Below are 115,343 nucleotides of genomic sequence, written 5' to 3'. Positions count from 1 at the left end.
GCTCCGCCCGTGGCGTCATGATAAGATCATAGGCCCCCGGATCGCGTGGAACGACATGGTCAATCTGGTAAACGTAACGCGGACCGGAGCGGCGAAACAGCACGAAGCGATGAAAGAGCGCGGCGATACCGATAAAAGCCAAAAAGCTCATCCAGAGGCGAAAAGGCTCAAACCCGGAAATTGATCCTTCCATGAACAGGGAAATTCCGATCGAGGGAATGAAGAGCACCCCTGTCAGCGCATGAATGGCACGCCATTTCTCATATGCGATCCGCGTGACGTATGCCAGCATGCCGAGAATAATGAAACTATAGGTCGTGACAATAAACGTATCGAAAATCCAGTTATCGCGAAACGGCACAACCAGATCGAGCAGTGGGCGATCTTCGGCAATGTAAAGACAGACCAGCAATAGTACATGGATAACCACAAGGCCGATCGATAACGGGCCGATCACGCGGTGCATGCGCACGGCGCGATCCAGCCCGCCAAACATTGGCTCGACCAATGGGCTGCGTGACGCGGCAAGCAACGTCAGGGCCATCAGAGTCAGTGCCCAGTTGATCGAAAGTTGCACCGGCACACGCCACGGCCACAGCGGCCCGTTGTCACCCACTTCGATTTTCGCGCCAAGCCAGAGAAGCGTGGTTATCGCGAGCGCCACGGAGACGAGTAGCATTCCCGGGTGCAGTGTCAGCACAGATTCGATGAAATCCCGGCGTGGTTCGGGAGGGCTGGCAAGCGCGGTGTTGCTGTTCGATTGACCTGTCGTGTCCGTGGTCACGCTGGACGGCTCCGCTTCTTTTCGGCCCTCTGACAAAACCTCACAAGGGTCGGGGCCGGAGATTTTGTCAGGGGGTTTTTGTCAGGGGTTTTTGCGTGGGTCTAGCTCTTGTGGGACACGGGACGGCGAATGGCCCGCGTCAATACCACCGTGATTACGATGACGCCGATATAAGCGACGAGTTGCAGGCCAGACGGCTGCGCGGTGTACCCAACCAGCGAATGCAGAACACGGCCGACAATGGAATCTTCGGTCAGGATATTGGATGTATCCCACAGCGGATCGGCCCAGACCTCGAAGTAACCGGCGGACTGCAGCAGTCCGATAGACTGCGCCGCCAGACCGGCTGCAAGCAGCGTGATCAACACGGATATCGCGGAAAAGACGTGCTTGAGGGGGATGGCGACGATGCCCAGATAAAGCAGGGCCGATACGGCAGCACCCGCCAGAATACCCAAAAACCCGCCAATGGCGATGGAAGCCGCTGTCGTTCCTCCCGCAGCGACGACGCCATAAAGGAACAGCACAACCTCGAAGCCTTCGCGCAGCACGGCGGCGGCAACCACGATGGCCAGCGCCGTCAAAGGTTTGCGCCCTTCCACGACATCTTTGCCGACGGTCTTGATTTCTTCGGTCAGTTGCCGACCGTGCGTGGACATCCACAAGCCGGTCCATACGAGCATGACAACGGCAACCGCCAGCACGATCGCGTTGAGGATTTCCTGCCCCGTGCCGTCGAACAGATTGGAAATCTGATCGGCAAAGACAGCTATGATGGCCGCGCCGAGAACGCCCGCCAGCACACCGCCGGCAACGTAAAGACCTCGATGGCGGATGCCCCGGCTTGCCGCCAGAACCACGCCGACGATAAGACCGGCCTCCAGAACCTCGCGGAAAACTATGATTAATGCTGCAAGCATGGCGTCGTTAACTCCGCTGGAGCATCATCCCGAAAAACAGATGCTGTTTTTCACCGGCAAGGATGCGCGAAATCAGGAATCCAGAGAGTCGGTTCCGGTGCCGTCGAAACCCGCTCGCTCGGACTTGAAATGTTTATTCTACGATGACCACGCCTTGCGCAGTCGCCGCGTGGAACTCACCCATGAACGGGTATCGTCCGGGCTTGAGACCACGCAGGCGCACTATTCCCTGACTTCCGCCGCCGATCACCTTTTCGATGCGCAAGGCAGTAGAGTCGAACTCATCAGCTGTCGCATCCTGGTTTTTGACCAGAAGCTGAATGGGCGTATCAGGCGGAATACGAATTTCCGACGGCTGGAATACATGATCCTTCAGGATCACCTCGATCTGTCCATCAGCATTGACAGGCGTATAGCCAGTGCTTGCCGCGGCGGCCGGCGGCGGGTTGCTTCCAGCATCCTGCGCGGCGGCGACATGGATGCATGCCATGAAGGACATGGCCGCCACGAGGCCGGCGAGCGTCCTGGGCACAGAAGCCGATAATGTACGAAATACAGAAGAAGCGGTGCGCATGATCAGACGGACCCGTTTTTAAGAGTATCAGACGTCTGCTGAAATCAGCACGTGAAAGATAGATCTTATAGTTTAAAGCAGCCTGCGATTAGCGGAATAAGCACATCACTCAAGAAACGAGAACAAGCAATCTGCTTGGCCATATCCGGATAACAGGCTGCCCACATCACTCCTTCCCGCGCGGCAGGGTTGAAACCGATCGCGCGGGAAAGTCGAGGGCCGCCCGAGATCAATCGTTGGGCTTACTCGGATACTGGAACGTCCAGGAAACCGTAACCGGCTCCCACCATGCCGGGACACCCGTATCCTTGTCGACATGACGGATCAGATCTGGCGGGCTGATGACATAGGTCGCAGTGTATTCGCCCGGCCCATCCATGTTGAAGTTGTTTGCATAATGGGGGCCGTCATTCGCCTGCATCGGTGCCAACACCTTACGCTCGGAGAAATTGGTGCCCTTCTTGGCGATGGTCAGTTCAACATTGAGATAAGGAATCCACGCGTCTTCCGGAAAACCGTGAGGCTCGTCAGCCGCAGCATGAATATCGATCTCGAAATGAATTGCCTTAGGGTCCATCGACATTCCCGGAGGATGACGATCCATTTCGATGCCTTCGAGATAAGCCGGGGAAAGCTGGAGGAAGTTCTTTACAACTGGCTCACCGACATAAAACTCGGCCGCCTGGGCCATCGGCCCCAGCAACGCGGCACCAACAAATACAGCGGAAGCCACCATGAAACCTGATTTCATCGTTATATTCCCATCTTGTCATTAATATCCAGCGGCCGAACAGGCAAAATGATTTATGCAAAATCTCAATAAAAAGGCAACAAAAATAATATATAATTACTATAATGTAAAAAAGTTAGATAATAATAATTCAATATTATTTGTTATAAATATGAAACAATAAAAATTTATAATTTATTTTCGCTTTTATTATTGTATATTTTTTTACTATGAACATGTTATATATTGATTGCTTTATTGACATGATATCTTATCAAGGGGCTCCGGAAACTTTCAAACCGGAAGAAGCGCCGGCTCGCCAAAACAATTGACGGAAAGTGCTTATAAAGGCCCGGCCTCCGTGCGCCGACCGGAAAAGATCACCGCTTCTCTATTTCTCACTTTCAAAATTACCGGCATAATAATGACTGTCATATTTTGATGGCATCATCATTTTCAACGCTAAGGCTGGCTATTTGATGGATGCTGCGTTGGAATAAGGATACCTTCATGCTCAAGTGCCTTCTTCCCATTTTGTGCTTTGCTGGGCTGGGCGTTCATTCTCTTGCTGCAGCTGATATCAAGAATTATGATGTCTTTCTGATACCAAGCACTGACCTTGATAAAACCATTGATGACGTCAGCGGTAAACTCAAGGAATTCGGTATCGAAAGCTTGGCCGCACAGGGTTTCAAGCCGCATATCACACTTTATCTGACTGAATACCCGCAAAGCGCTTTGGATGAACTGAAGAGTGCAGTTGAAGCAATCGCAACCGGGTGGCAGCCCTTCTCTGTAGAAATTACCGAACTTTCGCAAACCAGAGACGACTGGTTGATGTTAACGGTTGCTCCGGATGATGAATTGCAGAAATTGTCCAACGATATCGTGAATACCGTATCAAATTTTCGCAATCCGACCCCTGCCCTGCCATCGTGGGTCAACAGTTATCCGGAAAAGCTTGCGACATTTGAAAAGTATGGCAGCCCAAATGTCTTCGACAACTTTACTCCGCATGTGACGCTTCTGCCCAAAACGGATCATGCCAAGCTCGGCCTGTTCATGGAAAAATACGGTGAAACGATTTCAAACAAAGAGATCAAGGCGCTCGGAATAGGAATTGCAGAGGCGGACAGCAACGGCCAGACAAAGAACATTCTCGCGACATATCACTTTGGCAGCCAGAACTGAGTGCCAAGTATAATGCCGCCGACAAAAATCTGCATGTATGCAACACGTTAATATCAAATAGACAAAATTGCTTAATCGAATATAATTCATTATTAAATCACGGATACCGATAAAAACTTACATAATGTTAAAAAATGCATCCAGAAAACATTAGAGACATAAAATTGTAAATATATATTATTATAATTACTATGCCCTGCCCTATTAATTTACCATGGATGGCAATCATGAACATTCGTCGTGGCCTCAGGAAACATCTGCTTGCTGGCGCTCTTGTTCCATCATTTTTATTTGTCTCTCACGCTATTGCGTTTGAGGCGCCTTCTATTCAAATATTACTCCCGGAGCAGGTGGCGGCTATTGCCGACACGTTTACTTCCGCTAATACAAACAAAGAGTATCGGGAACTGCTCGACAGCCGCGCGGAGGCCATGATCAATACGCTGAAAGGCGGTAAAGACATTGCACTGACGCAGAAGAGCATTGACGATGCTGTACAGAATCCGCCGCTCGAAAACGCAGAATGGTTGAAAGCGTCCGGCTACGATTTCAAGGTCAAAGAAAATCAGCAGGCTGGTATCAAGATACTTGCGCCGTTCTGGCCTCTGCCGCGCTGGCAGCTTCAGCGTAGCGAAAACACCGTGACTATCGTGAACCTGTCGGCGTCTCCCACGCAGCAGGAACACGCGATTATCGACGCGGATGCCATCCCCTATCTCTATTTCCTCCCCGAGGCCCTTGGCCCCAAGTTGGGCGCGGCCTTTCTGCGTGCCTATGAAAAGGGTGATATCGGCAAGGCAGCAGCGCTGATCAAGTCGACCGAGATCAAAACCGGCGCGGCAAAGGCGCATTTCAACTATCCGCGCCCGTTCCTGATCGATAACAACAACATCCGCCTTGTGGCTGATAACTACGTTGCCAAGGACGGGGCTCCTTATTCCGCTTCGGAAGGTTCTTATCCCAGCGGTCACACCAACACCGGCAACACGGACAGCCTGCTGCTGGCGCAAATGCTGCCGGAGCGGTTTCTTCCGCTCGTCGCGCGCGGTGCGGGTTACGGTTACTCGCGCCTTGTGCTTGGTGTGCACTACCCGCTGGACGTGATTGGAAGCCGCATGGTCTCGCAACGCAACGTCGCCCACTTCCTCAACGACCCCGACTACAAGAAGCTCTTCGATGAAGCGCGCGACGAACTGCGTGCGGCCCTGGAAAAGGAATGCGGTACGACCATTGCCGAATGCGCCAAGCCGCAGGGCAATGACGCGGACCCATGGACCGCACCTGAAGCACGCCAGTTCTTCAACTTCACCCTGACCTACGGCCTGCCGCCATCCGGCCTGACGACCGCTGAAATGCAGGTGCCGGAAGGCGCGGAAGCGCTGTTGGACGCTCTTGTGCCAAACGTTTCCCCAGAAAAGCGCAGGGAAGCGCTGAAGAACACGGCGCTTTCCTCTGGCTACCCGCTGGACTCCCAAGACCCGGAAACGGGTTTTTGGCAGCGTATCAACCTGTATGAAGCAGCCCTCGCCGCACAGCAGTAAGTGACCCGACTTCACTGGCCCCTGTCGCTATCGTGGCAGGGGCTTTTAATTCGCCCAATGCCCCGTTGTAAAGTTTTATGAAGGTTGATTTCGCGGGCGATTTTTGATTGGCCAGAAGCGCTTCCGAACCATAATATGCTGGCAAACTGGCCGGAAAGCCTCTTTTCCACGTTTATTTTATGAAGTCAGTTGACCGCGATCGGGTTATCTGCAAATAAGGCATCCCATGGAGACGTGGCCGAGTGGCTGAAGGCGGCGGTTTGCTAAACCGTTATAGGATTTAACGTCCTATCGAGGGTTCGAATCCCTCCGTCTCCGCCATACTCTATTGATTTTATTGATGTTTTTGGTTTCTGAAAATCCTCACTCACGATCTACTACAGGAAATCAGGCGGTAGGATCGGGGCTTCATGCCACATTTGGGGGCTCGCGCGGCCGCTGCTTTCGTTATGGCGGCATCGCACTCCATCAATAGGGTAAAGGCCATTCGTCTATTCCGGCCGGAGAGTGTTTATGCGCGCATCCCCTTTCTTTAAAGCCCTATCAATTGCTATCATTGCCCTCGCGTCCGGTCTCCCGGCACAGGCGCAGACGGTGCAGAATGCCGACATATTGGGCGTCAGGCTCGGCGACAGCCTTGAGACGGCGCAGAAGAAGCTCAAGGACAGCGGCAATGATTATAAGTTCGATGTGACGAAGGGCTCCGTCAGCTCGGGGCCGTTCAGATCGGACGAGATGACCTTCGGTGCTGCGGCGGTGAGCAAGGACGGAAAAGATAAAGTATTGATCATCACTTCGGTGGTCGCGCCCTACCCGATCCTGGCCATTTCAAGAGACCAGAGATTCAAGGACAAGGAAGAGCCTCTCCTGGCCGATATCGAAGCGGGCCTGATAGCCAAAGCGGGGCAGCCTCAATTCAAGGACACCGTGGGCGTCTACCAGTTGCTTCTGGACTGGGGTTTTGATCGCCGCAAAAAAGAAGGATATTATTGTAATTCTCAGTCGCAAGAGATCGTGAGTACGCCGCAGAATGGGAGTCTCATGGCAAATCGCGTGCGGGACGAGTGCGGCACGACCTTCAGTGCGATCGTTGCCAACAGTATGGCGAACCAAAATCTTGCGGTTGCCTTGGGGATTACTCTCGTGGATCACGTTGCGGTAGGGCAGAATGCGCTCAGGGTGCAGGACATTATCAAGAAAGGCGCTGCGGAGGCCCAGCAGCAAGAAATGAAGGCCGCGCCTAAGCCCAAATTGTAAAATCCGCCCGCACGAAAAAGACCCGCCAGCTTTGCGGGCTGGCGGGCAAGGAAGCGACGGCCACAGGGCATACGGTCGCGCTATCGGCGGGGGCGAGGCAGTGCCAACCACAACGTCCCGGCCGATCTCAATCACTCCCGCCAGCCAAGACGATGCGCCGGGACTGTCCGACCGTGGTTGTGTGTGGGCATGGTGCCGGGAAGGCCGTTCGCTTCGTCAATGCGGCGGGGAACTTCGTCGGCCTCCTCGCGGAACAAGCATTCGCTTCCATCCTTGAACGTGACGACCCCGACAACAATGCGTCATCAAGCTTCGTCATCATCTTTACGAAGTCGTCCAGACATCGTTCCATCCGCCGAAATCGCAACTGTAATGCTAAGCTGACAGTTCTCTCCGGATGATTTCTGCGCCTGCGCTTAAAGCATTTAGCTTGCCTCTTGCCACTCGACGAGACAAGGGCGCCATGCCACAGTTGGTGCACGGATAGAGCTTGTCGGCATCCACAAACTGGAGCGCTTTTCGTAGCGTATTGGCGACTTCCTCCGGTGTTTCAATGGTGCTGGTTGCCACATCAATGGCCCCTACCATTACTTTCTTGCCTCGAATAAGTTCAATTAGATCCATAGGAACGTGAGAATTCTGACATTCCAGTGAGATTAGATCGATATTAGACTTTTGCAGTTTGGGGAAAGTTTCTTCATAGTGCCGCCACTCCGACCCCAAAGTCTTTTTCCAATCTGTATTGGCTTTGATGCCGTAGCCATAACAAATATGTACAGCCGTTTCACATTTGAGCCCTTCAATTGCCTTCTCTAAGGTAGCGACCCCCCAATCATTGACCTCATCAAAGAAAACATTGAACGCAGGCTCATCAAACTGGATGATATCGACGCCAGCAGCCTCTAGTTCTTTGGCCTCTTGATTGAGGATTTTGGCAAATTCCCACGCCAGTTTTTCACGGCTCTTATAGTGGCTATCATAGAGCGTATCTATCATAGTCATGGGGCCAGGGAGGGCCCACTTGATCGGCTTCTTGGTCTGCTGACGTAAAAACTTTGCATCTTCAACGAAAACTGGCTTCTGGCGAGATACATCGCCAACAACCGTCGGCACGCTCGCATCGTAGCGATTACGAATTCTGACAGTCTCGCGGTTTTCGAAATCAACGCCGCTGAGGTGCTCGATGAATGTAGTGACGAAATGTTGACGCGTTTGCTCACCGTCACTGACAATATCAATGCCTGCCTGTTGCTGATCGTCCAGGGACAAACGCAGAGCATCGTGTTTGCCCTCAACCAATTGCTCATCCTGCAATTTCCAGGGCGACCAAAGTGTCTCAGGTTGGGCGAGCCAGGACGGCTTTGGCAAGCTGCCGGCGGTTGATGTGGGCAACAATGTTTTCATAACAGGCAACCTTGCGTTTCGGTTATCAAATGACGTAATGAGCAGACCATTGATCGAGAATGGTCTTGTATGGTTTGATAAAGTATTCCTCAGCAAACCTTCCCTGCTCAACAGCCAATCGGCTACGCTCTTCGCGATCATAGACAATTTGGGTGAGCGAGTAGTCTGCGTGCTTCAAACTTGGCTGGTAAATGGCCCCTGCCGCAGAATTGGCATTATAGATCTCGGGCCGATAAATCTTTTGAAAAGCCTCCATCGTGCTGATGGTGCTGATAAGCTCAAGATTTGTATAATCGTTAAGCAGGTCGCCAGTGAAATAAAACGCCAGAGGTGCGACGCTATTCGGAGGCATGAAATAGCGAACCTGCAATCCCATTTTTGCAAAATATTGATCTGTCGACGACAACTCGTTCTGTTTGTATTCGACACCCAATACAGGATGCTGATTTTCGGTGCGATGGTATGTCTTGCTGGTTGATGCACTGAGACAGATGACAGGCATCTTATTGAAATTATCTTTGTAAACGCTTGAACTCAGGAAGCGTTGGAATAACTTCCCATGCAGATCCCCAAAACCATCTGGAGCACTTGATCCTGATTGGTTCTGATTGTGCTCTCGCAGCAATACGCTAAAATCATAATCTCGCACGTAGGAGGAGAAGTTATTCCCTACAACGCCCTCAATGCGTTTGTTCGTTTTTTTATCAACGATGCCTGTTTTCAATATCTCGATGAGCGGGAAGGCATCATGACTGCCTCCGGCATTGATACTCATCTCGACGGAAATGATTTCAATTTCGACGGAATATCGGTCTGCTTTTGGGTTATCCCAATGCGCCAGATTATTGAAACGGTTGTCGATCATCCTGAGGGCCTTGCGCAAGTTCTCTTGCCGGTTGTCTCCTCGCGCCAAATTGGCAAAATTGGTGGTGATACGCGTATTTTCCGAGGGGTGATAATCCTCGTCAAAGCGGATGCTCTTAATATTAAAAGTAAATTCGTCACTCATTGCGATCTTGCATCCTAAATTCCGAGACAAACCTGTATTTATTGTTAAAGCTAGCGGAGTTTCCAGATTTCTGAGGCTGTCTCTGTGAGCAGTCTTGATACTGTCTACAGTCAAAGGTGGTGCGCATTATATGCCCAAGCCATCGCATGACTAAAAATGGTTTTATTTCATTGAAGCATGAATCATATTCATGATTAGGCATTTGGGTAACGTTTTCAAATTTCAGAATATCGTTGTCCTGCAAGCCGTTCTGAGGTGAAGCGATGGAGCTATCGAGTTGCCCGACCAGCTTGTGACCCCTGCGGAGCCAGCCGAATATCTGTTCCGTGATAGATGCCTTGACCACCGAAGCGACATGCGACATTCATTCATCATCGTGGTTCTTTGGGCGAAAGTCTGGAGCTAAGAGGGAATTCGGTCAGATGCCGGAGCTGCCCCCGCAACTGTAAGCGGCGAGCGAAAGTCCATCCATGTCACTGAGGCATGCATCGGGAAGACGGACGGGAGCGACGACCCGTAAGCCAGGAAACCTGCCGCGATAGATAACGTCCACGGGCGGGGTGTCCCGGAGTGCCGCTTTTTCGATCGGCATTTTGGTGCCCTCGTCTCTGCGTCGTGCCACTGCCCTGCCGCAACCTGATGGCGGTGCCAATGACAGAAACAATGACGGTCGAGAAGGAGCGCCATCCGGTTTCCGTCCGCGATAGCGCCCCGGCCGGCCCCTCTCTCTTTGAGCCAGGGCGGGCATAACCATGTTGGATAGACAACATCTGTCGATCCTGCGCGAAGTCGATCGCCTGGGCAGTCTGACGGCGGCGGCGGAACGGCTGAACGTAACCCAGTCCGCGCTCAGCCACACGATCCGCAAGCTCGAAGAACGCTATGGCGTAGCCATGTGGGAGAAGGACGGCCGCAATCTTCGCCTCACCGAAGCCGGACGTTACATCGTGACGCTCGCGCACAGAATCCTGCCGCAACTCGAAAGGGCTGAGGATGTCTTGTCGGATTATCGCTATGGCCAGCGAGGCTCTCTGAAAATCGGAATGGAATGCCATCCCTGCCACCAGTGGCTGATGGGCGTTACAAAGCCCTACCTGATGGACTGGCCGGATGTGGATCTGGAATTGACGACGTCATTCGTCTCCGGCGGTGTGGCGGCGTTGACGGGATACGAAATCGATATTCTGATCACACCAGATCCGATCGAGGCACCGGGCATTCATTATTTACCGGTGTTCGATTACGAGCTCGTGCTTGCCGTTCCGGCCGATCACCCGCTTTCACTCCAACACCACGTCGAGCCTGCCGACCTGCTGGAAGAAACCCTTTTTACGTATGCGGTACCGCCGCAACGGCTGGATGTATTCACGCAATTTCTGGCGCCTGCCAATTGCCATCCGCGCCACCACCGAAATGTCGAGACAACGGAGATGATGCTTCAACTGGTTGCGGCAGGCCGCGGCGTCAGCGCCATTCCGAACTGGCTTGTTCGCCAGGAAGCGGCGAAGCTCGGCGTTCGTCCCGTCAGGATCGGCAAGACAGGCATCCAGAAGAGCATCCATCTGGGCTTGAGAAGCGGCGATGAAGCTGTCGATTTCATCGCCGGGTTTCTTGAAACGTCGCGCCGGACATCAGCCTGATGCAGTCGTGTCCTTGTCGGTACTGCTGTCATAAGGCTTGCCGATCTCCATTGGTTTTTTGGGCTGGGCAGTACGCCCGTTAGCACTGCGGCTTGCAGCTTTTATCAAGGTAAATTGGGCCTGCGCTTCCCCGTTGACACGCACGTCGCCTTCATAGTGACGACCGAGCCAGCGAGCATGAACCGCCAGCGCCTTGATAAAAATTGCATTGCCAACCTGACTGCCGCCTCGTGACATGCGAAATGCCGCATGCGAACAGCCTTCCGTCACCGTTGACAATCTATTTTTATAGTATATTGATAAAAAATATTGTTAAAAGTGTCATCCGACCTGACCAAATTGGCTGTGGGGTGGACGCATCCATCTGGATATAAAAGGGAATTTTAACTGCACGCGCGGCCTTTCCGGGGTCCGTTCACAAACAGCAACCATGCTCTATCCGGGCAAAAAAGTGCGTAGCTGAGGCTTTTTGTATCATGACCCACGTCATAGATCCCGCCGAGTTGAAGCGTTGGCTCTCGGACGGCGCAGAGATTGCTTTTCTCGATGTCCGCGAGCATGGCCAGTTTGGCGAGGGCCATCCCTTTCTGGCGATTCCAGCGCCTTACAGCCGTCTGGAAATCGATGTTCCCCGTCTCGTTCCCCGCCGCACCACTCGCATTGCGCTCATCGATGGCGGCGATGGTGTTGCCGCACGGGCCGCTGAAGCGTTACGCGACATCGGCTACACTGACGTTTCTGTCAGTCGCGATGGTGTTCAAGGCTGGCAAGCTGCGGGTTTCACGCTGTTCAAGGGCGTCAATCTCCCGTCCAAGACTTTTGGCGAACTTGTCGAGCACGCACTTGAAACGCCGCATCTTTCGGCCTCTGAGTTGTCGCACCGATTGGATGCTGGCGAGACCATCGTCATTTTGGATGGACGCCCGTTACAGGAATTCCACAAGATGAGCATCCCGGGCGCGATATGCTGCCCGAACGGGGAATTGGCCCGACGCTTCTGGGATCTGGATATCTCTCCCGAAACGCCGGTCATTATCAATTGTGCGGGGCGCACGCGCAGCATCATCGGCGCACAAACGCTGATCGATATCGGGGTGCCCAACCCCGTCTACGCGCTCGAAAACGGCACGCAAGGGTGGTATCTGCAGGATCTGCCGCTCAACCACGGGCAGTCGCAGACATATCGGCAAATCGATACGCCACCCGCCGAAGCGGTGCTTACTCGCGCAGAGGCCCTGGCAAACAAGAGCGGCGTTGAGCGCGTCGATTCCCGAACGCTGGATGGCTGGGCTCACGACGCAGACCGCACGGTATTTATCCTCGACGTGCGCTCACCGCAGGAGACCGCCGCAGACCCTGTGCCGGGTGCGATCCCGGCCCCCGGCGGACAGCTCATTCAGGCGACAGACCAGTACGTCGGCACGCGCGGTGCGCGTCTGGTGATCGTCGATACCGATGGCGTGCGCGCCCCTGTGGTGGCGAGTTGGCTGCGGCGTCTGGGGCATGAAGCGTATGTGGCTGCACGCACCGACTTGCCCGCCGCCTCTCACGCCGACGAAACATTGCCGTTGCTGCCGGAAGTGCAGCCTGCCGACCTTTTCGCTAACGGTGAGCCGCCCCGCCTGATCGATCTGCGATCCAGCGCCAGCTTCCGGCAAGGCCATATCGAGGGTGCCGAGTGGTCGATCCGCCCTCGCCTACGTCCGGAGCCAAACCAGACTGTCGTGTTCATCGCCGATGATCCTGCGGTCGCGGCGATTGCTGCGCGCGATATTTCCGCCGAACGCGGTGCCGCATTCAGGTTGGCCGGTGGACCGCAAGACTGGGAACAGGCCGGGCTGCGGGTTGTCGCAACACCCGATACGCCAGCGGACGACGACCGGATTGATTTCCTGTTCTTCGTTCACGACCGTCATGACGGCAACAAGGCCGCAGCCCGCCAATATCTCGAATGGGAAACCGGGCTGGTGGCGCAGCTCGATGCCGACGAGCGCAAGCTTTTTCGCCTGCCCGGCATCGCCTAAATCACGCGCCGCTCTCCGGGGATTCCCCACCGCATTAAAACCCGCGGAACGCACCTGCATTCCATAGCTGTGAAGCTGCAAACAGAGAGTTTTAAATGTCCGCTACCCGCCGTCAAATCCTGAAATTTGCCAGCATCGGCATGGCCGCCAGCATGTTGTTGCCCATGGCACTGACGACAGCAGCACGCGCAGCACCCCGCAGCGAAACCCTGATCATCGCGCAGGGTAACGACATTCTGTCCCTCGACCCGGCGAACCATGAGAACAACAGCACGGAATCCGGCCTCATCAATATCTACGACTATCTGGTGCGCAAGGAGTTTCCGAACGGCGAGATGACTTTCGTTCCCGGTCTCGCAAAGTCGTGGAAGAGCGATGATCTCATCACGTGGGAATTCGAGCTGCGGGACGACGTCAAGTGGCATGACGGGACGCCCTTCACAGCCGATGACGTCAAGTTCACCATCGAACGGGTGAAGGCTGACCAGAAGCTTCTCAGTTCAGCGGTGAAGTTCCGCACGGTCGAGCAGGTCAATGTTCTTGGCCCGCATCGCGTTCAGGTGGTCACGAGCCGCCGCGATCCGCTTCTGCTGCACAACTTCGTCGGCAATGGCGGGCTCATCCTGCCCAAGCATGCGCTGGAAACGCCGGAGGGCGCGGAAAAATTCTTTGCCAAGCCCATCGGCACCGGCCCCTATCGCTTCACCGAATGGCGTAAGGGCGACCGGCTCGTGCTGGAGCGCAATCCGGAGTGGTGGGAAGGTACGCCGCATTGGGAGAGCGTGATCGTCCGCGCCATTCCCGAAACCACGACGCGTGTTGCGGAAGCACTCACCGGCGGTGTCGATATCGCCGTGAACATCCCTCCGGAAGACATCACCCGCGTTGAGCAGAACCCGGACACCGGCATCATCTCCTTCAACATCGCCCGCAATTTTGCGCTGCATGTGCGGAATGAGGACGGCAAGGTCACCAGCGATCCGCGCGTGCGCGAAGCCATCGATCTTGCGATCAACCGCAAGGAAATCGCAGAAATCGTCGCGGAAGGTTACGCCACACCGACGCGCGGCCTGTTCCCGGCCGAAATTCCCGGCAACAACCCGGACCTGACAGCCGAAAACGCCTTCGACCCCGAGCGCGCCCGCAAGCTCATCGAGGAAGCCGGAGTCGTGGGCGCGCCCATCAAGCTCAGCACCCCCAGCGGGCGCTGGACGAAGGACCGCGAGGTCTCGGAAGCAATCGTCGGCTACCTTCAGGATGCAGGTCTCGATGCGCAGATCGAGGTGCAGGAGTGGAGCGTCTACAACTCCCGCCGCGACGCGGATACGCTTGGAGAACTCTATCTGTGGGGCATGGGCTCGTACACCGACGCATCCGTAATCCTCAACCTCGCGCTGCTGCGTCGGTTCAATCCACACTGGACCAACGAAGAGTTCGTCAGCCTGTCGAAGGAAATCGATCAGGCGCCGACCGAGGAAGCCCGGCAGGCGATCCTGCGCCGTGCGCAGGAGATCATCACCGGCGATCGCGCCCGGATCGGCATCCTGTATCCCAAGGCGATCCACAGCGTGAACAACCGGGTGAACTTTGCCGGACGCTTCGATGAAATGATCCCGGCAGAGCAAGTGCGGCGGAAATGATCCTGACAGCCTTCGGGCGGCTGCTGTTGCAGGCCGTGCCTGTTCTCTTCACCGTGTCGCTCATCGTGTTCATCCTGGTGTTTCTGGCCGGTGATCCCACGGTGATGATGATTCCGGACGACGCGACGGAAGCGGACCGGCTCGCGCTGGTCGCGGCCTGGGGGCTGGATCAACCTCCTCACGTGCAATACCTGCGTTATATGTCGAACATCCTGAGCGGAGATTTCGGCACGTCTTACAGCTACGGCACCTCTGCGCTTCCCATCGTGCTGGATCGCCTGCCCGCGACCTTGCTGCTGACGGCGGCGGCAATGGTTGTGGCCATCGCCATCGCCGTTCCGGCGGGGATCCTTGCGGCGCTGAACCGCAACAGCGCCATTGACCTTGCGGTGTCGGGAGCATCCGTTCTCGGCAAGGCGATGCCGAATTTCTGGGTCGGGATCATGCTGATCCTGATTTTCGGCGTGCAGCTGCGTTTGCTACCCGTATCGGGCAGCGGCACGTTCGCGCATCTCATCCTGCCCGCCGTCACGCTGGGCACGGCCTTTGCCGCCGATCTCGCCAAGCTCGTGCGCGCCAGCATGCTGGAAACGCTGGGGCAGGACTACATCCGCACCGCCTACGCCAAGGGGATACCGGACTGGATCGTGATCGGCAAACATGCGCTGCGCAATGCCGCCATCCCCACAGTGACCATGACATCGCTGAATGTCATCGCGCTTCTGGGCGGCGCTCTTGTTACCGAAACCGTCTTCGCATGGCCAGGGCTGGGGCAGCTCATCGTCAACGCCATCTATACCAAGGACATGGCCGTTATTCAGATCGCGGTGTTCGTCATCACGGTCATGACCCTTCTGGTCAACTTCGGCACGGACATTGTCTATCGCCTGATCGACCCCCGGATCCGGCTATGACGCAATCGCTCATGACGGATACCCGACTTCCCAAGGATACCGAGCCCTACGTGGATGATGCACACCGGCAACCCGCGCGGCCGCTGCGCGACTTTCTGGCGTCTCTGCTGTCCAGCAAGTCCGGGCTGGTGGGCGCCGTGCTGCTTGCCGCAATCGTGCTGATCACGCTCTCCGCCGATATCCTGCCGATTGCCGATCCGCAAAAACGCAGCCTTTCCACGCGCTACCTGCCGCCGGTCTGGCTGGAGCGCGGCGTGATCGCGCATCCGCTGGGAACCGATGGCCAAGGGCGCGACATTCTCGCCCGCATCATCCACGGCGCGCGCAGCTCGGTGATCGTCGGCGTCTCGGCCGTGTTGCTGTCCGGAATTCTCGGGCTGGTGCTGGGCCTGCTCGCCGGACTGCGCGGCGGGGTTATCGATCTCGTGCTGATGCGTCTGGTCGATGCCATTCTGGCCATTCCGGCCATGCTGTTCATGCTCGTGGTGGCGCTGGTCGTCGGCTCCGGCATTGCGCCGCTGATCGTCGTCATCGCCCTCACCAACTGGGTGGTCTATACGCGCATCGTGCGCGCTGAAGTGCTGCGGGTGAAGGATCTGGAATTCGTTGCGGCCGCACGGGTCAGCCGTGTCCGCGTGACGACGCTGATCCTGCGCCATCTGCTGCCGAACATCCTGCCCGCCGTCGTGGTGGTGGCCACGCTCAATGTCGGCACCGTGATCCTGACGGAATCCTCCCTCAGCTTCCTCGGCTTCGGCATTCAGCCACCGCAGATCTCATGGGGGCAGATGCTGGCCGACGGGCGGCAACAGCTCGCCACAAGCTGGTGGATCAGCACCTTTCCCGGCATCGCGCTGACGATGACCGTCTTCAGTATCATCCTGCTGGGGGATTGGCTGCGCGACTATCTGGATCCGAGGCTGCCGTGAGCACGCAAGCAATTCCGAACAGCCCTGCTGGCAAAGAGCCTGTGCTGCGCTATCGCAACGCCTCCGTTGTTCTGCCGCGCCCTCGCGGCGGCGACTTGCCGCTGATCCGCGGCGTGGATCTTGATGTCTACCGCAACGAGATCGTGGCGCTGGTCGGCGAAAGCGGATCGGGCAAGACCATGACCGCACTCAGCACCCTGCGATTGCTGCCACAGAACGCGCGGTTCAGCGCCGATGAGGCCGTTCTGAACGGCCACGATCTGCGCTCGCTGAATGCGCGGGGATGGCGCGCCCTGCGCGGCTCGCATGTCGGCATCGTCTTTCAGGAGCCGCTATCCTCGCTCAATCCGGTGCTGACGATCGGCGACCAGATCGGCGAGGTTCTGTACCACAAGCGCGGGCTGTCACGGCGTCAGCGCCGCGCGGAGGCTACCGATCTTCTGGCGCGAATGGGGCTGGCGAGGCCGGCACAGCTTCTGGACGAATATCCCTTTCAGCTTTCGGGCGGTATGCGCCAGCGCGTGATGCTGGCGATTGCCATGGCCGGCGAGCCCGCGCTGCTGATCGCCGATGAGCCGACGACAGCGCTCGATAACTCCGTGCAGGCACAGGTTCTCGAATTGATCGTAAGCACCGCCGCCGACACCGGCGTAGGCGTTCTCATGATCACTCATGACCTGTCGGTGGTGGCGCAAGTGGCGGATCGCGTGGCCGTGATGCGTCATGGCGAGATGGTGGAAACGGGCGACGTGCGGGAGGTGTTTCGCGCGCCGAAAGCCGCCTACACCCGCCATCTGATCGATCTGGCCCCGCGCATTCCGGCGGTGGTGCGCGACCCTGCCACGGCACAGACACCCCCGGCGGCCGACGCAGCAGCCGGCACGCCGCTGCTGGAACTGCGCAACGTCACCAAGCACTACGTTCAGCCGGGGAACTTTTGGGGCAGCCGGACGACGCTGGCGCTCGACAATGTGTCGTTGTCGCTCGCGGAGGGGAAGACCCTCGGCCTTGTAGGCGAATCCGGCAGCGGCAAATCCTCGCTGGCGCGGATTATCATCGGCCTGTCGAAGCCGGACAGCGGCGCTGTTCTGTTCGATGGCCGCGATCTCTTCGGTCCCGAGCAGGCGCGCCGTTCCGATGTGCAGATCGTGTTTCAGGATCCGCTTTCGTCGCTCAACCCGCGCATGCGGATCGTCGATATCGTCACCGAACCGCTGGGCGAAAAGCAGCGCCTCACCCGCGACCAACGCCGGCACGAGGCAGAAACACTGTTAGAGACGGTCGGCCTGCCGCGCCACATGATCAGCCGTTTCCCCCACGAGCTTTCCGGTGGACAGAGGCAGCGCGTCGGCATTGCCCGGGCGCTTAGCGTAAGGCCCCGGCTGCTGATCTGCGACGAGCCGGTATCCGCTCTCGATGTCTCGGTTCAGGCTGAAATCATCGCGCTGCTGCAACGGCTGCGTGAGGAGTTCCGGCTGACGACGATCTTCATCGCGCATGGGCTCGACAGCGTTTACGCCGTGTCGGACGACATTGTGGTGCTGGAAAAAGGCCGCGTCGTGGAACACGGCCATCGCGACACCGTTTTCGGTTCCCCGCAACACCCGTACACGCGCAAGCTCATCGACGCCATCCTCGATTCAGACCCGGACAACAGCCGCTTCAAACGGGACAAGGCCGATTATCCGCAAGCCGCACGCGTTTCGACGCAACTGGAACAAACATCGCCAATCATTTGATTGACAGCCCCTTTTAACCCAAGCCGGTATCCGTCCCGACCCGGCAATGCGCCAGCGCGATGGACAAAAAATGCCCCAGCACCGCCAACTTCATCTGAACCTGAATATTTACGGCACCGGCGCTCACGCAGCCGCATGGCTCTGGCCCGGCAACGATCCGCAAGCGGTGATCACGACGGACTATTTCGTCAAACTCGCGCAACTGGCGGAACGCGGAACCTTCGACGCAGTGTTTTTCGCCGACAGGCCGGCCTTTCCGGAGAACGGCGCTTTCCGCCCGTTCCCGTCCATCGAGCCGACGGTCCTGCTGGCTGCGATTGCGGCCCATACGCGCCATATAGGGCTGCTGGCAACGGCCTCATCGTCCTACAACGAACCCTACAACATCGCCCGCCGCTACGCCTCCCTCGATTTGATCAGCGGCGGACGCGCCGGCGTGAACATCGTAACCTCTGCCGATAGCGAAGCAGCCCGCAACTTCGGCCTGGGCGCTCCGCCGGCTCATGCGGATCGCTACCGCCGCGCCGACGAGTTCGCCGAGGTTCTCAAAGCACTGTGGGATAGCTGGAGCCCCGGCGGCATCGTGGCGGACCGCTCCACGGGCCGCTACTACGACACCGACCGCATTCGGCCGATCGATCATCACGGGGAATTCTTTTCCGTGCGTGGTCCGCTCAACGTGCCGCCCGGGCCGCAGGGACGGCCCATGATCGTACAAGCGGGCGGTTCACCAGCGGGTCGCGATCTTGCGGCCAAACACGCCGACGCCGTGTTCGCGCTCGCCACCTCCATTGAGGAAGCCCGTGAGTACGCGCTGGATCTGCGCGAGCGGGCTGTCAAACATGGCCGCGCAGCAGAGGACATCCTGATTTTTCCAGGGTTGGCCACGATCATCGGCGACACAGAAGCAGCGGCCCGCCGCCGGCAGGAAGAACTGGCCGATCTCGTGCCCATCGCACAGGGAGTGAACTACCTGTCGGACCTGTTACAGGTGGATGTCGGCCGCTTCGATCTGGACAAGCCATTGCCGGAAACGGTTTCCGCACCGGAAAACGGTATGACGACATTTGCATTGAACGTTATCCGCAAGGCGCGCGAAAACGGGCTGACCATCCGGCAGTTGATACGCGCGCAGAACGGCGGCGGCAGCAACCATAAAACTATCGTCGGCACGCCCGAGCAAATCGCCGCCCACATCACCGAGTGGTTCGGAACCGGCGCTGTCGACGGCTTCAACCTCATGCCGGATGTTCTGCCATCCGGCCTTGAGACGTTCGTGGAGCAGGTTGTGCCGCTGCTGCGCCGCACCGGCATTTTCCGCGAGCACTATGAAGGCGGGACGCTGCGCGAAAATCTTGGCTTGTCGAAGCCGAATAGTCCGCAGAGCGATTTGAAGGCCAGTTGAACGCCGCCTCGCATAACGGCCCTCCCCTTTAACAACGAATACAAATAATGGAAGCCACCTCATGACTCACGATGCCCCCCAAACCGGATTGCTGACGACCGGACGCGACGAAGCCGCCAGCGCCGATCTCGACGCTCTTTTCGCGCAGATCGCCGAAGGGGCATCCGAGCGGGAACGGGAGCGCATCCTGCCGTTCGAACAACTCGCCAGCCTGCGCGCGGCACGCTTTGGGGCCTATCGCCTACCCGTTGAATCCGGCGGCACAGGCTCCAGTCTTGAGCAGCTTTTCGAGAAAATACTGGCGTTGGCGGAGGCAGATTCCAACGTTGCGCACATCCTGCGCAACCATTTCGTCTTCGTGGAGCGTTTTGCACGTCACCCCGACACGCCGCAGGCGCGCGTATGGCAGCAACGGGTCGCCGAGGGGGCGATTTTCGGCCTGGCGAACACCGAACTGGCAAAGGCCCGTTCAGGCGCGCCAAGTGTGACGCGCCTCACGCGCGAGGGCGATCATTACAGGCTGAACGGCGTAAAATTTTATAGCACCGGCAGCCTGTTCTCGGATTTCGTCATCGTGCGCGCACGCGATGATGCCGACCGCGCCGTTACCGCCATCATTCCGGCTGACCGCGACGGCGTCACGCTTGAGGATGACTGGGACGCCGCAGGGCAGCGCCTCACGGGAAGCGGCTCGTCGCGTTTTGAGAACGTGCGCGTGGAGGCGGAGGAAGTCATCGTCGATGATGAGGGCAAAGGCTATGGCCGAGCTTACAAAAGCACGTTGCCGCAGCTTTTTCTCACCGCGGTCAATACCGGCATCCTGCGCGCAATCCTGCGAGATGCGCGAGCGCTGATCCATCAACGTTCGGGCAAGGCATTCTTTTTCGCCGCAGCGGACACGCCCGCCCAAGATCCTTTGCTTCTGAAAAGTGTGGGCGAACTTTCCGCTCAGGTCTTCGCTGCGGAAACCACAGTCCTCTCCGCCGCCCGCGCACAGGATGTCGCCCTGGCGGCGGATATCGCGGACAGTGACCTGAAAGCGAAGGCCCACGCGGCTGCCGTTCAGGCCGCAAAGGCCAAGGTAATCGTCGACGATTACGTTCTCAGGGCAGGCAACGTCCTATTCGATCTCGGCGGCGCATCCTCAACGCAGCGAAGCCATAACCTCGACCGCCATTGGCGCAATGCGCGCACAGTGGCCTCTCACAATCCTGCCCAATACAAAGCCCTGGCTCTCGGTAATCTGGAATTGAATGACATTCCACTACCAGACAAGGACTTTTTCTAGGCTGATTATTTATTCAGAACAGTGACGAGTGGCGACACGATCATGAGAAGGTCAAAGCCCGCACGAAAGCCCGGCGCACGATAGACGTCGGGCCAATTCTGCATCGTTTTTATACTCAGAACGAGCCGAACTTGTAGTTCAGTCCCGCGCGGACAACGCCAAATTCAGTGTCCTTGCGGTTGAGTTGCACAGGCGCAAAGTAGTTTGCCTCTTCCTTGCCAAGGTTCACATAGAGACCTTCAATGCGCGCGCTGATATTGTCGGTAAAGGCATATTCGATACCGGCACCCGCAACCCAACCCATGCGGATGTCATTCTTGGCCTTGAAAATCGCATCGTTGTATACGAATGAGCGATCATTGCCGCCACCGCCGTAAGCCAGACCACCCGTGGCGTATATGAGGGCCTGATCGATGGCAAAGCCGAGCCGACCGCGAACCGTGCCATACCATTCGACACTGCTTTGCGAACCGCCCAGCGACCCGGATGACGGTTCCCACGCCAGCGTGTTATCCTTGCCCTTCAGATCCGCATAGTTGATGTCAGCCTCGACGCCGACGACAAACTGCCCGAACTGAAGATTGTAACCCGCCTGGGCGCCGCCAGTGAAGCCTCCATCGTCGTTGTTGCCTCCGCTATAATAAGTAGAGCCGAAGTACTTGTCATCATCATTGCTGTTCCATGCATAACCTGCATTGGCGCCGACGTAGAATCCGGTCCAGGTAAAGATCGGGGTCGCTATCGGCGCCATTGGCTCGTAATTCTGAATGGGCATGTCGGCGGCGAAGGCTGTACCGGAAGCCATCAGGCCAAGCGCGGCAACACTTGCGAGAAAATACTTGATCATCGTTTGCTCCTCAGAGATTTTTATCATCCAAAACTTGGCTATTCGGATGAAATTTGAACGTCAGCAAAGCATCAGTGCTTCTATCTTGATATCTGAAGCGATGCGGCGAATTGAGTTGAACGGAAAGCGGCTCACCACAAGGTGTCGACAGTGGCGAGAAGGGCCTGCTTTCCAGTGTTGATGACAGCGCTGGAAGCATTCGCCGCCTGCCCCAGAAACGTGCGGCCTCCGTGCAGCACTGCATTGGCGAACCGTGCGTGCACCGGTTCTTCCCGCGGCAGCGCGGCGGCCTGAACGGCGGCCGGTGCACGCACAACCGCGGGAGAATGCGCCGCTGTAGTATCGCGCGAAGACGAACGTGACTGGCAGTTGTTCAGGCAGCCTGCCGGCCTTTTGGATCCTTCCGGCGCCGTTGCAGAAGTCCCAAAGTTGGCGCGCGCCAGATGGATGGGCGTCAGTACGCTCAGCGGCTGCACAGGTGCTGTGGAACGCGTGGATGCGCCGAGGTTCGCCGGACGTCGCGGCGGAACGGGTTGATTGACCGCAAGCGTCATGCGCTCAACCGCCTTATCCTGCACGTCTCCACCATTGATGGCAGCAGTCTTCTCAGCGTCGCCCCGCACGTTAACCGTGCTTTTGACGACATCATGAGTCAACGGTGCACTAGAAGCGGCGGGCGGCGACGCAATAATCGCCAGGCTTTCATGCGGCTCTGTTTTCTGCTGTTCTTCATAGGCAATGATACTGGTCTGCTTTGCCGCTGCAGTATCCAAACCGTCGACAACTTTGGATCCGGCATAGCCTGCTGTATAAGCCAGCCAAACCATTCCGCCGATGACGATCATATGCATACCAAGATGCAGAACAGCCTCTGAATTCCAATATCGCCACATCGTTTTGCGTGCATTCACTGCGCTTTTTCTCATGCGCGATCCGGCCGGCCAGCTACGGAGGGCGCTAGACACCGGCCGGCCGGCGCTCCGTCGATCCGATAGCGGACCGAGCGATTCACGGGACTTTGCGTCTGCGTCGATATCGTATGGAGCCTCTGCCGTGCACTGGCCCGCAATGTGAGCACAGTCACGAAGAGATAGGAGCGGAATTTCATTGTGGGATCGAATAATAGTATTCGGTCCCGTCAATGCTTTGAAGCCCGTTGCATCCGGCGCAGCAATCTGAATGGCTCCAGCGGGCTGATGCGTGTGCGGGCCAGCTAGACGCAAATGTTTCGGCATGACAATCCTCCCGGCAATCCTCAGGATGGAGATACGCCGCACAACGGAGAGAGAACGGGAGTGACGAGACATCGATAAGAACTCCGCGATACTTGAACTGGTCGAGACGGCGAGCACCGTCTGCTATGATGCGACAACTATTATCCGGTTCGTTATTGCTTTGGATGTTGTGATGTTACGATATGTTCGCCGCACAAAATCCGGAGCAATGCAGGTCACGGGAAAACCACCTCCGATAGGACAGCCAGCGATGGACATTCCATTGATGTCATCCAGAACGTGCAATGCACACGGGCCGGTAGATTTTTCGGATCTACAGGCCAAGTGATCGGTGCAATTGAATTGAGACTGCCAGGACAAAAGCCAAAGCAGCGGCTAATTTTTATTTGAATTCAGCCAGAAGCTCATCGGCACCTTTGCGGATACCTACCTTCGATGCCTCAAGACTAGAGAATGTTGCGCCGACGTTCATCGCGTTCGGATATTGCTTGGCTACATAAGCATAAAGCAATCGATTGGTTTTGGCGTCGTAGATCTCGACAGCATAGCTGATCGATCCGGACATGGAACCCTCCTGCCCCCGAACAGCCTGAATGGTGTTATAGACACCACCAGCCATATCAAGACGCGATACCGGTCCGAGCAAAGGAGTTGTTATCTTGGCTCCGGTCATCGTCAAATGAAGCCTCAATGTGTCTGGTCCCGGTGCATTGACGATTGCAAACCGCTGACTCAGTTTCTGAGTAAATTCCTTTTCCATATATCGGGATAGTGTTTCTTTTTCTTTCGGTGTGACGTCTTTGAATTGACTATCCCGTCCATTATAAACCGTGACAGGATCAACAATCATCTTGCTATATTGCTGCCAATTTTTAGTAGAATGATATTTATAAGGGATACGGCCACTTTTATCCTGCGGATTTGGCCGAAGTTGCCCCGCAGAGGCGAGTCCTTCATAAACCTTCGGACTGGCCGTCATGCATCCGGCAAGGGGTGAGCAGGTCATGGTCAACGCTGCGGCAATTCGGATTATCTTGCTCACAAATAGCTCCAATGAATTTAACTCTGAGTCGATGCGAGTTAAATCTATCGGCAACACACGTTGAGCAGTTTTCATTAATATTCAGAAATGTTCGCACCTGGCTGGAAGCGCGAGATGTCTCAGCCTGTGCCAACGATGTCCGCTGAGGCGGAAGTGAGACCTCCAAAACCGTTATCGTGCGCCGGGGGCAGGTTGATTTCGACCATAAGGCCGCTCGGCTTTGCATCATGCAGGGTCAGAGTGCCCCCATGCCCGCTTCGGACAATGCCTTCCGCCGTGGGAAGACCAAGACCAAATCCACCATCTATGCCGCATGTGCGGGCCTCATCCGCTTTGAAAAATGGCTCCATAACGCGTGTTTTGAGCTCATCGGAAAGCCCCGGACCATTATCGGTCACTCTAATGAAAATTCCGCGGCTTTCGGCATCTTTCAGCTCAATCTCGATTTGCGTGGCATGGCGGGAGGCATTTTCCACCAGATTGGTGACAGCCCGCGTCAGAGATTCCGGCTTGCATATGTATTTCAGGCGTCGTGGCCCAGTATATTTGACATCGATCCCTGCCTCTGAAAAATCCGTCGCGATCGTTTGCAGCAGACTCGACAAATCTACCCTTCGCGATGGAACACTGTGCAGAGCATTCGTCAGAAATGCGAGACTCTCTGTAATCATGGAATCCAGCATGGTCAGATCGTCAAGCATCTTGCGTTGCAGTTCCGGCTGCTCGCAACGTTCGGCGCGCATTCGCAATCGAGTAAGCGGTGTTCTCAGATCATGACTGATCGAGGTCAACATGCGCGTGCGGCTCTCCGCCATCTGCAATATTCGACTGCGCATGACATTGAGGGACGCCGCAAGACTTCTAACCTCGGCAGCGCCCTCCGTTACTGCAAACGGCTCCTTGAGGCTATCGTCAGAACTCGCACGTTGCGCGGTCACGGCAAAACGCGTCAGCGGCCGCGTTATCAACCAGCTGCTAAAATAGGCCAGCAAAGCCAGAGGAAGAACGATCTTCAGAATTCCACTCGCCACCGCCGGAAAGAACCATAAATTACGCGGAAATGACGGCAGGTTGAATGCAAGCGCTCTATGCTGATCGACCAATACGATAAAAGTAGCTGGCTTTGCCTCTTTGTCGAACACATGCACCAATATATCGAAAAACTCGCCCTCTAAGACCCGCTGTATTCGTCGCGAAAGATCGTCAGACAGATCAGGATCGTCTCGTGTCGGGATTTGTTCGGGTGATAATTTTTCCGCGGATAACCCAAATCGTCTCGCCAGTGCCAGGGCTTCCTCCTCTTCTGACACGGACTGGGCATGACGAAATCGGTCAACCACTCCTTCTATCCGGCCTACCAGCAAACCAATTTCAACGCCTTTATCATGACGGCCGTAAATAAATGGCTCGGTTGCAGATGCTATCGTTGAAACAAGAATAACCAATAATATTGCCAACACGAGTATCTGTGTACGGATAGAGGCCATGCGGAGACTTTTCACTTTGTTTTCTCCACAAACGCAGCAAAAAGATAGCCGCCAAGCCGAACCGTTTTGATGAATACGGGATCCTTGAGGTTGGGTTCTATTTTCTGCCGGATGCGACTGATATGGGCATCGATGCTGCGCTCAACCGGTCCTGCAGCGCCTGCATGCGTCATGGACAAAAGCTGCTCGCGCGTCAAAATCTTGTTCGGATTACAACAAAAGGCCCACAGCAGATCGAATTCCGCTGTCGTCATGGATACTTCATCGCCATCGGCATCGACCAACTTTCGGCTGCTGGGATCTATGCACCAACCAGCAAAGGTCAAAGGTCCGATAACATCTCCGGGTTTGTGGGCAAGCGATGCCCGGCGCAGGATGCTTCTGATCCGCGCGAGAAGCTCGCGCGAGTTGAATGGCTTTGTGACATAGTCATCAGCGCCGAGCTCCAACCCAAGAATACGGTCGACATCTTCCCGCCTCGCGGTCAACATCAGTATAGGAAGCGAACGAGATGCGCGAAGCCGCATGCAGATGCTAAAGCCGTCCTCTCCCGGCAACATCGCATCCAGAATGACCAGATCGAACTTCTGACGGGTCAGCAGCCGGTCCATGTCTCTGCCGTTTCCAACCGACCACGCGCCAAAACCATGACTTTTCAAAAGGTCCGTCAACATGCTCGCGATGTCGGAATCGTCCTCGACGATCAGAATATTGGGTTGCTCAAATGCCGCCATTTCAAACGCTGTCGCCCGGGTTGAATTAATCGCCTGCCTGCTGGCCAGCAGACAAAATTATTTTATCCGCATGTCGGTGTGTCACGCCACCTTTCAGGATCCGAAAACTGTTTCACTGAGCAGCCTTTGAGGTTTTGTTGTCGCTCCTGAGCCAAATCTCACCCTGAAGATAAAGAGTGCTCACGATAGCAATGCGCCGTGTACGGTTGTGTTTCGAAATGTTGCAATATGTTGCGGGCATCCGCACCCAATTGCGCGGCCCGCAGCCGACGCGCGGTTCAGGCAAATTTTTAAAAGGCCAATTGAAAAGTTCGTTCGATTGAAATATATTATGAAAGTCACCAAGGAGCAGCCATGGCAACCCCGTCAGATTTGCCAAGCGGACACGAAACCAAGAGCGCTAGAACGCGTGCAAATCTGATTAATGCGGCGATCGACGTGATTGGCGCGGTTGGCTACGAAGGCGCCAGCACCCGCGCGCTATCGAAGGCGGCCAACACGACGCTTTCTGCGATCCCCTACCATTTCGGTGGGAAGAAGGAGCTGTATCTCGCGGCCGCCACAACAATAGCGGAATACGTCTTGGGGCGATTTGAAGAGGCGACGGCCGTTCTGGACGATAATCATTCCGGCAGCGGTGTTCTCCGTCTGGAATTAGCGCTGATTAATATTCTGCATATCATCGTAGAGGAGGCTGAACCTTATTCATGGTCATCGTTCGTCGCTCGCTGCACTTACGATAATGATGAAGCGTTCGTCCTGATTTACGATAAGGCCATCGGCCCGACGCTGCATCGACTGGTGCAAGCGGCCAGCGACATTTCCGGGCGTGCCGTGAGTGATGAGGCGCTGCGCCTCCGGATCAGCGCAATCCTGACTGCCATTGTCGGCTTCCGGTTTCAACGCGGCATCATGCTGCGCAGCATGGGATGGACCCAGATGCGCAGTGGCAGCGTCGAGCAAATCGAGGAAATGGTTGGCGATCTTTGCCGCAGTGACTTTCTGACCGGCTGCCAAAACCAGTAACGGCCTGCCCGCGAACTGTCATCTCACACATTCATCAGAGAGTGGAAGGAAATTACAATGACAAATCAAACTGCGCATGATGCTGTAGCCTGGGTAAAGCAGCGCCTTGATGATTTGGATGTGACAATAACCGAAGTCGAGAAGGCTGTTGACGAGCTTAAGGGACAGGCGCGAGAAGCTGCCGATGCCTCCCTGGCTCGCTTGAATGCGTCGCGCCATAAGCTGCAGGAATACGCCGAGCAGCTTCGGTCAGAGGCTGCCACAGTCAGGAGCGGCATCGACGAATCCCAGAAAGCGCTGGAGGATGAGTGGGTTGAAGTCGAATCCGCTGTTCAGTCATTTTTGGTCGCCGCCGAGGAACGCGCCGACATCGTTCGCGATTTCGTCATTACGCGGGCACAGGCTCAGCGTCAGGCATGGGAGGCCTCTTTCAATGATCTGCGCCAACAGGCCGAGGCAGTGGTGGATAAGGCAAACGATGAGCTGGACGCCGCAATCGACCGGCTCTCGGACCAAGCGGAGAAGTTTCAGGCCAGGATAGGTGATGCAAAAGATGCAGGTGATGAATCCTGGGCGGCCGTGAAGCAGGGGCTGACCGACGCCAGGGCCGTACATGACCGCACCATTAAGAAAATCAGGGAAGCCTTTTCAAAGTTGCTCTGAACGGCAATCGAAGGAGATAATCAACATGAAAACTCGTCTATCCGCAATTGGACTGGCAATCGTTGCCCAGACTGCCTTGCTGACCGGCTCGGTCGCATTCGCACAGAATACTGTAGCCCCTCAAGATCAACTGGGTGCACGCGAAGACCGTTCGCTGGCACGACAAGTGCTCGACTGGTCGCAAGACCGCCTCGCCGAGCTTGATGCCACCGTGGCCGTGCTGGAAAAGCAATCTGCAGAGCTTTCCGGAGAAGCCCGGACCAAAGCGGATGAAACCTTGATGGCTCTTCGGGGACAGCGTGATGCCTTCCGGGTTCAGGCTGAGGAAACCGCAGCCAACGCAAAGACGTGGACGAACGCACAGCTTACGACGGCACGCAATTCGCTGGATGAGAACTGGACAGCATTCCAGGCGGCAAAGGATGAATATCTCGAAAATACCAAGGCTGATATCACCACCCGGCGAGCCATTCTGGAAGCGGAACTCGACGCCCGCCAGCAGGCCTGGCAGCGTTCAATCGATGAATTAAGCGCCGAGGCACAAAATGTTGCAGCCGATCAGCGCACAAAGATCGATGCCCGCATCGCTGTGCTGAAGGCTGATGCCGCGAAAGCCAGAGACGATGCCAGAGCGCGGATCGAACGCCTCAAGGACGGTTCGGCGGAGGCGTGGGAAACGACGAAGAAAGGCTATGCGGATGCACGAAACCTTTTCTGGGAGAGTTACAGCTCGATCCGCCAATCCATAGAAAACGCAACGAAATAGTCCTTGTCAGCCGGAGACGCGGTGACCGCGTCTCCGGCGTGCGTGAGAAATCTGATAATCATAAGCGATCTGGCAGGGTGCCCGCCCGCGTGGACGCGGGATCGAGAGCCTGAATACGCTCTCCACAGAGACTGGCACTCAACGCGCAGCGGAGGAAACGCCGAGACAAGTCAAACGGAACGCCTTGGCTGCCGTTTTCCAATACGGCTTACGCGACTTCGTCACGTCAAAAGATTATCGTAACCTCATCGAGATAATCATCAGCGGCTTCGTAGGCCGCTTTTCGCTTGCCCCCTCCACGCGCATATGTCTTTCAGGATGACTCTCATCACGCATCACGACTCTCCCCAGACCGCCCGGACAGATTCACCTGCCAACAGTTCCATCGCCTGGTTGCGGGAGCTGGCAAGGCTCAAGCCCGCTCCGTGGACATGGGGGCAGACGCTGCGCGGCGCTTTCAGCGTTGGTCTGGTACTGACGTTCGGAAGCCTGACCAATTCGCTCACAGAGTCGATCTTTCTGGCCATCGGCATTATCTGCGCATGCGCCGGCGAACCCGTAGGGTCTTACAAGGCCAAGGCGCGGCGTATCGTTGTCACGCTGCTGATCGCCTCGATCGGCGCGTTCGCGGGTCACCTCGATGCCTTTCCGTGGGTCGTCGTTGTCGGCGCTATGACCGCATTGGGATTTTTAGCCACTATCGTCAGCAGCTACGGGGCAGTGTACTCGATCGGCACCATGCAGGCGATGGTGATCGCGGCAGTGTCCATCGGCTTGCCCGAAGTCCGACCGGACTGGCACCTCTCAGCGATGTTTCTGACTGGCGGTGCGCTTTATCTCACGGCTTTGGGGGTGGAGGCAGCGCTTCTGCGTCGATATCCCGAGCGTCACGCCGTTAGTGATCTGATGACGGCGCTGGCCGGTCTGGCGGCGACACGCGCTGCGAAAGCGCATCTTGGGATTACGCTTGAAACAACGGAAATCGCGACCGCACGGGCGCAGGTTACGGAACGCATGTCGGCCCTTTATGCCTTCATGCTCGATATCCGCTCCCACTTCGTAGGCAGGAGCTATCAGGCAAACGCGCTGGCGTTCATCCTGCAGCGAGCCGATGCGGTGTTCGCGATCATCATGTCGGAGACCGACGCCGCGGTGCTGGACGCCGCCGCCAAACGGCTCACGGACGGCGCGGCGGCAGAGTTGAAGGGCGCTGCCGCACCGGCGGCCTCCGGGGCCGCAAATGTGGGCAATCTCCTGCAGGCGGTGGAAAACCTCATCGCGGCATCGACCGGCAGCGTGGATGCGACTGTTCAGCCAAGCGCTCCGCCTGTCAAAGGCCACCGCGACGCGTCCGGATGGTTCTCCATTACGTTCGGCCGTCTCACACCGGGGCGCGACACGGTCGTATCCGCTGCTCGCACCGGCCTGTGCATGGGGCTGGCCTATGCGATCCACTGGGTCTATCCGCTGGATCATTGGTATTGGGTTCCGCTGACTGTCACGCTGGTAATGAAGCCGGATCTCGGCCCCATTTTCGTGCGGGCGGTTTTACGCAGCATTGGCACGATTCTGGGTGCAGGCATCGGCGCGGTGGGTCTGCTGATTTTGCCAAAAGGGCCGGCGCTGCTAATCGCCATTATCCTGCTGACCGGCCTGTTGCCGTGGGCGCAGCGCCGTTCATATGCTGTCCTTGCGCTGGTTGTGACGCCGCTTATCCTGATACTTGAAGATGTGGTGATTGCCGGCTCAAATACAGTCTATTTCGGCTGGGAGCGCATCGTGGCAACGATAGCTGGCTCCGCCATCGTCCTTGTGTTCGGCTACTTCGTCTGGCCGAGGGAGCAGGCAAGCCAACTGAACGGCACGTTTCAGGCCGCACGGCTGGCCACAGCGGATTATCTGAAATCCACCCTCTCGGCTGATACGAACGCTGTATCGACCCAACGCCGGCTGGCCTATGCGCAGCTTTCGGACATGCGCCGGCGCCTTCAGATGTCGCTGGCCGAGCCGCCGCCCGCCTGCTACGAAGCCGCGGCATGGTTCCCGCTCGTGGCAAGCGCGGAGCGCGTGTGCGACATGGTCACAACCTTTTCCGCCAGCACGGAGCCTGTCACTACCGCGGATGCACAAGCCATTTCGCAACTCGCGACCAGAGTGGCCGGAACGCCGTCAGCCGCTTCACCCGGCAACGCCGCGCCCACGGCAGGTTCGTCCCCGGACGTCAAGCCAACGCCGGACCAGGATGTCGCCACCTTGATCGATGGCATAGGCAACGAACTGGCCTACATAACGCGCTTGCAGAAGACGGAGAGCGTTCCAATCATCCCAGGCCCGGCGCTCCATTAAACGCCGTTCGCGGGCAAGTGCCGCAGCGAACAACCTTTATGCTGTCTGGCGCATATTCATCATTCAACGCTGCGTGACAGCTCAAGGCCAAGCGCGTCGGAGAAAATGTCGATAATCCGCTCGATCCGAGCCGCGATCTCTTCGGGGCGGGGACGACTCTGATCTTGTGATGCAAGCGCCAGGATCTGCCACGGATTCACCAGACTGCCGATCATCAGATCGGCCAGTTCCTCCGGGTTTTCGGCGTGGATCGCGCCATCGCTCACCAGACGGCGGAAGCGTTCGCCGACATGGGCGATCACGCCGCCGATCTCCAGCCCCTCGAACGAGTTAGCCAACTCTGGATATTGCGGCGCTTCGGCGATGATGAGACGCGTCAAACCAATCTGCACAGGATCGAGCAGATAATTGGTGAGCGACGTCAGACAACGGCGGATTTCCTCGCGCGGATCGTCGCCGGGACGATGGGCATATGGCGCCATCGGCGGGCGATGATCATGCGCACTCAAAAGCGCTTCCAACGCTGAACGCTTGTCTGGGAAGAAACGGTAAAGCGTGCGCTTCGACATTCCTGCCTCGCCGGCAACCTTTTCCATCGTTGCGCCGGCAAAACCATCGCGCAGGAATACCCGCCCTGCCGCACGGATCAGCACATCGCGCCGCTGGTCATGGCTCAACACAGGCGGGCGCCCGATTCTTGGCCCCTCCCCTCCGTCAGGGGTGCCAGTCAGCGCCGATGCAGCCTTCATGGTTTCATTCTGTTGCATCCGCACAATCCTCCCTTGCCAGATTATCGCTTGACATTAAGAAACGCCAGTGTTTCTAAATTTAAGGAAACAGAAACGTTTTCAAATCACCCCACACCAGCAGGCAACGGACCGGCTGGCGGGCATCCCGTCAGCTCGGAGACATGAGACATGGAAAGACAACACACGATACTTGCCATCTGCTTCGGCGCGATTTCCGCGCTTGGGCCGCTAGCGCTCGACATGTATCTCTCAGCCATGCCGGTGATGGCCGCACATCTGGGGGCGGCCGAGGGGCAGATAGAGTTGACGGTGACGGCCTTCTTCATCGGCTTCTGTGTCGGCCAGCTCGTCATGGGGCCGCTGTCAGACAGGGTGGGACGCAAGCCGGTTGTTATCACCGGGCTGGTGCTGTTTTTGGTGGCATCGATGGCCTGTGCCCTTTCGGGATCAATCGGGCAATTCATCGGCTGGCGCTTGGTGCAGGGTTTCGGCGGTTCGGTTGGCCTCGCCATCGCCATGGCGGCAATCCGCGATCTCTTCACGGGCGCAATGGCGGCGCGGCTGCTATCGATGGTGGTTATGGTGTTGGGGCTTGCGCCAATCGTCGCCCCAATCCTCGGCAGCGGGATGTTGATGATCCTGCCCTGGCAGGCAATTTTCTGGTTGCAGGCGGTGTTGGCGACGCTCGTATTGCTGGCTGTCGTCTTTCTGCTGCCGGAAACGCGCAGCGACGCCGCAAAGCGAAACAGTTACCCGCTGCGCGCGGTCGGCACCTATGTCAGGTTGCTGCTTCGGCGTGACTACATTTCCTATGCCGGGGTCATGGCACTGACGCAGGCCGGATTTTTCGGCTATCTGTCCGCGGCTTCGGTGGTGCTGATCGGCACCTATGGCCTCTCACCGATGAGCTTCTCCTTCGTCTTTGCCGCCAATGCCGTCGGCCTCGCCATCAGCTCACAGATGGGTGGCCGAATGGCAGCGCGTTTCGGCGCGCTGCAAGTTGCGCGGGCGACAAATATTTTCCGTGGTGTCGTCGCGATCGTTCTGCTCGTCTTCGCGCTGGTCTTCGGCCTGTCGCTTCCGGCTTTCATCGTGCTTTGCTTCCTGCTTGTGGCCAGCAAAGGGCTCCTGATGCCGGCGTGCTCGGTCCTGGCGCTCGAAAATCAGGGGCAGGATGCTGGCACCGCTTCGGCCCTGATGGGCGCGCTCGGGTTCGCGCTCGGCTCGCTCGTCAGCTTTCTGATCGGCCTGATGGCAGATGGAACCGCCCTCCCGGTCTCCGTCATGATGGCGGTGACAACGCTGCTCTCGCTTGCCATCAGTACGTTGACGTTTCCGAAGGCTGCGCCAACGCATTGATGGCTGGCTGATTCACTCGTCGCAAAAACACAAAATTACAGTGGCGCGGCCAGTTCCACGAGGATGCCGGGAATGACACCCCCGACATAGACCATCTGGCCGCCCTCGCCCTCTCCGGCCTTGGCCCGTACGACCACATTGATGTCAGGATTGGCCGCCTGCAGCTCCCGCAGCTTCGCGTCGACATCCTCGACGAGGAAAGCCAGATGATGCACAGCGTTGCCATTCTTGTTGAGAAAGTCGAGATAGGGCGACGGTTTATCCGCTTCCGGCTGAATAAACTCCACCTTGACGTTGCCAAGATCCACGAAGACGAAATAGGCACTGTAAGCTAGATCCCGGTCATCATAGCGGGCAACCGGAAAATCGAGTGTGACGGTGTTCACGATCTTCGCGCCGAATGCCGCGCGTAACTTCTCAGCCTCGGCATCCGCGTCGGCAACAATAAAACCGACGTGATCCACGGTCGGGAAAAACGCGCTTGCAGGAATTTGCCCGGCAAGCGACGCCCCGTCGCCATCCTGCGCACGTGCAGGGATGGCAACGCAGAAAATCGCCATCGACACAATGATTGCCAGCCGCCACGCGAGCAACACAGAAGCGGGGCGAAGGGAGTGCGGCATCGCGGTCAGCATCATCTCATCACCATCTTTCTGTCTCGCGTGACATTGCCCATCCGGCGCCGGTCGACGCCACGTAGCGCCTGAACAATTCCGTCAGGCGCACACACGATAAAGGAAACTCACGCGTTTCAAAATGTCAAGAATATCCGCGTCGTCAGGCAACAGTATCGGCGCCGCGCTGGAGAACAACGACGCGGGTGCCGTCTGGCACGCGGCGATGCAGATCGATGATGTCCGGATTGAGAAGGCGTATGCAGCCGGAGGAAATGGACTTGCCGATGGACCAATCCTCATTGGTGCCATGAATGCGGTAAAGCGTGTCGCGGCCATTCCGGTAAAGATAGAGCGCACGAGCCCCCATCGGGTTGCTCGGCCCCGGCTCCATGCCATTTTTCCACGGCAGGTTCCTCTCCGGCTCGCGGGCGATCATGTTGGGTGTCGGCGTCCAGCGCGGCCACGCGCGCTTGTGCTGCACGACACCAATCCCCGCAAATTCAAGCCCCGCTTTGCCGACACCGATGCCATAGCGCAGCGCGCGGTCATTTTCCTGCTGGAGATAGAGGAAGCGGTCATGCGTATCGACCACGATGGTTCCCGGTGCATGACCGCTGTTGTAGGCGACTTCCTGGCGATAGAACTGCGGGTCTATCTTGGAAAGGTCTGGCGCGGGAATGGGAAACGGCTCGTCATTGATCGCAGCATACATATTCACGTAATGCGGCAGCAGGTGCGGCGATTGCACCTGGCTACGCTGAAGCGTGCTTGCGCATCCCCCCAAAAATGCCGGAAGGGCAGCGACAAAAATGCGGCGACTCATGGCCATGAATTCGTTCTCCAAATCTTTAAACGTCTAATTTGTTTGCTGGCGTTGCGACCTGGCAGGACAACAACGCATACGGCAGTGCGCCAACGGGACTTCGCTTGCTTTCAGGGAGAGAGGCTTACGGGAGGAACGCGAGCGATGATGCTGAAGAACTTGCTTTTCCGCCCCTATTGTTCCGCCTCGGCGCAACTGGTGAAAGATGTCCCGATGAACAGTTCACTATCGACAGAGGAAAAGCATAGTTTCAGTAATTCCTCGCGGAAGAATCAATAGTTGAATCACTTGAACCTCATATGCCCTAGCCGCCGCCATTTGAGCGTAATTTCCAACAATAATCGCAGGCTAAAATAAGGCACTCTCGCCACGGTTCGGCATCGTGGCAATCTGTTCCTGTCACTGTTGTATCAATACATCACCCGCGACCGCTCAATTTGTGGATTATATTTAGCCGAGCCAAAGCATATCGTCCGTGATCGTGCCCTGCGACCGCCCAGATCAAGGTCACGTTTCAACGCTTGAAAATTTCATCTCGCCCCAGACGCGTTCCAGTGGAACGTCGTCACTATCATGTCGTCGCAGATAGTTCTGGCGGCAATTAAACTGAGCCATCGACCGCATTATTGCCACATTATCCCAAGCCTCGGGCCGTAAACACGGAACCCGAATACGTCTTTTGCGTTCGGTTTCACATGCGGCATTCGACGCGCCGCCGCGTCATCTGTTTTTTAGCTGTGATTGCCTGAACAGGCGATTTGGGAGATACGTTCATGAACAATATCATCTATCTGGTCGGCCTCGTGGTCGTGGTTCTCGCTATCCTGTCGTTTCTTGGCCTTCGCTGAGGAGTGGTCGCCATGGCACCCACGGAAACTGTAACTGCCGCAGCTGCTCCGCGCCGCGAAGTATCGGGCTCTTATATTGACTGGGCCGCGGTTCTGGGCGGCGCAGTCGTCTCTGCCGCCATCGTCGGGCTGTTCGCAGCTTTCGGCACGGCGCTCGGGCTCTCGACGATCTCGGCCGTGCCGGGCGAAGGCTCATTTAATCTCTGGATTATCGTCACCGCGCTCTGGCTCGTGATCTCGGTTGTCGCGAGTTATCTCGCTGGCGGTTATGTCGCCGGGCGCATGCGGCGCCGCGTGGATGACGCTCCGGCTGACGAAGTATCAACGCGCGACGGGATCAACGGCCTTGTCGTTTGGGGTCTTGGCATGCTCGTAACCGCCTGGATGGCAGCGGGCGCGATCAGCGGCGCGGCATCCGCCGTCGGTACGGCTGCGACGGCTGCCGGATCCGCAATTGGCGGCGTCGTTCAGGGTGCAGGAGCTGTGGCTGGCGGCGCGGTGCAGGGCGTGGCTCAGACGCTGGGTGCAGCCGTGCCGGACGACACGGATGGTGGCGTGCTGGATTACATCAACAGCACGCTGCTTCGTCCTGCGGCCGAGGGCGTGCGTCAGGGCGTTCAGCAGCCGGATGGCACAGTCGCACCTGGCACGCCATCGCTGAATGACGCGGAACTCGCGCGCCAGAGCGGCGTCGTTCTTGGCAACGTGCTACGCACGGGCGAGATTTCCGATCAGGACCGCGCGTTTCTGGTTGCTGCCGCCGCGCGCCGTACTGGCCAGTCCGAAGCCGAGGTGAATGCCCGCGTCGATCAGGCCGTGACCGCTGTTCAGGAAGCACGCCGGAACGCTGATGCCGCCATCGCTGAGGCGCGCGCCGAAGCAGAGCGCGTGGCGAAAGAGGCAGAGGAAGCTGCCATCGCCGCTGCGGAAACCGCACGCAAAAGCGCAATTCTGACGGCGTTCCTGCTGACCGCCGCGGCGCTTGTGGCGGGCGCAGCCGCAGTTGCCGGCGCAGTTCGCGGCGGGCGCGATCGCGACGAGGGCCGGATCTGGGGCGGTCTCAGCTACCGCCTTTGATCGGCGCCAAACGATGTAAACAATAAAAAGGACGCCCACGGGCGTCCTTAATTCATTATGCGGCAAGTCTATCTCTGTGATGTGCAGCAGCCAATGGATACGTATTCCACCAGAAAATCGATAAAAGCGCGAATGCGAGCCGCTAAATGCTCGTGGCCAACATAAACCGCGTGCACGAGTTCAATATCTTCGGCGTTATAGTCTTCCAGAACTGCCATCAGACGCCCGGTCACTATATCCGCCTCCACATGGAAAGCCCCAAGCCGGGCAAGACCAAGGCCGTCCAATGCGAACTGACGCAGCACAACACCACTGTTGCCGTAGGCGTTTCCAGCAATAGGCCGCGTAAACGGCTCACGTGTTACGGCATCGCGGAACGGCCATTCATCCAAATGACGGCGGAAGTTGAAGCGCAGGCAGTTGTGCCGATCGAGCGCATCCGGCGTTGTTGGAACGCCGTATTGCTCCAGATAGGCGGGAGATCCAACAATAACGCGCCGCGTTTCCACCAGTTTACGCGCTTTAAGCGTCGAGTCGCGTAAGTGGCCGGAGCGGATTGCAACGTCTGTGCGCTCGTCCACAAGGTCGATGACGGTATCGGTCAGCGAGACGTCCAGCTCTATCTGCGGATAACGCGCGAGGAACTGTTGCACCAGCGGTAACAGCAGGCACTCCCCGAAGGCGACCGACGCGCTGACACGGAGCTTGCCGCGTGGTTCGATATGGGATCTGTTGGAGACCAGCCGTTCCGCATCATCGATTTCAGCGAGGATGTTCCTCGACCGCTCAAGATAAAGCGCCCCCTCCGGCGTCAGCTGGAGCGTGCGGGTGGAGCGCACGAACAGCGGCGTGCCCAGCCTATCTTCAATGCGTGTGACGAGTTTGCTAACTGCTGAAGGTGACAGGCCAAGCTTTCGTCCAGCCGCCGAGAAACCGCCGCTTTCTGCCGCGGCAACAAAGACACTCATCTCGCCGGAACGATTGTCCATTGCCCATCCTATGAATTAAATTCAAAAACGTTTTTCCATAATATGCTATTCAGTCTCAAATCGAAAGGCGGCATCGTCAGCCAAGATCCATCCTCGTGGCTTTGCCGATGGAGAAGCCGTCGATCCGCCAGATGCCAAGGCGGGAAAGGAACATCCGTGCCCGCCGCGCTTTACGCCCTTACGATTGCGGCTTACGCAATCGGCACCACCGAATTCGTCGTCGTCGGACTGCTGCCAACTGTGGCCGCCGATCTTGGCATCACCTTGCCGCTCGCCGGGCTGATCGTCTCGGTCTACGCACTCGGCGTCACCTTTGGTGCACCTGTTCTCACGGCACTGACAGGCCGCATCGAACGCAAGCCCCTGCTCATGGGGCTGATGGTGGTGTTCGTCGCCGGTCATGTGCTGGTAGCGCTCAGTCCCAGCTACGAAATCCTGCTTGTCGCCCGTGTATTGTCGGCCTTCGCACACGGGGTTTTCTTCGCGGTCGGCTCGACCATCGCCGCCGACCTTGTGCCGGAGGATCGCCGCGCTTCGGCCATCGCCCTGATGTTCATGGGTCTGACGGTCGCTATCGTGACCGGCGTTCCGCTCGGCACTTTCATTGGCCAGACTTTCGGCTGGCGCGCGACGTTCTGGGCGGTCGCTGCGCTCGGCGTGATCGCGCTCGCAGGCATCGCCGCGTTGCTGCCCAACACCATCAGCAAAAGGCCGCCGGCTTCGCTGCTCGATCAGGTGCGCGTGCTTGGATCGGGCCGTCTGCTGCTGGTCTTTGCCATGACGACGCTCGGCTACGGCGGAACTTTCGTCACCTTCACCTACCTCGCCACCATCCTTGAGGACATCACCGGCTTTGCCGCCAGCCATGTCAGTCTGATCCTGATCCTTTACGGCGCGGCCATCGCCGCCGGCAATCTCCTGGGCGGCCGCATCGCCAACAGCAATCCTGTCAGGGCACTGACATGGTTGTTCGCCGCGCAGGCAGCCGTGCTGGTGATTTTCACTTTCACTGCCGGCACGGCAATTCCGGCGCTCGTCACATTGGTTGCGCTCGGTTTTCTGTCGTTCGCCAACGTGCCGGGACTCCAGCTCTATGTCGTCCAGCTCGCCACGCGCTTCCGGCCCGGGGCGGTGGATGTCGCGGCGGCGCTGAACATCGCAGCGTTTAATCTGGGCATCGCACTCGGCGCATGGATCGGCGGCCTCGTGGTCGTTTCCAGCCTCGGCATTGGTGCGACGCCCTGGGTCGGCGCGGTTATGGTCGCCGGCGCACTTGTGCTGACGATCTGGAGCGGCATGATCGATGCCCGCGGCAGATCCGTCGAGCCCGTCAACGCCTGACCCGATCCGCAGATCGGCAATAGGCATCATCATCACGAAGGAAAGCACACAATGCAGACAGTCACCGCCAATGGCGCCGCCATTCCCGCTCTCGGTTTCGGCACGTTTCGCATTCCCGGCCCGGATACGCTACGCATGGTTTCTCAAGTGCTCAAGCTGGGCTACCGCCACATCGACACGGCACAAATCTATGGCAACGAGGCCGAAGTTGGCGAAGCCATCGCGGGCGCCGATGTCTCGCGCGGCGATGTCTTCCTGACCACGAAGGTCTGGGTCGATCATTATCCTCATGACACCTTCATTGCATCGGTGGATGAGAGCCTGCAAAAACTCAGGACTGATTATGTCGATCTTCTGCTGCTGCACTGGCCGAACAACGCCGTGCCGCTGGCCGAGCAGATTGGCGCGCTCAATGAGGTGAAGCAGGCCGGCAAGGCTCGCCATATCGGTATTTCGAACTATACCACCGCGCTCCAGGCCGAGGCGATCCGCCTGTCTAACGCACCGCTCGTCACCAACCAGATCGAGGTTCACCCCTATCTCGACCAGTCGAAGGTGATCGGCGCTGCCCGCGCCGCCGGCCTTTCCCTGACGGCTTACTACGGCATGGCGGACGGCAAGGTCTTTTCCGATCCGGTCCTCACCGAGATTGCCCGCGAGACGGGCAAGTCGGTTGCGCAGCTCGTGCTGCGCTGGCTGATCCAGAAAGATGGGGTCATCGCGCTGACGAAAACCGTGAGCGAGGCACGGGCGGCAGAAAACCTCGCCATATTCGACTTCGCGCTGTCGCCGGAGACGGTGGCGCGGATCGACGCGCTGGCGCGCCCCGATGGCCGTCTGGTCAGCCCGGACGGGCTAGCCCCCGCGTGGGACTGACACCCCCATAGCGCCGCCAGATTCAAAGCTGCAAAAGGACACCGGTTTTGAGCACGAGCAGATTGCCCGCCTTGCTATCCATGATGATCGGCGGCTTCGCTATCGGCACCACCGAATATGCGAGCGTCGGCGTTCTACCGCAGATCGCCGACGACTTCGGGATTAGCCTCACCCGGGCCGGTCTGGTTGTCAGCGGTTATGCGCTGGGCGTCAGCTTCGGCTCGCCGATTCTCGCAGCTCTGACCGGACGCCTTTCACGCAAAACACTCATGTTGGCGGTCATGGCTTTGTTCATCGCCGCCAACGCCGCCGCTGCTCTCAGCACGAGCTACTCGTTCCTCATTGCCATGCGCGTGCTCTCGGCGCTGCCGCACGGCATCTTTTTCGGTGTTGGCGCGGCCATCGCTGCGAGCTTCGTTTCGGATGATCGAAGGGCATCGGCGGTCGCCATTGTCTTCAGCGGTCTGACAATTGCGGTCGCGGCCGGTGTGCCAATTGCGACCGTCATTGGCCAACGCCTGGGCTGGCCGATGGCCTATTGGTTTGTCGCGGCTATCGGTCTTGCATCGCTGATCACCATGGCCGCCACATTACCTCGGGACATCGATATCGCGCCGGCTGGCAGCCTCGTCGAACAGATCCGCGTTCTTGGCAGCGGACGCCTGCTGATCGCTTTCGGCATGAACTTCTGCGCCTGGGGCGGCACCTTCGTTACCTTTGCCTACCTTCCCGCCATTCTCACCGACATCACCGGCTTTGGGCCGAATGGGGTCGCGTGGATGTTGTCACTCTACGGGATGTCGGTCATCGTCGGTAATTTCCTCGGCGGCAGGGTATCGGACAAAAAGCTGGTGCCAGCGCTGGCTGCAATGCTCGGCGCGCAGGCGGCGGTGCTGCTGATCTTCACCTTCACGGCCCCGTCCGCTATTGGTTCGATCCTGACGCTTGGCGTGCTTGGCGCGTTGATGTTCTGCAACGTGCCGGGGCTGGCGCTCTATGTGGTGCAACTCGCTACACGCTACCGGCCAGCGAACGTGGACATTGCCTCCACGATCAACGTCTCGGCTGCGAATGCCGGCATCGCTCTCGGTGCGATCCTAGGCGGGCTGGTCGCGGAGTCTCGGCTGGGGCTGGGGGCAACACCGTGGGTTGGCGCGATCATGGTGAGCGGCGGCCTGCTGCTGACCTTATGGAGCGGCTGGCTCGACACGCGTCAGGAGCGGCAGAACATAGCCGCAATGGAACCTGGGCAAACCAACAAGCAGCCCGGATGAGCCAATACGCGTTTCCAAGACGTGTTTCCAATACGCGTTTCAATGCCTCGCTTTCAGGCCGGAGAGCAAGCGTTCGACATTGCGCGCGACGCTGGCGAAGCGCCCCTCCGGCGCATCCCCCTCCCCGATCCAGAGAGCAGCTTCGACCAAGGCTCCGTTGATGAGCCGGGCGATGATATCGGGATCACCTTGGTCGATGACACCTTGCGCCATCAACCGGGACAAAATCTCTGCAAGCGATGTCAAACATTGCCGTTGGCTGGCTTGAGTGTAGGCCGCTCCCAGCACTGAGGGCGCATCGCGCAGCACGATGCGCTGGATCTCCGGTTCAAGCGCCATCTCCAGATAGGCACGGCAACGGTGCAAGAACCCCCGCCAGATATCCGGGTCGCTCTCCGTGATCGCCGCCAGCCGCAGGTCCATTTCCGCATCGATTGTTTCCGCGACCGCGAGCAGCAAGCCCTTTTTATCACCGAAATGGTGATACAGCGCCCCGCGCGTGAGGCCGGCAGATGCTGTGAACGTATCCATCGACGTCCCGGCATAACCCTCTTCACCGAAAGCCCGCCGCGCAGCCTCGATCAGCTTGCCCCGGGTTTCCTCGATCATGTCGCTGCGCGCCCTGCGTGTCATCCCGGCCCTCATTTGCATACGTTGCGCATGCCAATTGACATACGTAGCGTATCCTAATATCACTGGCATACGCTGCGTATGCATTAGCGAGCGCTGGAGGCCATGTCCAGTCTGCCTCAGGCAGCGCCTCGCGGTTGAGCATAAAATAAGGCTGACTGTATGACTTACGAGATTCTCGATCTTGGTGACGTTCACCTGCAGTCGAAGCGCTGTATTCGCAACGCCGTGCTCGCTTACAAGACCTTTGGCACGCTCAATGCCGCCAAGGACAATGCCATTATCTATCCGACATCGTTTGCAGCGACGCATGACGATGCGGCGTGGCTGATCGGGACGGGTCATGCGCTCGATCCTGATAAATACTTCATCATTGTGCCAGATGCGTTCGGCAACGGGCTATCCAGCTCGCCGAGCAACACCCCGGCGCCGCATGACGGAAGCCGTTTTCCGCATGTCACCATCCACGACAACGTGGTGCAGCAACATCGGCTGCTGACCGAGAAGTTCGGCATCGACCGGATCAATCTCGCCATTGGCTGGTCACTGGGCGGTGCGCAAGCGTTCGAATGGGCCTCGGCGTTTCCGGACAAAGTGGAGCGTCTCTTCACGTTCCAGAGTGCGGCCCGCACCTCCCGCCACTTCCATCTATTCTTCGACAGCGTGCGCGCGGCCATTGAACTGGACGCGGATTTCAGAGAGGGTTTTTACACACAGCAGCCGCAGCGCGGTCTGCGTGTCGCTGCCCGCATTTACGCGGCATGGGGCTTTTCGCAGGCGTTCTTTCGCGAGCGGCTGGACGAAAGCGCGCTCGGCTATGCGTCCCTCGATGATTTCCTGATCGACTTCTGGGAAGGCTGGTTCCTGAAACGCGACGCCAACAATCTGCTTGCTCAACTCTGGATGGGCCAGCACGCGGACATCAGCGCCAACGCCCTCTACCGCGGCGATCTCGATAAGGCGCTTTCGGCAATCCGGGCAGATACGATCATCATGCCATCATCGAGCGATTTATATTTTCCCGTAGAGGATGCGGCTGATGAAGCCCGACGAATACCCAAGGCGGAACTGCGGGTTCTTGAATCGCACTGGGGCCATGTCGCCGGTGAGGGCCTGAACGACGCCGACACCAAGGTTATTGAAAGCGCGATAACCGAACTTCTCGCACGGTAACTAACGCCATGACCCAGACCGGCTGACTGCCACTTAAGCGTTGGTGCCGGCGCGCAGGGTGAAACGTAGTCCTTCGGACTTGAAATCGAGCAAGGCTTCGCCGCCGAAATAACCCGCTGCAACGCGTTCGATGAGCTTTGACCCAAAGCTGCGCCGCTCCGGCATCGTAACCGCCGGCCCCTCGCTTTCGACCCACTGGAACTCGAACAATCCGCGGGCCTGCCGCCAGCTGATAGACACCCTGCCCTTCTCGTTGGACAGCGAGCCGTATTTAATGGCGTTGGTGGCGAGTTCATGAATTGAGAGAGAAAGCCCTAGCGCCTGCTGCGGGGTCAATCGGTAGGCATCACCGACGATTTCCACCCGCCGGTGGGCATGCTTATGCGCGGCAAGCGCGGCTTCGACGATCTCGCGCGTATCCGCCTCGACGAACTCGGTCTGGGTCAGAATATCCTGCGCGCTGGCCAGCGCTTGCAAGCGGTCGTTGATGACCTGAGTTGCACTTTCCACCGAGGAAGACGCGCGCAAGGTCTGCCCTACGATGGCCTGCACGATGGTCAACGTGTTCTTCATGCGGTGGGCCAGCTCGGCATTGAGCAGCCGCTGGGCTTCCTCTGACGTTTTCCGCGCCGTGATGTCGGACGCAGCCCCCATCCAGCTCTCAATCTCGCCATTTTCGTCAAACAAAGGCACGGCCCGCGACGATGCCCAGCCGATGGTGCCGTCGACCCTGTTGACCGTATGCTCGATGTTGTATGTATCCTTCGCGGCGACGGCCCGGCGGATTTCCGCCCGCACCCGCTCCTGATGCTCCGCAGGAATATACAACTCGATCCACTGTTTGTTGGTCTGGGTATTGTCGGGGATGAAGCCGCCGCCGTTCAATTGAGCAAGCTCGCTCCAGTCGGCGTTGACCCTGTAACGCACCTCTGATGACGAACGCACGAGCGCATCAAGCTGTTCGGCTAGTTTGAGCAGGCTCTGTTGTTCGACAAGCCGGGCGGAGCGCAAAGCCTCCAGCTCAAGTTTAGCCAGAGCGTATTGTTCTCGCAGCACCGTTACCTCCGGCGCTGGATCTAACTGTAGCCCCGGTATCTTTTCCATTGACACGAAATGGTCACTCTCGAACTGGTGCGCGCAAACAGTTGCACGTAAGTTGAACCTTCTGTTTCGCATGTTGTGCCCTTTAAAGCAATCGATTAGGCCTGCCGACACCAAGCGGCGGCAGCGATTGCAGCCGAGGCAAGCCCCGGGAAACACAGCGGACTAGAATGACATTCCGGATGCCGCCTTCTCGGGGAACTCCGCGATGAAAAAAGCGTTATCAGCCAGCGGGATCGCGGTGCGAGAGGCCATGTCCGAACATCGTTTATTGAATCCGGGTGAGAACTGCTGGCGGGTGGAAACAGCCCGCCGGTTCGCGTTTGTCGTCGACGGGGCGGACTATTTCATATCGCTCCGCAAGGCGCTTCTGCAGGCGCGGCATGCGATCACGCTCGTCGGTTGGGATTTCGACACCCGGATCAGCTTCGGCAACAGTGACGACGGCGGACCTGAACGGCTGGGGGACTTCATACTCTGGCTTGCGGACCGGACACCCTCGCTCGAAATCCGGTTGCTGCGCTGGGACACGGGCGCTCTCAAGACCATGCTGCGCGGCAATACGATTTTCACCATCCTGCGCTGGAAGGCGCATCCACGTATCACGTTGAGGCTGGACGCAAAGCACCCGCTGGCGGGATCGCATCATCAGAAGATCGTGGTCATCGACGACAGCATTGCCTTCTGCGGCGGGATCGACCTGACGATGCAGCGTTGGGACACGCGCGAGCATCTTGATGACGACCCGCGCCGTGTCAGCCCGAGCGGACGGCCTCAAGGCCCCTGGCATGACGCGACCAGCGCATTCGACGGCGACGCCGCGCGGGCCATCGGCGATCTGGCGAGAGCGCGCTGGCAGGTCGCGACGGGCGAAAGTTTACAGCCCTGCAGCGACTGCCACGACTGCTGGCCCGAGAGGCTGAAACCGAGTTTCACCGATGTCCGCCTGGGTATCGCACGCACCATCCCCGAGATGGATGAGCAGGAGCCTGTGCATGAGATCGAGGCCGCATGGGTGGATATGATCGGCCGTGCGAAGCGGATGATCTATGCGGAAAGCCAGTACTTCGCCTCACGCAGGATCGCCCGTGCGATTGCCGAGCGTCTTGCGGAGGAAAATCCGCCGGAGATCGTTATCGTGACGCCGCATTCGGCGCAGGGCTGGCTTGAGCCGCTGGCGATGGACACCGCACGGGCGAAACTGGTGGAGGCCTTGCAGCACATCGACCGCCACGGACGGCTGCGGATCTACCACCCGCAGACCGCGAGCGGCGAGCCGATCTACGCCCACGCCAAGGTGATGGTGGTCGACGATGACGTGCTGCGGCTGGGGTCGTCGAATTTCAACAACCGCTCGATGCGGCTCGATAGCGAATGCGACGTGATCCTTGCGGCGGATGAGCCGGGCAACAGCCATCTGCATGATGACATCGCCGCCCTGCGAGATGATCTGATGGCGGAGCATCTGGGCGTCGACCCGGCGGATGTGACCCGAAAACTGGCGGAAACAGGTTCACTGATCGCAACGGTCGAGGCATTGCGAGGCGGCGGTCGCAGCCTCCTGCCCTATCGGATTCCGGAACTTTCCGATTTCGAAGAATGGCTCGCCGAGAACGAAATCCTTGATCCGAACGGCCCCGACGAGATGTTCGAGAGCACGACGAAACGTGGACTCTTCAAAGGGTGGGAGTGGCTGAAAAACCACTTCCACCGTTCTCGCAAATACGATTCACATAAGGCCGACCGATAACCTTTAGCGGCCTCAGATATTGTCGATCTTGAGGACCGCCGCCGTCTCCGCCCGCGCGCGGGCGCAGGCTTGCGCATCGGTTTTAAGGTCGATTCCGTAAGTGGGGATGATGCGCTTGAGCGCCGGCAACCAGCCGTCATCGGTGAGGTGATCGTCGAAGCAGGCTTCGAGCACCTTCACGGCGATGAACGCCGCCGTCGAGGCTCCCGGCGATGCTCCGAGCAGCGCGACCAGCGATTTATCGCCCGCCGGCACCAGCTCGGTTCCGAACTCAAGCGCGCCGCCGCCCCGGTGATCTGGCTTGATGATCTGCACACGCTGGCCAGCCACCGCTTTGGCCCAGTCATCCGGCGCGGCATTCGGGAAAAACTGCTTCAGGACGCCGAACTGGTGCGATGGACTTTGCAGAACCTGCCCGATCAGATACTCGGTCAGTTTCAGGTTGTCCTTTGCCACATCCAGCAGCGGGGTAATGTTGGAGAGCGTGATGGATTCGAACAGATCGAGCAGTGAGCCCTGCTTGAGAAACTTGGTCGAGAAGCCCGCATAAGGCCCGAAAAGCAGCGATTTCTTGCCACCGATGATGCGGGTGTCCAGATGCGGCACGGACATCGGCGGAGAACCGCTCGCTGCCTTGCCGTAAACCTTCGCATGGTGACGCTCGCTGACGGCATCGACATCGCAGCGCAACCAGATGCCGCTCACCGGAAAGCCGCCGAAGCCGCGCCCTTCCGGAATCCCGGACATCTGAAGCAAGTCGATGGCGTCGCCGCCGGCACCGATAAAGACAAACTTCGCCGAGACGCTCTGCCGCGATTTGTCGGAATTGTTTTCCACGGTCACGCGCCAGCGCCCGTCCGCTTCGCGCTGAAGCCCCACCACCTGCTGGTTATAGTGAACCGCAAAGCCCGTGCGGGCCTGAAGCTGCGCGACGAGCAAATGCGTCAGCGACCCGTAGTCCACGTCCGTTCCGGTGATGATGCGTGTCGCCGCCACCTTTTCGCCGGGCGCCCGCCCTTCCATGATCAGCGGCGCCCATTGCGCGATCTGCGCCGGATCGTCACTGAATTCCATGCCATGATAGCAGTGGTGCGCGGACATCTCGTTGAAGCGGGTGCGGAGAAACGCGACGTTTTCGTCTCCCCACACAAAGCTCATATGCGGGCAAGGGTGAATAAAGGCGCGCGGGTCCGGAATCGCGCCCTGGCGCACCAGATAAGCCCAGAGCTGGCGCGAAATATCGAATTCGGTATTGACCTCCAGCGCCTCGGAAATATCGACACTGCCATCGGCGCGCTGGGGCGTGTAATTCATCTCGCAATTTGCGGCGTGGCCGGTGCCGGCGTTGTTCCACGAGTTGGAACTTTCCTGGCCACAATCGCCCAGCCGCTCATACATGGCGATGGATAAATCAGGCTGCAGCTCTTTAAGAAAAGTGCCCAGCGTGGCGCTCATGATGCCAGCGCCGATGAGGACAACATCTGTATTATCTATGGAAGAATTCGACATGACGGCCCCTCCGCGCAATCAACCGGCCGATCCGGCAGGCACGAAACCGAGGTCCGTGCCATCTTCATAGACGACATAAGCCCGCCGCCACGGATCGCTGCCGATCAGCCGCCATTTATGCCCGGTGCCGGAATTGTCCTGCGCGATCAGGATGTCGCCGGGCCGGATGGTGAAGGTCGCGCCAGATTTGGTCTCGAACTCCAGCACGCCGGACAGCGTGATCACATAGCGCGGCTCCGGGTCCTGATGCCATTCGAAGGAGCCGCCGGCGCTGGTTTCACGGAATGAGATGGTCTTGGCCGCAAAGGCCTTGCCGATGAAATCCCCCCGCTCGCCCTCGGAAAGAGCGATCGTTCCTTCCTCGAACAGGGAATTGCCATCCTCGCCCGTCCACATTCTGACGCATCTGATCATGAGTCGATGTCCTTCCGTCTGCCATGAATCCGCAAATTGCCGTGTCATATGCAGCACGCCAATACCATGCAAAGCAATGTCAAAAGGATGACAAATTTCGATTAATTCATTTATTGCCCATACAAATAAATAGACGCCTGTCAGTCATATCGAATGAATTATATCCACGACAAAAATGTATCCATTCACTGAATAAAGCGATCAAGCGCTGCAAGAAAATGCAATTTCGTTGATGATTGGAGCGCAAGGCGAAAAATGATTTAATTATTATGTCGCACAAACATCATATGGGTCTTTATAATCTTTACACATTGCGATATGCGATCATCCTTGTCATCGGCTACGGTGACATCAAGCGTCCGAAGGGAGACCCGCCGTGTCCATCACCATTGCCGATCTTATCGCTGAAACGCTCGCCGATGCCGGCGTGAAGCGCATCTGGGGTGTGACGGGCGACAGCCTCAACGGCCTCAACGACAGCCTCCACCGGCAGGGCCGCATTGAATGGATGCACGTTCGCCACGAGGAAACCGCCGCATTCGCCGCCGGAGCAGAAGCCGCAATCACCGGCAAGCTGGCCGTCTGCGCCGGTAGCTGCGGCCCCGGAAACCTGCACCTCATCAATGGCCTGTTCGATTGCAAGCGCAATCACGTTCCGGTGCTCGCCATCGCCTCGCATATCCCCTCGTCGGAAATCGGCCTCGGGTATTTTCAGGAGACGCATCCGCAGGAGTTGTTCCGCGAGTGCGCCGATTACATCGAGCTGGTGTCCAACCCCGCCCAGTTGCCCGCGGTGCTGCATCGCGCCCTGAACACCGCCGTTGGCCGCAATGGCGTGTCGGTGATCGTGCTGCCGGGCGACGTTTCACTTGCCCCCGCGACGGTGTCCGCAACTCCCAAGCCTGCCTTGCCGACGCAGCCGCGTATCGTGCCGGTGGCTGAAGAGGTGCAGCGGCTGGCGGATTTGCTGAACGAGGGCAAGGCCATCACCATTCTGGCCGGCAGCGGCTGCGCCGGTCGGCATGACGAGGTGGTGGCGCTGGCCGACAAGCTCAAAGCCCCCATCGTCCACGCGTTGCGCGGCAAAGAGCACGTCGAATGGGACAACCCGTTCGATGTCGGCATGACGGGGCTGATCGGTTTCTCATCCGGCTATCACGCGCTGCTGTCCAGCGACACCGTGCTGATGCTCGGCACGGACTTCCCCTACCGGGTGTTCTACCCGGACAACGCGCGCATCGCCCAGGTCGACATCGACCCCGGCGCGCTCGGCAAGCGTGCCCCGTTGACGCTGGGCCTTGTCGGAGATGTCGGCGAGACCATCAACGCGCTCCTGCCGCTGCTGAGCGACCGGACGGATCGCCAGTTCCTCGACAAGGCGCTGAAGCATTATGCCGAGGCGCGCAAAGATCTGGATGACCTTGCCGTGCCCTCCCCCGCTGGCCGGCCGATCCACCCGCAATACCTCACCCGCAGGATCAGCGAACTTGCGGCTGACGATGCCGTTTTCACGGCCGATGTCGGCACGCCGACCGTCTGGGCGGCCCGTTATCTCGGCATGAACGGCAAGCGCCGCCTGCTCGGCTCGTTCAACCACGGTTCGATGGCGAACGCGATGCCGCAGGCCATCGGCGTGCAGGCGGCGCAGCCGGACCGGCAGGTGGTGTCGCTGTCCGGCGACGGCGGCTTCAGCATGCTGATGGGCGATTTCATTTCGCTGTCCCAGCTCGGCCTGCCGGTAAAGGTGGTGGTGTACAACAACGGCTCGCTCGGGTTCGTCGCCATGGAAATGAAGGCCGGCGGCTATCTGGACACCAACACCGATCTCCAGAACCCGAATTTCGCCGCCATGGCGAACGCGATGGGCATCAAGGGCATCCGGGTTGAAGAGTCGGCTGATGTCGATGACGCTCTGCGCGCGGCTTTTGCACATCCGGGGCCGGTGCTTGTGGATGTGGTGACGGCCAAGCAGGAACTCGTTATTCCGCCGGCGATCAAGCTGGAACAGGCCAAGGGCTTCAGCCTCTATATGCTGCGGGCCATCTTCAGCGGGCGCGGCGACGAAGTGCTGGAACTGGCGCGCACCAACCTCTTCCGGTGAGGCAAGAAGCGCCGGCATAGACGTGACATGTGTTTCTGCGTTCGATCAAAAACGCAGAAACACAGTCATTCACAGATAGAAAACGTTATAGTCAAGATAATATGCATCCACTTTGCATGAAAACACTTTAAATGGCGATTTCATGCTTCCACGGCATGTCGATTGCAGATACATGGTTTCCGGTGCATCTACTCTTTGCACGCTAAAAATCATCAGGGTTATCCATTCGGATAGTACACAAAAACAACACATCGAATGCAATTCGTGTGTACTATCATAAAATTATACAAATGACATACTCGTTGATGCATGATGCAGCCTACAGGATGCAACACTGCACTCATCATAATGATGCGCGCTCAAGTCTATCTGTTGGATTTGGCGCGAGATATAGCCATGGATAAATCTCAGGGCGTGCAGTCTGACCCGGTCGGAGTGTACTGCGCTCTCACGTATTTCGATAATCCGCGGGACTATCGAGATGCTTTATCCTTTTGATTTAGCGCGTTTTCTCCATGCAAAGTGGCATCACTCTGCTTGAAAACGCTTTGGCGGGAGTTTTATACGATGGTCAACCTGGCAGTAACGGGCAGAGACAATGCAAAAAGAGGCTTGGGCGCGCTGATTTTTGCCGGCATTGTTGCCGGTTTCATTTCGGCGCTTGTCAAATCCGGTGTCGAAACACTTCTGCCCCCGCGCTTGCCGGGCGTCACGCCGCCGCCGATCGGTCTTCTCGAACTTTTCGGCTACGATGCCCAGTCGATGGTCTACACCTTCTCCGAACAGGTGGTGAATTGGGGCGGTAATGGCGTCCACATTCTGTTTTCCATTGTGATCGCCGTTGTTTACTGCCTTTTCGTCAACGCCAACTCCATCTTCCGCACCTTGCACGGCATCCCCTTCGGCCTTGTGATGGGACTGGGCGCCCACATGGTCGTGCTGCCGATCATCGGGATTGGTCCGATGTTCTGGAACATTCCGTTCGAAGGCTATGTCTCGGAAGTTGTCGGCACGACAATCTGGATCTGGACCATCGAATGCGTCAGGCGTGACGTCCTCACGCGCGTCCCGGCCGTATGACGGTCCGATAAAGATGATCCGCATCCTTGCGCATATGCGACATTGATCACGCCCGTAACGGCCGGTCTGTCGACTGTATAACGGATGCGGACATCTGCCAGGTTCACTATACCGGGGGTATTGTCATGTACCGTGTATGGCGGTTTTGCCTTACGAGCGCGGCCCTTGCTCTTTCATTTCCGGCCTGCGGATATGCTCAGCCGGCGGGCGTCGCCAGCGGCCCCGTTTCGGCCCGCGGTTTCATGGACCCGACCGGGCCTGTCGCGGAAACGCAACTGCATCATTTCGGCGTCATCATCGCCATCATGATGCTGGTTCTGGTGCCGATCTTCATCGCCATTCCGATCATTCTCATTCGTTACCGGCGTGGCGGCAAGGGCGCTTATACCCCCAAGTGGGAATTCAACTCCGTGGTCGAGACGATCATCTGGGGTTTTCCCGTGGTTATCGTGGCGTTTCTCGGCATTGCCCTGTGGAACTATACGTTCAAACTCGACCCTTATCGCCCGCTGGGCGACGACCCGCTTGAGGTCGAGGTGGTCATGCTGGACTGGAAGTTCCTGTTTCTCTATCCGCAGCAGGGCATCGCAACCGTCGATTACCTCGCCATCCCGGAAGGCCGGGCCGTCAGCCTGCGCCTAACCAGCGGCACGGTCATGCAATCCTTCATCATCCCGCAGCTCGCAGGCCAGATCTATGCCATGGCCGGCATGCAGACCAAGCTGAATATCCTGGCCGACACCAAGGGCCATTATATCGGTCGCAACACGCAGTATAACGGCAATGGCTTCGCCTCGCAGTCGTTCACGACAGCGGTTGTCACCTCCGATGAGTTTAACGCCTGGGCCGAGGCGCAGCGCGCGGCCGGCAACCCGCTGGATTGGGAAGCCTATGTCGCGCTGGCGCAGCCGTCGATAACGTATGAGCCGGCCTTCTACTCGGCTTTCGAACCGGGTCTTTTCGATCGGGTTATCGCCAGCTTCGCGCCAGACATGGTCAATGCCGCGCATGGGCACGGCGAAGCACATGGCCAAGGCGAAGCACATGGTCACGGCGCGGCACACGGGACCGACACAGCCGAACGCGCACCTCACCCGCACAGCCACACAGGGATGCAGCCATGAACTGGGACACGGTATTCGGCAAGCTGCGCTGGGATTCCTTCGTCTTCGCCGGCGCCATCGAGAACCCCTCGGCCAGCGAGTTTGTGGCCTTTGGCGCTGGCAGCATCGTCATTCTTGGAGCGATTGCCGTCGTGACCCTGCTGTCCGTGATGGGATGGTGGGTTCCGCTATGGAAAAACTGGTTGACGAGCCTCGACCACAAGAAAATCGGCGTGATGTACATCGTGCTGGCCATCATCATGTTCCTGCGCGCGCTCATCGAGGCGGCTGTGATGCGCTCGCAGCAACTGGCGGCCTATGACGGGCCGGGGTATCTCGCGCCCGATCACTTTGGCCAGTTGTTCACGACGCACGGCACGATCATGATCTTCTTCGTGGCGATGCCGATGATTACCGGGTTCATGAACTACCTCATGCCCCTGCAAATCGGCGCCCGGGATGTCACCTTCCCGCTGCTCAACGCCATCTCCCTGATGCTGACCACCGCGGGCGCCATTCTGGTGATGGCGTCGCTGGTAATCGGGGAGTTTTCGACCGGCGGCTGGTCTGCCTATCCGCCTTACACCGGGTTGGAGTTCAGTCCCGGCGTCGGTGTCGATTACTGGATATGGGCGGTCACGCTCAGCAGTATCAGCTCCACGATGACGGCGATCAACCTGACGGCAACGGTCTACAAGAACCGTTGTCCCGGTATGACGCTGATGCGGATGCCGCTGTTCTCGTGGACAACACTCTGTGCTTCCGTGCTGATGCTCTTCGCGCTGGCGCCGTTGACGGCGGCCACCTCCATGCTGGCACTCGACCGTTATGTCGGGTTCAAGTTCTTCACCAATGCCGACGGCGGCAACATGATGAATTATGCAAACCTCTTCTGGCTGTTCGGCCACCCGGAGGTCTACATTCTCATCCTGCCAGCTTACGGCGTCTGGTCCGAGGTCGTTCCCACCTTTTCGGCCAAGAACCTCTATGGCTATCGCTCGCTGGTTTATGCAACGATTGGCATCGCCTTCGTTTCATTCCTCGTGTGGCTGCATCACTTTTTCACCATGGGGCAAAGCGCGGGCGTGAATGTCGCCTTCGGCATCGCGACGATGATCATCGGCATCCCGACCGGCGTGAAGGTCTATGACTGGATGCTGACCATGTATCGGGGCCGCATTCGTTTCAGCACGCCCATGCTGTTCCATATCTACTTCATCGTGGTGTTCATCATCGGCGGCATGACGGGTATCCTGCTGGCCAATCCGACCGTCGATTTCCAGGTGCACAACTCGCTGTTCCTGGTCGCGCACTTCCACAACATGATTATTCCCGGCGTGCTGTATGCGCTTTTCGCCGGTTACATCTTCTGGTTTCCGAAGGTCTTCGGTTTCCGGCTCGACGAACGGCTTGGCCGGCGCGCGTTCTGGTGTTTTGCGCCCGGCTTCATTCTGGCCTTCTTCCCGCTCTACATCATCGGCCTGGCAGGCGCGACACGCCGCACCGTCAGTTGGTCGGAGCCGTTCTACCTGCCGTATTTCGCCGTCGCCATGTTTGGCGCACTGCTGATCGTGGCCGGCGTCGGCTACCTCATCGTGCAGGTGGTGGTGTCCTACCGCAACAGGGAGCAGCTGGCCGCGCCGCTGGGCGACCCGTGGGATGCACGCTCGCTTGAATGGTCCACGGCCTCGCCGCCGCCCGAATATAACTTCGCCGCGCTGCCGGTAGTCGATGCGCGCGATATGTTCGCCGAGGAAAAGGAAAACGGCACAGCATATCGGTCGCCCACCGTTTACGAAGACATCGAGGTTCTGCGTAACTCGATGACGGCCCCGCTGGTCGGGCTCGCCGCGCTGGCGCTGGCGTTCGCGCTGGTGTGGCACATCTGGTGGCTGGCCATCCTCGGATTTGCGGGAGCATGGGCCGTCATCATCGCCCGCTCCTTCAATACGAATACGATGAAGGTCATTCCGGCCGCCACCTTGAGGGCCGAGAACGAGGCTTTCCTCACGGCGGTTCGCAATGCACCCGGTGTCGACCGTGACCTTGAGTTCAGCCCGCAGAACAAGGGCAAGGCCGCACCGGATCTTGTTCAGGAACGGCCCGCCCCGGCTGGCGGCCATCAAGCGCTGGGAGCCGCCCTATGAGCATGGCCCGGACACGCAACCTCCACCCCGGCATCAATCTTGGAGCCACCGATCCGGACGTCCACCGCGCAGCGGAAGGCGTCGTCTTCGGGTTCTGGCTGTTTCTGATGGCGGATCTCGTGATCTTCGGCGCCCTCTTCGCAACCTATGCGGCGATGAGCGTGCAGGGCATAGCACAGGGGCCATCGCCCGCCGAGATTTTCGACCTCGGCTCCGCTTTCGTGGAAACCGTTCTCCTGCTGCTGTCCAGCTTCGCGTTCGGCTTCGCCACGCTGGAGATGAAGTATCGCGGCAATATCGGCCGGCTGTACCTGTGGCTTGCCATAGCGGGATTGCTTGGCGCCGGCTTCGTGGCGATGGAACTGCACGACTACGCCAATATGATAGCCGTGCACGGCGCGACGCCGCAGACCAGCGGGTTCCTGTCCGCCTATTATCTGCTGACGGGTACGCACGTCGCGCACGTGTCGTTCGGCATTGCGTGGATGGTGGTGCTGATGGTGCAGATCGGCGTCTTCGGCCTCACCGGCATCGTCAAGCTGCGCTTGCTGCGCCTTGGCCTGTTCTGGCACATGCTGGACGTTGTTTGGGTCGGCATCTTCACTCTGGTCTATCTCTTCGGAGTTGTGTCATGAGAAACGATCTCCCAAGCGGTCAGCCGGTCAACGGCAACGAGGACGAAGCATCCGAACGGCTCAACTTCATCGTCGGCTTTGTTCTGGCGATGATCCTGACGATCATTTCCTTCGGGCTGGTTGCGATGAAACTGCTGCCACCCGCAAGCATGCTCGCCACGCTGGGTGTGCTGGCCATCATCCAGATCGCCGTGCATCTGCGATGCTTCCTGCATATCGACTATGAGAAATCTCACCGGGACGATCTGAGACTTGTGATCCTGACCGCAATTATGATCGCCATCGTGGTCGGCGGAACCATCTGGATCCTGTGGGATCAGCACGTGCGCATGATGGCCTGAAGCGGGGCGTCATTGATATTGCGAGGACGGGCTTTGCGTGCATCAGCCCGCCCCGAAGAACCGCAACAGGACGTCAGTCAACTCAAGACCGGTGCGTTGGCGCTCGTGGACTCACGTTTTTTTGCGGCGGCGTCTCTCAATGATACTGACAACCGCAACATCATCGTCAGGCCGTCACCGAACAGTGCGGCGCAAAGCATGCGATAGATAACTCCATAGACTCGCGAAGCTTCCATAGAATTGGAATTATTTTATATAATTGAAATTACTTATTCATTGCAACATAATATAAATTGCGATTGACAGATATTATACGCACCTATTTTATTAAATCAGCTTTGTGATGTCCGCACTTATTAGCACCATTACATGCTGAGCCAGATTCGATATCGAGCTGCAACATGCTTGATCTTTTCTGATGTCATTTGACGCGCTGAACATGGGATTCGCTGCGCGGGCATTATTATATTTTTGGAGAATTGCCTTGGAGGTCATCAGCTCCTGCGGTCTCAGCGTATTCCTTGAGACCTCTCCTGCTCGCCGGCACGCTGTTTGGGAAAGCGTGACCGCCCCCGGCCACTGGATCGGGACGCTTCTGGAAGGCGATCTTTCCGTGAAGCAAGCGCGGTTTGGCGAACGGCGCTGGCGCGATGGCGGAGCGACGATGTTTTCCTGCCGCGAACCGACGCCAACGCACCACATGGCCATGAAAGATGGGCGGATTTCCGCCGTTTTCATCCAGCTTGATGCCGATGCGGCGGAGCCGGTTATTGGCGGAGAGGCGCTGTCCTTCATCACCCGGAGCGGCCCGGAACCCATGCAGGTTCTGCCGGAGCTGGCGCGCACCATTGCCTGGCAGATGCTCGGCTGCCGGATGACCGGCGCGGGACGGCGCCTTTACATGACCGGCAAGGCGCTGGAAATGATCGCGCATGTCGTGAGTGCCGCGGATACACAGGGCAACGGGCATCAAAATGCTGCCCTGTCCACGCGGGATATCGCGCGGCTGCACGAAGCACGGGATATCCTGCTGGCGGAACTCAGTCACCCACCCAGCGTGCCGGAGTTGGCCCGCCGGGTCGGCACAAATGCCAAGAAGCTTGGAAGCGGTTTTCAGGAACTGTTCGGCACCACCGTCTATGGCTTCGTGAAACAGAACCGTCTCGATGTGGCGCGCATTTTACTGGAGGGCGGGGAAACATCCATTTCCCATGTCGCCCGGCAGGTGGGCTATCAGCCGCAACATTTCGCGACGGAATTCCGCCGCCGTTTCGGCCTCTCCCCCACCCAGTTGGCAGGCGGACGCAGATAGGCCGTTTCCCGAACGACTTTGCCGCAATCCCGAACGGGACGCGGGTTGTCCTGCCTGCGACGATCAGATGAAATGCCTCATAAATTTGAGGAATTTCAATGATGATCAAAAGACGTCGTTCAATTTTGCGTGCCGCCACGGCTCTGATGACGGGCATCGTCGCCGTCGATGCCGGCATGGCGCAAGCACAGGAAGCTGCCCCCGCCGAATCCGTGGAACAGTCCCTTGTGCTGGATGCGATTACCGTCACGGCGCGCCGGCGTGAGGAGAAAATTCAGAACGCCCCTGTCTCCGTGACCGTGATTCCCGGCAGCGATCTTGGCAAGGGCCGCGTCGACACGATGGAGGACGCGGCATTCCGCGCGCCGAACGTGTTGTTCAACGGCCAAGGCGGCCCGCTCAGCATTCGCGGCGTCACGTCTCTGGGCATCGCCGGCGGCGTCGACCGGCAACCGGCTGTGGGCATGTTCCTCGATGACGTCTACCTTGCACGTCCGCTGGGATACCCGGTCATTCTGGAAGATCTGGAGCGGGTCGAGATCGTTCGCGGCTCCCAATCGACGCTCTATGGCAAGAATACCATCGGCGGGGCCGTGAACCTGCTCTCCCGTGAGCCGGGAGAGCGAACGGGCGGGGAGATTTCGGCAAGTCTGGGCACGCATCTCGACAGCCGCATCAAGGCCGCGTTCGAAACCCCCATCACCGGCACAGATCTGGCGGTACGGGGCGTTGCCGCATGGAGCGGCAATCAGGGCTATATCCGGAACCTGCCTACGCAATCCCGCGTCAGTGACACGGATGTCTTTTTCGGGCGCTTTGTCGCCGCCGGCGCGGTGGGAGACAACACCCGCATCAAGATTATCGGCGACTACACGCGCGATAGGGGTGACGGCGGCCTCTGGTACGCTCCGCTGCCGCTGGCCTCCAACAAATGGGCCGACCACGACTTCAAGCCGGAGAACCGCGTGGATAGCGGCGGCGTGTCGCTGCGTCTCGATCATGATTTCAGCGCCGCGCGGCTGACCTCGATTACGGCTTTCCGCAGCTACCATATGAAGAGCTTCCTGGATGGCGACTTCACGCCAACGCCATATATCGTGCAGGGTCAGAAGGATACGCAGCGGCAGTTCAGCCAGGAATTGCGCCTGTCATCGCCGGAGGGGCAGGAGCACTTCCGCTGGAATACAGGTGTTTTCTACATGCGCGAGCGGTTCGAGGGCACGCAGTACTTCGATCTTGCCGCAGTTCCCCGCGATCTCATGAGCCGCGACGCCTTCAAGCAGACAGCCGATACGATTTCGGTTTTCGGCGAGGCGAGCTATTTCCTCACGCCAAAGCTGGAGATCACGGCAGGAGCGCGCTACACTTACGATCACAAATCAACGACGAGCGAAATCTCGACACCCAGCGGCACCTACATGTTCGGCATGCCGGGCCGGGTGCGGGATACGGTGTCGTTTTCCAATGTCTCGCCTGAAGCCTCGCTCACTTACCATTTCTCCGATGGCAACATCGTCTACGGCAAGATCAGCCGCGGCTACAAATCCGGCGGCATCAGCCCGTATATCGAGGATGACGGCTCCGCCAACCGCTATGACCCCGAACTCACCACCTCCTACGAGGTCGGCGCGAAGGCGACCTCCAGCGATGGCCGTTTCACGCTGGCGGCCTCGCTGTTCTACATCGACTGGAAAGACCAGCAGGCGGTCATCTATACGACGCCCTTCACACGTGTTTACCGCAACGCGGCTGCCGCCACGTCGAAGGGTTTCGAGGTCGAGGCCACGGCGGAACTCGTGCGCGGAGTCAGTCTGCGGGCGGGCTACGGTTACACCGATGCGGCATATGACGATTTCATCGATACCGTCATGGACATGGACTACACGGGCAACCCCCTGCCCTTCGCGCCCCGTCACAGCGCCACGGCCGGGCTGCTATTCCGCCACGAGATGGCCAACGGGCTGCTGCTGAAAGCCGGGCTCGATTACGCGTTCCGCAGTTCCTATTCCTTCACTTCGGACAACTCCTATCGCCAGTCCGCCACGCATCTGCTGGATGCGCACGTCGGCTTCGAGAAGGATGACTGGAAAGCAACTCTCTGGGCCAAGAACCTCACGGACGAGCATTACCTGAAGAACTACTTCAACTACAGCGGCACCCCCATGGGCGTTGCCGCACCCGGCCGCACGGTCGGCGTCACCGTCGCGCGGGAGTGGTAATGATGAATGCATCTTCATCCACCGCCCTGCCGGTTGACGATACGGCCAGCGGGCGGACGCGGCTTTTCCTGCTGATCGGCGCGCTCTATTTCACCCAGGGCCTGCCCATGGGGTTATCCATGGAAGCCGTGCCGGTGCTAATGCGTCAAAGCGGCGTATCCATGGATATTATTGCGCTGGTGCCGCTTGCGGCGCTGCCATGGATCATAAAACCGCTATGGGCGCCCATGGTGGACAACGTCTGGACTGCACGCCTGGGACGGCGCAAAAGCTGGATCGTGCCCATGCAGGCGATCATGGTGCTGTGCCTCGTCATGCTTGGCTTCGTGTCCTTCGAGGGTGCCGGGTTTTGGCTCGCAGTCGCCCTTCTTGTCATCGGCTCCATCGCCAGCGCGACGCAAGACACCGCAACCGATGGCCTCGCCGCAGAACAGCTTGCCGGGCGCGGACTGGCACAGGCGAACGCGTTGCAGATCGGCGGCCTGATGGCCGGCTTCATGGTGGGTGGCGGCGGCGTGCTGATGGCTTCCGATAGCCTGGGCCAAAGCGGCGTATTTCTGCTGCTCGCTCTTTTCCCCCTGCTGTCCGTCGCCATCGCGTTGCTATGGCGCGAACCAGCGCGCCAGCGACAAGAAACACCCCGCGCGCGTCTGACAGATACTTTTCGACGCCCCGGAATATTCCTGCTGCTTGTCCTCGCCTTCATCTACGGCGGCGCGCACGCAGGCGGCTTGAGCGTCAGCAAGATCTTCCTTGTCGATAATGGCTGGTCTATCGGCAATACCGGGCTTGTCTCAACCATCAGCGGCATCATCATGATGGTGATCGGCTGCCCGCTCGGCAGCGTGCTGACGGCTCGCAACCGCTGGAGCACCATGGTCGCCGGCATGCTGACAGCGGCATTCTCGTTCGTCATCTGGGGGCTGATCGCCGCCGCAGTTCTGCCCGCAAGCTGGCCCGTGGTGCTGGTTGCCATCGGTTTACTGTCAGTGGCGAGCGGACTTATCGCCGTGTCGGCAGCTACCATCATCATGGCTTTCGGCGGCGCCGGCAAGCAAGCGGGCACGGATGTCACCGTGGTTCAAAGCGCCAATATCATGGGTGAAATGGTGATCGCCGGACTGGTGGTCTGGATCGCCGGACGCTCGGGCTACGCCCCCACTTTTGCCGGGGCTGTGGTGGCGCTTCTGTTTGCGGTTGTGTTCGTCTCCCGCGCGGCGCGCTCCATTCCCGTGGGCCGTTGAAGACGCCTGCGCGGTTTCCATCACGCTGTTTCCATATCTCCAGCTATAGACGCTCATTCCATGATTTCGCTCTCTCCCACGCTGATCGACCGTATTGCCCGCAGGCCGGGCGGGTTGCTCGGCTACCTGTTCTATCGCTTCCCGTTTGGCCACAAGGCCGGTTTCGACCTTACGCTGCGACATCTACCGCCCCGCCCGACGGATACGATCCTTGAAGTCGGCTGTGGCGGCGGGGTGTTTCTGAAGCGGGCGCTGGCTTGCGGCTGCCGCGCCATCGGCATCGACCATAGCCCGGATATGATCGCAAACACCGGCCGGCTAAACGCCAACGCCATTGCCGAGGGACGCCTGACATTGCAACAGGCCGATGCCGCGAACCTGCCGGTGGCCGATGCCGTGGTCGACAAGGTTTATTGCCTGAACGCTTTTTTCTTCTTTCCGCAACCGCAGGATAGCCTGCGCGAAATGAGCCGGGTGCTGAAACCGGGCGGCCGGGTTGCGGTTGTCACGGTGCCGCCCGAGTTCAGGCCGCAGATCGCGCGCTTCTCCCGCAGCATGGCGGACAATATGCGGTTCGACACACCGGACATCCTCGCCGATTGGGCCATGAAAGCCGGCCTCACGCCTGTTGAAACAGTGCAGGTTTCCGGCACCGGCTTCCTGTTCATAGCAGAAAGGGACAACAGAGCATGAGTGACAAGCCGATCATCAAAGGGCCGGGCTTTCGCGGTGAGGTCGTGGGGCAGCTTGGCGCCATGACAATTATCGATGCGCAGGTATCGGGCGACATCCCCGCCCATGCAGCTGAAACGGACGAATTCGCGGTCGTCCTCTCCGGCCGTTTTGCCGTGCGACTGGAGGGCAGTGAGCAAACTTGCGCCGCAGGTGACTATCTTTTGGTTCCGGCAGGCATGTCCCACGCTATCCGCGTTCTGGAGCCGGGCCGCCTCATTCTGATTGGGGCGATGTAGAAAGACAGCCACCATACATAAACATTTCTTTATGTTGCATTGACGCCATGAGCGGGGTGTCTCGGAGTGCATCTTGGCAGGCTTCCGGAATTCAAGAAGATTGGTGACAAGGCAGCCCGCAAAGCACAGCGATTCCAGCTTACCTGACCGACGCGCTGTCGGGCATCGACGACATCAACGCCCGTCAGTTCCGGTACGGGCAAACTGCACCGGAATTGGAAATACGATATGCATGAGCCAGCTTACATCGCATGCCGAATGCGGCAGGCATAAAGTGCATCAGCAGAAGGAAAAGCGGGGCCAAAACTTAGCATAGCCAGCATGTTAACAACGCAACGAGGCATGGAGAGGCGACGCATCTTCTTCAGGTTCATGACGATGCCCTGCCGATCCGGCATCGCATGTTCAGCATTCCGATGATCTGCTCGTCCGTGAAGCGTGAGCGCCTCCTTCCGTATGCCGTGCGTCTCCTTGATACGATGGAGTCTGCAAAAATCTGGAGAAAGTTCAGAGGCTCAGGTCACGACCTGGAGCATTTCGGCATTTCGTTGAAACGCAGAAATGCTCTATCTTATTGGTTTTAAGCGTTTTCTTCACGCAAAGCAGCATCCGCTTTGCTTGAAAACGCGTTAGACCACACCTGCCCGGATGTGACCAGAGAGGCGCTCCTGTTGATATGAGTCTGTGCATCTGCCGGCGTGATCACATGCACCATGCCGACAAGAAGAGACAGAATGGCGATACTTTCCAGTAAGGGGCTGGACACTCTGGGTTTTGCAAGGGGAGAAAACTTACGCATTTGCTACATCTCGCGATAATTGGTCGAAAAACAACATCCACAGCAGCGGATTTCGAACCCACCACCAAAATCAGCATGAATCTAAATAGAATACGCCCGCTCTGATTGTCAAAATTCAATATGTATTTGAGATTTATTCTATAATAATAAAAAATGAATATATTTCTTATACAATTTTTAAACTTAAATCTATTTACTAATTTATGATTGAAATTAATTAATTACATAAGAAAATAAATATAAAAATGCAGCGCCTCTTTAGTTCATATATCTACTCGGGAATTGGAACATAACGCCGATAAAAATGAGACACAGGGACGATTCAGCAGCCGGCGCCACGACAGAAAACATCATCCGCCCCTGTGGAAATTGAGAATCGTTGCATGATAATGGTAATTCAGCGCCAAATTCGCCAAAAAACAGACAACCCTGTCTGTGATTAAAAAACGGTTTGATCAGACCGAGTCATATAATGATGACGAGTAGCGACGACGTGCCGCTCATAATCCAAATTCAGACCATGCCCGCGCTTCAACGGCGTGCAGACACGAATTACTAAACGAAATAAAACTCACACCAACGTAAAATATTCATTTTTATTGCAAAATTTACATTGTCAAAATTAAATTGATATAAAATACAAAAATAAAAAAATACTGTATCCGATCATATTTTTCTAATTTTATTTAATGACGCGCTCACGAAGCGTCGCAAAATAATTCAGGAGATGAGCGCTTCCCTCTGCTTTTTCCAAATGTAATGCCTGTCTTTCCTGCCTCGCCTGACTTGGCGTTATACCAAAACGCGCACGGAACCCCCTGAGAAATTGATTGCTGCTGGAAAAACCGAATCTGTAGCTGATCTCTGTGATCGAGAGAGCAGCGGAATCCCTGCGCGTCAGTTCCACAAACGCAGCATCCAGACGTTTATCGCGCAGCACTTTTGCGATCCCGCCATCATCGGCGAATGTCCGGTATAGATGAGAACGGGACACATGAAAACGACGCATGATGGTTTCGGGCGACAGATCCGGCAAATTGATGTTCTGATCGATAAAAGTCACAATCCGCTGCTGCAACGCAATCTTGAGTACAGAGTGACTGCCTGCTGCCTCCAATTCATCGTTTTTCAAGGCAGCGGCCATCAATGTAACAGCGGCCTCATGAGCCGCATCTGCCTCGAAGGTCGATAATTGCGTGCCGACGGAGTGCAGCCCCGTCAGATACGTCATGACTAATTGCGTGACGGGCCAGTGCCTCTTGAGAACCGTGCCATGCAGATTTCTACCGCTGACAGCTTTTTCCAGCGGCTGGCGCGGAATGACGATATTGACCCGCGACCCCTCCGTCACCTGGTTCTTGAGGGGCTGGGATAAATCCAGAATGAGAATGTCTCCGGGCCCCGCAGAAGCCCGGACGCCGTTGAAGTCCCCCGCCAACTCTCCAGATGTTACGAGTTGGACGAGATAGCTATCGAGGCCGCTATTGAGAATAAAGCGCCGGTCCTTATTGTATCGCTGCCGGTTGAAAATGGAACGTGCCGTCATCAGAGAACCGACCGGCACAGCTCTGACCGATCCGGACAAGAATAAACCTCTGTCGTCCGAATGGGGCAAAGCCTCGAACATGGGCCTGCTGATCTCGCGCCACAGGTCGGTACGCTGATCTTCCTCGACCAGTTCCGTAGAGATAAAAACCTCTCTCGTCATCAGGGTTCCCTTCGAGGAGACAGGACGCGCAGTATCCCGCATCTCGCAGAAATCTAGCGCTTGGAAACCGGGTCAATATATCAAGAAAACCATCCAATCCAAGCGCCTCGATACAGGCTTGTATTTGCACAAATCAATAATTTCCATCGATTAAACAAAATATATATGTAATTCACTATGCATGTTATTATATCAATTGCGATAAGTATGGCAAAGACTATGAGGCATGCAAGTGGTTTGCTTTATCACTTGGTAGCATGGAGCTTTGTGCTCACGCCTGTGCGAGGTCTGTCGCGGAGTGTACGCCTTCCCTGACATGCTTTGCACCGAGGCAGGATTTTGCCCAGCGCATATCCTCCCGCAAAATCACGGCTCCCGTGCATCGGTGGAAACCGGCACACGGAAATCGAACAGGTTGGGTTGTAGCGATCCTGCGGATTATGCCGGCAGAACGATCACTTTCGTCTTCACGGGCGTTTTATTATAAAGATCGATCATATCCTGACTGAGGAGACCGACACAGCCGCTTGTCACCCCCGAGCCGATCGTCTCCGGCGCGCTGCTGGCATAGATCGTGTAGAGAGTGTAAACGCCGTTCTGGTAGAGATAAAGCGTGCGGGCGCCGAGCGGGTTATCGAGGCCCCCAGGCATGCCGCGCGCATATTGGGCCGCTTCCGGCTGACGCAGGATCATCTCCCTCGGCGGCGTCCAGATCGGCCACTCGGCCTTGCGCCCAATGTAAGCGTCGCCGTTCCACAGGAAGCCCGCGCGGCCGACATTGGCGCCATAGCGCGTCGCCGTTCCCTCGCCTTCAACGCGGTAGACATAGTAATTGCCCGGATCGACGATGATCGTACCCGGCTCTTCCTTCGTATCGAAGCGAACCGTCCGGCGGAAGTATTTCGGATCCACCTTCCGGACATCAACCGCCGGAATGGGGAATTTTTCGTGCGGCACTGGTCCATAGACCTGCTCCGCCTCGGCATAACTCATAAAGCGGTCTGACGACGTCGCGCACCCTGCCAGCCCAAGCGCGCCAACACCGGCAGCGGAGCCGAACAGAAACGACCTGCGATCCAAAAGCCCCGCCCTGCGTCCGGGCAGATTGCCTTCATTCTCATTGCCGATACCGGCATCCCTACCGCGCGTGCTCATGATCCGGGACTTTCCTTGTCCTGCTGCCTGTCGAGACAATACGCCCGCGACGCGGAGATTGCCAGCACTATGGCAGCCGGAAAGCGCTGACTTGCAAAGCACTGACTTGCGCTGACACCTTTCTGCCTCCGCTGCACCATTCCGCTACCGTTTAGAGACATCCCCGGATTTCGAAGCCGGCTGCCGTTTTTAGGCTAGTAAATACACTGATTATATGTACTGTATAGTCTATCGGGTGGCCGCCCATGATGAATTTCAGCAAACACATGCCTGGCATGTGAATTTTCATGCATGCTCTCGGACGCGTCTCGACGCAGCGCCGGTTGAGAGCCTTACTGACGCTCAGGACATCGAAATGCAGTTAAATCGTCGGACCTTCACCAAATTGCTGCACGGCGCGATCATTGCAGCCGCCGGCCTCGTTTCCAGCGCCGGGCTCACTGCCCTGCACGCGCAGGACACGAAGCGGAATCCCGGTGGCGAGATCACCTTTCTGCTGGCCAGCCTCGATAGCGGCTGGAGCCTGAATGAAAAGGTCGACATTTACACCGGCCAAGTATGGGGCCAGATCGCTGACAAGCTGCTGCACGTCAACGAAAAGGGCGAGCCTACGCCCTGGATTGCGGAAAACTGGGACGTGAACGACGATTATTCCAGCTTCGTCCTGCATCTGAAGAAGGGCGTCACCTTCTCGGACGGCACGCCGCTTGATGCGGCTGCGGTGGCTGCGAACATCGATATCTGGGCCAAGGGTGACCCCGAGCGCGGCATTGGGCGTCTGGGGCTGTTTCCCTCATCGACCTATACCGGCACGGATGTCGTTGACGACCATACCGTTCGCGTCAACTTTTCCACCCCGACCTTGAGCTTCCTGCCGACGCTTGGTTACCACAAGACATTGCTGCGCTCGCCCGCGAGCCTCAATCTGAAGCCGGAAGAACTCGGCAATCTGAGCAAGCAGATCGGCAGCGGCCCGTTCGTCGTCGAGTCCTGGCGCGAGGGCGATAACGTCGTGCTGCGCAAGCGTCCGGATTACGATTGGGGTCCGGCGGCCATCGATCATTCCGGCCCGGCCAGCCTCGACAAGATCACCTTCAAGGTGGTCAAGGAAGCTGCCTTGCGTGGTTCCGCACTTGAGGCGGGGCAGGCCGATGTGGCGCTGAACATTCCGCCGCACGAGCTTGCCGGCCTGCGTGGCAAGGGCCTGACCGTTGTGGCGCCGCCAAGCCTCGGCTTTGTCAGCGGCTTCCGCGTCAACACCAAGGCGCCGCACTTTTCTGAACTCGCCGTACGACAGGCGATCCAGCACGGCATAAACCGGCAGGAAATTCTCGACACGGTGTTCACCGAAGATTGGGGCCCTGCAAAGAGCTTCCTGGAAGCGAACGTGCCCGAGGCCGGGGATTTCAGCAGCCTCCTGACCTACGACCCCGAGAAGTCCAAGCGGTTGCTTGAAGAGGCCGGTTGGGTAGTGGGCGACGATGGCATCCGGACCAAGGATGGCCAGAAACTGCGCTTCAACCTCTATGCCAGCCCTTGGGTCAGCACCTCGAAGCAGGTTGACGAACTCATCGTCCAGCAGCTGCGCGAGATCGGTGTGGGCGTAACGCTCAACGTTGTGGATATCGCCACCTTCAACGCACGGGTGCGGAACAACGACACGGTACCGCTGGTCGAGATCAGCCGCAGCTTCCTGGATGCCGGTGTGGCCGGCCGGGTGCTGACCGATCTGCACGGCGGCGATAACTGGTTCAACTATGACCAGACCAACGAAAAACTGAACGCATTCGCCAATGCCGTGGACAATGCTGACAACTACGAGAAGCGCGCTGAAATTCTCAATGACGTTCAGCAGCACGTGCTCGAACAGGCGCTGTTCATCCCAACGACCCAGTTGATCCAGCGTCTTTTCGTCCAGTCACCCAAACTGAAGGGCGACGTCTATAGCGGCGCGGCCTACCCGCTGTATTACGGCGCATGGCTGGAGCCCTGATTGCACTTCAATCCCCGCCGGGCGGTAAAAACCGCCCGGCGGATCGGATCCTGCAAGACTTCGTATGGCACGGTACTGAATGAATCATCGATCCAACTATATTGGTTACGCTATTGCCCGTCTCGCCCAGTCGATTGTCGTCATCGCGCTGGCCTATACTTTTACGTTTCTGATCATCAACGTTCTGCCAGGCGATCCGATCACCAATATGCTGCTCGATCCAGAAAACGGCTTTTCGCCTGCCGATATTGAGCCGATCATCGCCTATTACGGCCTCGACAAGCCGGTACTGGAGCAATTGTGGATCGCGCTGTCGCGTTTCGTCGTCGGCGATCTGGGGATATCGCTGCGCTCAAATCTGCCTGTGTCCGGGTTGGTCCTCAGCGCCCTGCCCTCGACACTGGTGCTCGCGCTGAGTGCCTTGGCCGTTGCTCTGGTGGTGGCGTTCCTGCTTGCTTTCGCATCGCAGAATCTGCCGCCGCGATACGGCCAGGGCTTGCTGCGTCTTCTGCCCGCCGCGTCGCTCTCGGTGCCGGCTTTTATTATCGGCATCTTTCTCATACAGATTTTTGCGTTTCAGTTCGGCCTGTTCCGCATCACCAGTCCTAACAGTTTCGCGGCGACGGCTTTCGCGGCGATTGCGCTGGGCATCCCGGTTTCCGCACAGATTGCCGAAGTGCTGATCGCCAATCTCGACCACGAGGCGCGGCAGGAATATTTTTCGGTGGCGCGGTCTCGCGGCCTCAGCCGTTTCGAGCTTTTCGCCCATCACCAGTTCCGCCCGTCCTCGCTACCTGTCGTCACGATGATCGCACTGGCCATCGGCGAGCTTCTGGGAGGCTCCCTGATCACGGAGTCCATTTTCGGCCGCACCGGCATTGGCTCGCTCGTGCAGGGCGCGGTGTCCTCGCAGGATTATCCGGTCATTCAGGCCGTGGTGTCGCTCGCGGCGGCCGTGTTCGTCATCGTGAACCTGATCGCCGATCTCGTTTACCCCCTGCTCGACCCCCGCCTGCGCACGCGAAACCGTGGGCGCGAGCCCCTCGCGGATGAGCCCCTCGTCGATACGGAGGCCGTCGCGAAATGACGTTGCTGATTCCAACTCCTGTCACACGCCGCCGCACCCGTTTTGCAGCATGGGACGTGCCGCTCGCCGTGATCCTGTCCTTTCTGTTCGTGACGCTCGTGATCGCATGGTCGCTGTTTCCGAGTCTGTTCGCGGGATACGATCCCTATTTCGGCGATACCTCGCGCAAGTTACTGCCGCCAAGTGGTGAATTCTGGTTCGGCACCGATCATCTCGGGCGCGATGTTTTCTCGCGCGTCGTGCATGGGTCATGGTCATCCGTGACCAGCGCCGCCATCGCGGTTTGCATCGGCCTTGTCGTGGGCGGTTTTCTGGGGCTGGTCAGCGGTTTCGTCGCCGGTTGGACGGATGTCATCGTGGCGCGGTTCATCGACGTGTTGCTTGCCATTCCCAACTTCCTGCTGGCGGTCGTCATCGTCAGTTCCTTCGGCTTCCAGACGATCAACGTCGCCATCGCCACAGGCATCGCCTCCGTGGCGATCTTCGCCCGGGTGATGCGCGCGGAAACGCTGAAAGCCAGCACGTCCGTGTTCGTGGAAGCATCCGGACTGCTGGGCGGCTCGCGCTGGCATATTCTGCTGCGCCATATCCTACCCAACGCCTACCGCTCAATTCTGGCATTGGCCGTGCTTCAGTTCGGCTCGTGCATCCTGATCATCGCCGGCCTGGCATTTCTGGGTTATGGCGATCCCCCGCCGGCGGCGGACTGGGGCGTGCTTGTATCCAACGGCAAGGATTATCCCAGCTCGCCGTGGCTCGTCTTTGCCCCCTCATTGGTGATCGTGGCAACTGTGCTCGCGATCAATCGCATCAGCCGCTGGCTGCGCCGTTGATGCGCTTGTCTGACGAGCGCAGAGACGCCACAAAATTGGACCTGTCGGATTATCATGAACATGCCGTACACGATTGATTTGCCAGATCTATTGCATGTCGAGGGGCTTTCCGTCTCCTACGGCGGCGAAACCGTGGTGCAGAACGCCAGCTTCGCGCTGAAAAAGGGACAGGCGCTCGCCCTCATCGGTGAATCGGGGTCCGGAAAATCCACCATTGCGAAAGCCGTGCTCGGCCTGCTGCCGGAAACGGCGCGGACGGCCGGTAGGATCTCGTTCAAGGACCGGAACCTACTTGAGCTGAGTGACCGCGTCTTCCGCCCCCTGCGCGGACGGTCCATCGGTTTCGTACCGCAGGATCCGCAGAATGCGCTCAATCCCGTGCGCACGATTGGCGCGCATGCCCATGAAAGCGCACGCCTGCTGGACCTGTCCGGACGCACCGCCGAACGGACGGCAATCTTCGAGACGCTGGAACTTGTCGGACTTTCCGAGCCGGAGCGGATCTATCGTTCCTATCCGCACGAGCTGTCTGGCGGCATGCTGCAACGCGTCCTCATCGGCCTCGCCGTTTTGCCGAGGCCGGAGGTGATTGTTGCGGACGAGCCCACTTCGGCCCTCGACGTCACCATCCAGAAGCGGATCCTCGATCTGTTGTCCAGACTACGCTCCTCGCTCGACCTTAGCCTGCTGCTGATCACCCATGATCTGGCGCTCGCCGCCGAGCGGGCTGACAGTGTTGTGGTGCTCAAAGGCGGTGAGGTTCAGGAAACCGGCCCGTCCTCTCGCGTCTTCCTCAAGCCGTCATCCGACTATACGCGCAAGCTGCAGAACGACGTTCCCTCCCTGAATCCGTTTCGTTTCCGCACGGCGGAGCGGCGAGCCAATGCCGGAGAAGGCACGGGCGACCCTTTTATCCGTGTGCAATCGGTTTCCAGAATTTTCGACACTGGCGACCGGCAGGTGCGCGCTGTCGACGATGTGTCTTTCTCGCTCCAGAGCGGTCGCACCCACGCGCTGGTGGGCGAGTCCGGCTCCGGCAAGACAACGCTGGCGCGTCTGCTGCTCGGGCTGGACACGCCGGACAGCGGCGCCATCACCGTGAACGGACAGCGTGTCCACGGACGTTCAACAAGCGCGCTCCGCGATTTGCGCCGCGATCTGCAACTCGTTTACCAGAATCCGTTTACGTCGCTCGATCCCACCTGGAAAGTGAAGAGCATTGTCCGCGAGCCGCTGGACCGCTATGCAATCGGCTCCCGGCAGGAGCGCGATGAACGCGTGCACGAAGCCATCAGCGCCGTGGGATTGAGCGAGGACTTGTTGCGCCGGCGTCCGGCGGCCCTGTCCGGCGGCCAGCGCCAGCGGGTGGCGATTGCACGCGCGCTGACGCTGCGGCCGAAAATGCTGGTTCTGGACGAGCCGACATCCGCACTCGACGTGACGGTGCAGGCCGGCATCGTCGAAGCGCTATTCGCGCTTCAGGAGCGTTTCGGCCTCACCTACCTGTTCGTTTCGCACGATTTGTCGCTCGTGCGTCAGGTCGCCGACACCGTGTCCGTACTCCGGCACGGCCGCCTGATCGAGCAGGGGCCGGTGGATCAGATCTTCGAAAATCCGGCAGAGCCCTATACGCGGCTGCTTCTGGAATCCATCCCTGCGGCCAACGCCGCGCAGTCCGCCGCTGCGCAGCCCGGATACGCACGCCTTTCGCTCGTCAAAACCGCATAACAGGAGCCGCCGATGTCCCCGCCCCGTGATCGCCTCATACTCGTTGCGTTCGCCGATCCCAACTCGTTTTATCAGGGCGATCTGGCGGCCCAGCGTGACCCTCATCGCTTCAAGATCGAGAATTTCATCAACCACGCGAAGCTTGCCGAAAGCGCAGGCTTCGATGCCATTTTCAAGCCGGACTTCCTGGGCCTCGATCCGTTGAAAGCGGATGTGCGGCCGCGTGCGGGCTTCGAACCGCTGACGCTGCTGACCGCGCTGTCGCAGCACACCAAGCGTGTCGGCCTGATCGTGACGGAATCCACCTCTTTCACCGAGCCCTTCAACGTCGCGCGCTATTTCACCTCACTCGACAATCTGTCCAACGGGCGCAGCGGCTGGAACGTCGTGACCTCCTATTACGGCGAACAGAATTTTGCCGAGGGCAAGCTGTTGCCATTGGCTGAACGTTATGAAAAGGCAGATGAATACCTGCGCGTCGTCTACAAACTCTGGGAGAGTTGGAAGGAAGGGTCCGTTTCCTATGACGAGACCGGCCACCATTTCAATGGTGACTTCATCGAGGAAACGGATTTCAATGGCGAATACTTCCGCATCAAGCAAGCTCTCGATATTCCCCCCGGTCCGCAGGGACGTCCGGTGATCGTGCAGGCAGGCGCTTCCGAGGAAGGATTGGATTTTGCCGCACGCCACGCCGAAATCGTCTTCACCGCCACCCCGGATATCGATGCCGGGCTGTCATTTTATCGCGACCTCAAACAACGGGTGACGTCTTATGGCCGAAGCGCCGAAAGCGTCAAGGTGCTGCCCGGCCTCAATGCCTTCATTGCGCCGACGGCAAAGCAGGCGGACGAGATTTATCACAGCCAGTTCACCGACAAGAACCTGCTGAAATATCGGGATAAGGTCGTTCGCGAGGCTCCGCTTTTCAGGCTCAGCGAGCTTGATCTCGATGACCCGATCCCGGCCAGTGCGATCCCCAGCGTGGAAGAACTGACCCAGGTTGAGCGGCGCCGCAGCAGAGGGCTTCTGCTCCGTCCCTACTTTGCTCGTCCGGGAGTGACGTTGCGTCAAGTCCTGTCCAGCATCTACGAATTCGGCCACTTCACGCTGATCGGAACACCGCAAACCATAGCCGACGAGATTGCCCTGTGGTTCCAGAGCGAAGCGTCGGACGGTTTCGTCTTGAAGGGCGGCAACTCCTTTGCCAGCTTTGCCGAAGAAGTGATCCCGATTTTGCGCGACAAAGGTGTGGTGAAAGAGCCATCCCCTGAAGCGGAAACCTTCCGGCAGGCATTGTTCGGCCCCGCTCTTTAGAAAGCTCGCAGTTGCGGGGGCCGACTATGCCAATGGCATAAGCAATCCGCCCTAACAGCTCCCAGACATTTGCCGGGCGGCACTGCTTTAATGGGCAGTGCCGCCTGAATTTTAGAAGAACCCGAGCTTCGGCAAAGGTTCGCCATTGATGTGATAGTTGCCGATCGCGGCCGCTTTGTAAGATGCCGGATTATGGGACGCAAGCGTCCGGGCATTTCGCCAGTGGCGGTCGAGATTGCGTGAGCGTTTCGTCGCGGATGCTCCGCCGACATCGAATATCTGCCCGCCAGCGCGGATCGCCAATTCATCGATGACGACCTTGGCCTTCGCCGCGCGCAAAGAAGCCTGCAACGCCAGCTCTTCCGTGTCCTTGCCGGCAGCATTGGCGGCGTCCAGACGGTCAAGTTCATCTGCGGCGGCAAGAACAAGCGTCTCGGCGGCGAAAGCGGCGCTGGCAATCTGCCCCACCGTCTGCTGAAGCAGCGGGTCTTGCGCCGGCGTTTCCGCGGCGGCGTGGTGGAAGGTGCGGCTACGCTCCCGCACGAGAGCCGCCGCATCCTGCGCCAGTGCCTGCAAGATGCCCGCGTTGACGGCCGTCAGAAAAAGTTGCGGCAGCGTGCTTGCGTAAACCACACCGTAGCCGACACCCGGCGCGTCATAGACCACTTCGTCTTCCTCGACGCGCACATCTTTCAGAATGGTTGTGCCCGTTCCCGTCAGGCGTTGGCCGGCACCGTCCCAGTCATCGACCAATTCAACACCCTCGCGATCTACCGGGATGATGACGGATGCGGAAGAGCCGTCCGGCCCGACGGCGCGGATCAGCACCAGATCGGAATACAGCGTGCCGGTGCTGTAGTATTTGGTGCCGGACAGACGATAACCGTCTCCGTCACGTGTCAGGGTCGTTGCGTAAACGCGCCCGCCAACCTTTTTGCTGTCAAGCTCACCATTGGCGAGGCCGACAATCTTGCCCGCCACCACGGCGCGTTGCCATTCGCGCTCGCGCGCGTCACGCGGATTGCGGGCGTAACGCTCTGCAAAAACGTAATGATTGCGCAGGCTGTGAGCGACATTAGAATCCGCCGCACCCAGCCGGATCACGGTGTCGTAAAGGTCTCTATAGCTCGCGCCGCCGCCACCGTCTTCGCGGCGAATGCGCAGCGCCCCGAGGCGCGTCTGGCGGATCAGATCGAAGATATCATACGGATGGATCCGTTCGCGGTCACGTTCGGCGGCACCCTCCGCTATCGTGTCCAGCAAAGCCTCTAAACGGGGCGATCCTGCCGTCAAGACTTCGGCGGCAGATGTTTCGACTAGCGTATCACTCATGGCAAACCCGCATTTTTATTGATTTGAACACGTCATCGATTGAAGGCATCGGCAGAGCAAGCAACCGGATCAGGCAATGCGTGCTACCACTGCACGCCGCCGCTTTGTCCCACGAGCACGCGATCACGGACGAAGAACAACAGTGTCGTGACCCCGGAAAACAGCACCGCCATGACGATCAGCGCGCCGTAAAGATGGCCATAGGCAGCCCAGCCCTGCGCCCAATCCAGATAGAAACCGAGCCCGGCCTTGACGCCGAGCATTTCCGCAACGACCAGCACGGAAATTGCGCCGCCGAGCGCCATGAACAGGCCCACGAACAGGTGCGGCAGCGTGGCCGGAATAGCGACTTTCAGCAGCAGGAAACGTTCTTTCGCGCCAAGTGTTCTCGCGACATCATAATAGCTGGAGTCGACACTGGAGACGCCGGACCACGTGAGAACCGCCACCGGGAACCACGTCGCCAGCGCAACCAGGAACGCACCGCCGCTGAAGCTGGTCGGGAAGACAAAAAGCACGATCGGGATCAAGGCCGTTGCCGGCACCGGCCCAAACAGCCGCAGGAAAGGAATGGTCCAATAGCCGACACGCGGCGACCAGCCCGTGGACAAGCCCGTCAGAAACCCGGCGAGCGCCCCGAGGCCGACACCAAAGAACAGCAGGATCAACGAAGCGCGAATACTATCCGCCAGCCGCACGTAATCCTTGATATAAGCATCCAGCACGCCTTGAGGCGGTGGAAAATAAGGCTGCGGCCATAGACCCAGCTTGGCCGATGCCACCTGCCAGATGGACAACAAGACAGCAAGAGCGACCAGCCGCCACGCATTGTAATGCAACTTGCGAAAAAGCCCGGCCAGTTGGCCTCTGAAAACATGCACGACCAGCAGCAAGGCGGCGAATATCCATTGCAACACGGCAAGGTCAGTGGTGCGTTCGAACTCCTGCGTATTGGGCCACAGAAGCGTGATGACGCCCGACACCGCCCATGCGCCCGCAGCGTAGATCAACTCGGGGTTGGCGGAGAGGGTTGAGGCCCGCTTGATCGGGGAAATTTCGGCTGTTGAAATCGTTTCGATGGCGCTGTGGTTGCTCACGGGATCACCTGACTTTCCACGTTCTTTTCAACCGTTCCGGCGCGATGCGAAGCGGTCGACGTCCGGAACGGCCGGCTTCCCCGAGGCTTGTGCACCACCGGGAAAGCCGCCGCGACATATGTCGCTATCGATCAGACCTCGATGTCGATCGTGGCGCGCTTGGCCAGTTCTTCCGGATCGGTGCGGCGGCGGATGACGCCAACCTCACGCAGGTCATTGGCATAAATCGCCACCTCATCCCGCAGACGCCTGTTGGCCGTGTAGTTGACATCGTGGCGATGGCTGCGGATCACTTCGGCCAACAACGGCGCGGGGTGCGGCGAATACTTGGCCGCAACGAGCGAAGACTCATCTGGATTCTCAAAGACCCACTGCGCCGCTTCCGTCAGCGCGTAAGTTGCGGCGGCGGCGTCCTTGGGACGCTCCTCCACAAAGGCCTTGCTGACGGTCACCGCGCAGCATGACAGACCGGAATAGATGCCCGTATCCTGACCGCCGATTTCCTTCAGGAAGCCCCGGTTGTTGCGCAGCAGCAGGAAGGTGCCGGGGTCGGCGTCGGCAGCGGCCTGGATCTCGCCCTTCTTGATCGCCTCGGCGAAGAGGTCCACCGGATAGACGCGCCATTCGACGTCGCTCTGCGGATTGATACCCGCCTTGTGCAATTGCACGGACAGGAAGTTCTTGCTGGGGCTGGCAAGGCTGCTGACGCCGATGGACTTGCCCTTGAGCGAGGCATAGTCCACTTCCGGCGTGCCTTCTGCCGCGACGACGCGGATGCAGCCGCCGTGCACCGAGCCGGTAAAGCGGATGTTCGCGCCCTGCTCCAACGGCTTGAGCAGACGCAGGATGAAGCCGATGGTCACGTCGATCTTGCCGCTGGACAGGGCCTCCAGCACGGCGTCGTTACCGCCACCAAAAGCAAGCAACTCCGGTTCCAGTCCGTGCTTCTGGAAGAAGCCTTTATGGAACGCCGATGGAAGCGAGTTGTGGCAGATGCTGGAGCCGGTCCAGCCGACATTGATCTTCTTCAGCTCCGATGCCCGTGCAATATATGGGCCGGGGAATATTCCGGTCGCCACCGGCAATGCTGCCGCAGCGCCCGCGGCACCCCAAAGAAGAGAGCGCCGGGAAATACCTTTTGATCTGGAATTGGTCACGTTTTAGCTCCTGTTCAACTGGACAATGCTTGCGAAGACGAAAAGGCCGTTACGCAGGGCGCGTGCCCGTTCACCACGTCGAGTCCAATCCAAGTTCGGCAAGGCTCCGGTGCCGCAGTTCCGCAAGGCGCGGATCGCCACGGTGGCGGGGATACGGAAGGTCGACCTCGAAATCGGCCTTGATCCGCGCGGGGCGGTTGCTGAAAATGATGACGCGGGTGGAGAGGAATAGCGCCTCCTCGACGTCGTGTGTGACGAGGATCGCGGTGAAGCCCTTCTCCTGCCACAAGGAAACCAGCTCGGACTGCATGGTGAGACGCGTCAGCGAGTCCAGCTTGCCCAGAGGCTCATCGAGAATGAGAATGGACGGATCGTTGACCAGCGCTCGCGCCAGCGCAACGCGTTGCGCCATGCCGCCGGACAACTGGTGCGGATACGCCTTCGAGAACTGGCCAAGGCCGACGAGATCGATGGCTTCATCAACGCGCCCCCGGCTTTCCTTCAACTTGCCCTGCGCCTCCGGCCCAAGCGCCACGTTGCGCCACACCGTGCGCCACGGATAAAGCGTAGGGTCCTGAAACACCACCACGCGCGAGGGATCAGGCCCGGTGATCGTCTGTCCGTTCACCTTGAGAGCGCCGGCGTTGGGCGGTTCAAGACCTGCGATCAGGCGCAGCAGGGTGGATTTTCCGCAGCCTGAAGGCCCCAGCAACGCCACGAACTCACCGGGTTTCACGTCGAAGGATACGTGGTCCAGAACGTGCAGCGTCGAGCCGTCCAGATTGAATGCGTGACTGACGTTGTCGATGTCGAGGGAGGCACCGGCGGAGGGACGCGCAAGCGTTTCCGGCGACGTTTGAGCAAGCGCGGAGGCTACCATTTGACGAGACCTTTCTGCCAGGAGAGCACGCGCCCCCGGATTTTGAACAACGCCGTAATTGAGAAAGAGCAGAGCAGCGCCAGCACCAGAACCGCCGTGAACACGCTGTTGTAGGAGCCCCAGCCCTGCGACCACTGAATGAAGAAGCCCAGACCGGCTTTAACGCCCAACAGTTCCGCCACCATCAGCGACGAGAATGCCGCGCCCAGCGCCATGAACAGGCCGACGAAGACGTATGGAAGGGATGCGGGGATCGCGACTTTCAGCACCAGCGCCAGCGGCGATGCCCCAAGCGTGCGGGCCACGTCATAATAGGCCGGGTTGACGCTGGCGATACCGGACCATGTCAGCACAGTCATGGGAAATGCCACAGCCAGCGCCACAAGGAAGATGCTGGCGCTATAGCTGGACGGGAACGCGAAAAAGATGATGGGCAGCAACGCCGTAGAGGGCAGCGGGCCGACGAAACGCAGGATCGGGTGTATCCAGTATGCCGCAAGTTGCGACCACCCAAGCGCCACACCGCCGATGAAGCCGACCACACCGCCATAGATGAAACCGACGATCAGCAGCTGCGCCGAAGCCACCAGACTGATGCCAAGTTCAGCGTAATCGTAGGTGAAAACCTCGATAATGCCTTGTGGCGGCGGAAAGAACGGCTGCGGAAGCCAGCCCAGTTTTGCCGATGCAAGCTGCCAGACGGACAGGAACAGCGCGATAGCGATCAGCCAAGGGCTTTTATCGACAAGCCACCGGCCCAATGCCGGCGATACCCGCTGCAACAGCGCAGACGCCGCCAGCAGCACGGCGATAATGGCTCCGGCTATCGCCAGATTTTCCGTCTCCGGCCAGTCGCCCACGTCCGGCAGCAGGCCTGTCGTGGCCGCCACGAGCGCCCATGCCCCAGCGGCTGCAAGGCCCAGCAACGTGCCATTGCGGCCGGATCGTTGCCCGATTGTGTTTTCCGAGAGTGTGCTCATTCGGGTTTTCATCCCCATTTTCTGGGCCCGCATCCCTGCCGGGCAGGCGGGCCACGGAAAAGCGCCTGAAACGTTCTCAAGCGAGGCGGACGCGGTATCGCGCCAATAAATCGCACTGGAACAGCGGGATAGAGATTGTCGGCGCTTCTGTTGAAGCGCCGAAGTGTTCTAGAAAAACGCCCCGTTCGGCAATGCCGCACCGTTAACGACGTGGTTGCCGATGGCGCGCGCCTTATAGGCCAGCGGATTGTGCGACGAGATCGTCCGGATATTGCGCCAGTGCCGGTCGAGAGACTTGCTCTGCGTGGCTGCCGAAGCCCCGCCTACGTCGAAGAGTTGCGTGGCCGCGCTCAACGCGAGTTCGTCGATGACGATCTTCGCCTTTGCGGCGCGCAGCGCAGCCTCTTCGAACAGCGCGACATCCGCCTTGCCCGCAGATGCACTGGCGAATGCGTCACCAAGAGCCTCGGCGGCGCGCAGCACGGCGGCCTCCGCGACATAGGCCACGCTCGCCAGCCGCCCGACCGTCTGCTGCAACAGCGGATCGTCTGCGGGGCGCTCTGCCACGGCGTGGTAATAGTTGCGACCCCGGCCGCTGACGAGCGCCGTCGCGTCCTGCACGATCCGACGCAGAATGCCCGTCACGATCGAGGTAAGGTAGAGCTGCGCGAACGTCGCGTTGAACGGCAGCCGCGTCTCCTGCTCCGACTGGAACAGGACATCGCCCGCTGCAACGGGTACATCAGTGAAAATGGATGTGCCGCTGGCCGTGAGCCGCTGGCCGATACCGTCCCAATCGTCGTCGACATTGACACCCGCCTGAGCGGTTCGCACCACGGCCGACACCGGCTCGCCTTCCGGCGTGCGTGCCTGCACCACGATGAAATCGGTGTAGTAATTGCCGGTGCTGTAGAATTTGCGGCCATTCAACACATAGCCATCGCCCTGCGGTGTCAGCAGGGTTTCTACATAGCCCGAGCCGATATTCTGGATGCCGAGTTCACTGGCGCCAAGCCCGAACAACTTGCCGTCCCGCGCCTTCTCCCGCCAGCGTTGCAACTTGTCGCTGCCCGGCGCGCGCAGGGCACGCTCGACGAAGGCGAAGTGATTGCGCAGGATATGCGGAATATTGGAATCGGCAGCGGCGAGATCGATGATCAGCGCATAAAGTTCCGGCAGCGACGCGCCGCCGCCCCCCTGCTCCACGGGCAAGCGAAATGCGCCGAGGCGTGCCTGACGCACGAGTTCAATCGCGGGCTGTGCCGGCAATTCCCCCCGGTCGCGTGCAACCGCATCGGCCGCGACAGCCTCTATCAATTCCGATAATTCGGGGGAACGCGGCCTGATAGCCGTGGCTCCGGTCGCCGCCGTGGACTCTTCCACCGGCAGAATACCTGCGTCACTCATTCATTCGGCTCCTGATCAAACATCATGCGCTCGCGGCGCCATAAAAACGGGCCAGCAGCAGCAGTGATGCGGCATCATGTCATTGTCTACTTAGTCTGTCTATATACTAAATTAGTCAATTAATCGAAATTCGGATTGTGTTGCTTGCCACGATCTTTGCCGCGATCGTTCTCGTGCGCGCATGCGTTCGGGTCCGATATCCGGCGCCAGGCGCCGGTCGGTCAGCCATCGGTCGAGGCCGGTTGAGGCCAGTTAAAGCTCTGTTTTAGTCCTGCGGTTTACGCGCGGTGAGGAAGGTCAGATAGCGCGTCAGGTTGAAACCGCCGGATGAGCGTTTCGGCTCCAGCACCTGTTCAATCGCCAGCCGAAGACGTTCACGCTCGTCATCCGACAGCACGGCAAGAAAATTACCGAATGAACTGCTGGTGGACAGAGCAATCAACTCATCCACTTCAGAATAGAGCGTGTCGAAACTATGCAATGTCGCAGCATAATCGACGAACCCGGCGGAGGTCAGCAACGGCTCAAGCTCGGTTTGCGGCACGCCTATCGTGGGCTGCACCTGTTCCGCCGAAAATGGCAGGCCAGCGGCGGTCACTGCCTCCTCGACGAGATAGCGCAGATCATGCGGCTTGTCCGGGTTTTGCGTATTCAACGCGATCCGGCCACCCTTGCGCAAAACGCGCCGGGCTTCCGCCAACGCGCGCGGTTTATCCTGCACCCAGTGAAACACGCTGTTGAGATACACGGCGTCGAAGCTCTCGTCCGGAAATGCGGAGAGATCCTCTGCCTGCGCAACGCTCACCTCAAAGCGGCCATTGGCCCGCCTGCGCGCGAGATCGACCCGCAACGGCAGCGGATCGACGGCAACCACGCGCCCAGACGGGCCGACGATGGAGGCGACATATTCGGCCAGACGTCCCGTGCCCGCGCCAACGTCAAGAACATGCTCACCCGGTTGCAGATTCAGGCTGGGGATAAGAACATTCTTGCCATGCTCGAACTGGCGATCACTCGTCTGGTCATAGACTTCCGCCAGCTCAGGCGTGTCGTGCTCGAAACTGATTGAGGGGCGGGATTGCGTGGCAGCGGTCATGTTGCTTCCGTCCAATTTCTGGAATGTTGGAAAAATCGCGCGACAACGAACAACCCATCACCGGCAAGGCGAGTAATATCCCGCCAAATGAATGCCTCGTACAAGCGCCTATCGACCAATGCCGCGCATCGAATCTAGTTCATAAATTCTATATAATATATATTCTGATTCGGGAACAATGCGAGAGATATCGACGTTTAAGCACCCGCTTGATGTTCAGCGCCATACCGCAACGCCCACCGCCGCTTGGCCTGGCTGCGCAGAAACGACATAGGAGCCGGGACGCAATTGACTCTAGTTATAATATAGACATAATAGACTATATTCCTCAAATCGTCCCGGATATCCTCCTTTGACCATTCATGTTCAATCCGGTCGCCCGGCTGCGCGGCAACTTCATCTCAATGCCAACGTGATACCTTCAGGACGGCATAATGCCGCCTGGCGGCGGCGAAACAATCCCGATGCCGTCGTTGATATCGAAGGGTTTCTCGACATTGCCCGCACCGCGGAGCGCGGCACCTTCGATGCGGTTTTCTTTGCCGATCAGCCGGGGCTTGATGAAGCCGCCGCATTCAGGCCATGGAACGCGCTTGATCCCACGATCCTGCTCACTGCGCTGGCGGGGGTAACGAAACATGTCGGGCTTGTCGCGACCGCCTCGACCACGTTCGATCACCCCTATCATATTGCCCGGCGCTTCGCGTCGCTGGACCATGTCAGCGGCGGTCGTGCGGCATGGAATATCGTCACCACCCAGCACAACACTGCGGCGGGCAACTTCGGCCTCGCCAATCTGCCGCCGCATGAGGATCGCTACCGGCGCGCGGAAGAATTCGTCGAGGTCGTCGTCAGGTTGTGGGACAGTTGGGAGGACGGTGCCGTGCTCGCCGATGCCACAACGGGCCGTTACGCCGATCTTGCCCGCGTGCATCCGATCAACCACAAGGGCGCGTCCTTCTCGGTCACCGGGCCGTTGCAGGTGCCGCGCTCGCCGCAGGGGCGGCCCGTCATTGTGCAGGCCGGCGCTTCCGAGGCCAGCAAGCGTCTTGGGGCGCGGTGGGCCGATGCGCTGTTCACGGTGCAGCGGACGGTTGAGGGTGCACGTGACTTCTATCGCGACGTCAAGACGCTTGCCGCAGGCTTTGGCCGCAACCCCGATAATCTCATCGTTCTGCCCGGCCTCTACCTTGTCGTGGGCAGCACGGAGGAGGAGGCCTGGGCGCGCAAGAAGGAATTCGACGACCTTCTCGACGCCGAAGCCGACAAGATCCGGCTCGCCGAGCGGTTCGGGGTCGATCCCGAGCGGCTGGAACTCGATGCCCCGCTGCCGGACGACATTCTGGACACCATCAGCCCGCACGTATCACGCGGTTTCCTTGAGAACATCGTTCTGGAGGCACGGCGGGATAATCTGACAGTCCGCCAGATACTGGGCCGCAACGCCTTGAGCGGCCACCGCGTCGTGGTCGGCACGCCGGAGCAGATCGCCGACAACATCGAGGCGTGGTTCACCACCGGCGCGGCGGACGGGTTCAATCTCAATATGGACTCGTACCTCGACGGCTTCGAGTTGTTCGTCGATCACGTTGTGCCCGAGCTTCGCCGCCGCAACCTTTTCCGCACCGAATACAGCGGGTCCACCCTGCGCGATCATCTGGGCCTCGCCCGGCCGCCGCACCCCGCCTGAATCCCACCGCTTTCCCGCCACCACGGAGATCTGCCGTCATGAGCCTCAACATTCAACCAGCCCCCGCAACAGCCAACGCGACGCCTGTCGGCGTCATCACGCCGCAGGAGCTGCGTACCGAAGCTCTCGATGGCGGAGAAATCGCCGTGGTGGATGCGCGCACCGGCGATCGCTACATTCAGGGACATATCTCCATTTCCGTCGAACTGCCCTACGGCGAAATCGAAACGCAGGCCGATAGCCTGCTGCCCCGTCGCAGCGTGCGTGTGGTTGTGACCGATGACGATGGCGGCGACCTGGCCTTCGCCGCTGCGCGGCGTTTGCTCTCCCTCGGATATACGGATGTGCGCGTCCTTGAGGGCGGGCTTGAGGGCTGGCAGCGCGCCGGCAACATCCTCATCACAGGCCAGTATGCGCTGAGCAAGGCGCTGGGCGAATTCATTGAGCGCCGCTACCACACGCCGCGCATCAGCGCGCAGGATCTGCACGCGCGGATCGAAGCGGGCGAAGAACTGGTTATCCTCGATACACGCCCGCTGGACGAGTTTCACCACATCAGCATTCCCGGTGGCATCGCCGCACCGGGAGCCGAGCTGCTTTACCGCATTTTCGACAAAGTGCCCTCACCCGATACGCCTGTGGTGATCAACTGCGCCGGGCGTACACGCGCCATCATCGGCGCACAGGCGCTGCGCAACGCCGGTTTTCCCAATCCCGTCGTATCGTTGGAAAACGGCACCTCGGCATGGCTGCTGGAGGGCTTCGAGCCGGCGCGCGGCGCAAGCGCCGAGGCAGCGCGCCCGACACCGGAAGGCGTCGCGCGCGCCAGCGAAGCGGCATCCACGCTGGTTGACCGCTTCGGTATCCGCACGCTGACGAAGGCCGAACTCGATACCTTCCGCGCCGCGGAGAACGAGCAAACGCTTTATCTGTTCGATGTACGGACGGCTGACGAATATGCACAGGGCCACCTCCCCGGCGCGCGTTCCGCCCCCGGAGGGCAACTCGTGCAGACCACGGACAGGTTCGTCGGAGTGCGTCAGGGCCGCATCGTGCTGATCGACGACCCGGATCTGGTCCGCTCGCGGATTACGGCCTCGTGGCTCATCCAGCTCGGGCACGAGCATGTCTATGTCTATCCCGCCACGCGCGAGGAGTTGACGGAAACCGGACAAGGCGACATCCGCGTGCTGCGAGATGCCGATGCCGCCAAAACCATCGAATCCTCGGAACTCGAGGCGCTTCTGACAGCGGACGAAGCCGTGGTGATCGATCTGGACCCGCCGCCGCCCTATTTCCGCGAACGCCATTTTATCCCCGGCTCGCACGTCGCTCGCCGTGTAACATTGGCGCGCAACCTCTCGCGGATTCCGGGCAATGGCCACATCGTCCTCACCTCCGGCGACGGCGCCATCGCACGTCTGGCGGCAGCCGAGCTTGTCGATGGCGAGCGCCCGGTCGTGGCATTGGCCGGCGGAACGCAGGCATGGATCGCCGCCGGCCTGCCGGTGAAAACCGGCCTCGATCAGCCGGCCATCGATCCTGCCGAAGCCCTGCCGCCGCTGCCGACCCTTGAGGAACGGCGCGTCAGTCTGGCAGCCTACGTCAGCTGGGGCGACCACATCACGGACGAGCTGCAGAAGGACGGCCTCGTCAACTTCAAGGAAGGCGCGCAGTAAGCGCCTTTTGCCGGATGGCACCGCATCCGCTCCAGGCGGAGCGGCATATGAGACGGCGTTTTTCGCCGTCTCATCCTTTTATCCCCCCATAACATCAACACACTTGCTGTATTGGAAGCTCTATCAATGACGGAATACAGACCGCTGGGCAGAACCGACTTGCGCGTTTCAAGCATCGCTTTGGGAACGATGACGTGGGGCGAGCAGAATACCGAAGCTGAAGGCCATGCCCAGCTCGACCTTGCGCTCGATCAGGGCATCAACTTCATCGACACAGCGGAGAGCTATTCGATCCCTCCGCGTGCGGAAACACAGGGTTCGACTGAGACAATCATCGGCAACTGGTTCAAGGCACGCGGTAACCGTGATCGCGTCATCCTTGCGTCTAAGGTCGCCGGCCCCAGCGAGCGCACATGGCTGCGCGATGACGGTTCCTATCCCCGGCTGGACGCGCGCAACATCAACGAGGCCATCGACAAGTCTCTCCGACGGCTTCAAACGGATTATATCGACCTGTATCAGTTGCACTGGCCCAACCGGGTGCTGCCGCTGTTCGGCAATGCCGCCCATGCAGTGCGCGGCGGGATCGTCGAGGAAGTGCCTATCGAGGAAACACTTGAGGCGCTCGACGCGCTCGTCAAGGCTGGCAAGGTGCGCCATATCGGCCTGTCGAACGAAACCGCCTGGGGGCTGTCGCGCTTTCTGCACCTTTCGGAAACGCGCAATCTGCCGCGCGTTGTCAGCGTCCAGAACGCCTTCAACCTGCTCAACCGCACCTATGAAGGTGGGCTTTCGGAGTTCCACGCGCGCGAGCAGGTGGGGCTGCTGGCCTATTCGCCGCTGGCGCAAGGTTTCCTGACAGGGAAGTACCAGAACGGCGCCCGCCCGGCAGGGGCGCGTCTCACGCTGTTCGATCGCGGCGGGCGGTATCAGAAGCCCGGCACGGAAGAGGCGCTGTCGCGTTATCTGGCCATCGCGCGCGATTTCGGCCTCGACCCGGCGCAATTCGCCATTGCCTGGGTCACAAGCCGGCCGTTCGTTACCTCCAACATCATCGGCGCGACCAGCATCGAGCAGTTGAAATCCAACCTTGCCTCGCAGGAGCTGACGATCACACCCGAGATCGAAGAGCGCGTCGATGCGGTGTTTCAGCTACACGGCAGCCCCGCGCCTTGATGCGGCGCGTATGTTTTAAAGCGTTTTCAAGCAAAGTGGATACAGCTTTGTGTGAAGAAAACGCGTCAAACCAAAAAGATAGAGCCTTTCGGCGTTTCAACGAAATGCCGAAAGGCTCTGGACAGCCAGCTATTCCAACGATCCCGGGCGGCCATCCGCCCGGGTTTTTCGTGTCCGCTTCACACGGTTATGTCACCGCAAGCTGTTCCTTGTCCTCGCTGGCGGCGGAAGCGCGGTTATTCCAAACCGAGGATGCATAAACATCACGCGTGAAATCGGGGGCGGCCACGGGCGCGGTAATGCGCCGCACGTGATCCTGCTGATCCTCGAAGAACAGGCTGTCGCCAATGGCGTTGGCCAGATGCGGAATGCCCCATTTGATGGTCGGAATATCGCCGATCAGACGGCCAAAACTCAGCTGGGCCGCATTTGTATAGCAGAAGATGCTGCCGACATAAGGCGCGGTACCGGGCTCCTTCTCCGTAAACTCGAAGCCTGTTCCAAGATAGGGATAATCCAGCAGCGCCTCGTTTTCCTCCCCGGCCGGCGGCGTATAACGGTCGCGCCACAGCGCGATGTCATCTGCAATGGCAGACAGCGCCGGGGCCGTCGCCGGGCGCTGGACAAAGCCCGTGCCTGCGATGACGAAATCGAAGGTGAACGCTTCATCATTGACACGCGCCTGAATGCGCCCATCGTTCACGGACACATCCGTCAACTCCGCCCCGAGATGCAGGTGGAAATTAGGGAAAACGGTGGCGCGGGTAATGGAGTCCGCCGGCGGCGGAGACCCCGCGCGCAGCACCGTGTTCACAAGTGTCCAGCGCAGGGCGTCGGGCAGCAGGTGGAAGCGGTCCGCGACACCGGGATAGCCGCGCTGGCGCAGAATGCTGAGCGCGGGAACCTCCGCCCGGCGAGACAGCACATGCACAGCCTCGGCACCGGCCTCCAGTGCCTCGGCGGCGGCATCGAACGCGGAGGACGCCGCACCGATGACGCCGACTTTTTTACCCGCAAGCGCCTTGTAGTCGATCTCTTCCGACGTATGCCGATACAAGGACTGCGGCAGCGAGCCGCTGATGATCGGCGGGATGAACGCCCCGCCCAGACTGTCGATGCCGCTCGCCAGCACCAGCTTGCGGGTGATCTCGACAGCGGGCGTTCCATCGATATCGAGATGCACGCGCAGCGCATCACCCGCCGGCTCAACACCAACGACGCGGACGCCGTGGCGGACATCGATTTGCGTGCGCTCCGCAAACCATTGCAGATAAGCATCCCATTCAAGGCGCGGAATGCGGGCCACATCCTGAAACGCCCCCTCCCCATGAACGGCCTCATACCAGCTCGGGAAAGACAACGCCGTTAGCCCGATATCCGGCCCCACCAGCGTTTTCAACGTGCGGAGGGTGCGCATGCGCGCCGTTCTCTTCCAGATTCCGGCCTGGCCTTTTGCGTGCGCATCCACGACGCTGACTTTGCCGATGCCGGCGCGTGCCAAAGCAAAGGCCAGCGACAGCCCGCTCTGGCCACCGCCGACGATCAGCACGTTATGGTCAACGCCCTCGCGCGCCGTCACCCAGTCCGCCACCTTGATATCCTGATAGTCGAAGATACGGCGAACCTGTTCGTTCAGCAGATCGAGACGAGACATGCGCAAATTCCTCCTGTGATATCGAGACCCGCGCGGCCGGAAAACCCGTTCAAAGCTTGCGGGGTCTCACGGCTTCGCTTGTTGTCCTGCGTTCAGCCGCCGCGGCTTGCCCGCGCGGCGGCAATCTTGTTTCAAGCTGGCGTCAATGTTTGTGCCCAGCCCCGGCATCGCCGGGAATTGGCTCCTTCGACAACGTGGTCACCGTGTCCCGCCAGAAATCCTCGTCAGTCAGCAGCCGCGTGGTCGGTGCCCGCAGGCGTAGCCAGCCGTTCGCGTCCAGCAGCACACTGGTTCCGTCCAGCCCGGCGTCATCCTCATGGGTCACGATGGCGAATGCCCGCCACGCATCCGGGGATGAGCTGAAACAGACGTCCGGGGCATCGAGGGCTATCGAATCCTGATCGGTGAGGACAACGGTTCGCAGGCCAATTCCCGCTGGCGGCGGCGGAAGCGTAACGGGCGCATCCCCGGTGGCGGCAACGATGTGGATGACGTTGCCGCGCAGGTCGGCAATCGTGCGCGTGCTGCCGTCGCCGCACACGAAATCAAACCGGGGCGCCGGCACCGGATAGGGCCAATCCTGCCGCCCACGAACGGCGAAGCCCGTGGAGCGTGCGCGGAAATAATCGATCAGGAACCAGCGTTGTCTTTCGGTCAGCGCCGCTATCGTGCCGTGTGGCATGGGGCTAAAGCCTTTGACGTCGAAGACGTCGACAAGCCAGCTGAAGAGATCGCCGTCAGACCGCCGCCAGAGGTTGTAGGATGACAGATCGGTGGGATCCAGCTCGGCGCGGAAACACTCTGGCACGCAATTCGCCCGCACGATGTCTTCTCCGCGCGCAATCGAGGACGCGGCATAACCTGTGGGAGAGCGATAAAAACTCGTGGGATAGGCCGGCTTCGCCAATACCCGCAGGTTCGGCCACGGTGTCGCGAAGACGACGATCGCAGCCAACACCGGGCCGGCGATGCGCGTGCGGCGGAAAAATAGGCACAGCACGGCAATCACCGCCGCCGCGGCCAGAATGGCAACGCGCCACAACTCCCGCCCGTAGTACCAGATATGGATATTGCTGAAATCCGGCTGGAACGAAAATGGCCATTGCGGCTGCAAATGCTTGCCGGGCGGCAGCGTCGCAAGCACCACCGCAGCGGCCACCAGCACGAGCGCAACAGCCGTTTCGATCCCGATACTAATCAGCAATGCCGTGCGGGAGGCCCCTGCCCCTTCAAGCTTCGGCGTCAGGATGAACCTGTTGGCAGCCGCGATCAGCAGCAGAAGCGCGAACAGAACCGTTTTGCCGATAGCGACAATTCCGTAGGTCGTACCGAACCACCCGCCAACATCGCCGATGAGATAGAGCGACTGCACCCACGCCGTGGCGAACAGAGCCACAACCGCCACAAGTCCGAGACCGGAAAATCGCCGCGCCGCAACGGCAGCCGAATCCGGGAACAGGTGGACGAAAAGCAGCAGAGGAACCAGCGCCCCGAGCCAAGCGCCGGCTGCGATGACATGCACAGCAATAAGCAACGGCAGAACGATGTCATCCGTGGCCGCCGCGTGCCCTTGCTCGATCAGAAGAGCGAGTGAAAGGCCCGCAAACACGGTTGCAAGAGCGACCCGCCACCCAGACAGCAATGAGCCGGCGACCGCAACCGCCGCCGCGAACAGCACGACCCGCGCGATCAAGGCCCGGCCGAAAAGAGTGCCTGTCGCGACCTGCGAGATCGCAGACCATCCGATGGCCCCGTCATCGCCGGCCATGGCCAGCGCCTGGCCGAAAAGCCATAACAGGCTGCTGGCCACTTTTACCGCGAGCAGTAGCAAGGCCGCTTTCCGCACGCCGCCGCGCCACCGCGTTTTTTCGCCAGCTTCCACCAGAGCCGGCAGCGCGATGGCCCATGTGTAGAGCAGCGTGCCGAACAGGCCAATCGAGGCCAGCAGGTCCACGCCCCTCGCCAGACGCACAAGCACCGACACCTCAAACAGATCTTCAGGCATTATCGATCTTTTCGATGCGGGAGTGTCGATGCGCGCGTATCTGTCCTTTTACAAAGCTCAGGGCTTGACGGTGAAGTTGAAAGAACCCTTCGTCTTGTGCGTGTCGACGGACAGAATATCCCATTCAACGGTGTAGATGCCCGGCACCAGATCATCGACCGAAACACTCACGGTCTTGTCGTTGATGTCGATATCGCCCTTGTCGACCTTACGTCCCTGCGCGTCCTTCACCGCGACATTCGAAAAACCTTTTTCGAGCGCCTCGGTGAACGAAACAACGACCTTCTCCGGCGCTTTGCGCACGGTGGAATCGGCGGCAGGCGTTGCGGAATCGAGATGCGCGTGCGCCCAGACCGGGGTATAAAACACACCGGCCAACAAGCCGCCGGCGACAAGCGCGGCGACGGAGCTGCGAACTCTCGCACGGCCAGCCACGACAGACGGCCTGTTGAATATTTTATGTCCTGATGCAATCATGATCTTTGCCTGTTTCCTGTTTGGGGGACGATCCATTCCGGCTGCAAATGCGCCGACATGAAGCGATATTCAATCTGTAAAATCTATATGTCAAGTATACTTATTTGGCGCAAAAAAGCCCGTCTGGGCGTGTCGGCACGGTCATTCCAAACCCGTCTGCGGTTCAAAATACTGGCTATGAGGGCGTGACAGGCCGAAGTGATCGCGCAGCATCCGACCCTCGTAATCGTCACGAAAAAGGCCGCGCCGCCGCAGGATCGGCAGCACCTCGCTGACAAAGATATCGAACTGTGACGGCAGGATGGGCGGCATGACGTTAAATCCATCTGCCGCACCAGACTTAAACCAGTCCTCGATCGTATCGGCTATCTGCTCGGGCGTGCCGGAAATGGCAAAATGCCCCCTCGCGCCGGATAGCCGATGCAGCAGCTCCCGCAGCGTCAGTTTTTCGCGGGCAACCAGATCGGTAATGGCGATAGCGCGGCTTTGCGCAGCCTGCACCTTTCGCGGGTCCGGAAAATCCTCAACCGAGAGGACGCCATCCAACGGCAGATGAGAAAAATCATGCCCGCCGAAGCGGTCCGCGAGCCGGTCGAGCCCCACAGCGGGGTGAGTCAGGGCATTCAACTCATCCGCCAGCCGGTGGGCTTCGGCCTCGGTGGCGGCAATCGTCGGGCTGATGCCGGGCAGGATGACGAGACTGTCCGGCGCGCGCCCCAAAGCGGCTGCCTGTGTCTTGATATCGGCGTAGAACCCCTTCGCAGCGGTTTTATCAAGGTGCGCCGTGAAGATCGCTTCGGCATGCGCGGCGGCGAATTGTCTGCCGGAGACCGACGAACCTGCCTGCACATACACTGGCCGCCCCTGCGGCGAACGGGGAACGTTGAGCGGACCACGCACCCTGAATCGCGGGCCGACATGATCAATGCGGCGGATGGCATCTTGCCGGGCGTAGACGCCTGCCGCCCTGTCGTCGAGGACCGCGCCATCGTCCCAGCTATCCCACAGCTTGCCGACGACATCGATGAATTCCCACGCTCTTTCGTAACGTTCCGCATGCTCGATTTGCCGGTCGTCACCGAAATTCGGCCCGGCTCCCGAAACCCATGAGGTAACGATATTCCAGCCCACGCGGCCATTGGTGATGTGATCGAGCGAGGCAAACTGACGAGCAAGATTGTAAGGCTCGGAATAGGTCGTCGACGCGGTGGCGATGAGGCCAAGCCGCTCCGTCGCGCCCGCAAGCGCCGCAATGATGGTGATAGGCTCAAGCCCGCCCTTGGCGACATGCACCACTTCATCGCCAATACCCAGCGCATCCGCGAAGAATATAGCGTCGAAGCGCGCGGCTTCGGCCTTGCGGGCCAAGTCCGTGTAATACGCGATATCCGTCAGGGATCGATGGGTAGCGCCATCGTGCCGCCAGGCAGCTTCATGATGCCCGCGGCCATGCACGAACAGGTTCAGGTGTAATTGGCGATTGGTCATATCTCAAAGGCAAGAAATGCGGCGCGCACCGCAAGGCAGATTGCACTGTGCGTGATGCTGTTTTCGCCTGGCTGAACGAAATGAAACGAGAGATCGCTGCAAAGCGACCTGCATGACGATAGCCGCCGTTACGGAGCGACGACAGTCGCAGCAGCAGAAATCTTATCGCCGCCCACCGCATATTCGCGATGATCGTTGGTGTTGAGAACGACTTCGATGCGGTGCTCTCCCGGCTTCAGCCCTTCAAGATGATAAGCGTTGCCATAGAGACGCGAAACCTTGACACCGTCGACATAGACATGGCCATGCCCCTTGCCCGCAGCATGCTGCTGGCTGGCCAGCTCCGGCGCGAACTCGAAATTCTCGGTGACCAGAAAAAGGTTGAAGCCGCTTTTTGCATCTTCAACCACCTTGAGTTCCAGAATGCGCGGCGCTCCAGCGGCTGCCACTTCCAGCAGCGAATGCGCATGGCCATGCCCTGCCCCGGCAGTGCCGCCCTTCACGTCATGGGCGACACCGCCAGCGGTCAAGGCCATCAGCAATCCGGCGGCCATCAGTGAACGTTTCATCATGCTGTTTCTCCAATGGAAACCGGAATGGGGCGCTCCGGAACCGGCAACGATGCAAGCGGAAACATCGTCTGGTTCATTAAGCCAGACCAGCATTTCGCCCCTTCCCATCAGAGTCAATATATAAAAATTATTATTTTTATAGAAAATTGATTGCTATCGAAATTTATATACCCTCTTCCAGCCTGCGGACGTTGAAAATGCTCGGATTCACAGCCCGAGTTCCGCCAACGACGCCTCCAGCCGTTCCCGCGATTTCTTCGGCAACTTGGCGGCCTTGATGGCCTCGATGTTTGTCGGTGTTTCATCGCCAACGATCACAAGCGCTATCATGCCCATGGGAAGATGCGGCGCGCATTTGATGAGATAAGCCCCTGGAACAGAAAAGGTCGCCGTTATTTCCTGATTGATTTTGCCTCTGAACGTCTCCGCGCCGTCAGGCACCAGCCCCTTGACGGTCTCGGCATTGTGCGTCCTGTGCGTCGGGACGAAGGTTACCGTATCGCCAGGAGCGATGCGCAGGGTCTGTGGCTCGAATACCATCAACCCGCCCTTGCCCTTGTTGAGCATCTCGACCTTAAAATCCTCAGCCGCCGCAGGCATCGCCATCGCGAGCAAAAGCGCCCCGCTCCACAAAGCGTTCGTCAACACTCTAAACATCGTTTTTCTCACTATGAATCATTGAATCCATATCTGTGATGGAATCATTTCGCCGTATTGCTCATCGAAAGAATCAGGTGGATCGATTATTACGCGTCGGCGCTACCCTATACGACTTTAAGACCCACCGGATGCAGGAGCGGCTGCTTCAAAGCAGCGCAGTATCGATGGACTCGGAAAAGCAGGTGAAAAACTCACAATTGCAAATAATTTTCTATTAAAATAAGTATAAATGTGATTTATTCTTATAATCTGGCAGCCTCATGACTGTTCCACCCCGCGTCACACTCTATGCCGCTATTCCGAGGACAAGCAAAGCGAGCTGCCCATCCTGCCGAGTCGCTCGACCACATCAGCCGCAATCAGGCGGATGCAACCACCCTCTGCAAGCACCTGACGTTTGCCGGCGTCAGAATCGTCATACCGGGGCGCGATTCGGCTTCCAGACAAGACAAAAATAGCCGCCCTACGGGTAGCTTTTGCCTGAAAGTCACGTCACGGCTTTCCTGAGCATCGGGCTTTTACCGGCCTCCAATGACCCTCTCATAAAAAATTGCCACTTGTTGCATGAATAACACATTCGGGCGACGCACGGAGCGCTGTTTCGTCCATCCTCTTATTGATGCTATGGAATTTCAGAAAAATAGATATAGATCTATTAAAAAAGAAGCCAAACAGTTGAATTTATAAAATATAATGAGAAGCCCTGTTTTAATTCATTAAATTTACTGCGGATGCGAACGTAAACATATGGATTGAGTGCATTTTTATTTTTAGTTAGCTGTCCCCATCTGCCGATGGAGGAAGTATTATGTCGAGACTACATTTCTGGCTCACACGGGCCAGCGCGGCTGCGCTGCTGATAGCGATCTGCCAGCCCGCGCAAGCGCAGAATGTACAGGCTCAGGGTGCAACGGAACGGACGTCCCGCGATGCGGCGGCGCAGACCGATCAGGCTGCTGCGAGCGATGCGGTGCCGACTGTGGAGCTGGATGAGATATCTGTCGTTGCGACGCGACAAGCGACACAGGTTCTCGACATTCCTGGCACGGTCAGCGTGATCTCCCGCCGTCAGCTTCAGACCCATATCGTGCAGGACAATCAGGATCTTGTCCGCTATCAGCCGGGCATCTCGGTCGGCCGTCAGACGTCCGGCACCGATCCGTTCGGCAATGTCGGCGGCTTCACCATTCGCGGTGTTTCCGGCAACCGCATCCAGATGCAGGTGGATGGCACGCGCATCATCGAGCGCATCACCGACGGCAACCGTAACTTCGTCGATCTTTCCCTGCTGAAAGCGGTTGAAATCGTTCGCGGTCCCGGTTCCGTGCTGTGGGGTGCCGATGCCATCGGCGGTATCGTCGCATACCGCACGCTTGACCCGAGCGACCTGCTGACCGACCCGAAGAAGCCATACGCGTTCCAGCTCGAAGGCGCATATGACAGCCTGAACGACTCCTTTACCCAGACTGGCATCGCCGCTTTCCGCCTCTCGCCGGAGTGGCAGGGATTGCTGGCCTTCACGCATCGCAGCAACAGCGAGGCGAAGCTGGGCCGGGCCCGCGCTGACGGTGGCCGCTGGGGCTGCCCGCGTGTGCCGGACGCAATCCGATGCAACAAGCTCAACCCGCTCGACGCCGAGGTCTGGAACGGTTTGGGCAAGCTGGTCTGGAAGCCGACGGTGGATCACCAGTTCCGGCTGACGGGCGAAGGGTTCAAGTCCAACAGCACGGCCGACCAGCGCTATGACTTCGGCCTCCAGACGACGGGCGCATACAACGGCCCCTACATTCGCGAGCAGGAGCAGACCCGCTTCAGGGTGTCGCTCGATCACGAATGGGATGTGAATGCGAAGTTCATCGACAAGCTGAAGTGGCAGTTGTCCTATTCGCCGCAGAAGCGCGACATGACCTCAAATCGTTTCCAGGTGCTCGCCAACCGCCAGCAGCAGACGATTTATGACGAGACGAATTACGAAGAAAAGTTCACGCAATTCGATATTCAGGGCACGTCGAGCTTCGGCCTGCTCGGCGTCAGCCACATCCTGACCTATGGCTTCCAGGGCGATCACACCCGGACGGATTATGAAAAGCTGACGGTGACGCGCAATCTTACCCGCGGCACTGTCACCACGTCACGTGGCGGCGGCTTCAACTTCGCCAACGCCACGACAACACGCGCTGACCTGTTCGTGCAGGATGAGATCAAGCTGTTTGACGAGCGCCTCACCCTCACGCCGGGCGTGCGGTGGGCGAACTACTCCATCGACCCGCGCATGAATTCGGATTACAAGGTCAGCCCCGGCGCCGATCCTCGCAAGCAGGATTCCAGCCGCTTCATTCCGCAGGTCGGCGCCCTGCTGAAGCTGGACGACAACTACTCCCTCTATGCGCGCTACGCCGAAGGCTTCAAGATGCCGACAGCGCAGCAGCTCTACATGTCCCTGCCGGGAACCTCCTTTAACCTCGTGCCCAACCCCTCGCTGAAGCCGGAAAAAGTGCGCTCCTATGAGGGCGGCCTGCGCGGACAGTTCGAGGCCAACCGCTATTTCGACAGCGCATGGTTCTCTGTCGGCGCGTTCTATGCCGATTACACCAACTTCATCCAGTCGCTGGTGCCGGCGCCCGGCTCCAGCACGGATTACACCTCGCGCAATCTGTCCAGCGTCGACATCTGGGGCATCGAGGCATCCGCCGAGGTCATTCTCACTCGGAACTGGGCGCTCAACGGTTCGCTCTCCTGGCAGCGCGGTGAGCAGAAGGCCGAACCGGGTGCGCGCACAACGCCTTACACGGACGCCATTCCGCTCACCGGCGTTGTCGGCGTGAAGTGGATGAAGCCCGAGTGGGGACTGGAAGCGGAAGTTCTCGGCACCTTCGCGCAGAGCGTGAAGCGTACCGCCGATCCCAGTGCATTCCGCCCCGGTGGCTACGCTGTCTTCGATACCTTCCTCAACTGGTCTCCCAACATCAAGGATCTTGGCTGGAACGGTATTGAGTCCGTCACCATTCGTGCAGGCGTGCAGAACATCTTCGACAAGCGCTACTTCGACTGGCCGCTCAGTTATTCGTTCGCAAACGTAGGATCGTCGTCGGTGGCAATCAGCAATCCGCTTGAATTGCAAACAGCGCCCGGGCGTACCTTCAAGGTCAGCGCGCAGATCAAGTTCTGATCCGGAAAGGTTTCAGGCTCCCAATAACTGGCGGCGGAGCAGCACGACGCAATGCGCACGTACTGCTCCGCCTCCCTGCCGCCCATTTTGCTAAAGCATATCCTCGAAAGATACTTCATGAGCACAGCTAACGATCCGGCCAACGATTCCGCCAAGCCCGCCCTTCGCGAAATCCTGCAGGGTGATTTCGCCGCTATCCTTGAGCGCGCTCCCGCGCTCGGCAAGGTTATGGTGATGACGCGTGTGGCTGGCGCGACGCACGAGCGGATCGGTCCGGTGGAGAGCGTCGAAATCGATGGCGGTCTGGTGCGCTTTGCTGGCGCTGCCCATAGCGCCGCCGTCGACACCACCGCCCTTGCCCGCGCTATCGCTGACCGTTCTGTCGTCATGGGCGATAACGTATTGCCCCGTATCGAGTTTTCCGATGCGGCCGGCGAAACGGTTTTTTCCGTCATTGCTCTCGACGGTATCGGCCCCTTCGATTCCGGCCTGGGAGCACTGGGGCGCGGCCAGCCCGAGGCGGAGGCTGAAAAGCCGGCGCGCGAGCAGTCGACGGTCGCGGATGACGATGCAGGCGCGCACCTGCTTGGAAAGATACAGGCCTCCGGCATCCCGGTCACGATCCGGGTGGTGCGTCCCGGTTTCGATCAATCGTGGACGGGAGTTGTCGCATCCGCCAAGCCGGGCGCGGGCTTCATTAATATCATGACGGACGATTTCCATCTGCATCTGCGCGGTGGCGCGGTGACGGGTTGGGAGCGGGAAGACGGCAATGGCACTGTCTCCTTCCACGCCATCGGTTCATCCGGAACGCGCGGCGGCCTGACCGTCAGCGGGCCGGCTGCAGCTTTCGGAGAGTGAACCCGTGAGCACGCAACCCACAGACACACCAACGGATGTGCCGCATGAGCGCGGACGCTGGCTCGACCCGACAACCGGCAACACGGTGGACCAACAGGCGCTGATGCGCGCCCTTGCCGGTCGACAGGCGGTGTTGCTGGGAGAGCGTCATGACATAGCGGAAATTCACCGCTGGCAATTGCATGTCACCACCTATCTGCATGGTCTGCGGCCAAATCTCGCTGTGGGATTCGAGATGTTCCCTCGCCGCTTGCAGCCTGTGCTCGATCGGTGGGTGGCCGGTGAGTACGACACCGCGACATTCATTGAAGACAGCGAGTGGCATCAGGTCTGGGGTTTTGACCCGGCAATCTATCTGCCGCTGTTCCATTTCTGCCGTCAGCAGCGCGTTCCCATGCTGGCGCTCAACTGCCGCCGCGCATTGGTGACCGAGGTGGGGCAGCAGGGCTGGGAGGCAATCGCCGAGGCGGACAGGGATGGTGTGACACCCGCCGCCCCCGCTCTCGACGCTTATCGGGAGTATCTCTTCTCCATCACGCGGGGGCCGCCGACGCGCAAGGCCACTTCGGCCCACGATCCTGCCTATGACCGCTTCATCCGCGCCCAGCAGACATGGGATCGCGCTTTCGCGTGCAATATCGCGAACGCAATCCGTTCGGCAGAGGCGGAAGGCAGGGAGCCGCCGCTCGTCGTCGGGATCATCGGCCGGGGGCATCTGGAGTACGGTTACGGAACGCCCTACCAGTTGCATGATCTGGGCATCGAGGATGTTGCGGTTCTGCTGCCGAACGACCGCGAGACCCTGACCATCGAGCCGCATCGGCGCATCGCGGAAGCCGTGTTTCGTCTCGATACGCCCGAGCCGCCGGCGGAGCGCGGTGAAAGGCCCCGCCCGGCAGCGAACCCTGACGCCGGAACGGGCGCGGGATAGCCACAATGACCATGCCGCTCGTCATCCGCCAGATCGCCCGTCTGATACGCCTCTGCATTGCCGGGAAGGGCGGGCGGCTGGCCGCGTTCTATTTCGTCGTGGTCGTCTTCATCGGTTTTGCCGGTACGGCTGTCGGCGTCTGGCTCATCAACTGGAATGCGGATTTCTACAATGCCCTGCAAAAGGTGGACGGCCCGGAGATCGTCCGCCAGATCGGCATTTTCGGGATTATCACCAGCATTTCCGCCTCCCTTTACCTCGCGGGCCGGTACATCCTGAAGCTGGCGCAGATCCGCTGGCGGCGTTCTCTCACCGAAGTCGCGCTCGATCGCTGGCTCGGCGACAAGGCTTACTGGCATCTGCGGGCCGGGAACGGCACGCATCCCCCCGTGGACAACCCCGACCAGCGCATCGCCGAGGACTGCCGGCTGTTCGTCGAACTCGTGACGGACAGAGGCACCGAACTCATCAACTCCGTTGTGGCGTTGGTTTCCTACTTCGCCGTGCTGTGGACCCTCTCGACCTTCACGCTGTCGTTCTCGCTGTTCGGCTTCGGGGTCGAAATCCCCCGTTACATGGTCTGGGCCGCGCCGGTCTATGTCCTGCTGTCGAGCCTCATCACCCACTGGCTCGGCGCACCGTTGCATCGCCTGAACTTCATGCAGCAGAAGCGGGAGGCCGATTTCCGGTTCGCGCTGGTCCACATGCGCGAGTCGAATGAGGCGATCGCCTTGCAGAACGGCGAGGAGGCGGAGCGGCGTGTGCTCGGCCAGCGCTTTCAGGGCGTCATGGCGAACTGGTATGCGCTGACCCGCCGAGATCTGATCCTTGGGCTTTTCACCCGCCCGTTCATGCAGACCGTTCTGCGCATTCCGACTTTTCTCGCCCTCCCCGCCTTCATCGCCGGCAAGGTCACGCTTGGCGGGCTGATGCAGGTGGCGAGCGCCTTCTCGAACGTGGTCACCACCCTGTCGTGGTTCATCTTCAAATACCGCGACCTGGCTGAACTTGCAGCCACCGCCGCCCGCCTCGACCAGTTTCTCGCTGCCACAGAAGCGGCAAACGCTGCGGAAAGCGGCCCGACGGTCATCGATACCGATGACGACATCCTGCACGTAGAGGACTTGACGCTACGCTCGCCGGATGGAGAAACGCTGCTCAAGGTGCCGGACTTTTCCGTCGCCAAGGGGGAGGTCGTCTGGATCAAGGGCAGCAGCGGCCTCGGGAAAAGCACGCTGCTAAAGGCGATTGCCGGCTTATGGCGATATGGCGAAGGCTTGATCGAACGCCCGCGCGGCAAACGTCTTTTCCTGCCGCAGCATGCTTATCTGCCGCTGGATAATCTGGCTGCCGCTATCACCTATCCGCAGCCTGTCGGCAGCCATGCCCCCGGCGACATCGAAACATGGGTGACGAACGCCGGCCTCGCAGGCCGCATCGGAGAACTGCACGCCTCGGACATGGTGACGACTGCCAACAAGGGCCTTTCAGGCGGGGAGTTGCAACGCCTCACGCTTTTACGCGCGATTGCGGGCAAGCCTGACTGGGTGTTTCTGGATGAACCGACAAGCGCGCTCGATCTGCCCGCGGAAGAGCGGATGCTCACCCAGTTGCGCCAGGCTCTGCCGCACGCAACCCTCATCATCATCGCCCACCGCCCCCCGGCAGGGCTGACAATCACCCGCAGCATCGACATGGAGTCCGCGATAGAGTCCACAGCCGCGCCAGCCGAAACGCTATCGGAAGCAAGAGATTGAGCATCGACTGGAGGTCGCGGCAGGTATTATGTCGATAAGGTGCGCCGGCCTGCTGGCGCACAACAGACAAGGCTCATGACCGAATGATCCATGAGCGGCCCGATGCCTCCCGCTGTCAGTGCTATACGATCTCCTCATCAACTGGCGGCGAAAGGACCCGGCACCGCTGCAAGCAATGTCCTGGTGTAGTCATGGGCAGCGTGAAAAAACACGTCGTCCACGGGTCCGCGCTCCACAATGCGACCATCCTTCATCACCAGCACGCTATCCGCTACATGGTGGATGAGGCCGAGGTCATGAGAGATGAAAAGAAGCGCGGTCCGCAGCCGGGACTGCAATTCGCCGATGAGATCGATCACCTGCGCCTGAATGGAGATGTCCAGCGCAGACACCGGCTCGTCGCAGACGATCAGCGCCGGTTCGGCGGCAAGAGCCCGGGCAATCGCCACCCTCTGCCGCTGGCCGCCCGACATGGTTCGCGGATAGCGGTCGAGAAAACCGGAGTCGAGACCAACCTGATCGAGCAGCCAGACAATATGCTCCAGCGTCTGCTTCCGGGACAGGCCCCACACGTTTTCAGCGACGATGTCGCTGACGCGATAGCGTGGATCGAAACTGCTGAGCGGGTCCTGCGGAATATACTGGAGCTTCGAGCGCAGGGCACGCCGCTCGCTTTCACGAATGTCGGACCACGGCTTGCCGAGAAGCCGGACCGTTCCGGTGTCAGGCTTCAGCAAGCCGAGAATGATCTTGGCGCACGTCGACTTGCCGGAGCCGGATTCGCCCACGAGCCCGACGACCTCGCCAGTACTGACGGTAAACGACACATCGTCGAGCGCGACGAAAGTCTCCCGTCCGCCGCCCACCCCTTTCCGGCGGCGATACCGTTTCCCGATGCTTGCGACATCGAGCACGACCTCACCCGACACAACCGGACGAGGCGGAAGGGGATCGCGGATGATACGGATCGGTTGCGGCTGCCCGTCCTCGTCCCCGCTGCCGGAAGCCGCTTCAAAATCGACCCTCGCCGAAGACAGGCGTGTACCCCGCGACGTAGCGGAAGGAACGGCCGCGATGAGTTGGCGCGTATAGACGTGGCGCGGTCGCGACAACACCTCGGCTGTCGGCCCAGATTCAACCACTTTCCCGGCCCGCATGACATGCACGCGGTCGGCGATTTCCGCCACCACGGCGAGATCGTGGCTGATCAGCAACAACCCCACACCCTCGTCCCGCACGCGGCGCGACAGCACATCGATCACCTGTTTCTGCACCGTGGCGTCCAGAGCAGTCGTCGGCTCGTCAGCAATGACGAGCCGGGGACCGGCAGCGATGGCAGCAGCGATCAGGGCGCGCTGCCTCAGCCCGCCGGACAATTCGTGCGCGTACTGCCGGGAGCGGATTTCAGGATCGGGAATGCCCACGCGGGCCAGGGTGTCGATAACCCGCTCCTCGATCTCTCGCCGTCCGCGCAGCAGGCCGGCATTGGTTACAACCTCCCCCACTTCCTGTGCGATGGAGCGCAGCGGATCGAGCGAAACGAGAGCATCCTGCATGACGAGGCCAATTTCCCGGCCGCGCACACGCCGCCAGCGGGCAGCGTCGAAGCGCATGGCATCCTCGCCCGCGAGCCGGAAGCGCCGCGCCGTTATCCGGGCGCCATTGCCGGCGAGATTCAGCAGTGTGCGTGCAGTGACGCTCTTGCCGGAACCAGACTCGCCGACCAACGCCACACACTCGCCGGGATGGATAATCAGGCTGACATCCTCCACCACCGGCCTGCCGCCGTCAGCATGACCGAAATGGACGGTGAGACCTTCGATATCGACGAGCGGCTGCGGGATGGAGATGGAAATGGCCGCTTTGCTCATGAGTTGTCCCGACCTTCGAAGACATCCTGAAGATAATTACCGAACACCGTGAACGCGATCACGGTCAGCGTGATCGCCACCCCCGGAAACACGCCGGGCCACCACGCCACGCGCAGGGTGTCGCGGCTTTCCGCCAGCATCACGCCCCATTCCGGCGTCGGCGGCTGCGGTCCAAGGCCGAGAAAACTCAGGCCGGATACCGCAAGGATGGCTGAACCGATGAAAACAGTCGCCGTCACGGGAACGGCCACCAGCACGTTCGGCAGCAGATGTCGGAAGAATATCTCGATATGTCCCCGCCCATAGATATGCGCGTGCGTGACGTAATCGGCATTGCGCACGAGCTGCGTCTGTGCCCGCACCACGCGGCCGAATTTGGGAATACCGGAAAGTCCGACCGCAACTGCGATGTTGAACATCCCTTGCCCGAGAAAGGTGACGACCAGCATCGCCAGCAGAACCGTCGGGAATGAAGATACGATATCGAAAAGGCGTGAGTTGGTTTCGTCGAGAAGCCGGCTTTTCTGCCCGGCAAGAATACCGAGCAGCACGCCGAAGACCACGGAGATGAGCGTGGCCCCGATACCGATGAACAGCGAGTATCGCGCGCCATACACGGTGCGGGCAAATACATCCCTGCCAAGACGATCGGTACCGAAGGGATGCGCGGCATCAGGCGCTTTCAGGATGGAAAGAAAATCGCCTGCCAACGGATCATAATTTGTGAACAGGCCGGGAGCGGCAACCGCGACCAGCAGGAGCGCAATGAATGCGCCAGACGCAACTACCCCTGCGGGTATCCGCCGCCTGACCGTGCGCATGGCGCGAGCCGGGGCGACCTCCTGCTCCGCCCTTGTGCCTGGTGTGGTATCGAACGTTTGTGTCATTGCGCCTTCAGCCTCGGATCGATGATGACGTAAAGCACATCGAGAATTGTGGATGCAGCGACGTAGATGAAAGCGGCCAGCAAAACGACCGCAAGCACCACGGGTACATCGTGTGACAGCACGGCGTTGAGGGTTGTCGTGCCCAGCCCAGGACGGCCGAAAACTTTCTCCGTGATAACCGCGCCGCCGAGCAGCCCACCGATGATCCAGCCGCCAAGCGTCATCATGGGCAAGGCGGCATGGCGAAGTACATGCTGCACCCGAATCTGCCTCTCGCTCAGCCCGCGCGCCCGCAGAGTGGTGACGAAGGGCTGGTCGAGCGTTTTCTCGATGGCGTCACGCAGCACCTGTGTCAGCAGACCGGCCGTAGGCAAAGCCAGCGTAATCGCCGGCAACACCAGAGAACGCCAGCCTTCAGCACCCGAAACAGGGAACCATCTCAGGTTGAATGAGAACACCATCAGCAGCAGGATGCCGATCCAGAAGACGGGTGTCGATGCGAACGTCAGTTCGACGATAGATGCGATCCGACGCGCGACGCGACCCCGGCCGGAGGTCAGCGTCGCCAGTACGACAGCGATGGAGAAAGCCAGGATTCCCGCCGTCGCCGCCAGATAGACGGTTGGCAGGAGTTGCGAGGCCACGACATCCGTCACGGGCTGACGCAGCTCGTATGACATCCCGAAGTCGCCCGAGGCGATCCGCGTGACGAATGCGACGTACTGCTCGCCAATACCCCGATCGAGGCCCCATTCGGCAGCGATCGCCTCGCGAAGTCCGGGATAGTCGAGATCGCCGGCAAGAATGTCCTCAACCTGTCCCGGCAGAGCGTGAAGCGCAAGGAAAGCAACCGTTATGCTCCCCCACGCCACCACGAGACTAGCCCCCAGCCGGGCGAGCACCTGGCGCCACATGGCGGTTCTCCTCAGTCCTTCGCCAGCCAGACGTCATAGAAGTTAGACGGTGAGTCGAGCTGCGTCTCGAACGACAGGCCGCGCACCTTGTCCTTCGCCGCCAGCTGATAATTGGCCGAGAACAGCGGCACAATGATCGCCTGATCCACAGCATAACGCTGGGCCTCGTCCACGAGCTTCTTCTTTTCGTCCGGATCGGTGGAGGCAAGCGCCTCGTTAATCAGGCGGAAGAGTTCCTTGTCGCCCTTGTCCGCCACAGCCCGGATGAAGCCCAGCTCGCCGATGTTGCCCTGAAGCATCTGGGCGGCGTCTGCCGGCAGATACGTGTTCGGGTAGATGGTCCAACTGCCGGCCTGAAGGGCTTGCGCCCACTCGCCGCCACTGATGAAACGCAGTTTCAGGTCGAAGCCGAGATTCTTGCGCAGCTCCGCCTGAAGCCCCTGAATCAGCACATCGCGGTTATCGCGCACATAGGGCTGCGGGTATCCGACCTCGATGGACAGGCGCTCACCATCCTTGGTGCGGAATCCTTCTGCATCGCGACCAGTCCAACCGGCCTCGTCCAGAATCCGGTTCGCCTCGGCGACATTGTTGCCCCACGCGCCCTCAAGCGCCTTGTTATAGAAGAAGCCGTCCCGACCGATGTTGGAGAAAGCCCGTGGATACGCCCCCAGATAGACGCTCTTCACCAACGCGTCGATGTCCGCTCCATCACGCAGCGCCCGCCGCACACGCACGTCGGTTGCTGGCGGAATAGTGTAGTTGATATTGAGCGTGAATGACGTCTGAGCGCCGGACGGACCAGTGAGGAACTGGAAGCCCGGCTGATCTTTGAACAGGCCGATATCCGTCGGCTGCACGCCTTCGATGACGTCCACCTGCCCGGAAGACAGCGCGCCTGCACGAACGGCGTATTCCGGCAGGAAACTCACCGTAACCTTGTCAAGGTATGCTGGACCCTCGTGCTTTGCATAGTCCGGACCCCAGTTATAGTTTTCGTTTTTGACGAAAGTGACGGACTGTCCCCGCGTATAGTTGTCGAAGATGAATGGGCCAGTGCCCGCCAGTTCACGGCCGCCGGCGCAAAGACCGTTGCCCGCCTGGAGCGACTTGGGAGAGATGATCCCCAGACGAATGCTGGCGATCGATTCCAGAAGCGCTGAATCGGGCTTGGTCAACCTGATCCGGACTTCAGTCGGGGAAACCGCCTCCACGCTTTCGACGGCGCGCAGAAGATCACCGGACGAATTGGTGTTTTCGGCATTCTTCACGAAATCGATGTTGAATTTGACGGCTTCCGCGTCGAATTTGCTGCCATCGTGAAATGTCACGTCATCGCGCAGCTTGAAGATATATTCCTTGCCGTCCGGAGAGATGCTCCATTCCGTTGCGAGCCAGGGAACGAACTTGCCGCCCTCCACCTTCCCCACGAGTGAGTCAATGTAGTTGCGTATGAGGATATATGCATTTTGCTGCGTCGACCTGTGCGGGTTGAAGCAGACAGGCTCCGTCGTGACGCCAAAAATGAGTTCACCGCCCGCGCTCGGCGTTTCGGCGGCGGCCACCTGCATCGTTGCTGCCAGCCCCAGTGCAACGACTGGTAAGGAACGGCCAAAGAATGATCTCAGTTTGTTTAGGGACATGAAAACTCGAACTCCGTGGGATTTTTGATTGTCAAGAGAGGACCGGGCAGCAAATAGCTTTTCATGCACTGGCTGCCTGCCTCGAAGCCGTGAGACTGCTCGCGGGACGATCCAGCCCAAAATGGGCGCGCAATGTAACGTCTCTGTAATACGTGCGAAAAGTGCCTTTGCGCTGGAGTATGTTGTCGCGATCACTGTTGTCCCTGCTCCCTATCGCAAGCAAAGATCAGCCTGAATGGTGCGACTACCGTATCGTGACGGCTACCATATAATGATGGTTACTTGGCCCTGCCTCCAAAACATGCTGGAAATTCATCATGAAAATCTTTTCCGGCCCTGTCGATGATCTCAGGCACATCGAAAGCGTGACGTGCCGCACCTGGCTGCCGATCAGGGCCTCATGGGTGAAAAGCCGACCGGCGAAACCGCTTCAACATAGGGGTAACGGCTGGAATTTTATATGTCAATAAACAAGATTGATTTTATATACTATTTGCGCAAACTCAGCCCAGAGAACAAGGCATCATACTGATTATCTAATTATTTCATATAGTTACGAAAATAACATCCATTGCTGTGGGTGGCTTTGAAAAGCCGCCAATGGCTTTACATATTTTCAATAGCATTTATATACTTTTCTGAGCGAGCCGGGCGATTCCAGCTTCGTTATCATGTCGGCCGGCCCGTCTCGCCGGACGAATCCGTCGGCCAGATGCGATCAGCGTAAGTTGCGGTGAGTTCAGATGAGTAACGTGTTTCGCCTTGATGATGTTTCCAAGTCGTTTGCCAGGCAAGGTGAAACGTTTCATGCGTTGGACGGGTTGTCGCTCAGTATTCCCTCGGGCTCGTTCTTCGGCATCGTCGGAACTTCCGGAGCGGGAAAAAGTACGCTCCTGCGGCTTCTCAATCTGCTGGAGCAGCCCACAAGCGGCACCATATGGTTTGGCGACCAGCGGCTGAACGGCCTCAAGGGAGCCGCCTTGCGGGACTACCTGACAAAGGTCGCGACGATATTTCAGCATTTCAACCTGTTCCACGGCAAGACGGTGCTGGAAAATGTCACGCTTCCTCTCGCCGTTCGCGGGGTGTCGAAACAGGTTCGCGTGCGCAAGGCGCAGGAGCTGCTGGAACTGGTCGGGCTGAAGGACAAGGAGCGAGCGTATCCTTCACAGCTTTCGGGCGGGCAGAAGCAACGCGTGGGCATCGCGCGGGCGCTCGTTGCGGACGCCAGTGTGCTGCTATGCGACGAACCCACAAGCGCGCTGGATTCCGAAACCACGACTCTCATCCTCGACCTACTGCTGAAAGTGAAGCAGCAATTAAATCTGACGATTATCCTGATTACGCATTCATGGTCCGTCGTTCGTTATGCAGCCGATTCCGTCACGTTGTTGCAGCATGGCAAGGTGGTGGAAAACGGCAGCGTGCGTGCGCTGCTGCAGGATGCGGATTCATACCTTGGCCGGCAACTCTTGCCAGCACCCGATCTGGGAGCCCGTCCCGGAGACGGCTGGGTCCGTTACGATCTGATCCTTCCCGATGTCAGGACACAGAGCACGTTCTTTTCCGAGGTCGCGAAACGCCTCGATGTCACGGCATCCATCGTATCCGGCGGCATCGAGCGCCTGAGCGGCATCGATGCAGCGCGTTTCAAGGTCGATTTCGACCTGCATGACAGAGACCCCGCCATTCGGGACTCGCTGTCCGCCATCCTGCGCGAAAAAAGCATTGTACTCGGCAAGGTGGCCTGATGCTCAACAGAGACTGGAAAGTTTACCTCCCGGATTTCTGGGAAGCGCTGGGGCAAACGCTCTACATGACCGCCGGATCGGGCGTGCTCGTCATATTCTTCGGCATCGTCATCGGGCTGACACTGTATCTGACGGCTCCCAACTCATGGAGTCCGCATCCGATCATATATCATGTCGTCAATACCATCGTTAATATTGGCCGATCCATACCGTTCATCATTCTGATTGTCATCCTGATCCCCGTGACCCGGCTGATCGTCGGCACGCCTCTCGGCCCGGTGGCGGCGCTGGTTCCGCTGACCATCGGCTTTACGCCGTTCTTCTCGCGGCTCATCGAGGCCAACCTGCGGGAGCTAGATCAGGGCCGGGTCGAGGCGGCAAGGGTAATCGGCGTCACCACGCCCCAGTTCATCTTCCGGATTCTCCTGCCTGAATCGTTATCCGGCATCATTGCCTCGGCAACCATCATCCTCGTCGGGCTTGTCGAGGGCACGGCGGTCGCCGGCGCGATCGGGGCCGGCGGAGTTGGCGACTTCGCCCTCACCTACGGTTACCAGCGCTGGTACACCGAGCTGATCCTGATCTCGGTCATATCCATGGTTCTTCTGGTGCAGTTCATCCAGCTTACCGGCGATATCTGGATCAGACTGAGAAAACACAAAAGATGACATATCCGGCAAGGTGCATGACTGCACCCCGCCGCCGATCGTTCCGCCTGCAGGTTCCTGCAGAACGTATTTGAAGACATCCGCAAAAACATCCGGTTCCCGGAAGGAGAGTCATGATGGACAAAATCACAATGAATAAAGGAAAGCGTACTTTGGTCGCAATCGCCGCCGCGGCCATCGCCGCCGTCGGCGTGCTGACTGCCCCCGTACAGGGCCGCGCGGCCACCGTATCCAGCGAACCGCTGCAAGTATACCTGACGCCGACGCCACAGGGCGATGTCATCCGCTTCGTGCAGAAGCTCGCCGACGAAAAGGGCTCCGGCCTCAAGCTCAAGGTCATCGAGAGCAGTCAGGGGCTGGACGCCAATCAGCTTGTATTCAAGGGTGACGTCGACGCCAATCTCTATCAGCACCAGCCTTATTTCAGCTCCTGGCTGGCGGCGCATCCGGATGCGAAAGGCGAGGTCGTTCCCGTTGCCACCTTGCTCGTCAATATTTTCGGGCTTTATTCGTCGAAGTTCAAATCCGCGCAGGATATTCCCGAAGGTGCATCGATACTGGTGCCGAACGAACAGACCAACCTGCCGCGCGCTCTCTTCATCTTACAGAAAGAGGGCCTGATCGAGCTGGATTACCCCAAGTCGGACGGTTCCTCGCAGGCTGTCGCCATTGACGAAAAGAACATCGTGTCGAACCCGAAGAAGCTGAAGTTCGTTCCCACCGACACCACGCTGCGCGCCAAATCCCTGCCAGACGTGCAGGCATCGTTCATCAATGGCGACATCGCACTGACCAACGGCATCAATCCCGACAGCGCCCTGTCGCTTGAGGATGCAGAGAACAATCCGTATGCGAACATTCTGGCCGTCAGGAAGGAACTTGTCGACGATCCGCGTGTCAACCTGCTGGTAGAGTACCTGACCGGCCCGGAGGTGGCGAAGTTCATTGAGGACAGTTACAGCGGCTTTATCGTGCCGGCCCAGGAGCGTCTGACGCCAACTCCATGAAACCTTGTATTGATCTTCGATGGTCCCTGCCCTTGCCGGGATCAGGGCCGGCACATCGGCAGAGGTTTCGGCCAAACGGGTAGTGATGTCAGCCTTCTGATGCTCCGGCTCGTCCATCCGGGCCTGCATCGAAGGCTGATACATACCGTCCTAGATGGCTGCGATGATCGCGGAAATGGCGCGCTCGATCTTTGCGAGCACGCGGCGGGCGTTCTCCGCCAGTGTTTCCACCAAGCGACATCACCTGGCGGAATAGACCGCTCGGGTCAGGTCTTCGGGGAAACGTCCGCCCGGAGATTGCCCGTCGAGACCGGCATTGGTGAAAGCCACAAGGCTGAGCCTGTTGGCGAAATCGACCGACCATGAATGCCCATAAGCCCCGCCCATGCGCCATGTGCCGGGCGTCTCCGCGAAGCCCGCTGCGGCGGGATCGCGCAGAATGGTGAAGCCGAGACCGAAGCCGCGCCCCGGCCATGGCGCGAGGTCCATACCGGCCGCATGATCGGTGGCCATTTCGCTGACGAGTTCGGCAGGCAGAAGCGGTGCGCCACCCCGCCGCAACGTTTCGAGAATGCACAACGTATCCCCCGCCATGCCGATCATGCCCGCGCCACCAGAGGGGAAAGCGTTCGTATCGAAGGCGCGGGCCGGCGACAGGCGCAGCCCCTCGACCCCTTCCCAGAGGGGCACGATTTCAGAATCTGCCATCCGACGTGGGCCGGACGCTTCGTTGACGTATGGAACGGCCAGACGAGCAGGATCGGCGACTGTAAATCCGGTATCATCGATCCCGAGCGGTTTCGTCACCAGCTCCCGCACCGCCTCGGGGAGCGGAATGCCCGTCACTCGTGCGATCAGGCCACCCGCGACATCCGTTGCGAGCGAGTAGTTCCATGCCGTTCCCGGTCGAAAAAGAAGCGGCACCGAAGCGATACGGCGGATGTTTTCCTCAAGCGAGATGTCCGACCGGTCCATGCCATCGGACACACCCGCGCAGTGATAGGGACCATCGGCGGATTCGAGGAAGCCATAGCCGAGACCGGATGTATGGGTCAGCAGATGGCGCAGCGTGATCCGCACCGCCGAACCGTCTGCCAGTTTCGGGTGGAAGTCCGTCAGCCATGTATCGATGGGCTCGTCGAGCGCCAACCGCCCTTTGGCAACCAGCACCATGGCGGCGATGGACACATAGAGTTTGGAGACCGATGCCAGCCGGAACAGCGTGTCCTCGCGCATCTCGCGGTTTGCCTCACGGTCGGCAAAGCCGGCGGCCCGGCGATAGACGAGTTTCCCGTCCAGGGAGAGAAGGACAACGGCCCCGACAAGGCGTTGCTCGGCAATGGCCGTGTCGATGGCGGCGTCGATGCGATCCGGCAGGTCGTCAATATTGATCGCCGTCGAGGATTCTACGGTGACTATAGATGTGTTCATGGTCTTACCTGTCTTGCGGATCATTGGCCCGGCTGGCGGCCACCGGGTGTTTCGATGACGGGAAACCGTGCGCGCATGCCGACCAGGCGACGGCGAATGTCGCGATGAGCAGCGCCAACACGCTCCATGGGAAAGCAGATACGCCCACGGTTTCCAGCAGGACGCCGCCGATGATCCCACCACCGGCAATGGCGATGTTCCAGACCGTGACGATCATGGATTGCGCCACATCGGCTGCTTCGCCCGCCGTTTTGGCCGAGGCGGTCTGGAAGAGTGTTGCTGCCCCGCCGAAGGCCAGTCCCCAAATGGCCACCGCGACGTAGATCACTGCCGGCGCCTGTCCCCAAATCCCGAGCAGCAGCGCGGACAGGCCGAACAGCAAGGTGCTGACAAGAACCAGCTCGCGCAGCCATCGGTCGATCAGCGCTCCGATGAACCATATGCCGAGAAGCGCCGTCACACCGAAGACGAGCAGCACCACGTCGATGCGCTCCGCGATGCCGGCCGGCACGAGGAAGGGAGCGATGTAGGTGTAGAGGATGTTGTGGGCAAGGACGAAGGAGAGCGTTACGAACAGGACCGGCCGGATACCAGGCAGGGTGAAGACAGCCCGAAGGGTAAAACCATTTCCACGCGCCTGACCGGGGAAGTCCGGCACCTTGGCGAGCACCCAGAATACGAGGATGACAGTCAGCACGCTCATAAGGGCGAAGGTGATGCGCCAGCCGAAGGCCGCGCCGAGGAAGGTGCCTGCCGGAATGCCGAGCGAAAGGGCGAGCGGCGTTCCGACCATGGCGACGGCGATAGCGCGACCTGTCAGATGCTCGGGCACCATGCGCGCCGCGTAGCCGGCGACCAGCGCCCAAAGCAGCCCGGCGAACACGCCTGCGAAGAAGCGGGCAACGAACGTGATTGCGTAGCTGTCAGAAATGGCCGTTACCGTATTGACGATGGCGAAACCGCCGATGGCGATCAGCAACAGCGGCCGACGCCGCCACCCTTGCGTCGCGGTCGTCAGCGGAATGGCCGCGACCAGCGAGCCGACCGCGTAGATGGTGACGAGTTGGCCGACCAGCGCCTCGGAAACCTCAAGGCTTTCGGCCATCTGAGGCAAAAGCCCTGCCGGCAGGGCTTCGGTCAGAATCGTGATGAAGGCCGCCATGGCAAGCGCCAGCAACGCAGCCAAGGGGAGCCGGTCGCCTGCGGCCGAAGATGCATCGTCCTGTTCGATGGAAGGGTTGTCCTTTGTGGTCGTTGTCGTCATTGGTCCGCCTTAACCTTGTCTGAAAAACCGCTGGCGGATGAGGCGATCCCGAAAGGCCGGCGCGATCCGCCGATGACGGCATTGGCCAAAAGCTAGACGTGTTTCTGTTTGTGGAGAATTAAGCTACAGTTCAAAACACTTATGACTTATTTATCAGCAATGGAACCATGCCAATGGACAGCTTCGGATCGCTCAATGCCTTCGTCCAGGCAGCGGAGTTGCGCAGCTTTACCGCTGCCGGGCAGAAGCTCGGCATCTCGTCATCGGCGATCAGCAAGGCGGTGGCGCGGCTGGAAGAACGGCTCGGCGTGCGTCTCTTCCATCGCTCGACACGCACCGTCACGCTGACGCCGGAGGGCGCGCTGTTCCTCGAACGCTGTCGGCGCATCTTCTGCGAGATCGAGGCGGCCGAACTAGAGCTGTCGCAGACCAGCGGTGAACCGCGCGGCAAGCTGCGGGTAAGCCTGCCGCTGGTCGGGATGCTGATGATGCCGACGCTCGCCGCCTTCATGCGGGCGTGGCCGGAAATCGAACTCGATCTGGATTTCAGCGACAGGCTGGTGGACGTTATTGAGGAAGGTTTCGACGCCGTGGTGCGAACGGGCGAGGTCAGCGACTCGCGCCTGATGACGCGCAAGCTCGGCACGTTTCGCTATAAACTTATCGGCTCACCAGCCTATTTCACAGAGCATGGCAAACCAAAGACGCCGGCCGATCTGTCAGCCCATCACGGCCTGCGCCATCTCTACCCAAGTATGGGCAAGATCGAGGACTGGCCGCTGCATGACAGAGGTAGTTCCACGCCCGCCGACATTCCAACCACCGCCGTCGCCAGTGCCATCGAGCCGCTGATCTATCTGGCCGAACAGGGACTTGGCCTAGCCTGCCTGCCGGACTTCGCCATCCGCGATCAACTTGCCAAAGGATTGCTGGTGAGCGTGCTCGAAGATGCGGTCAAGCATAGTGGCACATTCCGCATTCTGTGGCCATCCAGCCGGCATCTCTCACCCAAGCTCCGCGTCTTCGTGGATTTCATGACCGAGAACCTGTTCAAACAAACCGAGCCACCTCTACGGGACCACCCCTGCCCTGGAATGGACGTCTGCCAATGAAAATCATGGAGGTTATCCGCTCCCTGAATGACGCACTGCCGCACGCTCCGTTGATACATGCGGCTGCGTGATGACGCCTCACGTCAGCTCCGTTCGGGAAAGTCCGCCCCGCCACGTATGCAGGCGAATGACAACATCATGTGGCTACGTAGCTATGCGGTTTCGTTGCTGCCATCCTGATCGGCAGAAAATGCGATTTCGCGTTGAGCCTTGATGCCGGCAAGGCGCTTTGACAACTCCCGGACGATATTCTCATAGGCTGTACTGCCCAGGGCGAGTCGCAACGGAGGTGTTTTGCTGTCGGCTGCTGAAATCATGGCGTCCACCGTGCGCCCTGCATCGCCTTTGATCGCGAAATCCCCGCTGTCGAGCGCCTTTCGCACAGCACCGGCAGGGGTGTCGTCATATACGTCCGTGGGCGTCGCGCGCATCAGACCAGCCGCAAAATTGGTCGCCGTAGGCCCCGGTTCGGCGAGGATGAAGTCGATCCCGAACGGCGCGACTTCCTGGGCCACCGCTTCGACAAAGCCCTCGATCCCCCATTTGGTGGCGTGGTAAAGGCTGAAATTAGGATAGGCGATCAAACCCCCTTCCGACGAGAGTTGAAGGATGCGTCCGCCGCCCTGCCGGCGCAAATGCGGCAACACGGCGCGGATCGTCTGGATGGAGCCGGTCAGATTGGTGGCGATCTGCTGATCGATCTGAGCGTCGGAGAGTTCCTCCGCCGCGCCGAACAAGCCATAGCCGGCGTTGCTGACCACGATGTCAATCCGGCCCATCCGCTGGAATGCCTCGTCAACGGTTGTCCTGATGCCATTTGTATCCGTGACGTCGAGCTTCGCCACGGAAAGGCTGTCGCCATAGGTCTGCCGGAGATCGGCGAGTGCATCTTCGCGCCGCACGGTTGCGGTGACACGATCGCCGCGCGCCAGAAGACGTTCCGCCATCATCTTGCCGAGGCCGGAAGAGGCGCCCGTGATGAACCAGGTTTTATTCATGAAAAGCTCCTGAAGTTGACATCCTTGATATAGGAGCCGGAAATTGATGAGGTAATATATTCAATGTGGCATGACCATGTGATACTAATTCACCAATGAACCGCCCGAGCCTCAACGACCTTGCGGCCTTCGCCGCTATCGCCAACCAGCGCAGCTTTCGGAAAGCGGCGGACGCGCTCGGCGTTTCGCGCTCTGCCCTGAGCCATTCGATGCTCAGGCTGGAGCAGACCCTCAATGTGCGATTGCTTAACCGAACGACCCGAAGCGTGTCTCTCACCGAGGCGGGCACCCGGCTGCTGGCACAACTCGGTCCCGCGCTCCGGGATCTGGACGCAGCGCTCGATACGCTGGCCGACGCGCGCGGAGCCCCAGCCGGAAGGCTGCGGATCAATGCGAACAAAGGCGCGGCGTCTCTGCTGCTTGGTGAAGTCGTTCCCAAGTTCCTGTCCCGCTATCCGGACGTCGAGCTGGACATCGTCTGCGAGGGCCGGCTTGTCGATATCGTCGAGGCGGGCTTCGACGCCGGCGTACGGCTGGCCGAAGCCGTGCCACAGGACATGGTGGCCGTCAGGCTGGGGAGCGACATCCGCTTTCTTGCGGTTGCTTCCCCCATGTATCTGGCCGACCGCAATCCGCCGGTGACCCCCGATGATCTCTACCAGCACCGTTGCATCCGGCAGCGCCTGCCGAGCGGAAAGCGCTATCGCTGGGAATTCGCCCGGCATGGCGAGGAAATCGCCATCGACGTGCCGGGCGCCTTGACGCTGGACGACAGTGAGTTGATGGCGCAGGCCGCCGCAGACGGACTCGGCATTGCCTATGTTGCGGAAATTTTCGTTCGGCACATGCTGGAGGCCGGTCGCCTCGTGACGATTCTGGACGATTGGTGTCCGCCGATTCCGGGCCTTATGCTCTATTATCCCGGCAACCGTCATGTGCCGGCGGCCCTGAGGGCCTTCATCGATGTGCTGAAGGAGGCGAACCGCCGATGAATGCAGGCCGCGTTCCCCCTCCCCCAGGCGTCACTGATGCGGAGGCCGACCCCGTTTAACGCCCTCCGCAAAATGGGAACGGCGTGGTCGATGAAGACGCGAACGGCACCGCCATCGAACCGGCGCGGCGAGAACACCAGATGGCGCGGATATCACCGTTTTTCCCGCTGCCTCACGGGGTGCCGCGCGTCGATGACCGGCGCGTGGTCAGTGGCATCGTCTACGTGATCAGGAACGGTTTGCAGTAGAAGGACGCGCCGAAGGACTACTGTCCGCACAAGACAATCTACAACCGCTTTATGCGCTGGAGCCGGTTGGGCGTGTTCGACCGCATTTTCGCCAGTTTCGCCGGCGAAGGCCCACAGCACAGCGGCGAGCCTTCTTTAAAAGGGGATGTTCCCCGTCATATCGGGCGAACCAGAGGCGGGCTGAACTCGAAGCTGCATGCTGTTTGCGACGAGAAATGGCGACCGCTCGTCTCTGCTCCTGAGCGAAGGCCAGATGAGCGACCACAAGAGGCTCTCCTCATCATGCTCGATGTCCTGCCACCTGCGGCCAATCTGATCGCCGACAAAGGCTACGACAACAACTGGTTCAGACAAGCCCTCATTGAAAAGAGCATCGAGCCGTGCATTCCGTCAAACAGAACCCGAAAGCAGCCGCTGCCTTACGACAAGAGGCTCTATCGCCAGCGCCACAGGATCGAGAATATGCTTTGCATACTCAACAACTGGGGGCGCATCGCAGCAGCCGTCACATTCTATCTTAATCAATGAGTCCTGAGCATCAAAGGGACCCAAATAAAATTCAAGTATAAACTGTATATCATAACTGCTTATTTTAACCACTATAAAAACAAAAATATAACTTTTTCCTAATGGACCCTCTGCGCAATTTGTCGCACCTTTCCGATGAAATTAGAAAATAAGCTGACTAATGCATGCAAAGCGATAATGTTCTTAGGGCGCAAAATATGTAAATGGCATTATATTAAGTATTATTACTTTTATTTATTGAGGCGATCAATAGTTATTAGAATGAATTAAATAAAACAACTCAAATAACGCAAAGGCTTGGATATCATGGGTGTGACACGAAGAGATGTAATCGTCGGTGTTGGTGCCGGCGCTGTTGGTGTTGGTGCGGCGACATTCGCGCCTGATCTGCTCCGCGGGGGTAGCTCAAGTCAACCCGGAGCGGTGAAGACAGTTACTTCGCTTCCTGCAGACGATCCCACTCCCGGCTGGTTTCATACAAGCCCCAAGCGTGAACCACAGCCGCCGCTGATCGGCGATGCACAAGCTCCATGGGTGGTTATTGGCGCAGGATTCACGGGTCTTGCCGCTGCGCGTCAGCTTGCATTGAACTTCCCCGATGATCAGATCATTCTTGTCGAAGCGCAACAGGTTGGCTTTGGTGCGTCCGGCCGTAACGCCGGCTTTCTCATCGATTTGCCGCATGATATCGGCGCGCCGGACTATATCGGCAATCCGGAAACGGCCAATCAGATCCTAGAGCTGAATCACACGGGGCAGACCATTCTTCGGGAATTGGTGGAGCAGCACCAGATTACCGATGCACAGCTTCGCCACTCGGGAAAATATCAGGGAGCGGTCGAGGATAGCGGCATTGCCGTGCTGGATGCCTATCGCGGTGGCCTCGAAAAACTGGGCCAGCGTTATGAAATGATCGAGGGCAAGGACCTTCCCGAGCATCTGGGTACATCGTTCTATCGCAAGGCGCTTTATACGCCCGGCACCATTCTGGTGCAACCGGCGGGGTTGGTAAAAGGCTTGGCGAATAGTCTGCCGGAGAACGTTACACTTTATGAAAACACGCCAATTACCGGCGTGGAGTATGGCGCCAAAACCATTCTGCATCATGCCTCTGGCAGGATCACAGCCGATAAGCTCGTTCTCGCGAACAACGCATTCGGAACGCACTTCGGCTTTTTGGAGCGGGCGATCCTCCCGATCTTCACCTACGGCAGCCTTACCCGTCCGTTGACGCCGGCGGAACAGGCCAGCATCGGCGGTAAGAAGTTCTGGGGCCTGATTCCGGCAGATCCTTTTGGAACAACGCTTCGCCGCACTCATGACAACCGTATTCTTGTGCGCAACAGTTTCAGCTACAATGGAGACGGTCGCGCACGGCCGGGTTACACCGACAAGGTTGTCAAGGCCCACCGGGAGTCGTTCGAGCGCCGCTTCCCAGCGCTCAAGGATGTCGAGTTCGAATACACCTGGGGCGGTGGCTTGGGAATGACACGCAATGGCCAAGGCTTCTTCGGCGAGCTGAGGCCCAATGTCTATGGATCTCTCGGCTGCAATGGCCTTGGCACGGTGCGTGGTACTGCGACAGGTGTTCTTTTGGCAGATTGGCTCGCTGGTAAGAACCACAGCTTGACGGAGTTCCTGCTGACTGCGCCGAAACCCGTTTCCAACCCGCCGGATCCATTCCTGACGGTCGGGGTCGATTTTACTCTCTGGCGTGGCCAGTCCAAAGCCGGGCTTGAAGCCTGACGCGCCAGAGCCGTTAAAACCAGAATCGCTTGCGTTCAAATAAGCCCTTCGTATTGAACGCAAGCATCTGGTGCCGATATTACGCAGTAGAAACCAGACGATATTCGGACTCACGCGGCGTTGCAGCTATTCACCTGCGTCGAGGTGACGTACCCATAAAAAAGGATTCCCGAGTTGGACTTGTTGTGATTCACTGCTCTCAGTCCGTGGGTCTATCGCCAGCGCAACGCGGTTGAGCGCTTCTTCAACAAAGTCAAACACTTCAGAGTCGTCGCAACCCGATACGACAAGCGAGACGATAACTTTCTTGCTTCCGCACAACTTGCTTCAATCCGCATCTGGTTGCGAAATTATGAGTCAGTCACCTAGCCAGCCGAGACCGGAAGCCGTCTTGGCTTAGTGTTTGGGTTTCGTCACTTCAGAGATCAGGTCCGTAGGGTGGCGATTTCGGATCGGCTGGCGAAAAGGATTTCCTGATCGTCATGAGTTCTCCCTCTCCGATCTCAGGCCACCGCCTGCGCACCGGTTATTTCCACAAGGGAGCCGCACATGAAGGCTGCCTCGTCGGATGCGAGAAATGCGACGAGGGCAGCGACCTCTTCGGGCTTACCAATCCGGCCAAAGGGTACGAGTTTATCGAGGTCGGCGATGGTGCGCCCGGAGCGCTTCACGCCGGCCTCCAGCATGGACGTGTGAATTTCGCCTGGGCAGACTGCGTTGACGCGGATATTGTCTGGAGCATAGTCACGAGCAAGGTTCTGCGTGAAGCTCGCTACC

96 protein-coding genes, 1 tRNA gene, 1 pseudogene and 1 riboswitch (2 of these 99 running past the window's edge) are annotated in these 115,343 nt (G+C 59.0%); of the genes and pseudogenes, 55 read left to right on the top strand and 43 right to left on the bottom strand.

Features of this window, described 5'->3' with window-relative positions; all coding sequences use genetic code 11:
• From FHS81_RS12885 to FHS81_RS12870, 4 genes are all read right to left on the bottom strand, one after another.
• Positions 1–784, bottom strand: partial view of a ferric reductase-like transmembrane domain-containing protein gene (locus FHS81_RS12885; RefSeq protein WP_183753552.1) — the 5' portion only. The gene continues 605 nt to the left of window position 1, outside the view; the window shows 784 of its 1,389 coding nt (coding positions 1–784); the start codon lies at positions 782–784; the stop codon falls past the left edge of the window.
• Positions 785–885: 101 nt separating this feature from the next.
• A complete protein-coding gene (locus FHS81_RS12880; protein ID WP_183753550.1) occupies positions 886–1,704 on the bottom strand; it encodes an FTR1 family iron permease in 819 nt (272 codons plus the stop codon).
• A gap of 133 nt (positions 1,705–1,837) precedes the next feature.
• Positions 1,838–2,236: a cupredoxin domain-containing protein gene (locus FHS81_RS12875; RefSeq protein WP_183753548.1), complete on the bottom strand. Its 399-nt coding sequence runs from the start codon at positions 2,234–2,236 to the stop codon at positions 1,838–1,840.
• Between the two features lie 271 nt (positions 2,237–2,507).
• A complete protein-coding gene (locus tag FHS81_RS12870; protein WP_183753546.1) occupies positions 2,508–3,014 on the bottom strand; it encodes an iron transporter in 507 nt (168 codons plus the stop codon).
• A 504-nt stretch (positions 3,015–3,518) separates the two neighbouring features.
• Here FHS81_RS12870 and FHS81_RS12865 point away from each other — a divergent pair.
• From FHS81_RS12865 to FHS81_RS12850, 4 genes are all read left to right on the top strand, one after another.
• Positions 3,519–4,199: a 2'-5' RNA ligase family protein gene (locus tag FHS81_RS12865; RefSeq protein ID WP_183753544.1), complete on the top strand. Its 681-nt coding sequence runs from the start codon at positions 3,519–3,521 to the stop codon at positions 4,197–4,199.
• Positions 4,200–4,417: 218 nt separating this feature from the next.
• Positions 4,418–5,740 (top strand): acid phosphatase, encoded by a 1,323-nt coding sequence (locus FHS81_RS12860; protein ID WP_210281678.1) that lies wholly within the window; start codon positions 4,418–4,420, stop codon positions 5,738–5,740.
• Between the two features lie 228 nt (positions 5,741–5,968).
• Positions 5,969–6,061: transfer RNA gene (locus FHS81_RS12855), tRNA-Ser, on the top strand.
• 192 nt (positions 6,062–6,253) lie between these two features.
• On the top strand, positions 6,254–6,997 hold the full coding sequence (locus tag FHS81_RS12850; protein ID WP_183753542.1) for a hypothetical protein: 744 nt from the start codon (positions 6,254–6,256) through the stop codon (positions 6,995–6,997).
• A 375-nt stretch (positions 6,998–7,372) separates the two neighbouring features.
• Here FHS81_RS12850 and FHS81_RS12845 read toward each other — a convergent pair whose 3' ends face one another.
• Together FHS81_RS12845 and FHS81_RS12840 are read right to left on the bottom strand one after the other, a co-directional pair.
• On the bottom strand, positions 7,373–8,401 hold the full coding sequence (locus FHS81_RS12845; protein ID WP_183753540.1) for a methionine synthase: 1,029 nt from the start codon (positions 8,399–8,401) through the stop codon (positions 7,373–7,375).
• A 25-nt stretch (positions 8,402–8,426) separates the two neighbouring features.
• Positions 8,427–9,410, bottom strand: a complete 984-nt coding sequence (locus FHS81_RS12840) for a DUF1852 domain-containing protein (protein WP_183753538.1) — start codon at positions 9,408–9,410, stop codon at positions 8,427–8,429.
• A gap of 360 nt (positions 9,411–9,770) precedes the next feature.
• A riboswitch (cobalamin riboswitch) is annotated at positions 9,771–9,962 on the top strand.
• 200 nt (positions 9,963–10,162) lie between these two features.
• On the opposite strand from FHS81_RS12840, the gene FHS81_RS12835 reads away from it, so the two are divergent.
• Complete coding sequence (locus FHS81_RS12835; RefSeq protein ID WP_183753536.1) at positions 10,163–11,050, top strand: LysR family transcriptional regulator; 888 nt, start codon at positions 10,163–10,165, stop codon at positions 11,048–11,050.
• On the opposite strand, the gene FHS81_RS12830 is transcribed toward FHS81_RS12835, so the two are convergent.
• On the bottom strand, positions 11,042–11,287 hold the full coding sequence (locus FHS81_RS12830) for a hypothetical protein (protein ID WP_183753534.1): 246 nt from the start codon (positions 11,285–11,287) through the stop codon (positions 11,042–11,044). The two genes, FHS81_RS12835 and FHS81_RS12830, sit on opposite strands and share 9 nt — an antisense overlap.
• Before the next feature lie 239 nt (positions 11,288–11,526).
• On the opposite strand from FHS81_RS12830, the gene FHS81_RS12825 reads away from it, so the two are divergent.
• The 7 genes from FHS81_RS12825 (at position 11,527) to FHS81_RS12795 (ending at position 20,989) form a co-directional block, all read left to right on the top strand.
• The gene (locus FHS81_RS12825; protein WP_183753532.1) at positions 11,527–13,074 is read left to right on the top strand and encodes a rhodanese-like domain-containing protein; all 1,548 of its coding nucleotides are present in this window, start codon (positions 11,527–11,529) and stop codon (positions 13,072–13,074) included.
• 95 nt (positions 13,075–13,169) lie between these two features.
• Positions 13,170–14,714 (top strand): ABC transporter substrate-binding protein, encoded by a 1,545-nt coding sequence (locus FHS81_RS12820; protein WP_183753530.1) that lies wholly within the window; start codon positions 13,170–13,172, stop codon positions 14,712–14,714.
• A complete protein-coding gene (locus FHS81_RS12815) occupies positions 14,711–15,628 on the top strand; it encodes an ABC transporter permease (protein ID WP_183753528.1) in 918 nt (305 codons plus the stop codon). The genes FHS81_RS12820 and FHS81_RS12815 overlap by 4 nt, the downstream gene beginning before the upstream one ends.
• Before the next feature lie 11 nt (positions 15,629–15,639).
• Positions 15,640–16,557: an ABC transporter permease gene (locus FHS81_RS12810; RefSeq protein WP_183753526.1), complete on the top strand. Its 918-nt coding sequence runs from the start codon at positions 15,640–15,642 to the stop codon at positions 16,555–16,557.
• The gene (locus FHS81_RS12805) at positions 16,554–18,296 is read left to right on the top strand and encodes a dipeptide ABC transporter ATP-binding protein (RefSeq protein WP_343052486.1); all 1,743 of its coding nucleotides are present in this window, start codon (positions 16,554–16,556) and stop codon (positions 18,294–18,296) included. The genes FHS81_RS12810 and FHS81_RS12805 overlap by 4 nt, the downstream gene beginning before the upstream one ends.
• Positions 18,297–18,366: 70 nt before the next feature.
• Entirely contained in the window at positions 18,367–19,701 is a 1,335-nt protein-coding gene (locus tag FHS81_RS12800) for an LLM class flavin-dependent oxidoreductase (RefSeq protein ID WP_183753524.1), read from the top strand.
• 61 nt (positions 19,702–19,762) lie between these two features.
• Positions 19,763–20,989 (top strand): acyl-CoA dehydrogenase family protein, encoded by a 1,227-nt coding sequence (locus FHS81_RS12795; protein ID WP_183753522.1) that lies wholly within the window; start codon positions 19,763–19,765, stop codon positions 20,987–20,989.
• Between the two features lie 115 nt (positions 20,990–21,104).
• On the opposite strand, the gene FHS81_RS12790 is transcribed toward FHS81_RS12795, so the two are convergent.
• The 5 genes from FHS81_RS12790 to FHS81_RS12770 all read right to left on the bottom strand — a co-directional run bounded on the left by FHS81_RS12790 (position 21,105) and on the right by FHS81_RS12770 (position 26,334).
• Entirely contained in the window at positions 21,105–21,836 is a 732-nt protein-coding gene (locus FHS81_RS12790; protein ID WP_183753520.1) for an outer membrane protein, read from the bottom strand.
• Between the two features lie 131 nt (positions 21,837–21,967).
• Entirely contained in the window at positions 21,968–22,762 is a 795-nt protein-coding gene (locus FHS81_RS12785) for a hypothetical protein (RefSeq protein WP_183753518.1), read from the bottom strand.
• Positions 22,763–23,453: 691 nt separating this feature from the next.
• Positions 23,454–24,113, bottom strand: coding sequence for a DUF3313 domain-containing protein (locus FHS81_RS12780; protein WP_428982453.1), 660 nt, complete (start codon positions 24,111–24,113; stop codon positions 23,454–23,456).
• 119 nt (positions 24,114–24,232) lie between these two features.
• Entirely contained in the window at positions 24,233–25,615 is a 1,383-nt protein-coding gene (locus tag FHS81_RS12775; protein ID WP_183753516.1) for an ATP-binding protein, read from the bottom strand.
• Positions 25,612–26,334, bottom strand: a complete 723-nt coding sequence (locus FHS81_RS12770) for a response regulator (protein ID WP_183753514.1) — start codon at positions 26,332–26,334, stop codon at positions 25,612–25,614. The genes FHS81_RS12775 and FHS81_RS12770 overlap by 4 nt, the downstream gene beginning before the upstream one ends.
• A gap of 354 nt (positions 26,335–26,688) precedes the next feature.
• On the opposite strand from FHS81_RS12770, the gene FHS81_RS12765 reads away from it, so the two are divergent.
• From FHS81_RS12765 to FHS81_RS12750, 4 genes are all read left to right on the top strand, one after another.
• Positions 26,689–27,360 (top strand): CerR family C-terminal domain-containing protein, encoded by a 672-nt coding sequence (locus tag FHS81_RS12765; RefSeq protein WP_183753512.1) that lies wholly within the window; start codon positions 26,689–26,691, stop codon positions 27,358–27,360.
• Between the two features lie 57 nt (positions 27,361–27,417).
• Positions 27,418–28,023, top strand: a complete 606-nt coding sequence (locus FHS81_RS12760) for a hypothetical protein (protein WP_183753510.1) — start codon at positions 27,418–27,420, stop codon at positions 28,021–28,023.
• Positions 27,974–28,789 (top strand): hypothetical protein, encoded by an 816-nt coding sequence (locus FHS81_RS12755; protein ID WP_246374998.1) that lies wholly within the window; start codon positions 27,974–27,976, stop codon positions 28,787–28,789. The genes FHS81_RS12760 and FHS81_RS12755 overlap by 50 nt, the downstream gene beginning before the upstream one ends.
• Positions 28,790–29,107: 318 nt before the next feature.
• Positions 29,108–31,135, top strand: coding sequence for an FUSC family protein (locus tag FHS81_RS12750; protein WP_183753508.1), 2,028 nt, complete (start codon positions 29,108–29,110; stop codon positions 31,133–31,135).
• Between the two features lie 59 nt (positions 31,136–31,194).
• On the opposite strand, the gene FHS81_RS12745 is transcribed toward FHS81_RS12750, so the two are convergent.
• On the bottom strand, positions 31,195–31,902 hold the full coding sequence (locus tag FHS81_RS12745; RefSeq protein ID WP_183753506.1) for a TetR/AcrR family transcriptional regulator: 708 nt from the start codon (positions 31,900–31,902) through the stop codon (positions 31,195–31,197).
• Between the two features lie 150 nt (positions 31,903–32,052).
• Here FHS81_RS12745 and FHS81_RS12740 point away from each other — a divergent pair, with 150 nt between their 5' ends.
• On the top strand, positions 32,053–33,243 hold the full coding sequence (locus FHS81_RS12740; protein WP_183753504.1) for a multidrug effflux MFS transporter: 1,191 nt from the start codon (positions 32,053–32,055) through the stop codon (positions 33,241–33,243).
• A gap of 35 nt (positions 33,244–33,278) precedes the next feature.
• On the opposite strand, the gene FHS81_RS12735 is transcribed toward FHS81_RS12740, so the two are convergent.
• On the bottom strand, positions 33,279–33,866 hold the full coding sequence (locus FHS81_RS12735; RefSeq protein WP_210281675.1) for a VOC family protein: 588 nt from the start codon (positions 33,864–33,866) through the stop codon (positions 33,279–33,281).
• 154 nt (positions 33,867–34,020) lie between these two features.
• Positions 34,021–34,689, bottom strand: coding sequence for a L,D-transpeptidase (locus tag FHS81_RS12730; protein WP_183753500.1), 669 nt, complete (start codon positions 34,687–34,689; stop codon positions 34,021–34,023).
• 854 nt (positions 34,690–35,543) lie between these two features.
• On the opposite strand from FHS81_RS12730, the gene FHS81_RS12725 reads away from it, so the two are divergent.
• On the top strand, positions 35,544–36,608 hold the full coding sequence (locus tag FHS81_RS12725; protein ID WP_183753498.1) for a hypothetical protein: 1,065 nt from the start codon (positions 35,544–35,546) through the stop codon (positions 36,606–36,608).
• Positions 36,609–36,676: 68 nt separating this feature from the next.
• Here the strand turns inward: FHS81_RS12725 and FHS81_RS12720 are convergent, their stop codons facing one another.
• Entirely contained in the window at positions 36,677–37,597 is a 921-nt protein-coding gene (locus tag FHS81_RS12720; protein ID WP_183753496.1) for a LysR family transcriptional regulator, read from the bottom strand.
• 156 nt (positions 37,598–37,753) lie between these two features.
• On the opposite strand from FHS81_RS12720, the gene FHS81_RS12715 reads away from it, so the two are divergent.
• From FHS81_RS12715 to FHS81_RS12705, 3 genes are all read left to right on the top strand, one after another.
• The gene (locus FHS81_RS12715; protein WP_183753494.1) at positions 37,754–38,938 is read left to right on the top strand and encodes an MFS transporter; all 1,185 of its coding nucleotides are present in this window, start codon (positions 37,754–37,756) and stop codon (positions 38,936–38,938) included.
• 51 nt (positions 38,939–38,989) lie between these two features.
• Positions 38,990–39,814: an aldo/keto reductase gene (locus tag FHS81_RS12710; protein ID WP_183753492.1), complete on the top strand. Its 825-nt coding sequence runs from the start codon at positions 38,990–38,992 to the stop codon at positions 39,812–39,814.
• A gap of 80 nt (positions 39,815–39,894) precedes the next feature.
• Positions 39,895–41,088, top strand: a complete 1,194-nt coding sequence (locus tag FHS81_RS12705) for an MFS transporter (protein WP_428982452.1) — start codon at positions 39,895–39,897, stop codon at positions 41,086–41,088.
• A gap of 39 nt (positions 41,089–41,127) precedes the next feature.
• On the opposite strand, the gene FHS81_RS12700 is transcribed toward FHS81_RS12705, so the two are convergent.
• A complete protein-coding gene (locus FHS81_RS12700; RefSeq protein WP_183753490.1) occupies positions 41,128–41,721 on the bottom strand; it encodes a TetR/AcrR family transcriptional regulator in 594 nt (197 codons plus the stop codon).
• A gap of 159 nt (positions 41,722–41,880) precedes the next feature.
• Between FHS81_RS12700 and FHS81_RS12695 the strand changes: the two genes are divergently transcribed.
• A complete protein-coding gene (locus FHS81_RS12695; protein ID WP_183753488.1) occupies positions 41,881–42,891 on the top strand; it encodes an alpha/beta fold hydrolase in 1,011 nt (336 codons plus the stop codon).
• Between the two features lie 33 nt (positions 42,892–42,924).
• Here the strand turns inward: FHS81_RS12695 and FHS81_RS12690 are convergent, their stop codons facing one another.
• Positions 42,925–43,947 carry an HWE histidine kinase domain-containing protein gene (locus FHS81_RS12690; protein WP_183753486.1) on the bottom strand — a complete coding sequence of 341 codons (1,023 nt, stop codon included), beginning with the start codon at positions 43,945–43,947 and terminating at the stop codon, positions 42,925–42,927.
• Positions 43,948–44,200: 253 nt separating this feature from the next.
• Between FHS81_RS12690 and FHS81_RS12685 the strand changes: the two genes are divergently transcribed.
• The gene (locus FHS81_RS12685) at positions 44,201–45,742 is read left to right on the top strand and encodes a phospholipase D-like domain-containing protein (RefSeq protein WP_246374997.1); all 1,542 of its coding nucleotides are present in this window, start codon (positions 44,201–44,203) and stop codon (positions 45,740–45,742) included.
• 12 nt (positions 45,743–45,754) lie between these two features.
• On the opposite strand, the gene mqo is transcribed toward FHS81_RS12685, so the two are convergent.
• Together mqo and FHS81_RS12675 are read right to left on the bottom strand one after the other, a co-directional pair.
• Positions 45,755–47,251, bottom strand: a complete 1,497-nt coding sequence (mqo, locus tag FHS81_RS12680) for a malate dehydrogenase (quinone) (RefSeq protein ID WP_183753484.1) — start codon at positions 47,249–47,251, stop codon at positions 45,755–45,757.
• An 18-nt stretch (positions 47,252–47,269) separates the two neighbouring features.
• Entirely contained in the window at positions 47,270–47,665 is a 396-nt protein-coding gene (locus FHS81_RS12675; protein ID WP_183753482.1) for a cupin domain-containing protein, read from the bottom strand.
• A gap of 376 nt (positions 47,666–48,041) precedes the next feature.
• Between FHS81_RS12675 and poxB the strand changes: the two genes are divergently transcribed.
• The 11 genes from poxB (at position 48,042) to FHS81_RS12620 (ending at position 60,818) form a co-directional block, all read left to right on the top strand.
• Entirely contained in the window at positions 48,042–49,766 is a 1,725-nt protein-coding gene (gene poxB, locus FHS81_RS12670) for a ubiquinone-dependent pyruvate dehydrogenase (protein WP_183753481.1), read from the top strand.
• A gap of 567 nt (positions 49,767–50,333) precedes the next feature.
• Positions 50,334–50,846 (top strand): DUF1440 domain-containing protein, encoded by a 513-nt coding sequence (locus FHS81_RS12665; RefSeq protein WP_183753479.1) that lies wholly within the window; start codon positions 50,334–50,336, stop codon positions 50,844–50,846.
• A 242-nt stretch (positions 50,847–51,088) separates the two neighbouring features.
• Positions 51,089–51,970 (top strand): COX aromatic rich motif-containing protein, encoded by an 882-nt coding sequence (locus FHS81_RS12660; RefSeq protein WP_246374996.1) that lies wholly within the window; start codon positions 51,089–51,091, stop codon positions 51,968–51,970.
• Positions 51,967–54,096 (top strand): cbb3-type cytochrome c oxidase subunit I, encoded by a 2,130-nt coding sequence (locus tag FHS81_RS12655; RefSeq protein WP_183753477.1) that lies wholly within the window; start codon positions 51,967–51,969, stop codon positions 54,094–54,096. The genes FHS81_RS12660 and FHS81_RS12655 overlap by 4 nt, the downstream gene beginning before the upstream one ends.
• Positions 54,093–54,731: a cytochrome c oxidase subunit 3 gene (locus FHS81_RS12650; RefSeq protein WP_246374995.1), complete on the top strand. Its 639-nt coding sequence runs from the start codon at positions 54,093–54,095 to the stop codon at positions 54,729–54,731. The genes FHS81_RS12655 and FHS81_RS12650 overlap by 4 nt, the downstream gene beginning before the upstream one ends.
• On the top strand, positions 54,728–55,072 hold the full coding sequence (gene cyoD / locus FHS81_RS12645; protein ID WP_183753475.1) for a cytochrome o ubiquinol oxidase subunit IV: 345 nt from the start codon (positions 54,728–54,730) through the stop codon (positions 55,070–55,072). The genes FHS81_RS12650 and cyoD overlap by 4 nt, the downstream gene beginning before the upstream one ends.
• Positions 55,073–55,556: 484 nt before the next feature.
• Positions 55,557–56,384 (top strand): helix-turn-helix transcriptional regulator, encoded by an 828-nt coding sequence (locus FHS81_RS12640; protein ID WP_183753473.1) that lies wholly within the window; start codon positions 55,557–55,559, stop codon positions 56,382–56,384.
• A gap of 98 nt (positions 56,385–56,482) precedes the next feature.
• Positions 56,483–58,603 carry a TonB-dependent receptor gene (locus FHS81_RS12635; protein ID WP_183753471.1) on the top strand — a complete coding sequence of 707 codons (2,121 nt, stop codon included), beginning with the start codon at positions 56,483–56,485 and terminating at the stop codon, positions 58,601–58,603.
• Positions 58,603–59,847 (top strand): MFS transporter, encoded by a 1,245-nt coding sequence (locus FHS81_RS12630; RefSeq protein ID WP_210281673.1) that lies wholly within the window; start codon positions 58,603–58,605, stop codon positions 59,845–59,847. The genes FHS81_RS12635 and FHS81_RS12630 overlap by 1 nt, the downstream gene beginning before the upstream one ends.
• Positions 59,848–59,907: 60 nt before the next feature.
• Positions 59,908–60,540, top strand: coding sequence for a class I SAM-dependent methyltransferase (locus FHS81_RS12625; RefSeq protein WP_183753467.1), 633 nt, complete (start codon positions 59,908–59,910; stop codon positions 60,538–60,540).
• Positions 60,537–60,818 carry a cupin domain-containing protein gene (locus FHS81_RS12620; RefSeq protein ID WP_183753465.1) on the top strand — a complete coding sequence of 94 codons (282 nt, stop codon included), beginning with the start codon at positions 60,537–60,539 and terminating at the stop codon, positions 60,816–60,818. The genes FHS81_RS12625 and FHS81_RS12620 overlap by 4 nt, the downstream gene beginning before the upstream one ends.
• Positions 60,819–62,299: 1,481 nt before the next feature.
• On the opposite strand, the gene FHS81_RS12615 is transcribed toward FHS81_RS12620, so the two are convergent.
• A complete protein-coding gene (locus FHS81_RS12615; protein WP_183753463.1) occupies positions 62,300–63,325 on the bottom strand; it encodes a helix-turn-helix domain-containing protein in 1,026 nt (341 codons plus the stop codon).
• Positions 63,326–63,763: 438 nt separating this feature from the next.
• The gene (locus tag FHS81_RS12610) at positions 63,764–64,480 is read right to left on the bottom strand and encodes a L,D-transpeptidase family protein (protein ID WP_183753461.1); all 717 of its coding nucleotides are present in this window, start codon (positions 64,478–64,480) and stop codon (positions 63,764–63,766) included.
• Positions 64,481–64,835: 355 nt separating this feature from the next.
• Here FHS81_RS12610 and FHS81_RS12605 point away from each other — a divergent pair, with 355 nt between their 5' ends.
• The 5 genes from FHS81_RS12605 (at position 64,836) to FHS81_RS12585 (ending at position 71,438) form a co-directional block, all read left to right on the top strand.
• Positions 64,836–66,473: an ABC transporter substrate-binding protein gene (locus FHS81_RS12605; protein WP_183753459.1), complete on the top strand. Its 1,638-nt coding sequence runs from the start codon at positions 64,836–64,838 to the stop codon at positions 66,471–66,473.
• Positions 66,474–66,552: 79 nt separating this feature from the next.
• The gene (locus tag FHS81_RS12600) at positions 66,553–67,560 is read left to right on the top strand and encodes an ABC transporter permease (RefSeq protein ID WP_183753457.1); all 1,008 of its coding nucleotides are present in this window, start codon (positions 66,553–66,555) and stop codon (positions 67,558–67,560) included.
• Positions 67,557–68,393 carry an ABC transporter permease gene (locus FHS81_RS12595; protein WP_183753455.1) on the top strand — a complete coding sequence of 279 codons (837 nt, stop codon included), beginning with the start codon at positions 67,557–67,559 and terminating at the stop codon, positions 68,391–68,393. The genes FHS81_RS12600 and FHS81_RS12595 overlap by 4 nt, the downstream gene beginning before the upstream one ends.
• 60 nt (positions 68,394–68,453) lie before the next feature.
• A complete protein-coding gene (locus FHS81_RS12590) occupies positions 68,454–70,121 on the top strand; it encodes an ABC transporter ATP-binding protein (RefSeq protein WP_183753453.1) in 1,668 nt (555 codons plus the stop codon).
• Between the two features lie 12 nt (positions 70,122–70,133).
• Positions 70,134–71,438, top strand: coding sequence for an NtaA/DmoA family FMN-dependent monooxygenase (locus FHS81_RS12585; protein ID WP_183753451.1), 1,305 nt, complete (start codon positions 70,134–70,136; stop codon positions 71,436–71,438).
• A 111-nt stretch (positions 71,439–71,549) separates the two neighbouring features.
• On the opposite strand, the gene FHS81_RS12580 is transcribed toward FHS81_RS12585, so the two are convergent.
• From FHS81_RS12580 to FHS81_RS12550, 7 genes are all read right to left on the bottom strand, one after another.
• Positions 71,550–72,770 carry an acyl-CoA dehydrogenase family protein gene (locus FHS81_RS12580; RefSeq protein ID WP_183753449.1) on the bottom strand — a complete coding sequence of 407 codons (1,221 nt, stop codon included), beginning with the start codon at positions 72,768–72,770 and terminating at the stop codon, positions 71,550–71,552.
• Between the two features lie 83 nt (positions 72,771–72,853).
• Positions 72,854–73,867, bottom strand: coding sequence for an ABC transporter permease (locus FHS81_RS19285; RefSeq protein ID WP_343052484.1), 1,014 nt, complete (start codon positions 73,865–73,867; stop codon positions 72,854–72,856).
• A 131-nt stretch (positions 73,868–73,998) separates the two neighbouring features.
• Positions 73,999–75,024, bottom strand: coding sequence for an ABC transporter substrate-binding protein (locus tag FHS81_RS12570; protein WP_183753447.1), 1,026 nt, complete (start codon positions 75,022–75,024; stop codon positions 73,999–74,001).
• 70 nt (positions 75,025–75,094) lie between these two features.
• Positions 75,095–75,904: an ABC transporter ATP-binding protein gene (locus tag FHS81_RS12565; RefSeq protein ID WP_183753445.1), complete on the bottom strand. Its 810-nt coding sequence runs from the start codon at positions 75,902–75,904 to the stop codon at positions 75,095–75,097.
• The gene (locus FHS81_RS12560; RefSeq protein WP_246374994.1) at positions 75,898–76,884 is read right to left on the bottom strand and encodes an ABC transporter permease; all 987 of its coding nucleotides are present in this window, start codon (positions 76,882–76,884) and stop codon (positions 75,898–75,900) included. The genes FHS81_RS12565 and FHS81_RS12560 overlap by 7 nt, the downstream gene beginning before the upstream one ends.
• 168 nt (positions 76,885–77,052) lie before the next feature.
• Positions 77,053–78,291 carry an acyl-CoA dehydrogenase family protein gene (locus tag FHS81_RS12555; RefSeq protein ID WP_210281672.1) on the bottom strand — a complete coding sequence of 413 codons (1,239 nt, stop codon included), beginning with the start codon at positions 78,289–78,291 and terminating at the stop codon, positions 77,053–77,055.
• Positions 78,292–78,556: 265 nt separating this feature from the next.
• The gene (locus FHS81_RS12550; RefSeq protein WP_183753441.1) at positions 78,557–79,387 is read right to left on the bottom strand and encodes a class I SAM-dependent methyltransferase; all 831 of its coding nucleotides are present in this window, start codon (positions 79,385–79,387) and stop codon (positions 78,557–78,559) included.
• Between the two features lie 352 nt (positions 79,388–79,739).
• Between FHS81_RS12550 and FHS81_RS12545 the strand changes: the two genes are divergently transcribed.
• From FHS81_RS12545 to FHS81_RS12535, 3 genes are all read left to right on the top strand, one after another.
• Positions 79,740–81,077, top strand: a complete 1,338-nt coding sequence (locus tag FHS81_RS12545; protein WP_210281671.1) for an LLM class flavin-dependent oxidoreductase — start codon at positions 79,740–79,742, stop codon at positions 81,075–81,077.
• Between the two features lie 38 nt (positions 81,078–81,115).
• Positions 81,116–82,756 carry a rhodanese-like domain-containing protein gene (locus tag FHS81_RS12540; RefSeq protein ID WP_183753439.1) on the top strand — a complete coding sequence of 547 codons (1,641 nt, stop codon included), beginning with the start codon at positions 81,116–81,118 and terminating at the stop codon, positions 82,754–82,756.
• Between the two features lie 126 nt (positions 82,757–82,882).
• The gene (locus tag FHS81_RS12535; RefSeq protein WP_183753437.1) at positions 82,883–83,932 is read left to right on the top strand and encodes an aldo/keto reductase; all 1,050 of its coding nucleotides are present in this window, start codon (positions 82,883–82,885) and stop codon (positions 83,930–83,932) included.
• Between the two features lie 187 nt (positions 83,933–84,119).
• On the opposite strand, the gene FHS81_RS12530 is transcribed toward FHS81_RS12535, so the two are convergent.
• The 6 genes from FHS81_RS12530 to FHS81_RS12505 form a co-directional block, all read right to left on the bottom strand.
• Positions 84,120–85,586, bottom strand: coding sequence for an NAD(P)-binding domain-containing protein (locus tag FHS81_RS12530; RefSeq protein ID WP_183753435.1), 1,467 nt, complete (start codon positions 85,584–85,586; stop codon positions 84,120–84,122).
• A 142-nt stretch (positions 85,587–85,728) separates the two neighbouring features.
• Entirely contained in the window at positions 85,729–87,591 is a 1,863-nt protein-coding gene (locus FHS81_RS12525) for a CopD family protein (protein ID WP_183753433.1), read from the bottom strand.
• Between the two features lie 57 nt (positions 87,592–87,648).
• Positions 87,649–88,068, bottom strand: a complete 420-nt coding sequence (locus FHS81_RS12520) for a copper resistance CopC family protein (RefSeq protein ID WP_183753431.1) — start codon at positions 88,066–88,068, stop codon at positions 87,649–87,651.
• 141 nt (positions 88,069–88,209) lie between these two features.
• Positions 88,210–89,556 carry an LLM class flavin-dependent oxidoreductase gene (locus FHS81_RS12515; protein WP_183753429.1) on the bottom strand — a complete coding sequence of 449 codons (1,347 nt, stop codon included), beginning with the start codon at positions 89,554–89,556 and terminating at the stop codon, positions 88,210–88,212.
• 128 nt (positions 89,557–89,684) lie between these two features.
• Positions 89,685–90,128, bottom strand: a complete 444-nt coding sequence (locus tag FHS81_RS12510; protein ID WP_183753427.1) for a hypothetical protein — start codon at positions 90,126–90,128, stop codon at positions 89,685–89,687.
• Between the two features lie 207 nt (positions 90,129–90,335).
• Positions 90,336–90,785 carry a pseudoazurin gene (locus FHS81_RS12505; RefSeq protein ID WP_183753425.1) on the bottom strand — a complete coding sequence of 150 codons (450 nt, stop codon included), beginning with the start codon at positions 90,783–90,785 and terminating at the stop codon, positions 90,336–90,338.
• Positions 90,786–91,596: 811 nt separating this feature from the next.
• Here FHS81_RS12505 and FHS81_RS12500 point away from each other — a divergent pair.
• The 4 genes from FHS81_RS12500 (at position 91,597) to FHS81_RS12485 (ending at position 97,506) form a co-directional block, all read left to right on the top strand.
• On the top strand, positions 91,597–93,957 hold the full coding sequence (locus FHS81_RS12500; protein ID WP_183753423.1) for a TonB-dependent hemoglobin/transferrin/lactoferrin family receptor: 2,361 nt from the start codon (positions 91,597–91,599) through the stop codon (positions 93,955–93,957).
• 117 nt (positions 93,958–94,074) lie between these two features.
• Positions 94,075–94,818 carry a ChuX/HutX family heme-like substrate-binding protein gene (locus tag FHS81_RS12495; RefSeq protein ID WP_183753421.1) on the top strand — a complete coding sequence of 248 codons (744 nt, stop codon included), beginning with the start codon at positions 94,075–94,077 and terminating at the stop codon, positions 94,816–94,818.
• A 4-nt stretch (positions 94,819–94,822) separates the two neighbouring features.
• On the top strand, positions 94,823–95,749 hold the full coding sequence (locus FHS81_RS12490) for a ChaN family lipoprotein (RefSeq protein WP_343052483.1): 927 nt from the start codon (positions 94,823–94,825) through the stop codon (positions 95,747–95,749).
• 5 nt (positions 95,750–95,754) lie between these two features.
• Positions 95,755–97,506 carry an ABC transporter ATP-binding protein/permease gene (locus FHS81_RS12485; RefSeq protein ID WP_210281670.1) on the top strand — a complete coding sequence of 584 codons (1,752 nt, stop codon included), beginning with the start codon at positions 95,755–95,757 and terminating at the stop codon, positions 97,504–97,506.
• Positions 97,507–97,643: 137 nt separating this feature from the next.
• Here FHS81_RS12485 and FHS81_RS12480 read toward each other — a convergent pair whose 3' ends face one another.
• The 4 genes from FHS81_RS12480 to FHS81_RS12465 are packed head-to-tail and all read right to left on the bottom strand — an operon-like array spanning position 97,644 to position 102,821.
• A complete protein-coding gene (locus FHS81_RS12480; protein ID WP_183753419.1) occupies positions 97,644–99,377 on the bottom strand; it encodes a dipeptide ABC transporter ATP-binding protein in 1,734 nt (577 codons plus the stop codon).
• Positions 99,374–100,264 carry an ABC transporter permease gene (locus FHS81_RS12475; RefSeq protein WP_210281669.1) on the bottom strand — a complete coding sequence of 297 codons (891 nt, stop codon included), beginning with the start codon at positions 100,262–100,264 and terminating at the stop codon, positions 99,374–99,376. Before FHS81_RS12475 ends, FHS81_RS12480 begins: the two co-directional genes overlap by 4 nt.
• Positions 100,261–101,178 carry an ABC transporter permease gene (locus FHS81_RS12470; RefSeq protein WP_183753417.1) on the bottom strand — a complete coding sequence of 306 codons (918 nt, stop codon included), beginning with the start codon at positions 101,176–101,178 and terminating at the stop codon, positions 100,261–100,263. The genes FHS81_RS12475 and FHS81_RS12470 overlap by 4 nt, the downstream gene beginning before the upstream one ends.
• Before the next feature lie 11 nt (positions 101,179–101,189).
• On the bottom strand, positions 101,190–102,821 hold the full coding sequence (locus FHS81_RS12465) for an ABC transporter substrate-binding protein (protein ID WP_183753415.1): 1,632 nt from the start codon (positions 102,819–102,821) through the stop codon (positions 101,190–101,192).
• A 743-nt stretch (positions 102,822–103,564) separates the two neighbouring features.
• Here FHS81_RS12465 and FHS81_RS12460 point away from each other — a divergent pair.
• The 3 genes from FHS81_RS12460 (at position 103,565) to FHS81_RS12450 (ending at position 106,247) form a co-directional block, all read left to right on the top strand.
• Positions 103,565–104,572: a methionine ABC transporter ATP-binding protein gene (locus tag FHS81_RS12460; RefSeq protein WP_183753413.1), complete on the top strand. Its 1,008-nt coding sequence runs from the start codon at positions 103,565–103,567 to the stop codon at positions 104,570–104,572.
• Positions 104,572–105,240: a methionine ABC transporter permease gene (locus FHS81_RS12455; RefSeq protein ID WP_183753411.1), complete on the top strand. Its 669-nt coding sequence runs from the start codon at positions 104,572–104,574 to the stop codon at positions 105,238–105,240. Before FHS81_RS12460 ends, FHS81_RS12455 begins: the two co-directional genes overlap by 1 nt.
• 131 nt (positions 105,241–105,371) lie before the next feature.
• A complete protein-coding gene (locus tag FHS81_RS12450; RefSeq protein WP_183753409.1) occupies positions 105,372–106,247 on the top strand; it encodes a MetQ/NlpA family ABC transporter substrate-binding protein in 876 nt (291 codons plus the stop codon).
• A 240-nt stretch (positions 106,248–106,487) separates the two neighbouring features.
• On the opposite strand, the gene FHS81_RS12445 is transcribed toward FHS81_RS12450, so the two are convergent.
• Positions 106,488–107,678: a serine hydrolase domain-containing protein gene (locus FHS81_RS12445; RefSeq protein WP_183753407.1), complete on the bottom strand. Its 1,191-nt coding sequence runs from the start codon at positions 107,676–107,678 to the stop codon at positions 106,488–106,490.
• 4 nt (positions 107,679–107,682) lie between these two features.
• Positions 107,683–108,942: an MFS transporter gene (locus tag FHS81_RS12440; protein WP_183753405.1), complete on the bottom strand. Its 1,260-nt coding sequence runs from the start codon at positions 108,940–108,942 to the stop codon at positions 107,683–107,685.
• A gap of 173 nt (positions 108,943–109,115) precedes the next feature.
• Here FHS81_RS12440 and FHS81_RS12435 point away from each other — a divergent pair, with 173 nt between their 5' ends.
• Positions 109,116–110,054: a LysR family transcriptional regulator gene (locus FHS81_RS12435; protein ID WP_183753403.1), complete on the top strand. Its 939-nt coding sequence runs from the start codon at positions 109,116–109,118 to the stop codon at positions 110,052–110,054.
• Positions 110,055–110,206: 152 nt separating this feature from the next.
• Here the strand turns inward: FHS81_RS12435 and FHS81_RS12430 are convergent, their stop codons facing one another.
• The gene (locus FHS81_RS12430; protein ID WP_183753401.1) at positions 110,207–111,052 is read right to left on the bottom strand and encodes an SDR family oxidoreductase; all 846 of its coding nucleotides are present in this window, start codon (positions 111,050–111,052) and stop codon (positions 110,207–110,209) included.
• A 95-nt stretch (positions 111,053–111,147) separates the two neighbouring features.
• Between FHS81_RS12430 and FHS81_RS12425 the strand changes: the two genes are divergently transcribed.
• The 5 genes and pseudogenes from FHS81_RS12425 to FHS81_RS12405 all read left to right on the top strand — a co-directional run.
• Complete coding sequence (locus FHS81_RS12425) at positions 111,148–112,044, top strand: LysR family transcriptional regulator (protein WP_183753399.1); 897 nt, start codon at positions 111,148–111,150, stop codon at positions 112,042–112,044.
• An 83-nt stretch (positions 112,045–112,127) separates the two neighbouring features.
• A complete protein-coding gene (locus FHS81_RS12420) occupies positions 112,128–112,292 on the top strand; it encodes a transposase (RefSeq protein WP_183753397.1) in 165 nt (54 codons plus the stop codon).
• A gap of 72 nt (positions 112,293–112,364) precedes the next feature.
• The gene (locus FHS81_RS12415; RefSeq protein ID WP_183753395.1) at positions 112,365–112,820 is read left to right on the top strand and encodes a transposase; all 456 of its coding nucleotides are present in this window, start codon (positions 112,365–112,367) and stop codon (positions 112,818–112,820) included.
• Positions 112,821–113,243: 423 nt separating this feature from the next.
• Positions 113,244–114,566: an NAD(P)/FAD-dependent oxidoreductase gene (locus tag FHS81_RS12410; RefSeq protein ID WP_210281668.1), complete on the top strand. Its 1,323-nt coding sequence runs from the start codon at positions 113,244–113,246 to the stop codon at positions 114,564–114,566.
• A gap of 201 nt (positions 114,567–114,767) precedes the next feature.
• Positions 114,768–114,935: pseudogene (locus FHS81_RS12405) on the top strand (IS5/IS1182 family transposase); the annotation flags it as partial.
• A 134-nt stretch (positions 114,936–115,069) separates the two neighbouring features.
• On the opposite strand, the gene FHS81_RS12400 reads toward FHS81_RS12405, so the two are convergent.
• Positions 115,070–115,343, bottom strand: the final stretch of a protein-coding gene (locus FHS81_RS12400) for an SDR family NAD(P)-dependent oxidoreductase (protein ID WP_183753391.1). Its footprint extends 479 nt past the window's final position; only the last 274 of its 753 coding nucleotides appear in the window; its start codon lies off the right edge, out of view — the gene reads right to left on this strand; it ends in the stop codon at positions 115,070–115,072.

The organism is Pseudochelatococcus contaminans, assembly GCF_014195635.1.
In the GTDB taxonomy this organism is placed as follows: domain Bacteria; phylum Pseudomonadota; class Alphaproteobacteria; order Rhizobiales; family Beijerinckiaceae; genus Pseudochelatococcus; species Pseudochelatococcus contaminans.
This window is presented reverse-complemented; position numbering and strand designations above follow the sequence as displayed.

Coding starts and splice junctions, on each gene's coding strand:
- FHS81_RS12880 (WP_183753550.1), bottom strand. CDS start 1,704: ATGCTTGCAGCATTAATCATAGTTTTCCGCGAGGTTCTGGAGGCCGGT.
- FHS81_RS12870 (WP_183753546.1), bottom strand. CDS start 3,014: ATGGTGGCTTCCGCTGTATTTGTTGGTGCCGCGTTGCTGGGGCCGATG.
- FHS81_RS12865 (WP_183753544.1), top strand. CDS start 3,519: ATGCTCAAGTGCCTTCTTCCCATTTTGTGCTTTGCTGGGCTGGGCGTT.
- FHS81_RS12860 (WP_210281678.1), top strand. CDS start 4,418: ATGGCAATCATGAACATTCGTCGTGGCCTCAGGAAACATCTGCTTGCT.
- FHS81_RS12850 (WP_183753542.1), top strand. CDS start 6,254: ATGCGCGCATCCCCTTTCTTTAAAGCCCTATCAATTGCTATCATTGCC.
- FHS81_RS12845 (WP_183753540.1), bottom strand. CDS start 8,401: ATGAAAACATTGTTGCCCACATCAACCGCCGGCAGCTTGCCAAAGCCG.
- FHS81_RS12840 (WP_183753538.1), bottom strand. CDS start 9,410: ATGAGTGACGAATTTACTTTTAATATTAAGAGCATCCGCTTTGACGAG.
- FHS81_RS12835 (WP_183753536.1), top strand. CDS start 10,163: ATGTTGGATAGACAACATCTGTCGATCCTGCGCGAAGTCGATCGCCTG.
- FHS81_RS12830 (WP_183753534.1), bottom strand. CDS start 11,287: ATGTCACGAGGCGGCAGTCAGGTTGGCAATGCAATTTTTATCAAGGCG.
- FHS81_RS12825 (WP_183753532.1), top strand. CDS start 11,527: ATGACCCACGTCATAGATCCCGCCGAGTTGAAGCGTTGGCTCTCGGAC.
- FHS81_RS12820 (WP_183753530.1), top strand. CDS start 13,170: ATGTCCGCTACCCGCCGTCAAATCCTGAAATTTGCCAGCATCGGCATG.
- FHS81_RS12815 (WP_183753528.1), top strand. CDS start 14,711: ATGATCCTGACAGCCTTCGGGCGGCTGCTGTTGCAGGCCGTGCCTGTT.
- FHS81_RS12810 (WP_183753526.1), top strand. CDS start 15,640: ATGACGGATACCCGACTTCCCAAGGATACCGAGCCCTACGTGGATGAT.
- FHS81_RS12800 (WP_183753524.1), top strand. CDS start 18,367: ATGCCCCAGCACCGCCAACTTCATCTGAACCTGAATATTTACGGCACC.
- FHS81_RS12795 (WP_183753522.1), top strand. CDS start 19,763: ATGACTCACGATGCCCCCCAAACCGGATTGCTGACGACCGGACGCGAC.
- FHS81_RS12790 (WP_183753520.1), bottom strand. CDS start 21,836: ATGATCAAGTATTTTCTCGCAAGTGTTGCCGCGCTTGGCCTGATGGCT.
- FHS81_RS12785 (WP_183753518.1), bottom strand. CDS start 22,762: ATGAGAAAAAGCGCAGTGAATGCACGCAAAACGATGTGGCGATATTGG.
- FHS81_RS12770 (WP_183753514.1), bottom strand. CDS start 26,334: ATGGCGGCATTTGAGCAACCCAATATTCTGATCGTCGAGGACGATTCC.
- FHS81_RS12765 (WP_183753512.1), top strand. CDS start 26,689: ATGGCAACCCCGTCAGATTTGCCAAGCGGACACGAAACCAAGAGCGCT.
- FHS81_RS12760 (WP_183753510.1), top strand. CDS start 27,418: ATGACAAATCAAACTGCGCATGATGCTGTAGCCTGGGTAAAGCAGCGC.
- FHS81_RS12755 (WP_246374998.1), top strand. CDS start 27,974: ATGACCGCACCATTAAGAAAATCAGGGAAGCCTTTTCAAAGTTGCTCT.
- FHS81_RS12750 (WP_183753508.1), top strand. CDS start 29,108: ATGACTCTCATCACGCATCACGACTCTCCCCAGACCGCCCGGACAGAT.
- FHS81_RS12745 (WP_183753506.1), bottom strand. CDS start 31,902: ATGCAACAGAATGAAACCATGAAGGCTGCATCGGCGCTGACTGGCACC.
- FHS81_RS12740 (WP_183753504.1), top strand. CDS start 32,053: ATGGAAAGACAACACACGATACTTGCCATCTGCTTCGGCGCGATTTCC.
- FHS81_RS12735 (WP_210281675.1), bottom strand. CDS start 33,866: ATGCCGCACTCCCTTCGCCCCGCTTCTGTGTTGCTCGCGTGGCGGCTG.
- FHS81_RS12730 (WP_183753500.1), bottom strand. CDS start 34,689: ATGGCCATGAGTCGCCGCATTTTTGTCGCTGCCCTTCCGGCATTTTTG.
- FHS81_RS12725 (WP_183753498.1), top strand. CDS start 35,544: ATGGCACCCACGGAAACTGTAACTGCCGCAGCTGCTCCGCGCCGCGAA.
- FHS81_RS12720 (WP_183753496.1), bottom strand. CDS start 37,597: ATGGACAATCGTTCCGGCGAGATGAGTGTCTTTGTTGCCGCGGCAGAA.
- FHS81_RS12710 (WP_183753492.1), top strand. CDS start 38,990: ATGCAGACAGTCACCGCCAATGGCGCCGCCATTCCCGCTCTCGGTTTC.
- FHS81_RS12705 (WP_428982452.1), top strand. CDS start 39,895: ATGATGATCGGCGGCTTCGCTATCGGCACCACCGAATATGCGAGCGTC.
- FHS81_RS12700 (WP_183753490.1), bottom strand. CDS start 41,721: ATGACACGCAGGGCGCGCAGCGACATGATCGAGGAAACCCGGGGCAAG.
- FHS81_RS12695 (WP_183753488.1), top strand. CDS start 41,881: ATGACTTACGAGATTCTCGATCTTGGTGACGTTCACCTGCAGTCGAAG.
- FHS81_RS12685 (WP_246374997.1), top strand. CDS start 44,201: ATGAAAAAAGCGTTATCAGCCAGCGGGATCGCGGTGCGAGAGGCCATG.
- mqo (WP_183753484.1), bottom strand. CDS start 47,251: ATGTCGAATTCTTCCATAGATAATACAGATGTTGTCCTCATCGGCGCT.
- FHS81_RS12675 (WP_183753482.1), bottom strand. CDS start 47,665: ATGATCAGATGCGTCAGAATGTGGACGGGCGAGGATGGCAATTCCCTG.
- FHS81_RS12665 (WP_183753479.1), top strand. CDS start 50,334: ATGGTCAACCTGGCAGTAACGGGCAGAGACAATGCAAAAAGAGGCTTG.
- FHS81_RS12660 (WP_246374996.1), top strand. CDS start 51,089: ATGGACCCGACCGGGCCTGTCGCGGAAACGCAACTGCATCATTTCGGC.
- FHS81_RS12655 (WP_183753477.1), top strand. CDS start 51,967: ATGAACTGGGACACGGTATTCGGCAAGCTGCGCTGGGATTCCTTCGTC.
- FHS81_RS12650 (WP_246374995.1), top strand. CDS start 54,093: ATGAGCATGGCCCGGACACGCAACCTCCACCCCGGCATCAATCTTGGA.
- cyoD (WP_183753475.1), top strand. CDS start 54,728: ATGAGAAACGATCTCCCAAGCGGTCAGCCGGTCAACGGCAACGAGGAC.
- FHS81_RS12635 (WP_183753471.1), top strand. CDS start 56,483: ATGATGATCAAAAGACGTCGTTCAATTTTGCGTGCCGCCACGGCTCTG.
- FHS81_RS12630 (WP_210281673.1), top strand. CDS start 58,603: ATGATGAATGCATCTTCATCCACCGCCCTGCCGGTTGACGATACGGCC.
- FHS81_RS12625 (WP_183753467.1), top strand. CDS start 59,908: ATGATTTCGCTCTCTCCCACGCTGATCGACCGTATTGCCCGCAGGCCG.
- FHS81_RS12620 (WP_183753465.1), top strand. CDS start 60,537: ATGAGTGACAAGCCGATCATCAAAGGGCCGGGCTTTCGCGGTGAGGTC.
- FHS81_RS12615 (WP_183753463.1), bottom strand. CDS start 63,325: ATGACGAGAGAGGTTTTTATCTCTACGGAACTGGTCGAGGAAGATCAG.
- FHS81_RS12610 (WP_183753461.1), bottom strand. CDS start 64,480: ATGAGCACGCGCGGTAGGGATGCCGGTATCGGCAATGAGAATGAAGGC.
- FHS81_RS12605 (WP_183753459.1), top strand. CDS start 64,836: ATGCAGTTAAATCGTCGGACCTTCACCAAATTGCTGCACGGCGCGATC.
- FHS81_RS12600 (WP_183753457.1), top strand. CDS start 66,553: ATGAATCATCGATCCAACTATATTGGTTACGCTATTGCCCGTCTCGCC.
- FHS81_RS12595 (WP_183753455.1), top strand. CDS start 67,557: ATGACGTTGCTGATTCCAACTCCTGTCACACGCCGCCGCACCCGTTTT.
- FHS81_RS12590 (WP_183753453.1), top strand. CDS start 68,454: ATGCCGTACACGATTGATTTGCCAGATCTATTGCATGTCGAGGGGCTT.
- FHS81_RS12585 (WP_183753451.1), top strand. CDS start 70,134: ATGTCCCCGCCCCGTGATCGCCTCATACTCGTTGCGTTCGCCGATCCC.
- FHS81_RS12580 (WP_183753449.1), bottom strand. CDS start 72,770: ATGAGTGATACGCTAGTCGAAACATCTGCCGCCGAAGTCTTGACGGCA.
- FHS81_RS12565 (WP_183753445.1), bottom strand. CDS start 75,904: ATGGTAGCCTCCGCGCTTGCTCAAACGTCGCCGGAAACGCTTGCGCGT.
- FHS81_RS12560 (WP_246374994.1), bottom strand. CDS start 76,884: ATGAGCACACTCTCGGAAAACACAATCGGGCAACGATCCGGCCGCAAT.
- FHS81_RS12555 (WP_210281672.1), bottom strand. CDS start 78,291: ATGAGTGACGCAGGTATTCTGCCGGTGGAAGAGTCCACGGCGGCGACC.
- FHS81_RS12550 (WP_183753441.1), bottom strand. CDS start 79,387: ATGACCGCTGCCACGCAATCCCGCCCCTCAATCAGTTTCGAGCACGAC.
- FHS81_RS12540 (WP_183753439.1), top strand. CDS start 81,116: ATGAGCCTCAACATTCAACCAGCCCCCGCAACAGCCAACGCGACGCCT.
- FHS81_RS12535 (WP_183753437.1), top strand. CDS start 82,883: ATGACGGAATACAGACCGCTGGGCAGAACCGACTTGCGCGTTTCAAGC.
- FHS81_RS12530 (WP_183753435.1), bottom strand. CDS start 85,586: ATGTCTCGTCTCGATCTGCTGAACGAACAGGTTCGCCGTATCTTCGAC.
- FHS81_RS12525 (WP_183753433.1), bottom strand. CDS start 87,591: ATGCCTGAAGATCTGTTTGAGGTGTCGGTGCTTGTGCGTCTGGCGAGG.
- FHS81_RS12520 (WP_183753431.1), bottom strand. CDS start 88,068: ATGATTGCATCAGGACATAAAATATTCAACAGGCCGTCTGTCGTGGCT.
- FHS81_RS12515 (WP_183753429.1), bottom strand. CDS start 89,556: ATGACCAATCGCCAATTACACCTGAACCTGTTCGTGCATGGCCGCGGG.
- FHS81_RS12510 (WP_183753427.1), bottom strand. CDS start 90,128: ATGATGAAACGTTCACTGATGGCCGCCGGATTGCTGATGGCCTTGACC.
- FHS81_RS12505 (WP_183753425.1), bottom strand. CDS start 90,785: ATGTTTAGAGTGTTGACGAACGCTTTGTGGAGCGGGGCGCTTTTGCTC.
- FHS81_RS12500 (WP_183753423.1), top strand. CDS start 91,597: ATGTCGAGACTACATTTCTGGCTCACACGGGCCAGCGCGGCTGCGCTG.
- FHS81_RS12495 (WP_183753421.1), top strand. CDS start 94,075: ATGAGCACAGCTAACGATCCGGCCAACGATTCCGCCAAGCCCGCCCTT.
- FHS81_RS12485 (WP_210281670.1), top strand. CDS start 95,755: ATGACCATGCCGCTCGTCATCCGCCAGATCGCCCGTCTGATACGCCTC.
- FHS81_RS12480 (WP_183753419.1), bottom strand. CDS start 99,377: ATGAGCAAAGCGGCCATTTCCATCTCCATCCCGCAGCCGCTCGTCGAT.
- FHS81_RS12475 (WP_210281669.1), bottom strand. CDS start 100,264: ATGACACAAACGTTCGATACCACACCAGGCACAAGGGCGGAGCAGGAG.
- FHS81_RS12470 (WP_183753417.1), bottom strand. CDS start 101,178: ATGTGGCGCCAGGTGCTCGCCCGGCTGGGGGCTAGTCTCGTGGTGGCG.
- FHS81_RS12465 (WP_183753415.1), bottom strand. CDS start 102,821: ATGTCCCTAAACAAACTGAGATCATTCTTTGGCCGTTCCTTACCAGTC.
- FHS81_RS12460 (WP_183753413.1), top strand. CDS start 103,565: ATGAGTAACGTGTTTCGCCTTGATGATGTTTCCAAGTCGTTTGCCAGG.
- FHS81_RS12455 (WP_183753411.1), top strand. CDS start 104,572: ATGCTCAACAGAGACTGGAAAGTTTACCTCCCGGATTTCTGGGAAGCG.
- FHS81_RS12450 (WP_183753409.1), top strand. CDS start 105,372: ATGAATAAAGGAAAGCGTACTTTGGTCGCAATCGCCGCCGCGGCCATC.
- FHS81_RS12445 (WP_183753407.1), bottom strand. CDS start 107,678: ATGAACACATCTATAGTCACCGTAGAATCCTCGACGGCGATCAATATT.
- FHS81_RS12440 (WP_183753405.1), bottom strand. CDS start 108,942: ATGACGACAACGACCACAAAGGACAACCCTTCCATCGAACAGGACGAT.
- FHS81_RS12435 (WP_183753403.1), top strand. CDS start 109,116: ATGGACAGCTTCGGATCGCTCAATGCCTTCGTCCAGGCAGCGGAGTTG.
- FHS81_RS12430 (WP_183753401.1), bottom strand. CDS start 111,052: ATGAATAAAACCTGGTTCATCACGGGCGCCTCTTCCGGCCTCGGCAAG.
- FHS81_RS12425 (WP_183753399.1), top strand. CDS start 111,148: ATGAACCGCCCGAGCCTCAACGACCTTGCGGCCTTCGCCGCTATCGCC.